The organism is Phenylobacterium kunshanense, assembly GCF_003254525.1.
In the GTDB taxonomy this organism is placed as follows: Bacteria; Pseudomonadota; Alphaproteobacteria; order Caulobacterales; family Caulobacteraceae; genus Phenylobacterium; species Phenylobacterium kunshanense.
Window position 1 is genome coordinate 55,452 of sequence record NZ_QFYS01000007.1, and the last position, 111,038, is coordinate 166,489.

Consider the following 111,038-nt stretch of genomic DNA (forward strand, 5'->3'; position numbering starts at 1 on the left):
GGGCTTGGCGCCGCCCACGCGGTCGATCTCACGTTCCTGGATGGCCCGCAGCAGCTTCGCCTGCAGCCGGGCGTCCATCTCGCTGATTTCGTCCAGCAGCAGGGTGCCGCCGTTGGCCTCCTCGAACTTACCGATGCGGCGGGCCAGGGCGCCGGTGAACGCGCCCTTCTCGTGACCGAACAGCTCGCTCTCGAGCAGGTTCTCGGGGATGGCGGCGCAGTTGACCGAAATGAACGGCCGATTGGCCCGGCGCGACTTCTGGTGGACGTACCGCGCGACGACTTCCTTACCGACGCCGCTCTCCCCGGTGATGAGGATCGAGGCGTCCGAGGGAGCCACCTGGTCGGCCAGCTGGATCACCTGCTGCATGGACGGGTCGCGAACCACCATCGGGCGGTTGTCGTCGCTCACCGCCGCCAGGACGGCCGCGATCAGGGCCGCCTCGGGCGGAAGCGGGATGAATTCCTTGGCGCCGGCGCGGATGGCGTCGCCCGCCCGCTTCGGGTCCGCAGCGATCCCGCAGGCCACCACGGGCACGTGAATCCGCTCGGCCTCGTTCGCGGCGATCAGGCCGGCGATGTCCAGGTCGTAGTCGACCATCAGCAGGTCGGCGCCCTGACCCGCACGGAGCGCGTGGGTCGCCGCGTCGGTGCTCTCGACATGGCTGACCTTGGCGCCCGCGCTCATCGCCATTTTCACGGCGGTGGAGAGCTGTCCGCTCAGTTTTCCGACGACCAGAAGCCGCATCTACCTAACTCCCTTCACCCGCGCGGCCATCAGCCCTGCGCGTCGCCGTCCTTGATGATTTCCGTCATGGTCACGCCCAGGCGCTCGTCGACGATCACGACCTCGCCGCGCGCCACCAGGCGGTTGTTCACGTAGATGTCGATCGCCTCGCCGACCTTTCGGTCCAGTTCGAGCACCGAGCCCTGGTTCAGTTGCAGGAGCTGCGCGACCGACATGGTCGAGCGCCCCAGGACCGCCGAGATGGCCACCGGCACGTCGAAGACGGGCGCGAGGTCCGTCGCCGACTTTTCCTCGTGATGCGCGTCCGGCAATGCGCCTTCGTCAGGCGCGAACTCGTCGAGTCTCAGGTCGTCATCGGCCATGGGTCTAGCTTTCGCTGCCGGGGATCAGGGGTTCGGCGTGCAGCCCTTCGGCGGCGAGCGCCGCCACCAGGGCCTGGGTGACGCGGTCGGCGGCCTGGGCGGGATCGAAAGCCGCCTGGCCGTCGCCGAAGTCGAGGGTGAAGGCGTTGGGACCAAAGGCGCCGTCCGGCTTGATGACGATCGCGCCCTCGAAGCCGAGGCCCCGGGCGGTGTCTTCCAGGATCCCTTTCAAGGCGTCCGCCAGCGTCGGGTCGGCCGAGAGAACCAGCCGGGGCTGGGCGTCGATCTCCCGGGCCAGGGACTCCATCGCCGCCTGCAGGGGCGCCTGAGGAAACCGATCGAGCGCGGCGTCGGCGATCGCGCGGCCGCAGGCCAGCGCCAGGGCCGCCGAGCCCTGCCGGTGTTCGTGCGCCACCTGGGCCAGGCGGGGCAGGGCCTGGCCGCACGCCGCGGCGATCTGGCTCAAGGCCGCCGCCTGCTGCGCGGCGATGCTGGCCATGGCGGCGCGTTCGCCCTCGGCGTAGGCCGCGGCCCGGATCTGCTCGACCTCTTCGGCCGGGAACAGGCGCTTCGGGCGCACCGGCGCGTGGGCCACGGAGCCCTTGGAGTCGAACTCCGTATCGAAGGCGAATTTCTGGAAAGCTTCGGACATCAGTAGATCAGCTCATCTTCGCCGCTGGAGCCGGCGAGCATGATCTCGCCCTTGTTGGCGAGGTCCTTGGCGACCTGGACGATGGCCATCTGGGCCTGGTCGACGTCGCGCAGACGTACCGGGCCCATCGTCTCCATGTCCTCGCGCATGATCTTCGCCGCGCGCTCCGACATGTTGGAGAAGAACATCTCGCGCAGGCTGTCCGAGGCGCCCTTGAGGCCCAGTGCGAGCTGGTCCTTCTCCACGCTCCGCAGCAGCGTCTGGACGCCGCCCGGATCCAGCTTGGAGAGGTCCTCGAACACGAACATCAGGGCGCGGATACGCTCGGCCGCCTCGCGGTTGCGCTCTTCCAGGGCGGTGATGAAGCGGGTCTCGGTCTGGCGGTCGAAAGCGTTGAAGATGTCCGCCATCATCTCGTGGCTGTCGCGCTTGGACGTGCGCGCCAGGTTCGACATGAACTCGTTGCGGAGCGTCTGCTCGATCTTGTCCAGGATCTCGCGCTGCACCGGCTCCATGCGCAGCATGCGCATGACGCACTCCAGGGCGAAATCCTCGGGCAGCGAGGCCAGCACCCGGGCGGCGTGCTCTGACTTGATCTTGGAGAGCACCACCGCGACCGTCTGCGGGTATTCGTTCTTCAGGTAGTTCGCGAGGACGGCCTCGTTCACGTTGCCGAGCTTGTCCCACATGGTCCGGCCGGCCGGACCCCGGATCTCCTCCATCAACTGATCCACCTTCTCGGGCGGCATGATGGAGGCGAGCAGCTTCTGGGTCTGTTCGAACGAGCCCATGATCGCGCCGGTGCCGGTGGCGCCGGACACGAACTCGACCAGCAGATCCTCGACCACCGCGGCGGCGACGTTGCCGAGGCTGGCCATGGCCTGGGAGATCTCCTTGATCTCCTCCTCGTCCAGCGCCTGCCAGACGTGGGCATGCTCCTCGCCCAGCGCCAGCAGGACCACGGCGCACTTCTCCGCCCCGTTCAGGCGGGAGGGATCGACGATGTTCTTACCCGCGCGCGCCGTCGCCATCAGTTGGTCTCATGCAGCCAGGAGCGGAGGATCGCGACGGACTCGTCGGGATGCCTTTCCACGAATTCGGAAACCTTCTTGACGGCGCTGGCGCGCACTTGGCCGTCCACGCGGGCCATATCGATGCGCGCGCCGCCGTCCTCCACCGGCCCGGGGAGGGCGAGCTGGCTGCCGTCGGCGCCGATCTGCATCGGCTGCCCGTCGGGGGTGACCATCACCCGGGTGATCTGCGGCGCCGACGCGACCAGGGAGCCGCCACCGGCGCCGCCCTTGCCGCCCTTACCGGCGCCCAGCAGGGGCCGGGCGACGAAGAAGATCATCAGGATGCCGACCACGGCCAGGACGGCGAGCTCGACGGCGCGCATGATGTCGTTCTTGTCGAAACCCATCAGCGGGCTGGCGGCCTCGACGCCGCCGCCGGTGTCGGCGGTGGGGAAGCGCACGTTGATGACGCTGACCTGGTCGCCGCGGTCCTGGTTGTAGCCCACGGCCGTGCGCACGAGCTGCTCGATGCGCTGCATCTCCTCGGCCGAGCGCGGCGTGTAGGCGCCCGGCTTGCCGTCCTTGCCGACGGCGGTCGCTCCGTCGACGGCCACGGCCACCGACAGACGCTTCACCGTTCCCGGCTCCTGCACCTCGGTGCGGACGGTCTTTGAGATCTCGTAGTTCGTGGTGGTGTCGGCGCGGCCGCTGGACGAGGAGTTGTTGTTCTCGCCGCCGTCGGCGCCGGGGATATTGCCGGCGACCGAGGCTTGTCCGCCGCCCGCGGTGTCGTTCTCGCGCGAGTTCTCTTCGGTGGTCGACTCCGAGCGGATGACCTGGCCGTCGGGATCGAAGGTTTCCTGCTGGACGGTCACACGGGCCAGCTCCAGGTCGGCGGTCACGTTGACCCGGGCCTTGCCGGCGCCGACCATGCCTTCCACCAGGTTCTTGACCTGCTTGGCGATGCGTTGCTCGACCTCGGACTTGCGGCCGTCGGCCTCGGCGGCCATCCCGACCTCGCCGCCCGACAGGGTCTTGGCGTGCTGGTCGACCACGGTCACGCGGTCGGGCTTCATATTGGGGACGGCGCCGGCCACGAGGTTCTGGATCGCCCGGACCTGATCGGCGCTGGGCTCGCGGCCGCCGACGCCGATGTTGACGGACGCGGAGGGCTGCTCGGCTTCCTGTTCGAACACCTGGCGCTTGGGCAGCACGAGGTGCACCCGGGCCGAGGTGATGCCGTCCAGGCTGCGGATCGTGCGGGCCAGTTCGCCTTCCAGGGCGCGCTGGCGGTTCAGCTGCTGGACGAAGTCGGTCTGCCCCAGGGCGTTCGACTGGTCGAAGATCTCGTAGCCCACCGAGCCGGCGGTCGGCAGGCCCTTCCCGGACAGCATCAGGCGTGTCGAGGCGACTTCGTCGCGCGGCACCAGGATCGTCGAGCCGTCGCCCTTCACCTCGTACTTCACCCCGGCCTGGTCGAGGGCCGCGGTGATGGTCCCGGCTTCCTTGAGGTCGAGGTTGGAATAGAGCAGGGCCTTGGGCTGGCCCAGGTTCATGAAGACCGCGGCCAGGACGGCGGCCAGGCCGGCGCCGATGCCCAGGATGGCGGCCAGACGGCCGATCCCGAACCTCTGCAGCATGGCCATCATCTGGTTCAAGACCGGACGCCCCCCTTGCGAACACGAAGGGGCGCAATGCGGTCCCGCCCCTCAGGTAGGCAGGATTTACCCAGTCCTTGGTTAAGGCCGCGTTTAAGCTTTGCCGTGCCCGGCCTGGGCCATCCTGTCGCAGGGGCCCTTGCGGGGGCTCATCGGCTCCAGGGTTCCAGGGCGCCGTTCATGGCCAGCAGCACCGAGAACAGGGCGTAGATGAGCACGGTGAGCGTGAAGAAGGTCTTTCGCGGCGCCGTCCAGGAATCGACCCGCCGGCCGCCCTGCCACACCGCCGGCAGGGCCGCGATGGTGACCAAAGTGAGGGCCGCCGCCACCAGGGCGCACGCGGACGCCGCGATCAGCAGGGGGCCTGGCCAGCCGTACATCACCTTCTGGATGTCCAGCGCCTGGTCGGCGAAGGCCGCGAACAGGCCGAACGCGGCGATCCACAGGCCGGCCTGCATGGTCTGGACCATCGAGGCGCGGGCCTGGATCTGGTTCTGGCGAAGCTCGCGCCGGTTCCGGAGCGCTAGGCCGGCAAAGGTCGCCACCGCGGCGAACACGGTAAGCCCCGCTCCCAGGGCCAGGATCGACGCACGCTCGGTCAGCGCCGCGCGCTTCATCGTGAAGGCGTTCATTTCGTCGCGGTAGCTGACCGCGCGGCCATCCTCGAGGCGGAAGAACAGGCGCTCATTGCCGGTGGTGGCGATGAAGCGTCCCTGGGCGAGGGGGCCGTCGGGAACCCAGGACTTCACCTCGCCGCCCTGCCCGGTCAGGAGCCGGCCGCCCTGGACCACGACTTCGCTGGCGCCGACCAGCAGCCCGACAAAACCCTCCAGGCCGCCGTTGGCGCGGCGGGTGGTCAGATAGGACCCGGTGAACATGTCGGCCGATTGGCCAAGCTCCCGGGAAGGCGGGCGCGGGAACGTCTGGGGCTGGGCGTAGAAGTGCTGGACCACGGCATCGGGGAAGGCGCGTGACAGCCGGTGTCCGTTCTCGCTGTTCGTCGTGATGAAGACGCCGAGCCCCAGGTCGGGCACGACCACCATCTTGGTGTGGAAGGCGATGGTGGCTCCGTCGTGACCATAGCCTTTGTGGCCGCCGGGGAGATCATAGACGATGAACCCGTGAGCCCAGCCGTTCATCCCGTCGGTGGTCTGCCGAAGCGGGCTGCGGAACGCACGGGCCGCCACGGGGCCGAAGACCGTGGCGCCGTTCCAGCTCCCATCGCCCAGCAGCATCAGCATGTAGCGCGACATGTCGCCCGCGGTGGAGGACGCCGAGCCGGCCGGCGCGATATGCCCGATGTATTCGTAGTCGTTCTCCACGAAGCCGGCCGTCCGCCATCCGAAGCCGGCGGAGACGTGTGGGCGCAGCGCCGCCGGCATGGCCGCCGGGAGTCCCCGCCGTTCGGGGCGGGGTTCGCGGAACGTGGTGTAGCGCATGCCGAGGGGCAGGGTGATGTCTTCCTCGACAAGGCGCTCGAAGGACTTGCCCTCGCCCAGCGCCACGGCGGCCCCCGCAAGCCCGACGCCATAGTTGGAGTAGCTGGAGAGGATCCCGGGCGAGCGGTCGCGTCCTGGACGCTCCTGCCGCAGGTAGAGGTCCAGGGGACGGACGCGCCGAGGGTCGTTCTCGAAGAGTTGGCCCAGCGCCCGATCCTCTAGGCCTGGCGTGTGCTCCATGAGGTTGCGGACGGTCACCTCGCGAAGCCGGCCTGGCAGGCGGACCTTCTCGGGCAGGTAGAGGTTGATGGGCCGGTCGAGGCGTATGCGGCCGGCCTCGACCTCCTTCATCACGAGAATCCAGGTGAAGGTCTTCGAGACGGAGCCGATGCGGAAGAGAGTCCGATCCGGATCCACCGGGCGTCTGGGATTGAGGTCGGCGAAGCCGTAGCCCTTCTTCAGCACCACCTGTCCGTTCTGGACCACCGCGACCGAGGCGCCGGCCACGTGGGCCCGGTTCATGGCGTCGGTCATCCAGCCGTCGACGAAGGCTTCCAGGCGGACCGGGTCCAGTGGGGTGACCCCGGGCGCCGCCACCGCGGTCGGGGCAGGAGACAGGGTGGAAGGGGGCGCCGGATTGGTGGCCTGAGCGCGGCTGTCTGGGGCCGGGGCCGCACCGGTGTCCTGGGCCGCAGCGGGCGCCGCCGCCAAGATCGCCAGTGCGAACAGGATCGCCTTGCCGAGGCTCCGCATCGTTGCTCCGTTGCCCTGCGCCTTAATCGGTCACCATAGCACCTCGGCTGAGTCGGACACGCGCCGCGAAGACGTGGGAAGTCGACGTCCCTTTTGGCGCGGGTTCAATCGGTCCGTTCGGCGCGCTCGAACGCATAGAGCGGCAGCATGGGGCGCAGTTCGGCGCCCACCCAGATCTGCGGCTCGGACGGCGGGCTCATCTTCTCGGCGACTTCGCGCCGGCGGACACATTCGCGGGTCGCCGCCGCCAGGCCGCCGAAGTCCCGGGATCCGGGCATCGACGACAGGAAGCAGTCGTCGAAATAGGGATACTTGTTGGCCTGACCGCACCCGAAGGACGTGCGGTCGGGGCGGGCGGCCGTCACCACCATCCGATTGGGCCGCGCGAGCGTTGGGACGAACACGCCCGAGAAGCAGGCCGAGATCACCACCACCGTCGGCCGCCGGCCGCATGTCTGGTCCAGCATGTTGGCGAGCAGGCCAGGGCGCAGGATCGCCTGGTCCACCTGGGCGCCCTGCGGCAGGCCGTGCGAGGTCAGGTAGAAGAGGCAGCCGCCTGCCGTGCGCGCCGAAAGTTCCGACAGCGCGCCGTAGATGCCCCTTAGCTCAGCCTTGCCCGGCTGGGAGTCGCGGTAGCGCTCGGGCCTGGTCGAGAACTGACGGATGTTGTCCGGCTGGAAGCCAGCGCGGGCGAGGGCGGCCGTCACATCGCGTCGGGCGTTGTCGAAGCCTTCGGTCTCGCCACCGTCGCTGGCGTGCCAGTCTCCTGCCACCACGACCGCCGACCAGTCGGCGAACGGGGACGCCGCCGCCGCTCCGCCCGCCGTCGCGAGCCAGAGGGCTGCGATCAGCGAGAGGAGCCGGGCCGCCATCGCCGCCCTGCTACTTCTTGTAGTTGGCGAACGGCGTCGGCATCGCGGTTCCGGTCGCCTTGGCCAACAGCCGGCCTTCGGGGTCGTAGAGTTCGCCCTCGGTGAAGGCGATCTGGCGGCCCCACTTCACCACCTTGCCGACCCCGCGGATCTTCCCTGGCTGTCCGGGGCGGAAGAAGCTGGTCTTCATCTCCAGGGTCGGGGCCACGGCCGTCATGCCAGAGGCGACCATGCAGGCGACGCTCATGGCTTCGTCCAGCATGGCGCAGAGATAGCCGCCCTGGATCTGCTTCATGGGATTGAGCAGCAGCTCGGCCTTGGCGTCGAACTCCACCTCGACCGAACGATCGGCCTGGCAGACCGACACCATCCGGAAGCCGAGGGTCTGGGATCCGGTCGGCTGGTTCTTGGTGCGGAGGAAGCGTTGGAGGATGGCCTCGTCGGTGAGCGTCTCCGGCTCGGGACTCGCGACGTCGGTCATGCGCTACTTCTTCCGGAACTGATCAAGCGAAACGATGGTGGCCTCGCCCTTCGGCGCGGCTTCGGCAGGCTTGGCCTCCGCGACGGGCGCGGCCTTGGCTTCGGGGGGCGCGGCCGGCGGCGGCTCGAACTGCAGCAGGAACTGCACCGACGGGTCATAGAAGCGCGTGATGGCGCCATAGGGGATCGACAGCCGCTTCGGCTGACCGCCGAACTGCAGCGTCACCGAGAAGAAGGTCTCGCCGGGCGCGAGATCCCAATACTGGTGCTGCAGGACGATCGTCATCTCGTCCGGATACTTCGAAAGCAGGTCGTTCGGGCCGGACACGCCGGCGGCATCGGTCTTGAACGTGATGTAGAAGTGGTGCGAGCCGGGCAGGCCCTCGGGCGAGGCGGCGCGCTTGAGCGCGGCCTTGGCGACGCCCCGGAGCGCATCCTGCGCCAGGGCCTCGTAGTTCATCAGATCCTGGACCGGCGGATCCTGGGCCACACGACACTCCGATGCGAACTGGTACCGGTTAAAGGTAACGCGTGGCCGCGCCGGCGCAAGGCTCGCCGGCGGCGCCCGGATCGATTGTGCGCAATAAAAGTGGAGGCCGGAGTCGTTCGCCGGAAGGGAAGGAGGAGGGCGCCAGTCAGCTCAAGGGGAAAGTGGAGGGCTTCTGTTGCCAGGCGCCCCCAATGTCTCCTCTTGAAGGAGGAGGGCGCCAGTCAGCTCAAGGGGAAAGTGGAGGGCTTCTGTTGCCAGGCGCCCCCGGGCGCCAGTCAGCTCAAGGGGAAAGTGGAGGGCTTCTGTTGCCAGGCGCCCCCAATGTCTCCTCTTGAAGGAGGAGGGCGCCAGTCAGCTCAAGGGGAAAGTGGAGGGCTTCTGTTGCCAGGCGCCCCCAATGTCTCCTCTTGAAGGAGGAGGGCGCCAGTCAGCTCAAGGGGAAAGTGGAGGGCTTCTGTTGCCAGGCGCCCTCCGGGCCCCGCCTAAGGATCTGAACCCCTAGGACTTGGTTCGGATGTTACCGGACCGCATTACGCAGCCAGGCGAACTTCCTCAGCGAAGTTATCGTTCGCATTTAGTTTAAGACCCGGAACGGTGGGTCAGGCCGAGAGAAAGCAACGCCTTTACACGTCTGTCGATGCTGATCGGCCCCGTGCTTGCCCGGCGATAACCCGGCGAAGATTGGTGGAGCCGCCGGGAATCGCACCCGGGTCCAGTCCGCTTATTATACGCGCGTTTATCTCCATAGTCGGGCGAACCCGACCCCTCACATATAGGCGCTATGGTTCAGGATTTGAAGGACCCAGCGCCGCGGGTCGCTCATCCGCCTCGGGCGCCGGTTCATGACCGGCGGGCGGGCGGCGCGCGTCCGGGTTCGGCTTCAGCCGGCCGCCCGAGGCGATCAGCTCCTGGTGGGCCGCGCGGGCGCCCTTAAAGTCCACGCCACGCGGAAAGATGACGTCGAAGCGCGGGTCGTGGCCCATCGCCGCGCCCAGCACGGACTCGAGCACGTCCGCGATCTCGCCCACTTCGGCGGGATCGCAGGCCCGATGCAGGGTCACTGCGCGGGCCGAGGTCAGCAGGGTGACGTCATAGCCGGTGCCCTCGACGCACAGCGCATCGGCCATGCCCGGCTGCGCCACCCGCACGTCGCGCGGCGAGCGCCATATCGGCAGGTCGCGCAAGGCGCGGAACCGCTGGGCTGCGCCATCGGGCAGTTCCGCATCGAACCCCAGGCGGCGGCCGATCGACGCGTCGCAGCAGGCAAGCCCCGCGCGCGCCTGCACGAACGCCTTGCCATCGCTCCTCACGGTCACGCGCGTGACGGTCTGCCGCACGCTGCTGGCCGGCCGCGTCCAGACCTCGAGGATCATCTCCTCGCCACGTACCAATTGCCACTGCAGCGGCATCAGGGCCCAGAGGCGGTAGGTCGAGGCGTCGACCCCGTTGTCCGGGACGGCCAGCCGCTCGCCGCGGCGCAGTTTTCGACCACCCAGGGGATCCGAGGCCTCTGCCGGCTTGGGGCGCTTGTCCTCCCACCAGCTCTTCGGGTCCGGCGGCGGGTAGGGCCAGATTTCAGCTTCGTGCGCGGGGAGGTTCGCCGGCGGCCCCGCAGGCGCGCGGGGCTTCACGGGGAATGGGATGATCAGCGGAATCTGCGCGCTCGCCGGCGCCGCCAAGGCGAGGGCGATCAGCACGGCGATGGGGATGCGCAGCGACACGCCGTGAAAGAGCGACCGCTTTGCGCCGGTTCCGTGGCGCGGCTTGGCCGTCGCCCGCGCCTAGAAGACCTCGACGCCCCGCTGCAGCGACAGGACGCCGGTGCGCGAGACTTCGACCAGGCCCAGCGGCCGCATCAGGTCCACGAATTTGTCGATCTTGGACGAGGCGCCGGTCAGCTCGAACACGAAGCTCTCGTGGGTGGTGTCGATGACCTTGGCGCGGAAGATGTCCGACACCCGCAGCGCCTCGACCCGCTCGGCGCCCGAGCCGCGCACCTTCACCAGGGCCAGCTCGCGCTCGATGCCGTTGGGATCTCGGGTCACGTCCTGCACATGCCGGGTCGAGACCATCTTCTGCAGCTGGGCCTCGATCTGGGCCAGCACCTGCGGCGTGCCGCGCGTGACGATGGTGATCCGGCTGGTGTGGGCCTTCTCGTCCGTCTCGGCGACGGTCAGGCTGTCGATGTTGTAGCCCCGGGCTGCGAACAGCCCCACCACGCGGTGCAGAACCCCCGGCTCATTGTCCACCAGCACCGCGAAGGTCGCGCGGCTCTCCGGCTGGTCGGCGTGGGCCAGGTCGTAGACGGAAGCGGGCTGGGCGTCGGTCATGGGGCGTCCTCGAATAGTTCGCGTCACGTGTCACAGGTGCATGTGCGCTGCAAGCGCCCCTCGCTTGCCTTCCCCGGCCCGGCGTCCAACATTCGGCCTATGTCGTCACTCCGCCTCCCGCAGAGCCTGACCCCACGCAACGGCCTGGAGGCCGGCGATGCGGTGCTGCGCTACGAACTGATGGAGGAGCAGGCGCAGTCGCTGGGGCGAGCGGGCCGGAAGGTGGAGGCGGCGCTCGCCACGTTGGATCAGCACCGCGAAGGCGAGGGCCGCAATGCCGCGCTCAAGGCGGCGGCGGACGCGGTGTGGAGCTACTTCGTCCAGCGCGAAGTCCTTGGCCTCCGCGACCGCAAGGCGATCATCAGCGAATATGGCATCCCTCGGGAGGTCCTCGCTCGCCTGGGCGCCTTCTAGGAGATCGGGGCGACCGTCGCGCCGAGGAGTTTCACAAGGTCGGAAGGTCGGAGGCGCGCCTGCAGACCGCGCTGGCCTGCATTCACGAACGCCTCGGCAAGCGCGGCGGCGTCTGCGTCGACGACGGTCGGAACTGCTTTCTTCTGTCCGAACGGGCTGACGCCGCCCACGCGATAGCCCGTCACGCGCTCGGCGTCCGCAGGCTTCATCATCTCCGCTGACCGGGCCCCGAGGGCGACGGCGAGCCGCTTCATCGACACCTCGCGGTCGGACGCCAGCACCACGCAGGCGGGCTTGCCGTCGACCAGCACCATGAGGGTCTTGAGGACTTCTCGGGGCGGCGCACCGAGCGCTTCGGCGGCCTGCAGCCCGACCCGCTCAGCGCTGGGGTCATAGTCGTAGGCCTCGAGGGCATAGGCCATGCCGGCCTTGTCTAGAGCCTTCGTGGCGGGGGTGGACCGGCTCATTTCATGGCTACGCTTGCAGTGGGCGAGACGCCCTGATTTCATCGGCATCGTGGGCGTTTGTGGCCCGGGAAAGCCTCTTTGTCGCCCATCCGACCGAACGACAAGCCCGCTGGCGATAGCGGGGCGCATCGCCGTCTGCGCGAGGCGACGCAGTCGCAGCACGAAGCCCTGGAGCGGCGCACCGACGTGATCGGCCGACTGCTCACGCCACGAGGGCGCCGCGAAGTCGTGGCGGGCTTTCACCGCCTCCATGCGGGGCTGGAAGACGGCATCGCGGTCTGGCTTGCGGGCGATCATGCCCTCGACTTCGATGCCCGTCGTCGAACCGTGCTGCTGGAGGCGGACCTGGGTGTGGTTGGCGGTCGGGCCCAGGCGGTGTCGGACGCCCCGATCGCAAACGGCCGAGGCGAGGCTCTCGGGCAACTCTATGTGCTCGAGGGTTCCGCGTTGGGGGGCAAGGTGATCCGCAAAGCCGTACTGCAACAGGGGGGCGACCTGGCGGGACTGAGCTTCCTGGACCCCTATGGCGACGCTCTCGCCGTGCGATGGCGAGCCTTCCTCGCCGTTGTGGGACGGGAGGCGGACATCGATCCAATGGTGGCGGGCGCGCGTGCGGCGTTCGCCTATGCCGAGTCCTGCCTGGCGCAGGAGGCGGCCGTTGTCTGAGAACCTGGACCTGGACCTGGACGCGTGCGCGCGGGAACCCATCCACATCCCCGGCTCGATCCAGCCGCATGGGGCGATGCTGATCGCCGACCGGACCACGCATGAGATCACCCATGCCGCCGGCGATATCGCGCGCCTCCTTGGCCGTGAGCGCTGGATCGGGCGCACCTTGGGAGAGGTGCTGACCGACCCGCTCGCGGATCGTGTGGCCCGCCTAACCCAATCAGGCGGGGCCGGGGGATACGTGGGCAGGTTTGCGGACGCGGGCCTGGATCTGGACGTCGCGGCCCACCTCGATGGTGAACGCCTGGTCGTCGAAGTGGAACCCGGGCTGGCGACGGCCCTTCCCGCGTCCGCGCTGCTCGGGCAGCTCGAAAGCGCCATCGCCGCCTTCGAGCGAACGTCGAACCTGCAAGCCCTTTGCGATCGCGCGGCTATCGAATTCCGTCGCCTTACCGGCTTTGACCGGGTGATGATCTATCGCTTCCTGGATGACGACGCGGGAGCGGTGATGGCGGAGGATGTGGCCGAGGGCATGCCTTCGTTCCTGAACCATCACTTCCCCGGATCGGACATTCCTGCCCAGGCGCGCGCCCTCTACGTCCGCAATCTCGTCCGCGTCATCCCCGACGTCGCCTATGTCCCCGCGCCGCTTCAGCCAGCCTGGTCGGGCGCGGTCCCTCTCGACATGAGCGACTGCGCGCTGCGGTCGGTCTCGCCGGTGCACATGCAGTACCTGCGCAACATGGGCGTCGGCGCCTCCGCCTCTGTGTCGATCGTGAAGGACGGGCTACTGTGGGGCTTGGTCGCCTGTCATCACCGCCAGCCGAAGCTGATGCCGTATGACCTTCGCGCAGGGGCCCGCGCCCTGGCCGGCGCGCTGGCGCGGCAGGTTCGGGCCAAGGAGGAGGCGGAAAGCTTCCGTGAAAAGATCCGCCTTCGGGGGCTCGAGGAGGAAGTCATCGCCCGCTTCTCGGCGGCCGGCGGCATTGAGTCCAACCTCACGTCGGGGGCAGCCGAACTCCAGCGCGCCTTGAGCGCTGATGGCGTCGCGATCGTCAGCGGGTCGGCGCTGCACCTGTCGGGCGCGCACCCGCCGGTGGACGAGATCGAAGCACTGGCCGACTGGATTGTGCGACAGGGCCCGGAGCCGGTGGCGACCGATCGGCTGTCCGAGGTCTATCCTCTCGCGGAGGCGTTCCGGGACGTGGCCAGTGGCCTACTGGGCCTCGTGGTCTCGCGAGACGAACCATTCCTGGTGCTGTGGTTCCGGGCAGAGCAGGTCGAGGTGGTGAACTGGGCAGGGAATCCGCACAAGGCCGTGGACCTGGGCCCCGGAGAGGTGCTGACGCCCCGCTCGTCGTTCGAGGCCTGGCGGGAAACGGTGCGCGGCCGCGCACGGCGGTGGACCCTGGCAGAGATCGATGCGGCGTTGCGACTCAGGGAGGGCGTGCTCGATGCCCGCGGCCGTCGCCGCCTGATCGATCTGAACCTCCGGCTTTCCGAAGCCGTAAGCGAGAAGGATGGTCTCCTCCTGCAGAAGGAGCTGCTCATCAAGGAGGTGAACCACCGGATCCAGAACAGCCTGCAGCTGGTGTCGAGTTTCCTCGGCCTGCAAGCCCGCGAAATCGGGGATCCGGCGCTGCACGTGGCCTTCGAGGAGGCGCGCCGCCGGCTCCAGGCCGTGGCTCTTGTGCACCGGCGGCTGTACCGGGCCGACCAGATCGAAACGGTCGATCTCGCGCGCTACCTGGAGGAATTGGTGGCCGACATGAACGACTCCATGGGGGAGGAGTGGGCCGGCAAGATCAGCGTCGACGCGCACCCTATCCTCGTGCCCACCGATCGCGCCGTCACCCTGGGCCTTGTGGTCACCGAACTGGTGATCAACGCGAACAAGTACGCCTATGACGGCAGGCCCGGCCCCATCGAGGTGAGCCTTGAGGAGCACAACGCCAACCTTCGCGTGATCGTCGCCGACCGCGGTCGGGGCAAGCACGGTGACGGCATGGGCTTCGGTAGTCGGATGATCGCCGCCATGGTTCGCCAGCTCCGGGCCGACCTCACCCTGGCCGACAACGGTCCAGGTCTGCGGGCGATCCTGACCGCGCCGGTATCCGCCGCCGTAGTCGATCTCGCTGGCTAGAGTCTTTCCCCGTCCAAGGCGGTTCCGAAGGAGGATTGCGGCCTCATCATATTGTTTTTTATCGTGATCTTGCCACTTCGGCGGATCGCGCTCTAGGCTCGGATCGGCACACCCTCCGGATAGGCGGGAAGGGCGTCGTCTGTCGGGTCCCACCCCGAACGGGAGGCCGAGAAGATGTGGAACCCCACCGCCAGCCCGGCGTCGTCGTCGAGGCCTCCCGCACGGATCCGCAGGACCTCCGGCGCATCGTCCCGCTGGCTGAAGATCGGGCTGCCGCAGGCGCCGCAGAACACCCGCCGCTTGCCGGGCGTGGCGCGGAACTCCCGCAGGCTCTCCTCGCCCTGCAACAGCCGGAACGAAGCGGTCGCCACGGGGATGTTGGCCCCGAACGCCGAGCCCTGGGCCTTGCGGCACTGGCTGCAGTGGCAGAGCTGGATCGGGGCGAGCGGGCCCACGACCTCATAGCGTACCGCGCCGCAGAGGCAGCCGCCGCTCCGCTTCTCCGGCATCACACCAGCCGCTTGCCGGCGTCGTCGATGATGGAGCCCAGGTCTCGCGCTTCCTCGGCCATGATCATCTCGTTGTGCGCCTTGCCCGAGGGGATCATCGGGAAGCAGTTCTCTTCCTTGGTCACCCGGCAATCGAAGATCACCGGCTTCTTCACGCTGATCATCTCGCGGATCTTGTCGTCCAGCTCGTCGGGGTGCTCGGCGCGGAAGCCCACGCCGCCGTAGGCCTCGGCCAGCTTCACGAAGTCGGGCAGGCTGGACGAATAGGAGTGGCTGTAGCGCTCGCCGTGCAGCAGCTGCTGCCATTGGCGGACCATCCCCATCCACTCGTTGTTGAGGATGAAGATCTTGATCGGCAGGTCGTACTGCACCGCCGTCGAGATCTCCTGCATGGTCATCTGGACCGAGGCGTCGCCGCCGATGTCGATCACCAGGGCGTCCGGGTGCGCCATCTGCACGCCGACCGCCGCCGGCAGGCCATAGCCCATGGTGCCCAGGCCGCCGGAGGTCATCCAGCGGTTCGGCTTCTCGAACTTGTAGAACTGGGCCGCCCACATCTGGTGCTGGCCCACCTCGGTGGTGATGTAGGTATCGTGGTCCTTGGTCAGCTCGTAGAGGCGCTCGATGGCGTACTGCGGCTTGATCAGCTTGGTGTCGGGCCGGTAGGCGAAGGAATTGCGGGCCCGCCAGGCGTCGATCTGGGTCCACCAGGCCTTCAGGGCGGCGGCGTCGACACTCAGGTTGCGCTGCTTCCAGGCGGCGATCATGTCCTCCAGCACCTGGCCGGCGTCACCCACGATGCCGATGTCGGCGCGCACGTTCTTGCCGATCGAGGAGGGGTCCACGTCGATGTGGATCTTCCGCGAGGTGGGCGCGAAGGCGTCCAGCCGCCCGGTGACCCGGTCGTCGAAGCGCGCGCCGATCGCCACCATCACGTCGCAGTCGTGCATGGCGTTGTTGGCCTCGAACGATCCGTGCATCCCGAGCATGCCCAGCCACTTGGAGTCAGACGCCGGGAAGGCGCCCAGCCCCATCAGGGTGGAGGTGACCGGCGCGCCCGTCAGCTCGGCGAACTCGCGCAGCAGCTCGGCCGCGCGGGGGCCGGCGTTGATGACGCCGCCGCCGGTGTAGAGGATCGGCTTCCTGGCCTTGGCGATCAGCGCGACGGCCTCGGCGATCTTCCCGGGATCGCCCTTGGTGCGCGGGGCGTAGTTGTGGGCGTGCTTGACCTCGGTCGGGCCCTGGTAGGCGCCCTTGGCGAACTGGACGTCCTTGGGGATGTCGATCACCACCGGACCCGGCCGGCCGGAGGTGGCGATGTGGAAGGCCTCGTGCAGGATCCGCGGCAGGTCGGCGATGTCCTTCACCAGGTAGTTGTGCTTGGTGCACGGGCGGGTGATGCCGATGGTGTCGCATTCCTGGAACGCGTCGGTGCCGATCAGGTGCGTGGCGACCTGGCCGGTGATGACGATCATCGGGATGGAATCCATCAGCGCGTCGACGATGCCGGTGACGGCGTTCGTCGCACCGGGGCCGGACGTGACCAGCACCACGCCGGGCTTGCCCGTGGACCGCGCGTAGCCCTCGGCGGCGTGCGTGGCGCCCTGCTCGTGGCGCACCAGCACGTGCTGCAGCCGCGGCTCGCTGAACAGGGCGTCGTAGATCGGCAGGACCGCGCCGCCGGGATAGCCGAACAGCACCTCGACGCCCTGATCGATGAGCGCGCGGACCACCATCTCGGCGCCTGAGATCGTGGTGGTTTCGGCTTCGATCGTCTGGTGGGCGGTCATGGGTCTGGCCTGGGCTTGGAAGGTGGGCTGGAGGACGAGGTTCAGGGCAATAAAAAAGGCCCGCGGGGGGCCTGGGACGAGCGACCGGTCGGTCCTGACGAGCATGTCAGTCCGTTACGGTCGCCCCACGAGTACAAGAATGTTGCGCACGAGATTTCCCGCGAATGTTCGGATTGGGCATTTCGCATGCCGCGCTCAGGGCGTCAAGGCCGGGTTGAGCGCAAGAAACTGCCTCCACTGCGACTCGTGGTCCGAGGCGGTGATGCGCGGCCAGTCGGCCATCTGGCCTCGCATCCAGGTCGTCTGGCGCTTGGCGTAGCGGCGCGTCTCCTGTTGCGCGGCCGCGAGGGCGGCGTCACGCGTGGTCTCTCCCCGCAGGTAGGCGGCGAACTCGCGCACGCCCACGGCCTTCATCGCAGGCAGCGTCGGGTCGAGGTTGCGGGCGACCAGGGCGCGCACCTCGTCCAGGGCCCCCTGCTCCAGCATGGCGACGAGCCGTGCGTCACAGCGCGCGTAGAGCGCCTCACGCGCTGGCTCCAGCGCCACCGCCGTCCAGCTCCCGTCCGGCAGGGCGCCCTCGGCCGAGGCCTGGTGGCTGGAGAGCGACAGGCCCGTGGCCGCGAACACCTCCCAGGCGCGGCATAGCCGCTGGCGGTCGCCCGGCGCGATACGCGCGGCGGCGGTCGGATCGACATCGGCAAGGCGGGCCCGGAACGCGGCTTCTCCCATGGCGTCGAAATCGGCCGCCGCGCCCGTCCGCGCCTCGGCCGGGACGGGCGGGATTTCGGAGAGCCCCCGGGTCAGGGCGGTGAAGTAGAGGCCGGTGCCTCCCACGACGATCGCTGGCCGGCCGCGGGCCCGTACGTCGTCGATGACCGCCCGCGCCGCCCGCTGCCAGCGCCCGGCCGACCATCCGTCGGCGGGATCGGCGACGCCGAACAGGTGGTGCGGCGCCCGGACGAGGTCTTCCGGTCCAGGGCCCGCGGTCAGCACGCGCAGTCCGGCGTAGAGCTGCATGGAGTCGGCATTGACGATCTCGCCTCCCACCGCCTCGGCCAGGCGGAGCGCCAGGGCCGACTTGCCGCTTGCGGTGGGCCCGGCGATCAGCCAGATGCGGGGCTCCATGGAACTCGTCGTCACCCTCGTCAGCCCCGATCCGTCCTCGGCGGCCACCGCCGCAGACGCTGCGAAGTCAGCGCTCGCAGCCGCCGGCGCGGCCGTCAAGGCGCCCCGCCCTCTGGGCGAGGCGGCCTTCGAACTGCCCCTGCTGGGCGATCCCGCGGATGCGCGCCGGATCGTGGAGCGCGAAACCGCCCACATGCCGGTGGACTGGTGCGTGCAGCCGGCCGCCGGCCGCCGCAAGCGCCTGCTGGTGGCGGACATGGATTCGACCATCATCAACGTCGAGTGCCTGGACGAGCTGGCGGACTACGCCGGCCTGAAGCCTCACATCGCCGCCATCACCGAGCGGGCCATGCGCGGCGAACTGGAGTTCGAGACCGCGCTGCGAGAGCGCGTCGCCCTGTTGCGCGGGCTGTCGGTCACGGCGCTGCAGCAGGCCTATGACGAGCGCGTCCGCCTGAATCCCGGCGCCCGGACCCTGGTGCGCACGATGGCCGCCAACGGCGCGCGCTGCGCGCTGGTGTCCGGCGGCTTCACCTTCTTCACCCGCCGCGTGGCGGAGGCGGCTGGCTTCCACCTCGACCGGGCCAACACCCTTGTCGAGGCTGGCGGCGAACTGACCGGCGAAGTCGGCGAGCCGATCCTCGGCCGCGAGGCCAAGCTGAAGGCGCTGCTGGAGGAGGCCGAGGGGATCGGCGCCTCGCTGCACGAGACCCTGGCCATCGGCGACGGCGCCAACGATCTGGCCATGATCGAGGTGGCCGGCCTCGGCGTCGCCTATCGCGCCAAGCCCATCGTGGCGGCGCAGGCGGACGCCAAGGTGGATCACGCGGACCTCACCGCCTTGCTCTACTTCCAGGGCTACCGCGCCGACGAGTTCGTGAGCGACTGATGGCCCTGCCGCGTCAGCCCAAGGCCGTCGTCTTCGACATGGACGGCCTGCTGGTCGACACCGAGACGGTGGTGTTCCGCGCCATGCAGAGGGCGGCCGGGGCGATCGGCGGCGAGATGCCGTTCGCCACCTTCCAGCGGATGGTCGGGCTGCAGCACGCGCACAGCGACCTGATCGTGATCGAGCACTTCGGCCAGGGCTTCGACCTTGAAGCGTGGTCGCAGGCCGTCAGTGCTCACTTCCGCGAGGAGCTCGCGGCCGGCATCGCCCTCAAGGCAGGCGCCGCCGAGATCCTCGACCATCTGGACCTCCTCAGCCTGCCCCGCGCCATCGCCACCTCCTCGAGCCTGGAGAGCGTGCGGGCGAGCCTGGGGCCGCACAGCCTCGTGGACCGTTTCCACGCCCTCATCACCCGCGATGTCCAGACCAACGGCAAGCCGCATCCCGAGCCGTTCCTCAAGGCCGCCGCCGCCCTCGGGATCGACCCGGCCGACTGCCTGGCGCTCGAGGACAGCCACAACGGGGTCCGCGCGGCCTCGGCGGCCGGGATGATGACGGTGATGGTGCCCGACATGCTCGATCCGACGGAGGAGATGGAGACGCTCTGCGTCCGCATCGCCCGGGACCTGCACGAGGTGCGCGGCTGGCTGGGCGGGTCCTGAGGGAAAAGGGCCCCTCCGCCCCGAGGACGGAAGGGCCAAATGTGCTGCGGCCGGGGGGCCGTGCAGCCGGGCGGCGAGGAGACGTCGCCCGGCAAAAATTACGACAGTAGTTCTTAGTCTACAAGCGTAATTTGCAACTTGCTCCGGCGGGCGGGCTCAGCGGCCAGTCGGCCCTTTCTCGAAGTAGCGGAAGAACGCGCTGTCGGGCGAGAGCACCATCGTCGTCTCCCCGTCGGCGAAGCTCTGCTCATAGGCCTGCATCGAGCGGAAGAACGCCGCGAACGACGGGTCGCGCCCGAAGCTGTTGGCGAAGATCCGCGTGCGCTGGGCGTCGCCTTCACCGGTGATCTGGCCAGCCTGCTCCCGGGCGGTGGCCAGGGTGATGGCGACCTCGCGGTCGGCCTCGGCGATGATCTCGCGCTTGCGCTGCTCGCCCTGGGCCCGGAGCTGGGCGGCTTCCTGCTGGCGGGCGGTGGACATGCGGCGGAACACGAACTCGCGGTTGGCGTCCGGCAGGTCGGCGCGCTTGATGCGGACGTCGATCACCTGGATGCCGAGACGCGATGCTTCGGCGCGACGGATCATGTCGGCCTTCGCCTGCTGCATGAGCTGGCTGCGGCGATTGGAGATGATGTCGGAGTCCGTCGCCGAACCGAGCACCTGGCGCAGCGACGAGTTGAGCAGCCGGCCGATCCGGTCGGCGGCGGTCGTCTCGTCCCGCAGCGTCCGGTAGAACTGCAGCGGGTCCGAGATCCGGTAGCGGAGGAAGGCGTCCACCACCAGGCGCTCCTGGCCGGCGGTGATGATCTCTTCCTTGGCGGTCTCGATGGCGATGTTCCGACGGTCGAGGCGGAGGATCTGCTCGACGAAGGGAATCTTCATGTTGAGGCCGGCCTCGTTGCGCCCGGGCGGGTTCACGACGCGCACGGGATCGCCGAAGGCGACCACGATCACCTGCTGGCGCTGGTCGACCACGTAGAAGGTCTGGAAGACGAGGACCACGGCCAGCAGGCCGAGGATGCCGAGAGCGAGGGCGCGCGGGCTCATTGGGCGGACCTCGGCTGGGCCTGGGCCTGCTGGGGCGCGGCCTGTGTCTGTGGCGCGGCGGCCGGCGCGGCCTTCTGCCGGAAGACGTCGGGGGGCAGGATGATCGGGGCGCTGGCGCCCTTGGCGTCGATCACCACCTTGTTCGAAGATTGCAGGATGCGCTGCATGGTCTCGATGTAGAGGCGGTCGCGGGTCACGCCCGGCGCGCGGCGATATTCCGCATAGATCTGGTTGAAGCGCGCGGCCTCGCCCATGGCTTCGCGCACGGCCTGTTCGCGGTACGCCTGGGAGGCCTGGGTGATCCGGGCGGCGTCGCCCTTGGCTTCGTTCACGACGCGGTTGCGATAGGTGTTCGCCTCGTTGACGAAGGACTCGGCGTCCTGCGAGGCGCTCTGCACGTCGCGGAAGGCGGCGACCACCTCCGGAGGCGGGCCCGCCTCGCGGATCTGCACTTCGACCACGCTGATGCCGGAGCCCCACGCGTCGAGGGTGCGCTGCATCAGGTCGCGCGCCTGCTGCTGCACCTGGCCGCGGCCCGTGGAGATGATCGGCTGGAGCTGGGTGCGGCCCACCACTTCGCGCATGGCGCTCTCGGCGACGGCCGCGACGGCGGCGTCCGGATCGCGGGTGGCGAAGAGGTAGCGGGCGGCGTCCGCGACGCGCCAGGTGACGCTGAAATCGATGTCGATGATCTGGCCGTCGCCGGTCAGCATCTGGCTTTCGGCGTTGCCCTCGGCGCCCGATCCGCCAACGTCGGTCCGCTTGAGGGACGTCACGGGCACCTTCTCGACCCGCTCGATGGGCGCGGGGATATGGTAGCGCAGACCCGGCGTCTCCGACCGGGAATAGGCGCCGAAGGTCAGCACGATCGCCTGTTCGGCGGGCTGGACCACATAGAAGCCGGACAGCGCCCAGAGGCCCACGGCGCCGCCTGCCACCGCGATCCAGACGGAGCGCTTCGGCTGGCCGCCGGGGCCGTTGAACAGGTCGCGCAGGCGGCGACTGAGATCCTCGAAGCCCGCGTTGAAGTCGGGTCCGCCGGGCCGGCGGGGGCCGCCGCCCTGAGGCCGCCGCGGGCCATTGCGTTTGTCGTCTCCGCCCGAGGGCGCACCCCATGGGCCGGGGTTGGCGTTATCGTTCCAGGGGGGCATCGAGGGTTCGCGTCGTCCTTCCGGGCAGGCGCTTGAGACAGGCGTTCAACGAAGTTCCTTAAAGCCCATGGCGGGCTTGTAAACCGGCGCTGTCAGCCGGATATGAGACGCCTCCGGCGGCAAAGCAAGACACAGTGACACATGAGTGAAGCCGTTGGTCCTGATCGGACCGCCATCCTGAATGCCCTCGACGAGGTCAGGGATCCGAAGTCGGGCCAGGGCCTGACGAGCGCCGGCCTGGTCCGTGGCCTCGTCATTCGCGGGGGCCGGGTGGCCTTCATGCTGGAGGTGTCTCCCGCCGACATCGAGGCCTACCGCCCCGTGCGCGACCAGGCCGAAGAGGTGCTGGCCCACATGGACGGGGTGGAGGTGGCCCAGGTCGTCCTGACCACGGAGATCCAGGCGCCGTCGGCGCCGCAGCTCAAGGTCTCGCCCCGCCGCGCCAGGGTGGCCGAGGATCCGCAGGCCAGGCTGCACCCCATGGTCGACGCCGAGAAGCCGGCGCACGTGAAGCGCGTCATCGCCGTGGCCAGCGGCAAGGGCGGGGTGGGGAAGTCCACGGTCTCGGTGAACCTCGCCGCGGCCCTGGCGAAGCTGGGCAAGCGGGTCGGCCTGCTGGACGCCGACATCTACGGGCCCTCCGCCCCGACCATGCTTGGCATCGACGGCGAGCCGACCTTCGACGAGCACAAGCGCCTGAACCCCATGGAGGCGTGGGGGATCAAGGTGATGTCCATCGGCTTCATCGTCGAGCCGGGCACGGCCAACATCTGGCGCGGTCCGATGGCGTCGTCCGCGCTGCGCAGCCTGATGAACGCCAACTGGGGGACGGAGGCCGAGCCTCTGGACGTGCTGGTCATCGACCTGCCGCCCGGCACGGGCGACATCCAGCTCACCCTGGTCCAGAAGCTGAAGCTGGACGGCGTGGTGGTCGTCTCCACGCCGCAGGAGATCGCCCTGATCGACGCGCGCCGCGCGGCGCAGATGTTCGACAAGACCGGCGCGCCGATCCTGGGGGTGGTCGAGAACATGGCCTACTTCGCCGACAGCTCGGGGGTGAAGGTGCCGATCTTCGGGTCCGGCGGCGCCAGGGCCGAGGCCGAGCGCCTTGGCGTGCCCCTGCTGGCGGAAATTCCGATCGAGGTGCCCCTCCGCGAGGCCTGCGACCAGGGGCGGCCGCTGGTGGCCGTCAACGACCGGAGCGCGGCGGCCCAGGCGTTCCTGGACCTCGCGCGGCGGATCGCGCTCTAGCTCCGCGTCGGCGGCGCGTGCTCTTCGCCGGTCAGGCTCTCCAGGCCCGCGGCCGAATCCAGGATCGCCGCATCCCGCAGGTCGAGCTGGCGCCGGATCTCGGCGGCCTTGTCGGCCGTCAGCCGGTAGCCGACCAGGCACACGGCGCCGATGGTGACGAAGATCACCGGCCCCACGAGGAACACGAGCATCAATGCCTCGATCGCCTCGGGGGTGTTCCCCGAGCCCGCCTTCGGATCGTAGCCCGTCGCGCTCAGCACCAGGAAGGTCAGCCAGATGCCGACCCCGGACGCGATCTTCGAGGTCAGGGTGGTCAGGGCGTAGAGCAGGCCGCTCCGTTCCTTGCCCTGGCGCAGGCGCATGTCGTCGGCCACGTCGGCCGTCATCGCGCGCGTCAGCACGTTGAACCCGCTGGCCATGAAGCCGGTGAAGAACAGGGTCGGCAACGCCGTCAGCAACTGGCCCTTCGGCAGGAAGGCCAGGCTCACCAGAAGCAGCGAGTAGGCCACCGCCGCCAGCATCACCGTCCGGTGCTTGCTCAGCCGGGTCGCCACCCAGGCCAGGGCCGGCGCCCCGGCGATGCCGGAGAGGATGTAGACCAGCAGCAGGATGTTCGCCTGGCCTGACGTGAAGCCCATGTAGTCGCGCGAGAAGAAGAGGTAGAGCGCGGCCATCCAGCCGGGACCGAGCGACAGCGCCAGGTCCGCCAGCAGGATGCGGGACATGTTCCGATCGAAGACCAGCTCGACATAGTCCCGCAGGCGGAAGCGGGCGTCGGGCGAGTCCCGGGTCACCGCTTCGGGTGTCCGCCACACCACCAGGGCGACGGCGATGGGCGCCAGCACGATGAGGTACCAGATCATGGTCCTCACCCCCTCGGCCTCCGTGTATCCCATCCGCTCCATGACGATGGGGATCAGCAGGACGCTGACGGCGCCTGCTACGCCCACCGCCATCATGACCCCGAAGAGACGGGCCCGGTCATCGTAGGACTTGGCGAGCGTGGAGGCCCAGGCCTGGTGCGACAGCAGGAGAATGGACGTCCCCAGGTACATGACCAGGAGCCACGTCATCAGGCCGTTGATCCCGACATCGCGGTCGGCCATCAGCAGCATGTAGAGGCCGAGCATCATGAACGGCGCGCCGAGGAGGGTCCAGAACCGGTAGCGCCCCCAGCGGGTGCGCGTCCGGTCCATCGCGAGCCCCAGGGCCGGCTCGATGGGCACGTCGATCAACCTGACCAGGCCGAACGCCGCGCCGACGACCGCCAGCTCGACGCCGATGTTGCCTGCGAAGTAGGCCGGCAGGTGCACGGCCACGGCGATGCCCAGCGCCTGGAGGGGCAGGCTGGTGGCCGAAAAGGCCAGCGCCGTGCTCAGCGGAAGGCGCGTGGAGGCGCCCCGGGCTGCGGGCGTGCTCACGAGGGACGGTTGGCCGGGGCGAGGTCTTCGCCGGTCATGGCTTCCAGCCCGGCGGCGGGATCGATCAGGGCGTCGCGCTCCTCCAGCTTGCGCTGGATCTCGGCGTGGCGCTCAGCGCTGAGACGGTAGCCGAAGAAGCAGGCGCCGGCGGCCATGACGAACACGATCGGGCCGACGATGTAGGCGATCTCCAGGCCGCGGATCGCCTCGGGCGTGTTCACCGCCCCCGCCTGAGCTTGGTACCCGATGGCGGCCAGCACGTTGAAGGTGAGGAAGATGGAGCCGGCGGTGGCCAGCTTCGACGTCGCCGTGATCCCGGCGTACATGAGCCCCATCCACTCGCGCCCGCTCTCCAGCCGCAGTTCATCGGCGATGTCGGCGCAGATGGCCCGGATCATGACCGTGAAGCCGGCGGCCATGGCGCCGACGATGAACATGCCGGGCGCAAAGATCAGGAACTCCCCAGGCGGGAAGAAGGGCAGGGCGATCAGGCCGAGCGAGTAGATCGTTGTGTTCACGATCAGGGCGCGGTGCTTGCTGATCCGGTTGGCCAGCCAGGCGGCGAACGGCGCGCCGGCGAACCCTGCGGCGACGTAGATCAACAGCAGGAGGTTGGCCTGGGCCGTGTCGAAGCCGCGACTGTCCTTGAAGTAGAACAGGTACATGGCCGCCATCCAGCCGGGCCCGAGCGTCACCAGCAGGTCCGCGGCCAGCACCCGCACGACGTTGCCGCGGGTGAACAGCGCCGCGTAGTCCTTGAGCGTGAAGTGGGTGGAGTGGTCCTTGGCGATGCGCTCCGGCGAAAGCCCCACGACCAGCGCGCACGTCACGGCCGTGCTGATGATGATGAACCAGATCATGGCTCGGACGCCCTCGGCGTCGCTGGCGCCCGCCTGGGTCATGAAGACCGGGATCAGCAGCACCGCCATGGCGCCGATCACGCCGAGCGCGGTGATGGCGCCGAAGATCCGCGATCGCTCCTTGTAGGTCGCCGCGAGGCGTCCGCCCCAGGCCAGGTGCGAGAGGTAGATGCCCGAGTATCCCAGGTACATCACCAGCAGCCAGAACCCGAGGTACAGGGCGCCGACCGCGCTGTTCGACTGGATCAGCATGTAGAAGCCGAGCATCAGCACCGGCGCGCCGCAGGCCATCCAGATGCGATAGCGGCCGAAACGGGTCCGGGTGCGGTCCATGGCGACGCCGATGGCGGCGTCGATCGGGATATCGATGAAGCGCACCAGCGCGAAGATGGTCCCGACCACCGCCAGCGAAAGGCCGAGCTCGGAGGCGAAATATCGGGGCAGGTGGACCGTGGCCGCCAGGGTCAGGGCGCCGACGGGCACCGCCGCGCTGGCGAAGGCCAGGACCGCAGGAAGCGAGAGCGCGCCAGTCGCTGCGGACGGCTTGGCCTTGGACACTTGAACCCTCTCCTGGAACGGCGCCTCTACCCGGGCGCGCTGGCCCTAGGTTACGCGCGTTCAGTCATGCAGGCGCAAGTGGAATTGGGTTACAAACTCGAAAGACGGCCATGCCCGGATGCATGGCCGCGCCTCCCTGCAACGACAGGGAGGCGCGCCGGCAGGACTCAACCGCCCTGCATCTTCCGGAAGAACTTCGCGGTCTGTTCGCCGCCGTTCAGATAGGCCTTCTGGCCCGTCTCGTCGGTGATCTTGGCCCAGTTGTCGCGGATCGATTCCACGGTGGCCGAGCCACCAAGATACACGCCCTCGGTCTCCACGATGCGCGACAGGGCGAAGGCGCCCGCGCCGGCGGTCAGGACCGCGCCGGTCGGAGCGTCTTCAGAGCACAGGAACACGACACCGGGGGTGACGTACTCGGGCTTCAGTTGCGCCAGCACCTGCTCGGGCATGCCGAGGTTCTCGGTCATCCGGGTCGCGGCCACCGGGCTGATGGCGTTGACGTGGACGTTGTTCTTCTGCCCCTCGAGCTTCAGCGAGTTCATGAAGCCGACCAGGCCCAGCTTGGCCGCGCCGTAGTTCGACTGGCCGAAGTTGCCGTAGAGGCCCGTGGACGAGGTGGTGACGACGATGCGGCCATAGTTCTGGGCCCGCATGATGTCCCAGACGGCCTTGGCCGGCTTCACCGTGCCCATCAGGTGGACGTCGACCACGACCTGGAAGTCGGCGATGTCCATCTTGGTGAAGGACTTGTCGCGCAGGATGCCGGCGTTGGCGACCAGGATGTCGATCCGGCCCCAGGCGTCCATGGCGTCCTTGACCATCCGGGCGACGCCGGCGTCGTCGGTCACCGACGAGCCGTTGGCGATGGCCTCGCCGCCGAGCGCCTTGATCTCCTCGACGACCTTGTTGGCCGCGTCCGAGCCGCCGCCCGAGCCGTCGACCGAGCCGCCCAGGTCGTTGACGACGACCTTCGCGCCGCGCCGCGCCAGTTCGAGCGCGTGCTGGCGGCCGAGGCCCCCACCGGCGCCGGTCACGATCGCCACTTTGCCGTCGAAGCGGATGTCCGCCATCAGGATCCCCTTTGGAACAGGTGTTCGGAATGCGGCGCGCGTTGTGCGGCGCAAGGGGAGTGGCGTCAAGCTGACCGAGGGGCGCCCCGCCGGCGAGGCGGTCAGGCCGCCTCGACCTCGGGCTGGCGGGCGGCGCCTTCCAGCGCCCGCTCGATCGCTTCGAACAGGCGAACGGCGTCGAGGGGCTTGGGCGCGACATCGTCGATGCCTGCCGCCAGGTACTCCGCGATCTGGTGGCTCATGGCGTTGGCGGTCACCGCGATGATCGGCGTCCGTGGGCGGGATTCCGCCGCCTCGGCGACGCGGATCTCGCGCGCCGCGGCGAGGCCGTCCATCACCGGCATCTGGATGTCCATCAGGATCACGTCCCAGCGGGCGCTGCGCCAGGCCTCCAGCGCCGCGGCGCCGTCCGCCACCACCACGGGGTCCAGGCCCGCCTGGCTGAGCAGGGTCTTCAGGACGAGCTGGTTCACCGCATTGTCCTCCGCCGCGAGGATGCGGATCGGCGGCGCATCGGGATCGGGCGAGGGCGCCGCGGTCTCGCTCAGGACGGCGATCGGCGCCGGGTCCGCCGCCCTCGGCAACGGCAGGACGACCGTGAAGATGGATCCCTTGCCCTCGACGCTGCTGGCGGTGATACGCCCGCCCATCTTCTCCGCGAGCGCCTTGCAGATCGTCAGGCCGAGCCCCACCCCGCCGTGCCGCCGGGTCGCGGAGGCGTCGCCCTGCACGAACTTGTCGAACAGGCCTTCGATCCGCTCGGCCGGGATGCCGATTCCGCTGTCGGCCACCTCCAGGACGAGGCCCTCGCCGCCGCGCGAGACGGCCACCGCCACGCGTCCCCTGTCCGTGAATTTCACGGCGTTGGCGGTCAGGTTGTAGAGGATCTGCCGGACACGGACGGGATCGCCGCTGAAGCGGCCCTTGGCCTCGTCGTCGATGGAGAAGTCAAAGGCCAGGCCCTTGGCCGCGGCGAGCGGACCGAAGGTGGCGACCGCGCCCCGGGTCAGATGCTCCATGTCGAACTCGGTCGGCTCCAGCCGCAGCTTGCCGGCCTCGATCTGGGAGAAGTCGAGGGCGTCGTTGAGCAGGCTGAGCAGCGTCTCCCCCGAGCGACGGACGACCCGCAGCCGCTCCTTCTGCGCGGGGCTGAGCTCGTCGCGCTGCATCGCCTGGGCCATGCCGAGGATGCCGTTCAGCGGCGTTCGGATCTCGTGGCTCATGGTGGCCAGGAAGTCGGACTTGGCCCGGCTCGCCGCCTCGGCCGCGCGCTTGGCCTCCACCAGGCGCGTCCAGGCGTCGGCCAGCCGGATTCGCGCCGGCAGCAGGAGCACGGCGTACGTCGCGACGATGGCCACGGGTGTCAGGGCCTTGAGCCAGTCCCCGTTCGCCAGATGGCGCGCGAGGATGCCCCAGCTCGTCCAGACGATGACCGCCGCGTGCGGCGCCATCGCGGCCAGGAACAGTGGCGGGGAGGCATAGAGGCGGAGCAGGATGCTCACCGCCGAAAAGCCCACCAGGGCGATGGCGAAGAAGCGCGCGCCCGTATCCGCGCCGGAATTGATCAGCGCGATCGCGGCGACGGCGTGCACGAGAGACAGGGCGAAGGTCACCGCGACGCCGGCTGCGTCGCTTCCGAGGTATCCCCGTCGCGCGACCACGGCTCTCTCGGCGCCGGTGATGGCCAGGTAGACGGCCATCCAGGCGGCCAGGAACGGGAGCGGCAGGACGGGCGCGCCGACCACACCCACCAGCGCAAGAATCACCAGCCGCCGCCAGAGGGCCGGCTGGGCCAGTAGCTGTTCCGGCGCCAGGTCTTCCGCCCTTGCCGGTGTCAGGCCGCCATCACCAGAACGCATGCGCCGCCTCCCCGCGGGGATTAGGCGGGGTCACCCTTTAATGAGTGCTTTACGCGCGAAGGTTGTGGCGCTGTGCCGCTTGCCCGCAGAAGCGGCGCCGTCGTTCAGCTCCGCGGGCTCGTCGCCTGCGCCTGCTGCTGGCCCCGCACGAACTTCACCAGCACGCGCTGGCCGATCAGGAACGGCGCGCCGGTGGAGTCCACCACCACCTCGACGACGCGGTCGTCGGTGCGTTCGCTGGGATCGTCCGACTGAAGCTTGCGGGCGCCGAAGACCGCGGCCCGCCGCAGCACCTTGCCGCCGTAGACCTTCGTCGGGTCGCTCTCGGGCGACATCTGCACCGTCTGACCGATGGCGACGTATGGCAGCGCGCCCTCGGCGATCTCGGCCCGGACGATGCGGCCCGCGCGCGGCTCCAGGTCGAACATGTTGGAGACGTTCAGGGTCGAGGCGCCGGCGCCGGGGTTCGCATAGCGGCGCACGATGCGGCCGTCGGCCGGCGCGCGGATGATCGAGAGCTCCTGGTCGTAACGGGCCTCGGCGGCGCGGGCCTCGGTGGTGGCGACGATCGCCTGCTGGGCCATGATCTTCGCCTCGGCCTCGCGGACCCCGTCGCGCGCCTGGTCGAGCTTCTGGGCGGCCACGAAGTTGCTGGGGGCGAGGCCCTCCAGCCGGCGCAGCTCCCGCTGGGCGGCCGAGCGCTGGACGTCCAGCAGGGCCAGGGCGGCGCGCGCCTGGCGCACCTCGGCGGCGGCGCGGGCGGCCGCGAGGCGGGGTTCGTCGTCCTCCAGCCGGGCCAGGATCTGGCCCTGGGTCACGTCATCGCCTTCCTGCACCAGCACCTCGCGGATGACCCCGGCCCGGCGCGCCGCCACCTGGATGATGCCGCCCTCGACGTCGGCCTTGCCGTTGGCGATCGCGGCATAGGGGCTGGGCTTCACCTGGGCCGCGGCCGCGGCCTCCTTGGCCTTCTTGGCCTTGGCCTGGCCGGACATGAACATCGCGCCGCCGCCGGCGAGGGCGACGATCAGCAGGGCGATCCAGACAAAGCGGTTGCGGAACAGGGCGGGCATGGTCTTCAGGCCTCGATGAGCTCGGAGTGTCGGTGGGCGTGGGCGGCCGTGGCGGCCGTCGCGGAATGGTCGGTGCGCCGGTCGTCCAGGATCAGGCCGTCCTCTAGGTGGATGACGCGATCGGCGTAGGCTTCCAGGCGTGGATCGTGGGTGACGCAGATGACGGCGGCGCCGTGCTGCTTGGCCGCCCGCTGGAGCAGCTTGATCACGATCTGGCCGTTCTCGCCGTCGAGGGCGCTGGTAGGTTCGTCGGCGAACAGGAGGCGGGGGTTCTTGGCGAGCGCGCGGGCGATGGCCACCCGCTGCTTCTCACCGCCGGAGAGCTCGGACGGGCGCTGGTTCAAGCGCGTCTCGAGGCCGACCTCCATCAGCGCGTTGGCCGCCTTTTCGCGGGCCTCCCGCTTGGAGAAGCCCTGGTACTTCAGGATGATCTCCACCTGCTGCAGCGCGGTCAGCGCCGAGAACAGGTTGAAGCCCTGGAAGATGAAGCCGCAGTGGTCGAGCCGGAAGCGGTCCAGCTTGCCCGACCGCAGGCTCCAGATGTCCTGATCCAGCGCGCGCACGCTGCCCTCGTCCGGCTTCAGCAGGCCGGACAGCGCAGCCACGAGCGTCGATTTGCCGGAGCCCGACGGGCCCATGACCATGGTCACCTCGCCGTGGGCGGCGTCGAAGTCGACGCGCTTCAGCACCTCGATATGCGTGCGGCCGGTCTTGAAGCGCTTGTAGACGCCGTGCGCCCGGATGGCGGTTGGATTGCTCATCGCAGCAGGTCCGCGGGCTGGCTCTTCTTCAGGATGCCCAGGGCGAGAAGGCCCGAGGCGGCGGAGATCACGAGCAGGAGGATGGAGACGCCGATCACCCACGGCGCCGGGAAGCCCATCGGCAGGCCGCCGTTGCGGGCCAGCAGGTAGACGCCGAAGGTGAAGAGAGCGGTCGCGACGAGGCCGACGAGGCCTACCCACACCGACAGCTCCATGACGATGAGGCGCAGCGAGCCCATGCCCACGCCCAGGGCGCGCAAGGATGCGAATTCCTTGATCGACGACAGGATGGCGCCCCGAAGCGTCTGGGAGGTGATGCCCACGCCGATGAGGAAGCCCAGGAAGACCGAAAAGCCGAGGAAGATGCCGATGATCTGCTCCTGCATCAGCGCGCCCTCGTTGGCTTGGCTGAGCTCCTGCCGGGTCCAGGCGCGGTAGGCGCCATTGGCGTCCTTGTTGAGCTGATCGCGCACGATCTCGGCGCGCGCCGGGTCCTTGATCCGCACCATCAACGGGCCCGTCTTCCCGTCCTTGGTGAGCATGCCCATCATCCGCATGGTGTCGCGGCTCATGGTCACCGAGGCGTTGTTCACGTCCGGATAGCCATGGAGGATCGCCCGGACGCGGACGGTCTTGCCGTTCAGCGACGCGGCGTCGCCCAGCTTGACGCCCAGCCGGCCGAGCTGGCTCTCGTCGATCGCCACCGAATAGGGCTCGAGCAGGGCGGTGCGGATCTCTTCCGTGAAGTCGGTCGGCAGGGTCACGGCGCCCGGCCGGGTGTCGACCATGTTGACCTGCACATAGGTCGTGACCGCCTTCTTCCCGTCCTTGGGCCGGTTCACCCAGCGGCCGCCGTCGCCGTCCCAGGCGGCGACCTCGACCACCTCGGGGTTCTTGTAGATCTGCGGCAGCAGGCGCGAGGGCAGGGCGCCGCCGCCCGAGTTGATCAGGCTCTCCATCTTGGGCGGCAGGATCATGATGTCGGCGCGGCTGCGCTCGATCGTGGCGGTCGCGCCCTTCACGATGCCGGTGAACATCCCGACCTGCGCCAGGATCAGCAACCCCGAGAAGGCGAGCGCCACCACGGCGGCCGTGTACCTGCGCCACTCGTACAGCAATGTCGCCAAAGCCAGAGACATGATGACAGCCAGCCCTCACCTTCGAGCGCCGGGTGTCGATCTCGCGCGGGCCGGTTTCCAGTTACATCGACGTAACGGAAGCCGGCCGCACGGGCCGCGCATGGCGTTCGTGACTAGGAGGCCGCTGGGACAACCGGCGGATGCGGCAGGCGCGATTAAACCTTTGTAATCCGCAGCGACGGCCGGTCGCAGGCGCGGCGCAGGATTTCTTAAGGTCTCGGCGTGCATCGGTTCGGCTGAACTGCCGCGCTTGTCCGGCCCGCTCAGATCCGTTCCGTCCCGAATGTACGTCACGTCGTCCGCCACCTCCGCCTATCCGGCCCCCGTCACCGGCGTGCGGGCGGCGAGCGGCGTCACGTCGGCGGACTACGCGACGCGAATGGCGCGGTTCGACACGCTGTCCGCCACCGTCAACGACACCAGCGGCCGGACGGGCGAGGCGCAGCGCGCCGAGGCCTATCAGGCGCTCCAGGCCATGTCGGCGGGCGGGGAACTGGCCGGCATCGACGCCGAGCGCCGCAAGGTCCTGGACCAGGCCACCTTCGACAGCGACATCGGCCGGCGCGCCCAGGCGCTGGGCAAGGATTTCGTCCAGACGCTGAACACCGCCAGGCAGGCCGGCGGCCCGCAGGCGGCGCTCCAGGCGGCGGCGGGCCGCTTCGACAGCCTGTCGTCCTCGGACCAGGACCTGCTGTTCCAGACCACGATCAACGTCGCCGACCGCACGGGGACCAAGCCCTACGCCGACGCCGGCGCCTGGCGCGCCAACATGGACGCCCAGGCCAAGGTGGTCGGCTTCATGAAGGAAGCCGGCGTCGTCGGCGCCAATGGCGCGCTCGACCAGAAGGCCGCCCAGGCCAAGGCCGCGGCCGATCCCAAGTTCGCCACGGCGCTGCGCCTGTCGCTGCGCAGCGACAACACCTCGGCCGAGTGGACAGAAGCTGTCGGCCAGTTCTTCGGCAGAGCCGCGCCGAAGGATCAGGTCCAGCTATCCGACGCCGCCCAGCAGATGCTCGACGCCTCGCCGGCCGCGCCGACCGCCGCCGCGCCGCCGGCCACGCCCTATCGCGAAGGCTCGATCACCTCGGTCAGGGCGTAGGCGGCGGCTACCCCCGGAGCGGACGCAGCGAATTTCCCAGATGGGTGGTGAGGGGTCTTCGCCCCGAGGCCTAGTAGTTCCGACAAGGCGGCTCTTGGTCGGGCCCGCACTTCGGCGGGATCGGCTGAGCTCCCCTCGTAAGGTACAAGGCAAGCACGCGACCCGGAGACACGCGCGACATGTCGATCAGGCGAGTGGCAACCAGCGTCGCGCTGCCGTCCGGCGCCCACATCCACTCTGTTCGTTCGGCGCCGCTCAGGATCGGCGGTCCGGCGGGCTTCCACCCTGATGTCAGCAGCTTCTGAACGTAGCTGTCGAAGGCAGGGGCCGCGTCCATGACCGCCACGCCGCAGTCCTCGCCAGCGCCTGTATCAAATCCGAAATCGATGGTGACGCGTGCGCGCACCAGCGGTGCGATCATCGCCACGTAGTCTTCGCCAATGCCCTCCAGCGCCTCGCTGCGTGAAGCCGGGCGAAAACCCGCTGCTTCCGCGAGCGCCTTTCCGCGAGCAGGGGTGGCCTCGCCGGTTAGATACGGACGGCAAACCATCTCAACCGCAGCATTCACCGCTTCGTCGGGCGTAGAGAAAGCAGCGCCCGGTGATGGCTCGCCATGGGCGCGATATTGCTGACTGGAGGCTGTGGAGTTGCACGACGCAAGCAGCGCAGCGGCGACGGCGAATGCAGAGTTGGGACCGCGCATAGGTCTAAATTAGCTGGTCAGGCCGAAGTCCGAAATGGGTCGATCGCGCCCTTTCGCCCCTTCGCCGACAGCAGACTCCCGCGACACCCCAAACCTCGCCGGCTCCACCTCCTCTCCCCCCGACCCCGACCTCGGGCCGGGGGAAGAGTGGGGAGAGGGTAGGGAGAGGGGCGACGCAGGCTTTCAAGCTTGCACGATGGTCCAGCCAAAACCCACCTGCGTGCAGAATCTGGCCGGGCGGCTATGGGCCCTGGCTGAACCCGGAGCGTCAGTCGCGCACCCCAGTCGCCCCTCACCCGGCCTCTCCCCACTCTTCGCTGCGCTTGGGGGGAGAGGAGATTCCTTGGCTCTTCAACCGAACCTGCGACCGATTTTGTCGTAGCGGGCTGTTTCACTCCGCCCATGTCCTCGACCGACGACATGGACGCGCGGCATGGCCGCATGCTGGCGGAGCTCGCCGAGGCCGGAATGGGCCTCGCCCGGAGCCTCTATGGCGCCACGCAGAACGCGCCGGTGAGCAATCACGACTTCGCCCTGCTCACCCAGGCCTTCCACACCGTCTCCCGCTCGGTCCGCCAGACGATCGCGCTCGAACTCAAGATCAGGCACGAGCCCCGCTGGCCGGCGCCCGCCAAGCCCGAGGCTGCGCCCTCGCCGCCGCCTGAGCCCCGCGTACGATCCGAGCAGGTCTCCTGGAACGAATACGAACGCGCCGACTGGGACGAGCCGCTCGATGAGGCCCTGGACAGCGGCGACGCCGCCGCCATCAACGCCGCGATCGACGCCAGCGTCGCCCGCATCCAGCGTGGCCTCACAAAGGCCGCGCGCGTGCTCGACACCGCCGGTCATCCCACCACTGCCCGTCACCCCGGACGATTCGAAGGGGCGATCCGCGAGCCAGCCGGCGCGGCGCCACAGGCGCGTGCCCGGACCCGCGGCGCCCTCCTGTCCACCTCCAGTCCCCTGGGCCCCGGCTTTCAGCTTCGCGCCGGCCCGGATAACGGCGGCAAGGCTCTCCGCCCGCCGCCCTGGCGCGACTCCGGCTGACCCGAGATCCGACCACTCAGCCCAAATCCACGGACGGAGCTCCACTCCGGCCGCCTATCGCCATGCCTGCCCGCATGCGGTGCTTGCGCTGCTGCGGCTTTCGGCGTGGATTGCCCGATCTGGTCGCCGACTCGTGGCGGCGCATGGGGGGATGCGGGACGTTGGGCCTGGAAAACGCGCAGAGCCTGGTCGGCATAGCGCTCGTGCTGCTCGTGTGCTGGGCGGTCTCCGAGAACCGCCGCCGGTTCCCCTGGAAGCTCGCCATCGGCGCCATGACCGTCCAGGCGCTTCTCGTGCTCGCCCTGTTCGGCCTGCCGGCGCTCCGCTCAGGCCTGCAGGGCGTCGGCGTGGCCGTGGATGGCCTGGCCTCGTCGACCCAGGCCGGCGTGGCGTTCGTCTTCGGCTTCCTGGCGGGCACGCCGAACCAGCCCTACCCGCTGACCGACGCCGGCTCGCTGTTCGTGTTCGCCTTCCGGGTGCTGCCGGTGATCCTGGTGGTCTGCGCCCTGGCCGCCCTGCTCTGGCACTGGAAGATCCTGGTCTGGATCACCCAGGCGTTCGGCTTCGTCTTCGAGCGCACCATGGGCCTGCGCGGTCCGCCGGCCCTGGCCACCGCGGCCACGGTGTTCATGGGCCAGGTCGAGGGGCCGATCTTCATCCGCAGCTATCTGCCCAGCCTCTCGCGGTCGGAACTTTTCATGCTGATCGCGGTGGGCATGGCCTGCGTCTCCGGCTCGACCATGGTGGCCTACGCGACGATCCTGAAGGACGTGCTGCCCAATGCGGCCGCCCACGTCCTGACCGCCTCCATCGTCTCGGCGCCGGCGGGCGTCCTGCTGGCCCGGATCATCGTGCCGCGCGACGCCGCCATCGAGCAGGCCCAGGCCTACGATCCCCTGGCCGCCAAGAAGTACGACAGCTCCATCGACGCCCTCATCAAGGGCACCACCGACGGCCTGCAGATCATGCTGAATGTGGGCGCGACGCTGATCGTGTTCGTGGCCCTGACGGCGATGGTCAACAACATCCTCGGCGTCTTCGGCGACGTCGCGGGCGCGCCACTGTCGGTCGAGCGCGGCCTGGGCGTGCTGTTCGCGCCGCTGGCGTGGGCCATCGGCGTACCCTGGCACGATGCGCCGGCCGCCGGCTCCCTGCTGGGTGTGAAGCTGGTGCTCACCGAGTTCACCGCCTTCATCAAGATGGGCGCGATTCCGGTTGAGGCGATGGATGCCCGGTCACGCGTGCTGATGACCTATGCGCTCTGCGGGTTCGCCAACATCGCCTCGGTGGGCATCAATCTGGCCGGCTTTTCCGTGCTGGTTCCCGAGCGGCGGAACGAGATCGTCGGCATGGTCTGGAAGGCGATGATGGCGGGCTTCCTGGCCACCTGTCTCACGGCCTCCATCGTGGGACTTCTGCCGGCCGACCTCTTCGGCGCATGATGCTTCCGCTGAGGCGGCTTGACTGAAAGTGACCGATCGGACACTTTTTGCCGACAAAGGCAGGGAGGCCCCGATGAAACTCTATGACACCCCGCTCGCGCCCAATCCGCGCCGCGTCCGCTGGTTCATGGCCGAGAAGGGCATCGACGACATCGAGATCGTCACGCTCAACCTCATGCAGGGCGAGCACAAGACGCCGGACTACGTCGCCAAGGCGGGCCTGGCGAACGTGCCGATGCTGGAGCTGGACGACGGGACCTGCATCACCGAGTCCATCGCCATTTGCCGCTATCTGGAAAGCCGCTATCCGGAACCGAACCTCTTCGGCCGCACGCCCGAGGAGATCGCCTTCATCGAGATGTGGACCCGCCGGGCCGAGATGCTCGTCGCCACCCCGGTGATGATCGGCGTCCGCCATACCCACCCCGCCATGGGCGCGCTGGAGCAGCAGGTGCCGGCCATCGGGGAGCACAACCTCACCAGCGCGACCCGGGCCCTGAAGGTGCTGGACCGCCGTCTGGCGGAGAGCGAATGGCTGGCCGGCGACCGCCTGACCATCGCCGACATCGTCGCGTTCGTCGGCATCGACTTCGGCCGCATGATCAAGTTCAAGCTGCCGGAGGACCTGCCCCACGTGGCGCGCTGGGCCGAGGCGATGCGGTCCCGCCCCGCGGCCCAGGCCGGCATGCCCCAGAGGGCGCCTGCCTAGGCGGCTAGGCCGCGGGCGCCAGCAGCTCGAGCGACCGGATCCGCGCCTCCAGCGACGGCCCGGCCGACATGACGAACACCTCGTCGGCGCCTGTGCGCTCGGCCTTGGCGGCCAGCGCGGCCCGGACCGTGGCGGCGTCCCCGGCGATGGTGCGGCCCTCCACCTCGGCCAGCAGGGGCGTTCCCTTCCACTCGGCGAGGAACGCCTCGGCGCCCTCGATGTCGGTGAAGCGCCGGCGGCGGCCGGACAGCATGGCCACGGTTCCCGCCCGTCGGGGCGCGTCCCCGCGCCAGGCGTCGTCGGCGGTCTCGGCGGCGTAGGCGATCACCGCGGTCCCGGCCCAGGGTTCGGAACGGAAGGGCGAGGGCTGGAAGGACCGGCGATAGGCGGCGATGGCGGGCCCCGCCTCGGCCCGGGCGATGAACTCGGCGAACACCATGCCGACGCCCCTGAGGCCGGCGAAGGCGGCGCTTTCCTCCGAGGTGCACAGCACGAAGACGTCCGGGTGTGAGGGGCCGGACGGATTGGCCTTGATGTCGAAGATGGGGTGCCCCTCGGGGATCGGGACCTTGCCGGCGGCGTCCAGCAGCCACGACGACAGAAGCTGGAAGTATTGCGGGAAGGCGTCCGATCCGACCGAGCGCAGGGCGCCGCCGGTGCGCGCGTCGGCGCCAAGCGCCCGGCCGAGGCCCAGGTCGATTCGTCCTGGCGCCAGGGCCTCCAGCTCCATGAAGGTCTCCGCGACCTTCAGCGGCGAGTAGTTCACCAGCATCACCCCGCCGGATCCCAGCCGGATCCGCGACGTCGCCTGGGTCAGGGCCGCGATCAGGATCTCCGGGTTGGGCGATCCCAGGGTGGCGATGTTGTGATGCTCGGCGACCCAGAAGCGGTCGTAGCCGAGCCGGTCGGCGGCGCGGGCCACCTCGATAGTCTCACGCACCGCCTGCGCCTGGGTGGCGTCTCCGGTCACGGGCGACAGGTCGAGGACGGACAATCTCAGCACGCGCGCTACTCCGTTCGGCGGGGCCCTGGCAGTCAGCTCGTCCTGGGACCTGTTTTCTTCAGTACTGCCGAAAAGCTCATCATCGTGCCTGACGGGCCCGCGATCAGGCCCCTGACGAAGACCATGCTGCGACCGCCCTTCACCACCTCGCCGGTGCACGTGACCATGTCGCCGGGCCGAGCGGTGCCCACGAACTCGCCGTTGAAGGTGGCGGTCACCGCGTGCTGGTCTTTCAACTCCTCGCGCGCGATCACGAACAGGCAGAAGTCGGCGAAGGTCATGACGCAGCCGCCGTGCATGAAGCCGCCGCCGTTCATGTGCTTTTGCTCCGCCTTGAAGGCGCACACCGGCCGGCCGTCTTCACCCATGCGGAAATAGAACGGCCCGGCCAGGTCCTCGTAGGGATCCCCGCCCGGATAGTACGACCATCCGGCCCACTCGCCCTCGGTCACCGTCGTCAGCTTCGAGACGTAGCTCGCTTCCGGATCTCCGCCGTCCATATCCCCTCCGAACACCACGCGACCGTTTGCCGGCCGCGCCTTCAAACACTAGTTTCCGGGCCGCTTACAGCCTATCGGGAGGCGTGACCATGCTGAGCCTTATCCTGGCGCTCGCGCTCGCCGATCCGCCGGTTGATCCGACGCCCGCCGACACCCGCCCGCCCGCCGACATCAGCCGGGCGGTGGACGCCAACGGCGTGCCGGCCTGGGCCAAGCGCAAGCGCAAGGAGCCGGTGCAGGCCTGCCCGACGAAGCCGAATATCGGCATCGAGACCTGGCGCGAACGCTATGAGACCACGGGCACGAACCGGCTGAAGCCGCGGCCCGACATGAATACCTGCCGCTGATATTTCCAAGATAACGATAGGGGACTGTTCCATGGCGCTCGACGCCGCGACCCGCGACCAACTGATCGACACCGTCCGCCGCTTCGTGACCGAGCGCCTGCGTCCCCTCGAGGCCCAGGTGGCGGAAGAGGACGCCATGCCCGACGACGTGGTCGAGGAGATGAAGGGGCTGGGCCTCTTCGGTCTGTCGATCCCGGAACAGTACGGCGGCCTGGACCTCTCCATGGAAGACGAGTGCCTGGTGGTGGTCGAACTCGGCCGCACGAGCCCGGCGTTCCGATCCACCTTCGGCACGAATGTCGGCATCGGCTCGCAGGCGCTGGTGATGTTCGGGACCGAGGCCCAGAAGCAGAAGTACCTGCCGGGCATCGCCTCCGGCGAGATCATCACCTCGTTCGCCCTGACCGAGCCCGAGGCCGGCTCGGACTCGGGCGCCGTGCAGACCCGGGCGGTCCGCGACGGCGACCACTACGTCCTGAACGGCGCCAAGCGCTACATCACCAACGCCGACAAGGCGGACCTCTTCACCGTGATGGCGCGGACCGATCCGAACAAGCCGGGCGGCGGCGGCGTTTCGGCCTTCCTGGTCGAGCGCAATTCGCCTGGCCTCACGGTCGGCAAGTCCGAGAAGAAGATGGGTCAGCAGGGCGCCCATGTCTCCGAGGTGTTCTTCGACAACGTCCGGGTGCCGGCAGAGAACCGCATCGGCGCCGAGGGGGAGGGCTTCAAGGTGGCCATGCAGGTCCTGGACAAGGGGCGCCTGCATATCTCCGCGCTGTGTGTCGGTGTCGCCGAGCGGCTGATCGCGGACAGCGTCGCCTATGCGTCCGATCGCAAGCAGTTCGGCCAGGCGCTCAGCCAGTTCCAGCTGATCCAGGGCATGATCGCCGACTGCAAGACCGAGGCGCTTGCGGCTAGGGCGCTGACCATGGAGACCGCCCGCAAGCGCGACGCCGGCCAGAACGTGACGATGGAGGCCGCGGCCGCCAAGTACTACGCCTCCGAGATGGTGGGGCGGGTGGCCGACCGCGCGGTGCAGATCTTCGGCGGCGCCGGCTACATCGCCGACTACGGCATCGAGCGCTTCTACCGCGACGTGCGCATCTTCCGGATCTACGAGGGCACCAGCCAGATCCAGCAGGTGATCATTGCCCGCGAGACGCTGAAGCGGGGCGGCTGATGGACCCCGTCGAAGCCGTCATCTTCGACCTGCTCGCCAAGGTCGCGGCCGGGAAGTCCATCTCGCCGGAGGACGTCGCCAAGGCGCTCGACGAAAAGGGCTGGCGCCGCGAGCTCGGCAAGGTGAGGGCAGTAGCCATCGGCCTCGCCCGTGCCGGCCGGCTGGTCATCCTGCGACACAACAAGCCGGCCGATCCGGACACGTTCAAGGGCGTCTGGCGCATGCGCCTGCCGGCCGCCGAGGGAGAGGAAAACTAGAATGATCGTCTATGGCTCCACGCTCAGCCCGTTCGTCCGCAAGACCCTGGCCTTCGCCGCCGAGAAGGGGGTCGCGGTCGAGCTCCAGCAGGCCGGCATGGGCGGCGGCCCGCCCGAGTTCAAGGACGCCAGCCCGTTCGGCAAGATGCCGGGCTTCAAGGATGGCGACTTCCTGATCTCGGATTCCACCGCGATCGTCACCTATCTCGAGGCCATCAAGCCCGAGCCGAACCTGATACCGACCGAGGCGAAGGCCCGCGCCCGCGCCGTCTGGTACGATGAGTTCGCCGATACGATCCTGGTCGGGGCCGCCGGCGCCATCTTCTTCAACCTGGTGGTCGCGCCGCGCTTCCTGAAGCAGGAGACGAACACGGCGGCGGTCGAGGCCGGCAAGGCCCAGCTTCCGAACATCTTCGGCTACCTGGAGCGGACCATCCCGGAGTCGGGCTTCCTGCTGGAAGATCGGATCACCCTGGCCGACATCGCCGTGGCCAGCCCGTTCCAGAACCTCGCCCTGTGCGGCCACGGGATCGACGCCCAGGCCTATCCGCGCACGGCCAGGTACGTCGAAGCCATCCTGGCCCGGCCGTCCTTCGCGCCGATCGTGGCCCAGGAACGTGCGATGTTCGGTCTCGCCTGAGCTGGCCTGACGCAACGTCGCCCTTTTCCGAGGGTTAACGGGCGGGCTCTATAGTCCGCCCGTCATGAAGCGCCTCGTCCTTGCCCTCCTGCTGCTGACGCTCACGGCCTGCTCGCCCATGCTGCGGCAGCAGCCGCTGAGCCCGGCCGCGGGGTTCCAGGGGCCGCGACTGGAGGCGGATGCGGTGGTCAGCTTCGACGGCGCCCGCCTGGGACTCACCAGCTGGCAGGCGGCCGGGAAGCCCTGGGCGGTGATCGTGGCCGCGCACGGCATGAACGACTACGCCAACGCCTTCCATCTCGCCGCGCCGCGCTGGGCAGAGGCTGGCGTGACCACCTACGCCTACGACCAGCGCGGATTCGGCCGCTCGCCCGGGCGCGGAATCTGGGCCGGCGACGATCTGATGATCGAGGATCTCCGGACCGTCACGGCCCTGGCGCGGGCACGTCATCCGGGCGCCGTCATCGCCGTGGTGGGCGAGAGCATGGGCGGCGCCGTGGCCGCCAGCGCCTTCGCCGCGCCCGATCCGCCGGCGGCCGACCGCCTTCTGCTGCTGTCGCCCGGCGTCTGGGGCTTCAAGGCCCAGCCGCTGCCGAACAAGACCCTGCTGTGGCTCGCGGCGAACTTCACCGCCTCAAAGGTCTACACGCCGCCGAAGTGGGTGACCGACCGCATCTCGCCGACCGACAACCGGGAGGAACTGATCCGCATGGGGCGCGACAAGCTGATGATCTGGGGCGCCCGGTCGGACACGCTCTATGGCCTGGTGAAGCTGATGGACCGCGCGGCGAAGGTCGTCGGCGATGACCACCTGCCCACCTTCTATCTGTACGGCGCCAACGACGACATCATCCCCAAGGCCGCGGCGTTCCGGGCCGCCAAGGGCCTGACCGCTTCCGATCGGTCCGCTTACTATGACGCCGGCCATCATCTGCTGACCCGCGACTATCAGCGCGAGGTGGTGATCGCCGACATGCTGAGCTTCATCCGTGATCCTTCGGCGCCGTTGCCCTCCGGCGCGCCGCCGATCCCCGGCGCGGCGACGCCTGGGGATGGATCGCGCCGCGCCGCGGGGTTGTGATATGCCCTCCATGAGCGTATCTCCCGCGAAATTCCTCCCCCGAGACGCAGAGTTCACGGCATGACCTTGTTCGATTCGCCGGCCTTCGAGGGCCATGAAGGCGTCCACGCCTTCCACGACGAAAAGAGCGGGTTGAAGGCGATCATCGCCGTGCATTCGACCGCGCGCGGCCCCGCCGCCGGCGGGTGCCGCATGTGGCCGTATCCCACCGCCGCCGACGCCCTCGAAGACGCGCTGAAGCTCTCACGGGCGATGTCCTACAAGAACGCCATGGCCGACCTGGAGCTGGGCGGCGGCAAGAGCGTCATCATCGGCGACAGCCGCACCCAGAAGACGCCGGCCCTGTTCGAGGCCTTCGGCCGCGCCGTGCAGGACCTGGGGGGCAAGTACTGGACCGCCGAGGACGTGGGCGTGTCGGTGGCGGACCTCACCCATGCCCGCCGCCAGACCCGCTTTGTGGCTGGCCTGGAGGGGCATCCCGCCGCCTCGGGCGATCCCAGCCCTGTCACCGCCGAGGGCGTATTCCGCGGCGTGCGCCTGTGTGTCCAGCGCGCCCTCAAGCGCGACCTCGACGGCGTGCGGGTGGCGATCCAGGGCGTGGGTCATGTGGGCGGCTACCTCGCCCAGAAACTCCACGCCGCGGGCGCGAAGCTCGTGATCACCGACGTAAACGCCGAGCTGCTGCGTCGAGTGGCGGCCGAGACCGGCGCCGAGATTGTCGCCCCGGCGGCCATCTTCGACGTGGACTGTGATGTCTTCGCCCCCTGCGCCATGGGCGGCGCGGTCAATCTCGACACCCTTCCGCGTATCCGGGCCAGGATCATCGCCGGCGCGGCCAACAATCAGCTCGCCGACGCCGAGACGGGCCAGGAAGTCTTCCGCCGGGGCCTGCTCTATGCGCCCGACTACGTGATCAACGGCGGCGGCATCATCAATGTCGCGGGGGAGATCCGTGCGCTGGAGCGGGACGAGGCGTTCGACGCGGCCTGGGTCGACGCCAAGCTGGATCGCCTGGCCCTGACCCTGGAAGAGGTCCTGGAGCAGGCCCTGCGCGAGCGCCGGCCGACCCACGAGGTGGCCAATGAGATCGCCCGCGCCCGGATCGCCGGCGCCGCCGAGAAGCGGGCCGCGGCCTGACCTAGCTCTGGTACGCGCGCTCCCCGTGCGATGAGAGGTCGAGGCCGTCCTCGATCGCCTCGGGGGTGGCCCGCAGGCCGACGGTGAGCTTGCAGACGAAGAGGATCGCGGCGGACGCCAGGGCTGACCAGGCGCAGACCGCCAGCAGGCCCAGCGCCTGCACGCCGAGCTGGCTGCCCATGCCCATCCCGTCCGCATAGCCGACGCCGCCCAGGGCCGGTGCGGCAAGCACGGCCACCAGCAGCGTGCCCAGGATGCCCCCGACCCCGTGCACGGCGAAGACGTCGAGGCTGTCGTCCAGCTTCAGGCGGTGCTTCACGACGTCCACGGCGTGGAAGCAGACCACGCTGGCGAGCACGCCCAGCAGCAGGCCTCCGGCAGGACCGACGAATCCGGACGCAGGCGTCACGGTGGCGAGGCCCCCGATCACGCCTGTGACGACGCCGATCATGCTGGCCCGCCCGAAGCGCAGCTTCTCGATCAGGCCCCAGGTCAGGCCGGCCGCGGCGGCGGACAGGTGGGTCGCCACGAGGGCCGAGCCCGCAGCGGCGTCGGCGGCCAGGGCGCTGCCGGCGTTGAAGCCGTACCAGCCGACCCACAGCATGGCCGCGCCCATCATGGTCATGCCCGGATTGTGCGGGGGGTGCAGCTCGCGCGGGAAGCCGTCGCGCGGGCCCAGCATCGCCACCGCCACCAGCGACGAGACGCCCGCCGTCGCGTGCACGACGATGCCGCCCGCGTAGTCCATCACCTTCATCTGGGCCAGCCAGCCGCCGCCCCACACCCAGTGGCAGACGGGCGCATAGACCAGCAGCAGCCACAGGCCGGAGAACATCAGCACCGCGCCGAAGCGGATGCGCTCCACATAGGCGCCGACGATCAGGGCGGGAGTGATGATCGCGAAGGTCATCTGGAAGGCGAAGAACACCGTCTCGGGCAGCGAGCCCGACAGGCTCTCGCGTCCGCCTGGCAGGCCGAACTTCGCGAGGTCGCCGATCAGGGGGTTGGTCCCCGAGAAGGCGAGGCTGTAGCCGCCCAGCAGCCACAGGACCGAGCCCAGGCAGGCGATGGCGACACAATGCATCATCACCGACAGGGCGTTCTTCGAGCGCACGAGCCCGGCGTAGAAGAGGGCCAGGCCGGGCAAGGTCATGAACAGCACGAGGGCCGTGGCCGCCAGGATCCAGGCCGTGTTGGCCGGGTCGGCCGAAGCCGCAGTCTGAGCTTTGGCCGTGGTCGCCAGTGCGGCCGCAGCCGTTGTGATCGCCCAAAGCGCGGGCGCCCTTCTGCGGGTCATCTGTCCATCCCTCCCGGCGACGCGGCCGCGGTTTTTCGTGGTTTGCCTGCGCGTCGTGCAAGGCGTGCATAGGAGGTGGGCAAGTGGCCCGCCAACCGCTCACGATCGCGGCGCCCGACGCCACAGGGTCTTCACCGCAAGGTCGATGAATTCCTGGGCGCCGGGCGCCGAAAGTCTGGGCAATCAGCGTTCGCCACGCCGAGCCTGCCAGCGCTCGCGGGTCAGCAGCCAGACCTGCTTCTCACCCGCGCCCGCCACGTACTGGAAGGGCTCGCGGCCGACCTCGACCGCGCCCTGCTTCTCCTTCACCCGGGCCGACGCCCGGTTCTCCACCGCGTTGGTCAGGTAGAGGAACGGCCACTCCAGGGTCTCGAACGCGAACTGCGTCACCGCCTCGGCCGCTTCGGTCATCAGGCCCTGGCCGTGCAGGTCCGGATCAAGCCAGAAGCCGCGCATGTCGCGGCGGTCCGGATCGTGCGGCCACAGGTCGATGCGGCCGCGAAGCTCGTCGTGGCCCTTCAACGTGATCGCCCAGTAGAACTGCTCGCCGCGCGCCCGCTTCTCCATGCATTGGGCGAAGTTGGTCGCCGCGCCGTCCTCCGGGTACGGCCAGGGGATCGCCGGGCCGAGGAAGCGGACCACGTCCCACTGGGGGAAGATCCGCTGTACGGCGGGAACGTCCCGCGCCTCCAGCGGACGCAGGATAAGCCGCTCCGTCTCCAGCACGGGCGTGGGCGGCAAGGGTATGGTCGTAGGTGGAGTCATCTCCGTCTCTCTTCGAATGAGCCGGAGGCCGGGGTCGCCTTCCCTTGGATCGATCAGCCCCGGCCGGTCCGGCGGGGCTGGGTCGGGAAGGCTAGGCGCCGATCAGGCGCGCACGTCCGTCCCGACGCCCCGCGAGGGCGGCGCCGTTGCAACCGGACGGATTGGCGACCTGTCTAACCATGTGGGGAGTTGTAGCACGTGGCGGCGCCCTAGTCTCCCTGCCGACGGAGCAGCGCCCGCCCCCAGAGGGCCAGCAGCACGCCCACCACGGTAGGCACGCCGCCGATGATCGACGCCATGATCACCATGTCGGTTGGCGTGAAGGGATGGGTCTCGCCGCCGAACAGGGCGCCGCCCATGAAGACCAGGGTGCAAAGGCCGCACAGGCCCGCGATGAGGACGCCGCCCGCGAGCAGCGCGCCGCCGAAGTACCGGCGCACCTTGCCCGTGTCCCCGGTCATGGCTTTCCCCCAGCATCGTCGCTGAACACGGCGAGGTCGCCGCCTCGCGTCGGCGCCGTCGGTCGCCGCAGCCTGCGCCCCCACCGAAACAGCAGGACCCCGATCAGGGTCGGCAGGCCGCCCACCGCGCCGACCAGCAGCAGGATCGACGGCAGGTCGCCGGGATGACGGAACGAGTCCATGATCGACGCGCCGGCGAAGATGACGGTGCACGTGCCGCACAGGGCGGCGATCAGACCTCCGACGGCCATCAGGGCGCCGCCGATGAACTTCAGCTCCGGACTCGGTTCGCCCGCGGTCATTGTTGTTGTCCCCGTTCAAGGGCCTCGGCCCCCGCCGCGCCCGGCCGGTAGAAGGTGTTGAAGGTGTCGAAGGGGATGATCCGGCCGTCCGGCTGCACGAAGTGCACGCAACTCCGCTTCACCGTCCCCAGGTCGAAGTTGAAGCGGTCCAGGAACTGGCTGACGACGACGCGGAAGGTGTTCTCGTAGGCGACCTCCTGCGGCACGGCCGCCTCGGGCAGGCAGCAGAGCAGCGAGGCCAGCTTCTCCGAGGCGTTGCCCTGGGCGGTCGACAGCGACAGCAGTTCGAACACCTTCTCGCGCAGCTCCGGATAGCTCTCGAAGGTCACGGTGTTGGGGGCCGCCGCCACGAACAGCTCGCGCGGCAGCATCGCCGTCACCGGCCGCACCTCGCGACCGTTCCTGAGGCCGTAGCCGATGCAGATCTGGTCTGGGTTGCAGGGGAGGGGAATGAGGTCCTCCAGCTCGAAGACCCCGGCGTCGGCGATCCTGCGGCGCACCTCGGTCAGGACCATCCGGTGGCGGCGGGCGTCAAAGGCCTCGTTGCGGCCTGCGTCCTGGATCGGCTGGAATGTCACGCCGCGCACGCACCGCCAGTCCAGGGCGAACCGGACGATGTCGGCGATCTCGTCGTCGTTGACGCCCTTCTTGAGGGTCACCACCAGGGTCGTGGAGATGTTGTTGCGCTCCAGCGCCTCCAGCGCCTCGATCCGCACGCGGGTCAGATCCGCGCCGCGCAGGGCCATCAGCGCGTCGCGCTTCAGGCTGTCGAACTGCAGGTAGACCTCGAAGCCCGGCATGTAGCCGGCCAGCCGCTCGGCGAAGCCGGGCTCACGGGCGATCTTGAGGCCGTTGGTGTTGATCATCAGATGCCGGATCGGCCGGGCCTTGGCGGCGTCCAGGATCGCCCAGAAGGCCGGGTGGATCGTCGGCTCGCCGCCCGAGAGCTGAACCAGGTCGGGCTCGCCCTCGGCCGCGACGATCACGTCCAGCATCTGCTCGACCTCGGCCAGCGGCCGGTGACCCTCGCGCTTCACCGAACTGTCGGCGAAGCAGACAGGGCACGAGAGGTTGCAGGCCTCGTTGATCTCGATGATCGCCAGGCAGGAATGCTGCTCGTGGTCGGGGCAGAGGCCGCAATCGTAGGGACAGCCGTGGTCGGTGCGCGTCGCCACGGACAGGGGGCGGTCGCCGGGCTTCAGCCAGTCGCGCTGGGACTTCCAGTAGGCGAGGTCGTCGGCCACCAGGGTCTTCTGCACCCCATGCTCGCGGCAGCGCTTCTGGAAGAAGACATGGTCGCCCTCCGCGACCACCTTGGCCGGGACGAGGCTAAGGCACGTCTCGCACAGGCTCGTGGTCTGGCCCAGGAACAGATAGGGCGCGGCCTTGCGCACGCTCGCGGGCGACGTCTCCGCGCCAGTAGATCCATCCATACGCCACGAGCCCCCCGCACAGGATGTGGAACAGGTTAAGCGGCCCGATCAACCCTGGATAGGGTTTGAGGAACTCCCAACCGAACCGCGTCGCCCCGTACCATATGCAGAGGGCATAGAAGCCGCGCCTGACCGCCCGCGCGCGGCGGCGGCCCAGCCCCTCCAGATAGAGGGCCAGGAACACGGCCATCGCGAGGCTCTCATAAAGCTGCACGGGATGGCGGCCGATCCCGTCTCCGAGGTCGACGGCGAAGGGCAGCGCGGTCGGCGCGCCATAGGTCCCGTCGGCCAGGCCGGCGAACAGGCAGCCCCAGCGTCCGATCACGACCCCGAGGGCGAAGGGGCCGACGAACACCCCGCCGGTCGAACCGTGCACGCCGCGCAGGGCCTTGTAGATCTCGACCCCCACGATGGCGCCGACCAGGGCGCCGACGACGCTGTGCGAGAGGGCGGGCGTCGCGTCCTGGAGGCTGTTGAGGGAGCCGGCCATCCAGGCCCCCGGAATGGCGCCGGCGACAAGCGCGCCGAAGTAGCCACCGCCCACCTTGCCGGCGACGTCCGCCGTGAGGGCCTTGAGCCGCCAGCGGTAGAGGAGCGCGCTGAGGCTCAGCCCCGCGCCCCAGGCGGCAAGGTCGAACAGCGTATGCGCCCAGGTCGCGGTGGGGACGGCGATCATGCCGCGCCATGAGCGCAGGCGAATCGCCCCCGCTCAAGCCGGCGGCGAAGCCTCGACGGCGCCGCCGGGCGCGGCGAACGCGGCGCTCCCGCGGCCCTGGTCCCTCCGGGCGGGGGCCGGCTCCTCGCTGGTCCCCTCGCCGTCGATGCGCGCATGGATGGTGCAGACGACGCCATCGGCGGGATAGTCGATGCGGACCGTGCCGTTGAGGTCGGCGGCCAGTCCCTTCTCGATCAGCCGGCTGCCGAAACCTCGTCGAACGGGTGGGGAGACGTGCGGTCCGTCCCGCTCGCGCCAGACCGCGGTGAGGTCCTTGTGCCCGCGGCCGCGCTTCAGGCTCCAGGTGAAGTCCACGTGTCCCTCGGGCGTGGAGAGGGCGCCGTACTTGACGGCGTTGGTCGCCAGCTCGTGCAGGGCCAGGGCGACGGCGATGGCGGTCTTGGGCGGGACCCGCACCTTCGGCCCCGACAGTGAGATGCGGCCTTCGCCGAGGCCCAAACGGAACGGCTGGGCGGCCTGCGCAGCGATCTCGCCAAGATCGGCGCCTGACCACTGCTCATTGGTCAGGACGTCATGCGCCTTGGACAGCGCCAGGATCCGGGAGGTGAGGGTGTCGCGCGTGCGAAGGGAGGCGTCCGCCCCGCGCATGGTGTGAGCCACGATCGACTGCACCGTGGCCAGGGTGTTCTTCACCCGATGGTTCAGCTCGTTGACCATCAGACGCAGGTGCTGCCGATCCTGCTGCTGACGGCGCACGGCGGAACGCAGGGCCTCCAGGCGGTCACGCGCCTCGTACTGACGCCGGCGCCCCCTCAGCGCGGTCTGCACCATGCTGACCAGCGTGGTGGGATGGAATGGCCGCTCCAGGAAGCTCACGTTCCCCAGCGCCTGGCTGTATCGCAGCGTCGCCGGATTACGCTCGAGGCCGCCGCCTCGCTGGGCGAGTACGATCATCGGGAAGTCGGACCAGGCCGGCTGGGCGTCCACCCGCCCCGCCAGCGGACGAAAGTCGTCGTCCTGCAGCACCTCCTCCACGATCAGAGCAAGGCCAGCGCCCTCGTCGTAGGCGCGGCAGAGGGCGGGCAGGTCCATGCAGATGGCGGGCTCGAAGCCGGCTTCCTTCAGGATGGCGGCGGCGACGGCGGAATCACGACCGAACGGCGCGAGGATCAGCGCGCGCTCGGGGCCGGAGGCTGCGGTCTCGTTCATTCGGCGGCGGTGTCCAGGAGGCCGTGGTTCTCGCCGACGAAGTCGGGGACGCCGCGCAGGATGCCCTGAAACTGGTTCAGCGGCGCGCCCAGCGTGATGCCCCGCCCGTCGATCTCATATTCGCGGATGGTTCGCTCGTGCGGGCCGGCGCGTTTCTTCACCACGGATATGGCGCGGCGGACCTCGCCCAGGGCTTCGAAGTACCGCAGGAGCAGGACGGTGTCGGCCAGATAGGTCACGTCGACCGGGGTCCGCATGTCGCCGACCAGGCCATGCTGCGCGACCGTCAGGAAGGTCGAGGCGCCCTGACGGTTCAGGTACTGCAGCAGCTCATGCATGTGGAGCAGGAGGTAGTGCTCCTCGGGCATCGCCGCCTGGTAGCCGTTGAGGCTGTCGAGGATCACCGTCTGCGCGCCGGAATCGGCGACGCATTCCCGAACGCGGGAGGTGAATTCGCCCGGGGAGAGTTCGGCCGCGTCCACCTGCTCGACGATCATCGATCCGTCTTTCTGCAGCGCCTGCAGGTCCAGTCCGAACCGTCGGGTGCGTTCAATCAGGAGGCCAAGCTCCTCGTCGAAGACGAACATCGCGGCGCGTTCTCCGCGCTGGATGGCCGAAACGGCGAACTGCAGGGTCAGCAGGGATTTGCCCGTCCCAGCGGGGCCGAGGATCAGGCAGCTCGTCCCGCGCTCCAGGCCTCCGCCCATAAGCTCGTCGAGAGGCGGCAGACCGCTCGAGCGGGGCGTGCGGTCGATCGGCCCGCGATGCTCGGCAGAGACCAGCCGCGGAAAGACTTCCAGCCCACCCGTGCGGATCGTGAAGTCATGATAGCCGCCACGGAATTTGCGGCCCCGGTACTTGGTCACGCGCGCACGCCGCCGCTCGGCGCCGTACTCGGGCGCCAGCTCCTCCAGCCGCACGACGCCGTGGGCGACGCTGTGCACCGTCTTGTCCGAGACTTCGGCGGTCAGGTCGTCCAGCAGCACGACGGTTGCGCCGTGCTTCGCGAAATAGTGCTTCAGCGCGAGCACCTGCCGGCGGTAGCGCAGCGATCCCTGTGCGAGCAGGCGGATCTCCGAGAGACTGTCGATGACCACGCGGCTCGGCTCCGCGGCTTCCACCGCGTCGAGGATCATGCGGGTGGTCTCGCCAAGTTCCAGGTCGGACGAATAGAGCAGGCTCTGCTGGTGCTGCTCGTCCAGCAGGTTCTCGGGCGGCGTGAGTTCGAAGACGTCCACCCCGTCCAGCGACCAGCCGTGCGAGGCCGCCGTGTCGCGAAGCTCGGCCTCGGTCTCGGAAAGCGTGACGTACAGGGTGCGTTCGCCGGCCGCCGCGCCGGCCCGCAGGAAGCTGAGCGCGGCCGTGGTCTTGCCGGTTCCGGGGCTGCCCTCGAACAGGAACACGCGGTTCCGCTTCAGGCCGCCGCCGAGGATATCGTCCAGCCCCGAGATGCCCGTGGAGGCGTCATCGGCGTGCTGCGCCGCAATGGTCGTCATCTCTCCTCGTCGCGCTGCCCAACATTCGTCCCGCCCCAGGGGCAGGGAATGTCGAGCGGCAGCGTTGGTTCCCGCCAGACGCGGAGTCAGACCGCGCGGGGGTCCCGCACCGCGCTGAGGAGGATCAGGAAGGCCGCCGCCAGGAAGCCTAAAGAAGCCCCGAACACCACATTGTAGCCGAAGGCGTCAGCCACCTGACCGCCGACCAGCGGGCCCAGCGTGGCGGTTATGCTCTCAGCGGTCGCCGACACGGCGATGCGCATCGGCAAATCCTCGCGCGAGCCGAACTCCAGGATCATTGTGTTTGCGGCCATCATGTAGCCGGCCTGCGACGCGCCGAGGCCCGCGAAGGCCAGGAACATCGCGACGACATCATGGATGTTCATCAGGAGGACCGTGGAGCCGATCCAGCCGGCGACGGACAGCAGCAACACCAGGCGGAACCCGGTCTTGTCGCCGAGGTAGCCCCAGATCAGGTTCGACGCGGTGTCTGCGCCCAGGTAGGCGAGTGAGAGCAGCCCAAGTGTGGGACCATCCAGGCCGACCTTCTGGCCGACGTAGAGGATGTAGAAGGGGGAGGCCATGCGGGCCGAGGTGGCCAGCATCTGCACCAGCAGAAAGAAGCCGTAGGCCCGATCCTGTCGGATCAGGCTGGGAAATTCCCGCAGCCGATCTCGGAAGCGGGCCTGGGGCCGGGTGGTGGGCGGCTCCGGCTCCTTCATTAGGACCTGCAGCGCCCAGAGCCCGAGGCTGGTCAGGACGAAGGCGAAGACGAAGGTGGTGGAATAGCCGTTCCCGAACAGGTTCGGGCCGATGAAGTACTTCCCCGCCACCCAGGCCAGGATGGCGGCGATCAAGCCCCCGGTGGCGTTCCGCCATGCCTGCAGGCGACCCCGCCGGCTGATCGGGATCACCTTGGACATCAGCAGGTTGAAGACCACCCGCTGCGCGCCCATGAAGACGCCGAACATCAGCATGAAGAACAGCAGGGCGATGACCAGCGGCTGGTCCTTGAGCAGCCAGCCCGAGATGCCCATGCCCAGGATCGCCAGGCGCCCCAGGCTTCCCATCCAGACAGCCGCCGGCATGACCTTCTTGCGGTGCTCGATCTTCGTCGCCCCGAAGATGGGCGAGATGACCCCGCCAACCTGCTGGAGCGCCAGGCCGAGGCCGACGACGGCGTTCGAGCCGGACACCATGTGCAGATAAGCCGGCAGGAAGGTGGGGGCGTTCACGAGCCGGAAGCCGGTCATCCCCAGCATGCCGTGCAGGTAGTGGCCGGCGTAGTTGCGACGAAGATTGTCCCAGACGAACTTCTCGTAAGCCGCCTCACGTGCAGCGAGGTCGTCCTCGGCAGACTGCGCGCTGGGCGCGGCTTCGGCGTCCGGTTTGGAATCCAAGTTCTGTCACCTCCGCGGCGCGGGTCTGTCGCCCGCGTCCCCGGCTCCTCCCTGGGTCGTTGGAATTCGAAAGTCCGGTCCGCAATGGGACCTTTCAGCCGACAATGCTAGGGGGATTTGTCCCCCGCGCAACGCCAATCGCCAGCCGATCTCGCCTCAACCGCGCAATAACTTGACCGCCCCCGCGGCGCCTCGTCACAGTCCCGCTTCGATCTGGGAGACGTGCATGCGGCGATGGATTCTTGGGGCAGCGGCGGCGCTCGGCGTCAGCGGCGCGGCCCATGCGGCGGACTTCGTCGTAGTGTCCTCCAGCGACCCGACCATCGCGCGGGGGCAAGCCTATGAGAGCGGCGCGCTGATCCAACTGGCGGCCGGCAAGTCGATCGTCCTGATCGACACCGCGGGCCAGGTCACACGCCTCACTGGTGGTCCACGCGGGGCGGTCGCGCCCCGCCGTCAGCTTGCGAGCGTCAGCGACGAGCGCATCACCATCCTGAAGCGCCTGGTGGAGCCGCCGCGGGTGCGCCGGTCAGGTCCGTCCGGCAAGGTCTGCCCGGCAGCCGACATGACCCGGCTCGACGGCATCGTGGAGGTGGCCCAGGTCGACGGCTGCCTCGCCACCGCAAGGACCGCCTTCGAGGCCTACGTGGCCAAGGCGCTCGAGCCGTAGCGGTCGCCGACGCGGGTCTAGATGCGCCGGTATTCCAGCTTCGAGCCGTCCTCGAGCTTGCCGGTCAGGGCCACCCAGTTGCCCTGGGCGTCGTAGAAGTCGTCGATCTCGGCGTCGCCGCGGATCCGCCAGTGGCCCGGCTTCACCTTGGTCGTGGTGACCTTCAGGAGCTGGCCCTCCTGCTGGTTGAACAGGGGTCTGCCGAAGGTGGCCTGGTTCCAGTGGCTGAGCGGCACGGCGTCGGCGGGGCCGCGCACCGCGCCCTTCGGCCCGGCGATCTGCACGTGGCCGCCCATCTGGCGGCCGGAGGCTTTGTAGACCTTCCCGTTGCCGTTCGTGGTGGTCTCGATGCTAGCCCACTTGCCGCCCGACCACTTCTCCACTGCGGAGTGCTTGTACTTGTAGACCGGCACCGGGCCGACCTTCACGGTCAGGGCGACGTCGGTAGTGATGGTGCGGTCGTCGTCGCCGCCGCTGAAGGACATGTGGTGCTCGCCCACCTTGGTCCCGTTGCGGAAGACGGCGAACGCGAGCTTTCCGGGCGGACCGGCCAGGACGGCGCTGGGCGCGAGCGCGAGGCCCGCGGCTCCCACGATCAGCTCGCGGCGCGCGATCAGCAGGCGGTCGGTCATGGTGGCGATCCTTGCCGGTTCGGTACGCACACTATCTAGCGCGCAGTCGTGAAGGTTCCAGTGGGCGCGCCGCGACGGATCGCAGCGGCGCGCCAGATACGGCCTGCGCACCTGGCGGATGCAAGGGCGGGTGGCGTCAGTGGCCGGGGCGCGGCTTGAACGTGCGGGGCTCGGCGACAGGCAGGGGCTTTTCCGGCGCCTTTTGGCCATGCTGTGGGCTCGGCGCGGCCTTGGGGAAGACCAGCCCGAGCCCGCTGTCCTGCTGCTGGAGACCACGTGTCATCTTCGGCTTTTCCGGGGCGGACGAATTCATGACTCACGCCGCGACCGGAAGCGAATCGGCGGGGCGCACATCCACGTGAACGGTCAGCGCCGTCGCGCCGGCGTCGCCGTATATCGCGCCGCAGATGGGTGCAGCTTCGGGCGGTGTCCGTGCGACCGCGACGGGGATGAGGTCGCCGCTCTCCGCCAGGGCGTTGGTCGGGTCGAACTCGGTCCAGCCCAGATCCGGCAGGAACACTTCGCACCAGGCGTGCGTGGCGCCGGCGCCCCTGAGGTCGCGGTGGCCCGGACAGTAGAGGTAGCCGGTGACGAACCGCGCGGCGTATCCAAGCCGCCTCAGCGCCTCGACCATTAGCCAGGCGAAGTCGCGGCAGGTTCCGGACCCCAGCCGCACCGTATGCGACGGGTCCTGCGCGGCGCCGATGTCCCGAGGCTCGTAGGCAAAGGTATCGTGGATCGTCTGGTTCATCCGGAGCAGGAACTGCAGGGCCGGTTCGTGAGGATCCGTCACCTGGCTCCTCAGCCACCTGAGGAGTACGCCATCCGGGTCGTCGGTCGCCGGCCGGACGAACGGCTCCAGCACGGCGCGGTCCGTGGCGGCGTAGACGATCGGCGTCGTGGTCTGCGGGTCTTCGACCTGGGGGTCCGAGAGCTGGGCCGGAAAGCGCTCGATCAGCAGCTCGCTGACAATGGACAGCCGCGTCGCGGCGCCGGCTGGGGTGAACCGGCATACCGAATTGCCCAGGGCGTCATAGAACCAGCGCACCTCGCCGGGCGGCGAGAGGGTCAGGGTCGCGTCGGCTACCCGGATGGCATGGCTGTCGCGCGGCCGCAGCAGCATCCGGTGCGCGGCGAAGGTGACGGGCCGCTCATAGGCATAGATCGTCTCATGGCGGATGGACAGGCGGGGCATCTCCGCCGAAACCCCGTGCGGCGGGCCGGGTTCCCGCCATTGCCCTCCGTGCGTGCGCGTGCGAGGCAGCGGCATGACGACGACGGACGTGATCGTGATTGGCGCGGGCCACAACGGCCTCACCTGCGCCGCCTATCTTGCTGCTGCGGGCCTGAAGGTCACCGTCCTGGAACGGCGAGCCGTGGTCGGCGGCGCGGCCGTGACCGAGGAATTCCACCCCGGCTTCCGCAATTCGGTGGCCAGCTACACGGTCTCGCTGCTCAATCCGAAGGTCATCCGCGACCTGGACCTCCCTCGCCATGGCCTGAAGGTCGTCGAGCGGCGGATGTCGAACTTCCTGCCGCTGGACGGAGACCACTTCTTCGTCGGCGAGGGGCGCACCAAGGCCGAGGTCGCCCGCTTCTCCACCAAAGACGCCGAGCGCCTGGACGCCTATGGCGACCGCCTCGACCGGATCGCCGACGTGCTGCGGGAGATCGTGCTCGAAACGCCGCCGAACCTGGTGGAAGGCGGGCTTGCCGAAGCGCTGCCCGAGTTGCTCAAAAGCGCCGTCCTCGGCCGCCGGCTGTCCAAGCTGGATCTCACCGCCAAGCGCGACCTGCTGGCCCTCTTTTCGCAATCGGCGGGCGACTGGCTGGACGGCTGGTTCGAGAGTGATCCGATCAAGGCGGCCTACGGATTCGATGGCGTCGTGGGCGCTTACGCCAGCCCCTATACGCCCGGCACGGCCTACGTCCTTCTTCACCATGTCTTCGGCGAGGTGAACGGCAAGAAAGGCGCGTGGGGGCATGCCGTCGGCGGCATGGGCGCGATCACCCAGGCCATGGCCGCCTGCTGCCGCGAGCGCGGCGTGACGATACGCACCGATGCGGAGATCGCCGAGGTGATCACGGAGAAAGGTCGCGCCGTCGGCGTGGTGACGGTCGGGGGAGAGACGCTGCGGGCTCGGGCCGTGGTGTCGAACATCCATCCGCAGCTTCTCTTCCAGAAGCTGGTCGATCCCGGCGTCCAGCCGGCGGACTTCCGCGAGCGGATGGCCCGCTACAAATCCGGCTCCGGCACCTTCCGCATGAACGTGGCGCTCTCCGAACTGCCTCGCTTCGCCGTCGCACCCGAACCCGGCGACCATATGACGGCCGGCATCATCATGGCGCCGACACTGGCCTACATGGACCGGGCCTTCATGGACGCGCGAACGCACGGCTGGTCCAAGGAGCCGATCGTCGAGATGCTGATCCCCTCGACCCTCGACGACACCCTGGCCCCGGCGGGTCAGCACGTGGCCAGCCTGTTCTGCCAGCACGTCGCTCCGGACCTCGGGCCGGGGCGCTCCTGGGACGACCACCGGGACGAGGTCGCCGACCTGATGATCGCCACGGTGGACCGGCACGCGCCCGGGTTCGCGAAGTCCGTGGTCGGCCGGCAGGTGCTGTCGCCGCTGGACCTGGAGCGGACGCTGGGGCTGGTGGGCGGAGACATCTTCCACGGCCGGTTGACGCTGGATCAGCTTTTCTCGGCCCGGCCGGTGCTGGGCGCGGGCGACCATCGGACGCCCGTCAGGGGCCTCTACCAGTGCGGCGCCGGCACGCATCCGGGCGGCGGGGTCACCGGTGCGCCAGGCCACAATGCGGCGCGCGAGATCCTGCGGGACGTCAGGCGCAGGCGGGTCTGAGGTTCGCCTACTCCACCGCCGCCACCAGCAGGCGTCCGACCTCCGCGGTTCGGATGTCGTTGTGACCCTTGATGAAGTCGCACTTCAGGTTGTTCACGCCGGGGTTCAGCGCCGGAATGGCCGCGCCGGTGAGCACCTGGGCCGAGCCTTCCCCGGGCTTGAGGCGCAGCGCCCCATTGGCGCCGATGCCGCCGTGGATGTCCTTGGCGCCGCCGAACGTATCGGTCACGCGGATCAGACCCGCGGCGATCTCGTTCGAGGCCCGGGACGCGATGGCGTAGGCGACGCCCACGGCATGGTCGTTCCAGGTGTGGCTGATGGCGATCCGGCCGGTCACCTTGTTCTGGGCCACCACGGACCGGAAGGCGCCGTCCAGGCCGGGCTTGACGTTCACTCCTAGGCCGTTGTGCGAGAAGGCGCCCTGCAGCAGGGTCAGGCTGTGTGGGCGGGCGGCCATCGTCGCCGTGGCCGAGGTCACCAGTCGGGCCCCGAAGCTGTGGCCGATCATGTGCAGCCGGACGCCCGCCGGCACACCCTCTAGGTCGATGAGCCGGCCCAGCGACGCGCCGATCTTTCCCGCGCGCTTCTTGAGATTGAAGTAGGCCGCCTGGTTCAGCAACGTCGCCACCGCGGCGATCGGCCCGCTGAAAAGCCCCACCGCTGGCGATGCGCCGCCCGACAGGCCGAGCGCCGCCGCCTGCGCGCCCCCTGCTGCGGCGGCCGCGACGCCGCGCGCGCCAGCCGCCTGCAGCGCCTGGATCACCTGCTGTCCACTCGTGGAGGCCGACAGCAACTCGGCGTGCTCATCGGCGAGCTCCGGATCGGGGGCGTCGCCAGCCGTCATGGCCTTGCGCAGGGCCTTCAGCAGCGCGTCCTTGTCGCCCGAGGCGCCGGTGACCGCGAGGGTGGCCAGGGTCTCCAGGCGGTCGGCGCTGACGCCCAAGACGGGGGCAAGCTCGCGCGCCCGCTTCTGCAGCTTCACGAGGTCACCGTCGTGGGCGCCGGCGGCGGCGGCGGCGGGACCTTCCAGGACCGCATGGGTCTCCTGCGAGAGGTCGTCCTTGAACTGGTCCGAGGGCCAGTAGATGCCCGTAACGCCGAACTTGCGCCCTGCGAGCCGACCGGCCGCCGCCGCCTGCTGCTGCAGATGGGTGAGCATGGCCGTGTACATCGCCTGGGCGTCGTCCGGGTCCTGATGCCAGCCGTGCGAGATGACGATCAGGTCCGTCACGCCGGCCGGGAAGATCGGGCCGGTGGTGGTGCGCGCGCCGTCCTTTCGGAACTTGAGCGCGACGTAGGGCAGTCCGGCGAGCGCCGCCATCGAAGCCTCCTTCAGACCGATTGCAGCGCCCGCATGAGGTCGACCAGGCCGGCGCCCTGAAAGTCGCGCCGCCGCTTCAGGTCGGTGGCGCTGTTCATGAAGATCTCCTTCACCCGCTCAGGCTGGCCGAGGAACTCGCTTCGCACCGAGAGGAAGGCGGCGATGGCGCCCGACACGTGCGGGGCGGCCATGCTGGTGCCGGTCTCCTCGCGGTAGTAGGCCGCTCCCGACACATCCATGTTCTTGTCCCGCTTCAGCCGCGGGTCCTCGATCTTCAGCCGCTCCAGCGAGCCGGGGGAGGCCGCCGAGACGATCCGCTCGCCGGGCGCGACCAGGTCGGGCTTCTGCCGACCGTCGGCGGTCGGCCCCCGGGACGAGAAGTAGGAGACGCCATAGGTGTGCGGCTGCTCGGGGTGGGTGGAGCCAACGGTGATCGCCAGCTCGGCATTGCCCGGATCGGTGATCGACTGGTCCATGCCGATCGGCCGGCCGTTGGGCGAGGCGCGGGTCGCGATCATCGCCGAGCCGTCGTTGCCGGCGGCGGCCACCACCACCACGCCCTGTTTGACGAGGCGGTTCACCGCGACGCACAGGGGGCTTTGCCCCGCCGCGAACCACTCCGCCTCGAAACCGTAGCCGAGGCTGAGATTCAGGCCGTGGATGCGCGGCCAGCGGCCGTCGTCGTTGACACGCGCGATGTAGTCGATGGCCGAGAGCAGCGCGCTTTCGGAGCCCTTGCCGGCGGCGTCCAGCACCTTGAGGCACACCAGCTTCGCCTTGGGCGCCACGCCCTGGACGGGCCGTTCGCTGACGACGGCGCGGTTCACGATCTCGTTGCGCTCGTTCTTCTCGCGGCGGATCCGGTAGACGGGTGGGGCGGTCTTGGGGGCGTTCGCGGGATCGCGGGGCGGCTCGCTGCGTGGATCGGTCCAGGCGCAGGGCGAGGTCCCGGCGATGATGCCGGCCACATGGGTGCCGTGGCCGTAGTCGTCCCGGCCCCAGTCGTTCTCGCCGGTGAAGTCCTTGTGCTGCAGGGGCGCGCGAGGGCCGGGCCTGGGCGAGCGGGCGGGGGCCTTGCCAACCGCCGGCAGGTCCAGGTTCTCGTAGAAGACGAAGTGCGGGTGGTCGCGCTGGATGCCGCTGTCGGCGACGGCCCAGACGATCCCGTCGCCCGACGAGCCGAAGGACCGCAGGCAGGCGTCACCCTTGATGATGCGCACCGACCGGTCGAGGTAGGCCTCCAGCGGCCGGTCGGGCCAGACCTTGTAGATGTCGGGCGCGCGGCCCTCCTTGCTGGCGTTGGCCGCGTCGAGGCGGACCACCTCCATGAGCTGGTCCAGGGTTAGGGTCGCGAAGATGTGGTGGCGGCTGCTGTCGCGCGGCGCCATGCGGGCGCCGGGATCGCCTTCGATCACCTGCTCCACCAGCGACGCGACGCGCTCGTGGCCGGACTCCCGGTCGGCGTGCTTTTGGTCGAGGTTGATCTCGATGATCAGGGCGACGCGCGGCGGTTCGGCCAGGGCCTTGAGCCGGACGGTCTCCGGCCCCACGGCTTCGAATACCTTGGGCGAGATGATGTAGCGGGCGGAGTGTTTAGTCAGGCGCTCTCGATCCAGCCGGGTGGGCTGGGGCGGCTCATCGTCCCGGTCGGATTCCGCCATCGCTCTTCCCCGAAGTCCGCGCCTCGGGGAAGTTTAGGGTCGCAAGCCGGGCTCAAGTCAACTTTGCGGCGAGCCTCGACTGCGTCCGTCAGGCCCGGCCCGCCGTCCATCGTGCGACCTGCGCCTCCAGCACCGGGAGCGGCAAGGCGCCGGACCCCAGCACCATGTCGTGGAAGCTGCGCTGGTCGTACTTGGGCCCCAGGGCTCTCTTCGCCTGTTCCCGCAGGGCCAGGATCTTGACCATGCCCACCTTGTACGAAGTCGCCTGGCCCGGCATCACGAAGTAGCGGCGGATCTCGGAGCGGATCTTGCCCAGCGGCTGAGGCGAGTTGGCGGTGTAGAAGGCCAGGGCCTGCTCCTCGCTCCAGCCCTTGGCGTGGATGCCGGTGTCGACCACGAGCCGGATCGCCCGCCAGATCTCGCGGCCCAGGCGGCCGAAGTCGCTGTAGGGGTCCTGGTAGAAGCCCATCTCCTTGGCCAGCAGCTCGACGTACAGCGCCCATCCCTCGATGTAGGCGCCGTAGAAATACTGGCCGCGGAACTGCGGCAGGCCGGTCATCGCCTGGGCGGCCATGATCTGCATGTGATGGCCCGGCCAACCCTCGTGGTAGCAGGTGCCCTCCAGCTCATAGGTCGGCGTCGCCGCCGTGTCGGCGAGGTGCACGTAGAAGACGCCCGGCCGCGAGCCGTCGGGCGCGCCCGGCGAATAGTGCGCCGCGCCGCCCGGCTCCTCGCGGAAGCTCTCCACCCGCTTCACGATCAGGTCAGCCTTGGGCAGCTTGCCGAACTGCTCCGGCAGGCGGGCCTTCATGCCGGCGAGATAGTCCTCGGCCGCCTTCAGGTAGGTGGCCCGGCCCGCGTCGTCATTGGCCAGGTAGAAGCGCTTGTCCGTCCGCATGAAGACGAAGAACTCCTCCAGCGTGCCAGAGAAGCCGATCCTGGCCTTGAGGGCTTCCATCTCGCCGCGCAGTCGCTTCACCTCCGCCAGACCCAGGTCGTGGATCTGGTCTGCGGTCAGGTCGGTGGTCGTGATCGCCTGGAGCTGGGCGTTGTAGAACGCCGCGCCGTCCGGCAGCGCGCCGACGCCCTTCGGCTCGGCCGTCGTGTTCGCCCGATCGGCCTCCAGCCAGGCGGCCAGCCGTTCGTAGGCCGGACGCATCGTGCCGGTCATCGCCGCGGCCACGGCGGCCATCAGGCGGCCCTCGCGGGGCTGGTCGATCTTGCCCGCCTCGCGCAGCTTGCGGAGCTTGGTCTTGGCGTCGGCGAACAGGGCCGAGTCCTCTCCGCTGTCGAACGGGGCGCCGCGCATCAGACGGCGGACTTCCTCCAGCGACTGGTCGTAGGCGAAGCGTGGCGCCCGGACCCCTGCCGCCGCCGCGGCCTTGGCCCGCGCCAGTTGCACGTCGAGCGCGGGGCCGATCTGTTCCACCCGCGCCACATAGGCCTCCATGTCGGCGGGCGCGTCGACGCGGTGGGCGTTGATGATGAAGTTCGGCAGCCCCGTGTGCGGCCCGTTGCGGTCGAAGACGTAGTTATGGCCGCGCCATTTGAACGCCGTCTCAGCCCGTTGCAGTTCCAGGGCCCACATGTCGAAGGACACCCGCGCCTCTTCGCCAAGGCTCGCGGGGTCGAAGCGGGCCTTCATCGCGGCCACGCTCTTGCGTCGCCACTCCAGGGCGCGCAGGGCGGCCGCGTCGCTACGGTCGGTCAGCCGATCCTGCAGGTCCTTGCGGCCCATGCGGGTCAGCTCCTCGGGATCCATCCGCAGTTCCTGCTCGAACTCCGCGTCGAGGAAGGCGGTCAGGGCCAGGTCGGTCGAGGTGGCTGCACGGGCCAGGGGCGCGAGCGCGGTCGCGCCAAGGAGCCCCAGTCCGAAGTCCCGCCGTGAAATCCGCATGCCTGACGCTCCGTAAGCCGATCGGTCAGGAGGCGTAGCCGGGATCGCCCGCGGCCGACAACCGCATTTCGCGGCCGCCGGTCGTGGTCTCAGGGGGCTTCGTCGAAACGCCCGAGGACGAGCTCGGCGCGGAGCAGGCTGACCTCACCCACGGTCTCGTCGCGCAGGTCGGCCAAACGGCCAACCAGCGTGCGCTTCTGGGTGCTCAGGCCTTCGAAGAGGTCCGAGATCTGACGCTTGGGATCGTCGGCAAGATGCTTGAGCCGCTCCACCAGCGCCACCAGCGCCGCATGGTCGCGATCAAGCAGGTCCGCGATCTCGGCCAGCGCCTCGGCGCGGCCCATCAGGTGGTGCAGGCGTGAGCCCAGACCAGGGTCGTTCACTCTAAACTCTCCGGAGACAGGGGGAGGTCTCTGAACGGGTATCTAGGGGCGAATGGGGCTGAAACTTGATGAAATGCGCCAATGCGGCGACGCGCCGCAGGTTTGCGACGGGGGAAGGTCGGTCATCAGGTCCGACTGGGGGGCCGCGCGTTTCGGGCGTCAGACTCTGGAGGCGCAGCGACGCACTGGAGGAATTCGGTGACGGATGGGCGGCTCTGGCTGGCGGGCGGCGTCCGGCGGGGAATCAGATCCAGAATTCGGGCAAGTCGGCGGAACATGATCAATCTCGGGTTGCCGATCGAAAATATCGCCGAATTCCGATAGCGCTTGATCAATTGCGCCACTCGTTTGGAGCGTGACAATCGGTCTCGCCGATCAAGAGTTGTTCTGGGCGCCGGCCTTGCGCCGCGCGGAGGGCGGCACGCCGTAGCGCTGCTTGTACCAATGGTTGAACGCGGCCTGACTGGCGAAGCCGAGCAGGCCCGCCACCTCGGCAAGCGGCCGGCGCGATCCCTCGACATAGCTCTCGCCGAGGATCTCCCGCGCGCGGTCCAGCACGGCGGCGAAGCTCGCGCCCTCCTCGGCGAGCCGACGTTGAAGCGTGCGGACGGTGAGGCCAAGGTCCTCGGCGACCTGCGGCAGGTCGCAGCCGCCCTCCGGCATCCGCCGGATGACGATCTCGGTCACGTGATCGGCGAGGGCGCCATGGGAGCTGCGAAGGAGCGCCTCTGCCCGCCGCTCCGCCTGTTCGGCGGCGCCGGCATCGGCTCCGGGCACGGGCGCCTCCAGCAGTCCGGCCGGAAAGAGGATGCCGTTGAACGACTGATCGAACTGCACCTCGCAGCCGAACAGCCGCTCGTACGGCCTGGCAAGACTGGGCTTCTGACGACGGAAGCACACGCACTCCGGACGCCAGGCGGGCCCCATGATCTCGCTGAGGTTCAGGTGCGTGGCGGCGACCGAGAGATCCTCCAACGTCTGCATCATAGCGGGAGGGCCCGTCTCGTGGGTGTTCAGGTGCAGCTCGACGAAATCTCCCGCGCGCTCGACCGTGATCCAGATGCCGTCGGTGTGCAGCCGCGTGTAGCGGCGCAGGGCGGTGATCACGTCACCGAGCGTCGCCTGGTCGCGGGTGACGAGGCCGAGGACTCCCCAGGTGGCGACCCGGCGCCCGCGGGCCAGCCGAAGCCCGAGATCGGGGGCGTCGCCTCGCGCGGCCGCATCCATCAGCATGCGGCCGAGGCCGGACAGGGGTATTCGCAGATTGGGATCGTGGAACGCTTCCACGGGCAGGCCGGCGCGAGTGGCGAGCGCGTCGGCGTCCAGGCCGAGCTCGGCGGCCAGCTTCGGGAAGCCGGCCAGGGCGGAGCTGCGGATGGTCCTGGCGGTCTGCACACGCCCAGACAGGCTCAGGGCCTGGGCGCGGTCAAGCTCCGTTTCCGTAAGGTCAGGCCGCCTCGCTCCAGCGGCCGTAACGCATCAGGGCCTCGGCCAGGCGGTCGCCGCGGATCGGCTTGGAGAGATGCGCGTTCATGCCCGCCTCCAGGCAGGCCTCCACGTCGGCCGCGGTGGCCGCCGCGGTCAGGGCGACGATCGGCGTCTGGGCATGTGGCGACGGCAGGCTGCGGATCGCCCGGGTGGCTTCGATGCCGTCCATCACCGGCATATGGATGTCCATGAAGACGAGGTCGAAATCCGCGTCCTCTACCGCCCGCACGGCCTCGGCGCCGTCCTTGCAGCAGACGATCTCGCAGCCATAGGCCTCAAGGTAGACCTTCGCGACCTCCTGGTTGACCAGGTGGTCGTCCACGACCAGCACTCTCGGCGGGCGCTCGTCGGCGGGGGCGGCGGTCTCGGCCTCGAACGAGGCGCGGATCGCGGGAAATTCGATCCAGAAGGACGACCCGCCGCCGGCCCGCGGCTCGTAGCCTATCCGCCCGCCCATGAGCGCCATCAGATCCCGGCTGATCGCCAGGCTGAGCCCCGCGCCGTCATGTCGGCGGGTCGTCGACGAGTCGGCCTGCTGGAAGGGCGCGAAGAGGCGTTCGGCGGCGTCGGGCGGCACGCCGACACCGGTGTCCGATACGGCGATCCGGAACAGATCCGCCTCGCCGTCGCCCGGCGTCACCGTCATGTCGATGCGCACCTGGCCCGCGTCGGTGAACTTCACGGCGTTGGCCACCAGGCGCAGCAGCACCTGGGCGAGCCGACGCGAGTCGACGAGGTGCATCGCCTGGCTGGCGTCCGGTAAATCGGCCTCGATGGCGATCGGCTTTTCGGCGACCAGCGTGCGGCCCATGGCGGCGGCTTCCATAATGACGTCGGCGACGTCGGTCGGGGCTGGATCGAGACGGAGTTGGCTGGCGTCCAGTTGCGATGCGTCCAGGATGTCGTCGACGAGACAGGCCAGCGCCTCGGCCGAGGTCCGGATCTTTTGGATGGATTCACGGGCCTGGCCCGGCAGACGGGGCAGTCGTTCCAGCGCCTCGGCGTGGCCCATCATGCCGTTCAGCGGCGTCCGCATCTCGTGGCTCATGACGGCCAGGAACCGGGTCTTGGCCGCGGCCGCCGCGTCGGCCTTGCTGCGCGCGAGGCGCGCGGCGTCCAGCGTGCGGGCGAGGCTGCGGCGCGAGCGATCCCGGTCGGCGACCAGCGCCGTCGCCGTGAGGCCCGAGACAGTCACGATCATCAGGAACATCTGCAGGACGAGGATGCGCCGGCCCATGTCCGAAGGCTGGTCCAACGCGATCGGGCCATAGCCGCTGATCGTCAGGCTCGCTGAAACGAATGCGACGATGACAATGGTCGTCGCCACGCAAGCGGGGCTGAGCACAAAGGGGGCAAGCACCACGCCCATGACAACCAGCAGGATCAGCGTGTTGACTTCCTGCTGGACGAAGATCGCGGCCGTACCCAGTCCTATGGCCGCAATCAGGGCGAACCGCGGGAGCCGCGAGCCGACGACCGTCCCGAACCTCGCAGGCCGGGCCAGGAGCAGGCAGGCGGGCAGCGCGATGCTCATGCCCAGGAAGTCGCCGATCGCCCAGGCGACCCACTGATCCAGCAGTGGTGTCCCCACGATCTGGTGCAGCGTCAGGGCGCCGACGGTTCCAGCCGCAGCCGTCGCCGGCAGGATGGCGAGGAGCACCAGCCGCGTAAGACGGCGCAGTCGCGTAACGTCCAACGCTCCGCCGCAGAACCGTCGGGCAAGACTCGCAGCCAGGAACGCCTCGGTCACGTCGATGCTCGCGATGATCACCGACGGCAGGATGTCGTTCGACCCGAGGAACCGCGAGGCCAGGAAGTCCGTGATCAGCGCTACGACCGCGACAGTCAGTCCCGCTCGCCGAGACAACAGCAGCAGCGCCGCTGCCAGCACGCCGTTGCAGAGCCAAAGGACCGCCAGGCCGCCCGTGGCCGTGGTCCAGGCGTAGCCGGCAAGCGCGAGGCTCACATAGGCGGCGGCGAATGCGCCTGCGAGGCCGGCAGGGCGCGCGGCCTGGCCGTCCCGGAACGGATCCAGCCTCCAACCTCGGCGAACCTCGCCCCCGCTCAACACCGCGCCTCCCAGGCTTCTCGCGTCCAAGGTGTCGCTCACCACCCTCTTACAATCTGGTTGCAGATGTCGCGACATTTCGTCTGGGGCCGTTTTGGCCCGGGCCGCGGCGCGGTCACGCTTGCAGAACAAAAATAGAACATTATCCTGTCGGCATGCCGGCCCTCGATCTCAAGCGCAAGCTCGCCATCCTGTCTGACGCGGCGAAGTACGACGCCTCCTGCGCCTCGTCAGGCAGTGTGAAGCGCGACTCGCGGAGCGGGAAGGGAATGGGGTCCACCGATGGCGGCATGGGCATCTGCCACGCCTATGCGCCCGACGGGCGGTGCATCAGCCTGCTGAAGATCCTGCTGACCAACTTCTGCGTCTACGACTGCGCCTACTGCGTGAACCGGGTCAGCTCGAATGTGGCGCGGGCCAGGTTCACGGCCGAGGAAGTGGTCGACCTCACGCTCGGCTTCTACCGCCGCAACTACATCGAGGGGCTGTTCCTCTCGTCCGGCATCATCCGCTCGCCCGACTACACGATGGAGCAGATCGTGCGCGTGGCGAAGCTGCTGCGCGAGGTCCACGACTTCCGCGGCTACATCCACCTGAAGGTGATCCCGGAGGCGGCGCCGGCTCTGGTGAACGAGGCCGGCCTCTACGCCGACCGCCTGTCGATCAACATCGAGCTGCCGAAGGACGAGAGCCTCGCCTCCCTGGCGCCCGAGAAGGATGTCGTCGGCATCAAAAAGGCCATGGGCGCCGTCCGCGTCTCCGAGGAGGGCGCCAAGGAGAAGGGGCGTAGGGCCCGGCCCCCCAGGTTCGCCCCCGCCGGCCAGTCCACCCAGATGATCGTCGGCGCCGACGCGGCCACCGACGGGGCGATCCTGAAGCGGTCGGAGGGGCTCTACGGCGCCTATGGCCTCAGGCGGGTTTACTACTCGGCCTTCTCGCCGATCCCGGATTCCACGGCGCGCCTGCCGGTCCAGCGGCCGCCACTGGTGCGCGAACACCGGCTCTACCAGGCCGACTGGCTGATGCGGTTCTACGGCTTCGCCCGCGCCGAGATCGTGGAGGAGGGCGAGGACCTGGACCTCGCCGTCGATCCCAAGCTGGCGTGGGCGCTGAGGAACCGCGGCGCGTTCCCTGTGGACGTGAACACGGCCGACCGGGAGCGTCTGCTCCGGGTGCCCGGTCTTGGGGTGAGGTCGGTGGACCGGATCCTGGACGTGCGGCGGTTCAAGCGCCTGGAACTGGCGGACGTGAAGCGCCTTACCCGCGGGGTGGAAAAGCTGAAGCCGTTCCTGGTCACCGCCGACTGGTCGCCCGGAGCCCTGACCGACGCCGCCGACCTCCGCGGCCGCCTGGCGCCCGAGCCGAAGCAGATGGAGCTGTTCTGATGGAGGTCGTCCGGCTCGCCCACGAAACCGACCTCGCCGGCTGGCGCGCCGCGGCCCGTTCCCTCCGCGCCCGACACGTGCCGCCGGCGCGGGTGCTGTGGACGGTGGACGGCGGGGCCAGCCTGTTTGCCGCCGCGGCCGAGGCGCATTCGCCCGAAGCCGGGAAGGCGACCTTCACCGTCCCCAAGGCCTTCGTGGACCTGGCGGACGACGTCGTGCTGCATCGCTCGGACGAACGGTTTGATCTGCTCTACCGGCTTCTGTGGCGGCTGCAGGACGAGCCGGACCTGCTCCACGTCGTGACCGATCCAGACGTGGCGCGGGCGAACGGCCTCGCGCGCGAAGTGGACAAGGCGGCGCACAAGATGAAGGCGTTCGTCCGCTTCCGGCAGGTCCACGATGAGGCCGGCGAGGCGTTCGTCGCCTGGTTCGAGCCGGCGCATCGGGTCGCCGAGCGCACGGCGTCCTTCTTCGCCGCCCGGTTCGCGAACATGCGGTGGTCGATCCTGACGCCGGATGTCTGCGTGCACTGGGACCGGGGAACCCTCAGTTTTACGCCCGGCTCCGATCCAGCGGATGCGCCGCGGGCGGATGCGCTCGAGGACTACTGGCGCACCTACTACGCTTCGATCTTCAATCCGGCCCGGCTGAAGGTCGGCGCCATGAAGAAGGAGATGCCGGTGCGCTACTGGCGGAACCTGCCCGAGGCGGCGCTCATTCCCGAGCTGATCGCTCGCGCCGAAAGCCGAACCGCCGACATGGTCCGCCAGGCCCCCTCCGAACCCAGCCGCCGCATCGTGAAGGCGGCCGTCCGCGCGAGCCGCGACGCGCCCTGGGACGGCCAGGCCCCAACAAGCCTGGAAGAGGTGGCCGCCGGCGTCGACCATTGCCGCCGCTGCGACCTCTGGCGCGACGCGACGCAGGGCGTGCCTGGCGAGGGGCCGCTGCGCGCCCGGCTGCTGTTCGTCGGCGAGCAGCCTGGCGACCAGGAGGATCTGGCGGGACGGCCCTTCGTCGGTCCGGCGGGACAGGTGCTGGACCGCGCGCTGGCCGAGGCCGACGTTCCGCGCGCCGAAACCTACGTCACCAACGCCGTGAAGCACTTCAAGCACGAGCTGCGCGGCAAGCGGCGGATCCACAAGACGCCCGACGCGGGAGAGGTTTCGGCCTGCCGCTGGTGGCTGGACGCCGAGCGGCGGCTTGTGCGGCCGCGGGTGATCGTCACCCTTGGCGCGACGGCGGCGTTGGCGGTGTTCGGACGGCCGATGCCCATCGCCCGCTCACGCGGCCACGCCCAGCAGTTGCCGGACCAGGCCCAGGGCGTCGTGACCTATCACCCATCCTACCTGCTGCGCGTGCCCGACGCGGCGGCGAAGGCGCGGGCCTATGCAGAGTTCGTCGACGACCTGAAGCTCGCCTGGTCGCTGGCCGAGGCTCGGGCGGCCTGAAGGATCAGACCGACCCCTTCTTCTCGATGACCAGGATGCGCGCCTCGCCCACGGGGGCGGCCACATGCTCGTCGCCCAGGTCGGCCACGAGGAAGTCGCCGGTCTGGAGCCGCACCAGCTTCTCCTCGCCCGCCTCGCGCCAGCGCATGTCGACGGCGCCGTCCAGCACCACGAAGACCTCTGCGCCATCGTTCACGTGCCATTTGTAGGGCTGGTCGGTCCAATGCAGCCGCACGCTGGCGCCCTCGATCTCGGCGATGTCGCGCGCCCCCCAGGGGCGGTCGGCTGTGAAGGTGCGGATGTCGGTGACGGGCGTGGCCATGAACGCGCATGTGGCCCGTCCCGCGCGCCGCGCCAAGGGGTCACCCTCGGCCGCGAGCCCATAGCGCGTAGCTCCCGCCGAGCAGCATGGCCGCAAGCCCGGCGCCGAAGAAGGCGGCCTGGTAGCTGGCGCTGTCGGCGACCAGCCCAAACGTCAGCATCAGAACGCTGGTCCCGCACTGCATGACGAAGCCCTTCAGCGAGGCGACGGTCGCCCGGGTCTCTGGATTCAGGGCGTGCTGGAACCTGGCGTCGGCATTGGTGTCGACCAGCCAGTAGAGGGCGACGAACGCCAAGGGGAGAACGATGGACCAGACCTGGAAGGTGGCCGCGGCCAGCGTCAGGCACGCCCCCGCTATCGCCAGCAGGACGCACAACCCGGTCAGCGGCAGCCGCCGCAGCCTGTGCGCCTGCCAGGCCGCCAGGGCGCCCACGGCCGACAGGCTGGCGACGAACAGGGCGATGCCTGGCTTCGTGAGGCCGACCTCCAGGCCGAAGAGCTGCCAGTAGTCAGAGCAGGCATAGGTGATGGCCTGCATCCCCGCGATGAACAGCAGGAGCGCCGGCACGTCCGGCCGGCTCGCCGCCTCCTTCGCGCCGCGCGCCAGGTGGCCCAGGAAGTCCCAGCGCCCGACCGCCAGGACCTTGGGGGCCTGGGGGATGCTCATGGCGGCGATGGCGGCTGCGAGCCCCGCGGCGACGCCGGCCCAGATCAGGGCGTCATAGCCGAGGCCCGCCGCGACGGCCGCGCCCAGCGAAGCGGCGACCACGCCTGAGAACCGCGCAGCCTGGGTGCGCCCATAGACCGTGACGTACTCGCCCTGCCGCTTGAGGGCCGCCAGTTCGTCATAGATCAGCGCCTCGAAGCAGCCTGACAGCGAGGCGCTCTTCATGCCCCACAGCATAAGGCCGATAAGGAAGCCCCAGAAGTTGGGGAAGGCGATCCAGATCATGAACCCGACCACTCGCAGGAGCTGGGCGATGGCCAGGATCCAGCGCCGCGACCAGCGGTCGGCCAGAACGCCGCATGGCGCCTCCAGCACCACGCCCACCATCGACCAGGAGGCCAGCACGATGCCGATCTGCGCCGGCGTCAGGCCGCGCTCGGCGAACATCACCGTGTAGAACGGGGCGATAAGGACGAAGGCGTCGAAGAACCTCAGCGCGCAGGCGCTGAGCAGCAACCGGTTCAGGCGTTGAACCCGGCTTCGGCGAAGTCCAGCATGCGGCTGAGCAGGGCCGCGACGTCACCCTCGCGGGTCAGGCCTTCCGACAGATGGTGCAGGCGGTCGAACTCCGCGAAGCGGTTGTTGTGGACCATGCCCAGGCAGAAGTGCAGCCGCCAGTAGACGTCTTCCTTCGGCAGGTCGGGCCGGGCCGCCATCAAGGCGTCGGCGAAGCGGGCCAGGTGCGAGACATCGTTTCGCAGGACCTCCCGCATGTCGGCGGTGCCCTCGGACCGGGCGCGGATGATGAACTGCACCGAGATCCGCCTGTCGTTATCAGGCGCGCCCCAGCGCAGCGGCGGGGCGAAATAGGCCTCGAGGATCTCGCGCACGGGAGGCTTGCCGGCATGGCGGGCGTTGGCCTCATGCAGCATCTTCGCCCGCTCGCGGTTCAGCTCGCTGGTGCGGCGGCGGAAGATCTCGAAGAGCAGCGCGTCCTTCGAGCCGAAGTGATAGTTCACCGATGCCAGGTTGACGCCCGCCTCGGCGGTGATGTCGCGCACGGAGACGTTCTGGAATCCGTGCAGGGCGAACAGCCGCTCGGCGGCGTTGAATACCGCCGCCTTGGTGGCCGCCTGGGCCTCGTCGGTCTCGGGAAGGTCCTGTTGGAGCAGGGGATCGGTCATGCGAATCCCTTAAGGGCGTAGGGAAGCTTAGGTCCAACGTCCGCGGACGCCAAACCGCCGCCTCATCAGCGGGCCAGCTCCTTCATCGCCTTCTCCAGACCCTCCAGCGTCAGCGGGAACATCCGGTCGCCGACCAGCTGTTTCATGACGCCGATCGAGGGAGTGTAGTCCCAGTGGCGCTCGGCGGTCGGGTTGAGCCAGACCATGTGCTCGTAGATCTGCGCGACGCGGTCCATCCAGATCGCGCCGGCCTCCTCGTTCCAATGCTCGACCGAGCCGCCGGGATAGGTGATCTCATAGGGGCTCATCGTCGCGTCGCCGACGAAGATCACCTTGTAGTCGTGCGGGAACTTATGCAGCACGTCCCAGGTGTTCATCTTCTCGGCGTGGCGCCGCCGGTTGTCCTTCCACACGCTCTCATAGAGGCAATTGTGGAAGTAGTAGAACTCCATGTTCTTGAATTCGGAACGCGCGGCCGAGAACAGCTCCTCGCAGATCTTGATGTGCGAATCCATGGAGCCGCCGACGTCCAGGAACAGCAGCACGCTGATCTTGTTGCGCCGCTCGGGCCGAAGGTGGATGTCCAGATAGCCCTTCTCGGCGGTCCCCTTGATGGTCCCGTCCATGTCCAGCTCGTCGTGCGAGCCCTCGCGCACCCACTTGCGCAGACGGCGCAGGGCTACCTTGATGTTGCGGGTGCCGAGTTCGACGCTGTCGTCGAGGTTCTTGTACTCGCGCTGGTCCCATACCTTGATCGCGCGTCCGTGCCGGCCCTTGTCCTGGCCGATGCGGATGCCTTCGGGGTGGTAGCCGTTGGCGCCGAAGGGCGAGGTGCCGCCGGTGCCGATCATCCGGTTGCCGCCTTCGTGGCGTTCCTTCTGCTCCTTGATGCGCTCGGCGAGCGCCTCCATCAGCTTGTCGAAGCCGCCCATGGCCTCGATCTGCGCCTTCTCTTCCTCGGTGAGGAACTTCTCGGAGATCTTCTTCAGCCACTCGGCGGGGATGTCGTGGGCGATCCCCTCGTCGACCTTGTCCAGGCCCTTGAAGACATGGCCGAAGACCCGGTCGAACTTGTCGAGGTTCTTCTCATCCTTCACCAGCGCCGAGCGCGACAGGTAGTAGAAGTCCTCGACCGAGCGGTCGATCACGCCCTTGTCCATCGCCTCCATGAGGACGAGGTATTCCTTGAGCGTCACCGGCACCTTGGCTTCGCGGAGCTCGGTGAAGAAGCGCATGAACATCGGGGACGTCTCGCGTCGAACGGCTGTTTGAACGCGAAGGATGGGGCGGCGTCGCCCCGATGTCCAGTGCGGCGGGTTGGCCAGCTAGGCCTCGGCGTTCTCCAGCGCCTTCAGCTTACGCCAGACGGTCATGCGCGAGACCCCCAGGCGGCGGGCGATCTCGACGGGGCCGACCCCGGCGCGCTGCAGGGCGAAGATCTCGTGGGTGGCGGCGGTCGGGCGACGCCGACGGACGCCCGCGGGCTCCAGGTCGGCCACGGCCTCCAGCACGGCGCGGAGCGCGCTACCGGCGGCGCCGTCGCTGGAAAGCTCCGGGGCGAGCACGTGGAGGCTGGCGCCCCGTGCGTCCAGGCGGTCCAGCGCGTCCAGCAGGCCGCGGCCGTTCAGCGCCAGCCGGTCGAGCCGCGTCACCACGAGTTGGTCGCCCGCGCCGATGAAGTCCAGGATGGACGACAGCGTCTCGCCGTCGCGGCCAGGCTCCTCGGCCCGAACCACCTGACAGCCGGCGGCCTTCAGGGTCGCCGTGTCCTCGTGCGCGGTCGCATCCCGCAATCGAACATAGCCGATCCTCAGCATCCCCACCGCCGATCTCGCGAAACCTCAGGCCCGTCGAGGGTCAGAGTCCCAAATGGCGGGCCTCACGCCAAGACGGCGTGAGGTTAAATCTCGGCAATGAAGCTGCGTGACCGACATCGATCTAGGCGAAATTGTGTCGATCTTCGCCCAATTGTGACGCCGCTAGAGAATAACTTTCCGCGGACCGACGAAGGATGAATTCGCGGTCCACCGTCTTGCCGACGGGGAAGCCGTATTCTCCGACCTTCTCGAAGCCATGGCGCTCGTAGAACCGTTGCGCCCCGTAGTTCTCGGACCAGACGCCGATCCAGACGTCGCGCGGGCCGTCCTTCTGCAGCCAGTCGATCACCTCGGCGAACAGGCGCCTGCCCAGGCCGCCGCCCTGGTGGTTCTTCAGGAAATAGATGCGCTTCAGCTCGCCGCTGGCTGGCGTCACCTCATCGTGGGGCAGGCCGCAGGGGCCGGCCAGAGCGTAGCCGATGGCCACGCCGTCGGACTCGACCAGCCAGGACGCCTTGGCCGGATCGGCGAGGTCCGCGCGGGTGCGTTCGAGGCCGTAGGCTTCGGCGAGATAGGCCGCGAGGTCGGCCGGATCGTAGAGGTGCGCGAACGTCTCTACGAACGTCCGCGCTCCCAGGGCGGACAGGGCTTCAGCATCAGCGGGGCCAGCCCGCCGGATCGCGGCATCGGCTGGAGGCGAATTCGGGTTAGGATGAGACATGACCGTCGCGCTCTACACCCATCAGGACATGTTCGACCACCGTCCTGGCGAACGTCATCCGGAGCGGCCCGAGCGGCTTCGCGCGGTGATCGACGCCCTGGAGGACGCCGACCTCGATCTCGCCCCCTTCGACGCGCCGCTGGTGGAGCAGGCCGACCTGCTGCGCGCGCACGACACCGCCTACGTCGATCGCATCGTCCGGTCGGCGCCGACCAGCGGGGTGCTGGAAGCTCGACGCGGACACCTTCATGTCCGCGGGAAGTCTCCAGGCGGCTCGGCGAGCCGCCGGTGCGGTGGTCCAGGCGGTGCGCGACGTGGCCGCGGGTGGGGCTCAGCGGGCCTTTTGCGCCGTCCGGCCGCCCGGGCATCATGCCGAACCCGGACTGCAGATGGGCTTCTGCCTGTTCTCCAATGTGGCCGTGGCGGCGCTCGCGGCCCAGGCGGCTGGGCTGCGCAAGGTGGCGGTCGTGGATTTCGACATCCACCATGGCAACGGAACCCAGGCGGCCCTTGGCGGGCGGCCAGGGCTGCTGTTCGCCTCCATCCAGTCCTGGCCCATGTGGCCCGGCACGGGCCATCCGTCGGAACTGGTCCCCGACAACGTCGTCAACGCGATCTCGCCCGACGGTGCGGAACCGGAGGTCTGGCGCCGCGCCTTCGAACGCCTGATGGACCGCGTGGACGCGTTCGCCCCGGACATCATCCTGGTGTCCGCCGGCTTCGACGCCCACCGGCGCGATCCGGTCGGTCACGGCAGCCAGCGCCTGGAGGCCGAGGACTTCGCCTGGGCGACGCGGGCGATCGCCGACGTCGCGAACCGCCATGCCAAGGGTCGGGTTGTGTCCTCCCTCGAGGGCGGGTACGACCTCGAAGCTCTAGGCCAGTCAGCTCTCGCGCATGTGAGGGCGCTCGGCGAAGGGTGAGGGACAGGGGCGCCGGTGCGTTCTCGGGATCGATGGCCGTCATGACCGCCGATGTCGCCACGCCGGCCCCTATGAGGCACGGCGCCATTGTCCTTGCCCGGCATGGAGAGCCGGCGCTTTCGCGGAAGGTGCGGCTGACCGCGGCCGAGTACCGCGAGTTCTGGGCCACCTATGAGGTCATGGGCATCCTCCCGGGCCAGACGCCGCCGGAGGCCCTGAAGGTGTTCGTCGCCGAGTGCGGGGCCCTGGTCTCGTCGACCCGGCTTCGCGCCATCGAGAGCGCCCATGCCCTGGCGGGCGAACGTCCCTTCGAGCGGCACGACCTGCTGATCGAAGCGCCGCTGCCGCCTCCCAATTTCCCAGGCTGGATCAGGCTGCATCCGTCGGCCTGGGGATTCCTCGCCCGGGTGTGGTGGTGGTTCCTGAACCATCATGAGGGGCAGGAGACCCGCAGCGAGGCCGAGGCTCGCGCCGACCGGGCGGCGGCTTTGCTGATCGGCCTGGCCGCCAGCGGGGAGAACGTGGTGGTGCTGGCGCACGGCTTCTTCAACTACATGATCGGCCGGTCGCTGAAGCGGCTGGGCTGGAAGCTCGTGAGAAGCGAGGGCTACAAGTACTGGTCCATGCGCCGCTTCGAGCGGGGATGACAGGTCCGGGTCAGGCGCCTAAACACGTTCCCATGTCAGAGCCCGCCGACATCTCCGCCATGACCTTCGAGACCGCGCTCGCCGAGCTGGAGCAGATCGTCGCGCGCCTGGAATCGGGCCAGGCGCCGCTCGAGGACTCGATCCGGATGTACGAGCGCGGCGCCGCGCTCAAGGCGCACTGCGAATCCCGGCTCGAGGCGGCCCGGCTGCGGGTCGAGAAGATCGTGATGGGCGCGAACGGGGCGCCGGGCGTAGAGCCGGCCGAGTTCGGTTGATGGATCTGGCCCAGCGTGTCGCCGAGGCCGCCGACCTCGTTACCGTGGCGCTCGACGAGCTGCTGCCGAGGGCCGACGGCCCGGAGAGCCGACTGACCGAAGCCATGCGCTATGCGGCGCTGGGGCCCGGCAAGCGGCTGCGGACCTTCTTCGCCCTTGAGACGGGCCGCATGTTCGACCTGGACGAGGGCTCGGTCCTGCGGGCGGCCTGTGCCCTTGAGTGCATCCACGCCTATAGCCTCGTGCACGACGATCTGCCCTGCATGGACGACGACGACGTCCGCCGCGGCCGACCGACGGTGCACAAGGCCTACGACGAGATGACCGCCGTGCTCGCGGGCGACGCCCTGCAGGCCGCGGCCTTCGAGATCCTGAGTCATCCCGACACCCATTCCGACGGCCATGTCCGCGCCGAGCTGGTGGCCCGCCTTGCCCTGGCCTCCGGCGCGCGAGGTATGGTCGGCGGCCAGATGATCGACATGCTAGGCGTGCGCGAGGATCTGGGCGGGGTCGCCCGGATGCAGCGCCTGAAGACCGGCGCCCTGATCGCCTGCGCCTTCGAGCTGCCCCTGGTGATCGCCCACGCCCAGGAGGGGGAGCGGCACGCCCTGATGAACTTCGCCCACGACCTGGGTCTCGCCTACCAGATCGTCGACGACCTGCTGGACGCCGAAGGGGAGTCCGAGTCGATGGGGAAGGCGGTCGGAAAGGACGTGGCCAAGGGCAAGGCCAACTTCGTCACTCTGCTGGGCGTCGACGCCGCGCGCGAGCGGCTCGGCCTGCTGAAGACTCAGACGAAATCTCACCTGGATCCATTTGGCCCCCGGGCTGATTTCCTGCGGGCGAGCGTCGATTTCGTGCTAGAGCGCCGCCACTAGCTTCCGAGGACGTCCGCGTTCCATGCCGCCTGCCACGCCCCTGCTCGATACGGTCTCCTCGCCTGCCGACACCCGCGACTTCTCGATCGCCCAGCTTCGCCAGCTGGCCGACGAACTGCGCGCGGAAACCATCGACGCGGTGTCGCAGACGGGCGGCCACCTTGGCGCGGGCCTGGGCGTCGTGGAGCTGACCGTCGCCCTGCACCATGTCTACGAGACACCACAGGACATCCTGATCTGGGACGTCGGCCACCAGGCCTATCCGCACAAAATCCTCACCGGCCGCCGGGACCGGATCCGCACCCTGCGCCAGGGCGGCGGCCTGTCGGGATTCACCAAGCGGTCAGAGAGCGAATACGACCCCTTCGGCGCCGCCCATGCGGCCACCTCGATCAGCGCGGCGCTGGGCTTCGCCGCCGCCCGTGACGCGAAGGGGCAGGACAACAAGGTCGTTGCCGTCATCGGTGACGGCTCCATGAGCGCCGGCATGGCCTACGAGGCCATGAACAACGCGCACGGCACGACGAAGCAGCTCACCGTCGTGCTGAACGACAACGACATGTCGATCGCGCCGCCGGTCGGGGGCATGAGCGCCTATTTCGCCCGCCTGGTTTCGGGCGGGGGCTATCAGTCGATCCGCAACCTCGGCAAGTCGGTGGCCAAGGCGTTCCCCCGGCCGATGCGCGAAGCCGCCCGCAAGGCGGAGGAATTCGCCCGCGGCATGGTGACCGGCGGCACCTTCTTCGAAGAACTGGGATTCTACTATGTCGGGCCGATCGACGGTCACGACATGGACGCCCTGGTCCATGTGCTGCAGAACGCCCGCAAGATCGACGACAAGCCGGTGCTGGTCCACGTCGTCACCCAGAAGGGCAAGGGCTACGCGCCCGCGGAGAACGCGGCCGACAAGTACCACGGCGTGGTCAAGTTCGACGTGGTCACGGGCCAGCAGGCCAAGGGCAAGGCGGGCGCCCCGCAGTACACCAAGGTTTTCGCCCAGGAGCTGATCAAGCACGCCGAGCGCGATCCGAAGATCATGGCGATCACCGCGGCCATGCCGTCGGGCACTGGCCTCGACCTGTTCGGCGAGAGGTTCCCCGACCGCACCTTCGACGTGGGCATCGCCGAGCAGCATGCCGTGACCTTCGCCGCCGGCCTCGCGGCCGACGGGATGAAGCCGTTCTGCGCGCTTTATTCCACCTTCCTGCAGCGCGGCTACGATCAGGTGGTCCACGACGTGGCGATCCAGGGCCTTCCGGTGCGCTTCGCCATCGATCGTGCGGGGCTGGTGGGCGCGGACGGGGCGACCCATGCCGGCTCGTTCGACATCGGCTACCTCGGCGCCCTGCCGGGCATGGTCATCATGGGCCCGTCCGACGAGGCCGAGCTGGCGCACGCCATCGCCACGGCCGCGGCGATCGACGATGCGCCCAGCGCCTTCCGCTATCCGCGTGGCGAGGGGACTGGCGTGGCCATCCCCGAGCTCGCCTCGCCGCTGGAGATCGGCAAGGGGCGCATCGTGCGAGAGGGAACGGCGGTGGCCATCGTCTCGTTCGGGACGCGCCTCGCCGAAAGCCTGAAGGCGGCCGACCTGTTGGCCGCACGCGGCCTGTCGGCCACCGTCGCCGACGCGCGCTTCGCCAAGCCGCTGGACCTCGACCTGCTGCTGCGGCTCGCCCGCGAGCACGAGGCGCTGATCACGGTGGAGGAAGGCTCGGTCGGCGGCTTCGGCGCCTTCGTCCTTCACGCCCTGGCCCAGCACGGCGCCCTGGATCGCGGGCTGAAGATCCGCACCCTGACGCTGCCCGACATTTTCCAGGACCACGACAAGCCCGAGGCCATGTACGCCCAGGCGGGGCTCGACTCCGAAGGCATCGCCCGCGGCGCGCTGAACGCCCTCGGCATCGACAATGTGTCCGCCAAGGGTCGGCGGGCCTAGAAGCTCCAGCCGCACGACACGCCCGCCGCCGCGCCTTCCTTGCCCATGGGATCGCGCGAGCCGGCCGCACGCAGCTTGCAGCCGTTCTTCGGCCGGCGTGAGAGATCGAAGTCCGGATCCTTGGCGATCCTGCCCTGACGGCTGAGATCGAGGCGTGGGCTTGGGCCGTCGCGCGCGGCGCCGGCCTCGGCCAAGGCTGCGCGGCAGCGTTCGCGTTCCTCGGCCGTCAGGCGCGACGGATCGCCAGGCGGGCAACCGAGCCTGCCGCGCAGGGCGCGGCTCACCCCGGCGGACGGCTCGGCGGGCGCGGCGGGCAGGGGCAGAGGTGTGGCGTCCGGCGGTATGTCCGCCGCGGGTCTGGGCGCGGGGCGCGAGCGACTTGACCCCGGCTCCTCGGCGCGTGGCTCCGACCGGGATGGCCGCCGAGGCGCCAGGGTGATGAGTTGCACGCTCAGCGATGGTGTCTCGACCGGCGGCGAGCTTCGGCCGAGCAGCCAGATCGCCAAGCCCAGCAGCGCGATGTGCGCCGCCAGGGAGACCACACCGGCCGTCGTCCACGCCACCCGCCCGGCGCCACGTCCCCCACGCATTCCGTGCACCCCCCGGCCCGCAAAGCTTGGACGCGAGGGGGCGCGGGGAAGCGGGCGGAATGAAGGCGTCGCGAAGGCGCCGCCCAGGCGACGGACCCCCGATCGGGTGATGGACGCGGCGCGGCTACGGTCTAGCTTCGGCGCGTCTCGATGGAGGCGGGCCGGCCTCGCGGAGTGCGCCGGCATGGGTTTCGGGGAGTTCCAGTATGAAGTGTCTTGCGTCTCTCGCTGTCGTGGCCGTCGCCATGACGGGCTCGGCTTCGGCTGCGTCCCTGGTCAATGGCGGCTTCGAGCAACCGGGTACGGCCAGCGTGACCTATCTCAATGCCGGGAGCACCTTCTTGCCGGGCTGGACGGTGGTGGACTCGCTGCCGGGCGGCGACACGGAGATCGCCTATTCCAACAACGGCGCTTTCGCGAGCTATGGCGTGGTTGGGTCCGAGGGCTCGCACTACCTGGAGCTCACCGGCGTCACCGGTCGCGGCAAGGGTGTGAAATCGGACGCCATCGACACGGTCGCAGGCACGACCTACCGCGTCGGCTTCGACGTCGGCGCCTTCTTCGTGCGCGGGCAGGGCAGCTATGGCGACGTGACGATCGACCTGCGCGTCGACGACGTCCTGGCAGGCAGTTTCACCAACGCCTTGGGCCTGACCAGCGCCGGATCGGACTGGCAGCGGTTCACCTACGACTTCGTGGCGGCCGGCCCGTCAGTGCGCCTGACCTTCCTGGCCAGCACCGCGCTGTCATCCAGCTATCTGGGCGCCGGCCTCGACAATGTGACCTTCGACGTCGTGCCGCAGCAGCCGGGCGGTCCGGTGTCTCCGGGTGGCGTGCCCGAGCCTGGCGTATGGGCTCTGATGATCCTGGGCTTCGGCCTGGCGGGGAGTGGTCTCCGCCGCCAGGTTCGCCTGGCCTGATCGGGATCAGAACGGCGAGAAGCGCTCGATCAGGCTCTGGCCGGCGGGCGTCTTCTGCACCCGGCTGATGTCGCCGCGGCCGCCGTAGTTGATGCGCGCCTCGGCGATCTGCGTGTGGCGGATGGTGTTGGCCGACGAGATGTCCTCGGGCCGCACGATGCCGGCGACGGTGAGCTGGCGCAGCTCGGCGTTGGTGCGCACTTCCTGGGTGCCCTGGATCACCATGTTGCCGTTCGGCAGGATGCTGGTGACGACCGCGGCGATGGTCAGGCTGATCTTCTCCGACCGGTTCACCTGGCCCGAGCCCGCATTGTTGGTCGACGAGTTGGTCTCGATGGCGTTGGCGGGGTCGAAGCCACCCGGCAGAATTTTCCCGAGGCTGCTCTCCAGACCCAGCAGGTGCGGCACGCCCGCCGTCATCCCGGAGGTGCGAGTGGCCGTGGTGGCGTTGGTGGTCTTGGCGCTGTCGTCGATGTCGATCTGCACGGTCAGGATGTCGCCGATGCGGCTGGCGCGCTGGTCGTTGAAGAAGGCGCGCGCGCCGGTGCGCCAGAGAGAGTTGGCGCTGGCCGCCTGCGGCAGCGGCTCGCGGGCCGAGGCCAAGGGCAGCACGCTCTGGTCGCGCGGCACCAGGGCGGCCGGATAGCCGACCGGCGCGAGCTCGGGCCCCTTCACGGCTTCGGAGACGGTCGAGCAGGCCGCCAGGGGGCTCAGCAGGGCGGCGAGGGCGACGAGGCGCAGGCGCATGGGCGTGGCTTCCTTCAACGGAGCGCGTAACGGGTGGAGCGGGTCAGCTTCAGCTGTTCCGCCGCGGGTCCGACCGCCGCCTGGCCCGGTCCGGTGACCACGGCCTGGACGGTCTTCTTCGACGTGACGTTCTGCACGTTGATGGTCTCGCCGACGCCGCCGCCCGAGAGGGCCTTGGCCTGGAGTGACAGCGAGATCCCTTCGTTGTCGTAGGTGATGGTTACGATCTCGTTGGCCTTGACGACCTCGGGCGCGGCCACGTCGCGGCCGGTCACGGGGGCGCCGGCGCGCAGGGCGCGGCGGGCGGCCATTCCGACCAGCAGGTCGGGGTCGGTCGGGGCGTCGGCGGGCGCCAGGGCGGCCTTCGCCCAGATCACGTCCTGCGGCTGGATCATCTCGCCGGCGCCGATGCTGCGGGCCCAGGTCAGGACGTCCACGTTGCCGCGGACGGCGGCCGAGGCGGCGGGGCCCGAGGCGGCGACAGCGCCGCCCGAGACCACGATCGTGCGCAGGCCCTGGGCATTGGCCCAGTCGAGGCCGGCCCGGCGCGCCGCGGCCTGCACGGCGGCGGCGCTGAGGATCACGCTGGAGCCCGAGCGGGCAGCCACGGGCGTCCCGGCCGCGGCGCCCGCGCCGTCGAACAGGTCGCCGAGGGTGACCACGCCGTCGGCGTCGACGGTCTGGGCCTTCAGGATCACCGGCGCGCCAGCAAACGCCGGGGTCGCGACGGCGAGGGCCGCGAGAATTGCGAGGGCCTTCATCAGCTTACGCCTTCACCTGATTGGCGGTGGCCAGCATGTTGTCGGCCGTCGAGATGACCTTGGAGTTCATTTCATAGGCGCGCTGGGCGACGATCAGCGCGGTGATCTCGGCCACCGCGTCGACGTTCGAGGCTTCGGTGTAGTTCTGAACCAGCGTGCCGATGCCGGTGGAGCCGGGCGTGCCGTTGGTCGGCGCGCCCGAGGCGGCCGTTTCCTTGTAGAGATTGTCGCCCAGCGCCTGCAGGCCGCCCTCGTTGACGAAGGTCGACAGCTCGATTTGTCCGACGACGCCGGGGATCGTCTGGCCCGCCTGCAGCGCCTGGACCTGGCCGGTCTTGGAGATCGTCACCTGGACCGTATCGCCCGGGATGGTGATGGCGGGCTCGAGGGGGTAGCCGTCCTGGGTCACCACCTGGCCCTGGTCGTTGACCGAGAAGTTGCCGGCTCGGGTGTAGGCCGTCTCGCCCGAGGGCGTCAGCACCTGGAAATAGCCGCGGCCGTCGATGGCGATGTCGTAGGGATTGTCGGTGCGCGTCAGCGAGCCCTGGGTCTGAACGCGGTAGACGGCGCCGGCCTTCACGCCCGCCCCGACCTGGACGCCGGTGGGCACGATGGTGCCCTGGTCCGAGGACTGCGTCCCGGCGGCTTCGAAGGTCTGGTAGAGGAGGTCCTGGAACTCGGCGCGCTGCTTCTTGAAGGCGACCGTGTTCATGTTGGCGATGTTGTTCGAGATGACCTCGACGTTCATCTGCTGGGCGGCCATGCCGGTGGCCGCGGTGCGGAGCGCTTGCATCGGTCGTTATCCTCTTACTGAAGCTTGCCCAGGCGCTCGACGGAGCGGCGCGACAGGTCGGCTTCGGAATCGATCATCTTGGCGGTGCGTTCGTAGGCCCGTGACACCTCGACCATGCGGGTGATCTCCAGGACCGGCTTGACGTTGGAGCTCTCAAGATAGCCCTGGCGCAGCTTGGCCTCGGTGGCGATCTGAGGCTGCTGGTTGGAGCCGTTGCGGAACATGTTGTCGCCGGCCTTCTCGAGCACGCCGGCGTCGGCGAAGGCGTACATGCCGATCTTGCCGATCCGCTCGTTACCCTGGCTCAGCGTGCCGTCGGCGCCGGCCGAGACCTGGCCCTTCTCGCCGTCGATCTGGATCTCGCCGCCGCCTTCGTCCAGGACGGGGTGCCCGGCCTGGGTCACCAGCCGCCCGGTGGTGTCGGTGGTGAAGCGGCCGTCGCGGGTGAAGCGCGGGCCATCGGGGGTGCGGACCTGGAAGAAGCCCTTGCCTTCCAGCGACATGTCGAGCTCGCCGTCGGTCTTGACGAGCGAGCCCTGCCCGAAGTCCCGGGCGACGCCGTCCGGAGAGACGAACTTCACCGGCCGGGGACCGCCGAACGTGTAGGCGGGCTCTGCCGGATCGGTCTTCTGGATCATCGACTCCACCTTGAAGCCGGTGGTGTCCATGTTCGCGATGTTGTTCGCGATGATGTCCATCTCCTTGCGGAGGACCATCTGGCGCGAAAGTCCGACGTAGATTGCGTTGTCCATTAACGGGGGACCCGAGAAGTGCGACGTTGTGCGCTTTCGGGGTGCAAGGTTCGGGCCAACTGAAAAGGCGTTATCTTTCAACGAATAAGAAAGTTAACGCGGCCTCGGCGGCGAAAAATGCCGGGCAGGAATCGAGCCCGTTAGGAATCGTTAAAAACCGCTTCTTAACCAAAGACCGCCATTGCTGGGCTGACTGGTAATCCAGGGAACGCGCGCGTGGCGAAGAAGGACAAGAAGCCGAAGGAGGCCGAGGGCGAAGCGCCCGAGGGCACCGAAGGCGCGGAGGGCGAGGCCCCCGCCAAGAAGAAGCTTCCGCTCAAGATGCTGATCATCGCCGGCGCCGCGGCCCTCGTGGTGCTGGGCGGCGGCGGCACGGCCGCATTCATCTTCCTCAAGCCCAAGCCCGACGAGGCCCATGCCGAGAAGGGCGGGGAGAAGAAGAAAGAGAAGAAGAAAGAGAAGAAGAAGGAAGAGAAGGGCAAGGAAGGCGAGAAGGGCGCCGCGGTGGTCCGTGAAGGTCCCGACGGCGTGGTCTTCTACACGATGCCGGACGTGGTGGTGAACATGCAGACCGCCGATGGCCGCCCGACGTTCCTGAAGCTGAAGCTGACTTTGGAACTGCCCGACGAGAGCGCGGTCGAGGAGCTCGATCCGGCCATGCCGCGGCTCCAGGATATGTTCCAGACCTTCCTGCGCGAGCTGCGCCCGGAAGACCTGGCGGGCAGTCAGGGCAGCTACCAGCTCCGCATGGAGATCCTCCGCCGCGTGAACCTGGTGATCGCGCCGTCCAAGGCGAACGCCGTGCTGATCGAGGAGATGCTGATCAACTAGCGTCCGCGCGGTTGCATCGCCTGAAAAGCCATGTCCGAAGACACCGACTTCTCCGCCGAAACCAGCCTGCCGGATCCGGACTCTCCGGACGCCTGGGCCGCCGCCGCGGCGGCCGAGGCCAATTCGGCCGAGCGGATACTGAACCAGGACGAGATCGACAGCCTGCTGGGCTTCGATCTCTCGGACGACGAGATCGCCGAACGCACCGGCATCCGGGCGATCATCAATTCCGCGCTCGTCAGCTACGAGCGCCTGCCGATGCTGGAAATCGTCTTCGACCGCCTCGTGCGGTTGATGACCACCAGCCTGCGGAATTTCACGTCGGACAACGTCGAGGTCAGCCTCGACAACATCAGCTCGATCCGCTTCGGCGACTACCTCAACTCGATCCCGCTGCCGGCGATCCTGTCGGTGTTCCGGGCCGAGGAGTTGAACAACTACGGCCTGCTCACGGTCGACTCGAACCTGATCTATTCGATCGTGGATGTGCTGCTCGGCGGCCGCCGTGGCACCGCCGCCATGCGGATCGAAGGTCGCCCGTACACCACCATCGAGCGGGTGCTGGTGCAGCGGATGGTCGAGGTGGTGCTGGCCGACGCCAAGGAGGCGTTCGAGCCGCTGACCCCCGTGGCCTTCACCCTCGACCGCCTCGAGACGAACCCGCGCTTCGCGGCCATCGCACGTCCGGCCAACGCCGCCATTCTCGTGAAGCTGCGGATCGACATGGAAGACCGCGGTGGCCGGATCGAGCTGCTGCTGCCCTACGCGACCCTGGAGCCCATCCGGAAGATGCTGCTCCAGCAGTTCATGGGCGAGAAGTTCGGCCGCGACAACATCTGGGAAAGCCACCTCGCAACCGAGCTCTGGACCACGCACGTCGATGTGCGGGCGGTCCTGGATGAGCAGCAGGTGAGCCTGAAGAAGGTGCTCGAGATGAAGGTGGGCGACACCCTCATGCTCAACACTGGTCCCGACAGCCTGATCGAGCTGCGCGCCGGTCAGATCCCCCTTACGCGCGGCCGCATGGGTCGGCGCAACACCCACATCGCCGTTCGCGTGGAAGCCCCGCTTTCGCCCAGCGCCCGGCGCGCCGTCCAGAGGATGTCATGAGCCTGATCGCCATCTGCATGAACGTGCTGCTCGCCGGCCTGCTGGTCGCCGCCATGACGGTCGGTGTTCGGCTCAATCGCCGGCTCAAGGCGCTGCGCGACAGCCACGAAGGGTTCGAAGCCGCCGTCCGCGAGCTGAACGTGGCGGCGGTGCGGGCCGAACAGGGGCTGGCCGACCTTCGCTCCGCGACCGACGAAGCGGTGGATCTGCTCTCCGACCGCATCGAGAAGGGCCGGGCCCTGGCGGCGAAGCTGGAGAAGCTGGTCGCCGCTGCGCCCGAACTCCCCCGTGCGATGGCGTCCGAGCGTCCTGCGGCTCGCGGCATTCCGCCCGTCGCCCCGGCCCCGCGCGAAGCGACCACCGAGGATCGTCTCGGCGCTCTGCTGGCCATGGCGCGCAGCCGCCTGCAGGCGGAACGCGAGGAGCCCGAAGTCCGCGCGGAGCGCGAGCCGCTGGTGGGCCGTCCGCCGCTGCCGGGCCGCCGCATCGCCATCACTCCTGACGACGATCTGTTCGAGGACGCCCCGCTCGCCCTCGACCGCCTTGCCGGAGCGCGCCGTTGAAGTCCGTCCCTCGTCTCCTGCCGCTGGTCGGCGTCGCCATGGGTGGCGTCCTGGCGGTGAACGCCGTCGCGGGCGCGCGCGATCTGCCATCGCTCGTCTCCGGCGCCCGGGCCTTCGCCGAGGAAGCCGCCAAGGGCGGAGCAGCCAAGCCTGACCCCAAGGCGGCGAAGGACGCCAAGAGCGAGGCCGGAGCCCCCAAGCCCGGCGAAGCCGCCCCGGACGCGGCCTCCGCCGCGCTGCCGGCGGCCTCCATCGCGCCCAAGGCGGTATGCGCGCCCACGGCCGCCGAGCTCGCCAAGCAGGCGGGCCTGTCGCCGGCCGAACTGCAGGTCCTGCAGAGCCTCGGCGCGCGTCGGGGTCAGCTCGACGCGCGGGAGAGCGACCTCAGCACCCAGCTGGCCCTGCTGGCCGCGGCCGAGGCGAAGCTCGACGCCAAGATCAAGTCGCTGAACGGCCTGAAGGGCGAGGTCCAGGGCCTGCTCACCCAGGCTGACACCAAGGAGCAGGCCGAGATCGACCGCCTGGTGAAGGTGTTCGAGGGCATGAAGGCCAAGGATGCGGCGCCCCGCCTCGCGGCGCTGGACGACAGCGTCCGCATCCCGATCGCCGCCAAGATGAAGGAGCGGGCCCTGAGCGCCATCGTGGCCCAGATGCCGGCCGCCCAGGCGAAGGAACTGACCGAGAAGCTCGCGCGCCGGTTCTCCGACGCGAAGGCTGCGGCCGCCAAGGCGGCGGCCTCTGAACAGGCGGCGAAGACGGCGCAGGCCGACCCGCCCGCCGGCGAACCGAAGAAGCAGGCCGCCGCTGCGCCGCGGAAGCCGGCGCCGCGTAAACAGGCCCCCGCGGCCCAGCAGGCCGCCGCCAAGCCGCCGGCGGCCGCGGCGCCCATGGCCGAGCCTGCCGTCGCGCCGCCGGCCAAGACCGGGTAGCCGATGTCCTTGCGAGGGGCTCTCCGTTCCGGGGTGGCCGCGGCCTGCATCGTCAGTGTCGCCGCGCCCGCCGGGATCGCCGCACCCGCGGTCAAGGCCGCCGCCACGCGCGGCGGCCTCGATGTTCGCGTGGCGCAGGCCGAGACCTTCTCGCGCGTCGAGATTTTCGGCGGCCGCGTGGACGCCCGCCGAGAGGGCCAGACGGTCGTCCTGACCTTCGCCAAGGGCGCGAACCCGGATGTGTCGCGGCTTCGCACGGCCCCGCCGCGCTGGATCGCGTCGGCGGAGAAGCGCGACGCCGGCGGTCGGCTGGCGCTGGTCCTCCAGCTCGCCGATGGCGCCGACGCCAAGATCGGCAGCGCCGATGGCGCCACATACGTCAACGTCTTCGAGAAGCCCGCAGTCGATCCGGCGCAGGCCGCGGCCGAGACGCCGCCGGTCGCCGAGGCCGAGCCCCCGCGACCCAATCCGCTTCCGCCGGGCGGGGTGGTCCGGATGGCGGCGAAGTCGGCCGGCGGACAGGTGCAGCTCTCGTTCGACTGGGCGAACCCGGCCGGTGCGGCGGTCTTCCGCCGGGGCGACGCGGTGTGGGTGGTGTTCGACGCCCCGGCCACGCTCGACGTCACGGACACGCCGCGCAACGCCAAGCCGCTGCGTTCGCTCCAGGCCTTCAAGGGCGCTGACTATGCGGCCCTTCGGATCGAGGCCGATCCCGATACGCCCTTGTTCGTCGGATCGCAGGGGACGACCTGGACCATCTCGCTGGGCCCCGGCTCCCAGGCCCAGCCGGCGATCGTACGGATCAGCCGTGATCCTGCCGCGGGGCCCGCCACGCTGAAGGCGCCGGTGGCCGGCGCGACCCGGGTGGTCAACCTGTCCGATCCTACGGTTGGCGACACGCTGACGGTCGTGACGGCCCTGGGGCCCGCCAAGGGCGTTCCCAGCCGTCGTGATTTCGTGGACGCGGCCCTGCTGCCGTCGATCCAGGGGCTGGCCATCGAGCCGCTGGTGGACGACCTGGCCGTCCAGCGCGAGGGCGAGATCGTCCGGATCAGCCGGGCCGACGGGCTGAACCTGTCCCCGGCCTGGGCCACGCGGGAGAAGGAAGCCACACAGCTAGGCGCCCCACGGCCGGCCTCGATGCCCGCGCTGATCCTGTCCGAATGGGCGGCGACGGGCGAGGGCGGCTTCACGCGCCGCCGCGACGACCTCATGGCCGCCGCCGCCGCGGAAGGCGCGAACAAGAGCCGCGAAGCGCCGGTCGCCGCGCGCATGGCCATGGCGCGGTTCCTGGTCGGCTCGGAGCTGGCGTTCGAAGCCATCGGGCTCCTCAACAGCTTGGCCCGTGAGCATCCCGAGATGCTCGACGATCCCGAGTTCAGGGGCCTTCGCGGCGTCGCGCGCACGCTTGCCCGGCGCTACGCGGAAGCCGATGCGGATTTCTCCTCGCCGAGCCTGGCCGACGACCCGTCGACGGCGCTTTGGCGGGCCTACATCAATACGCAGCTCGCCCACCATGCTGAGGCGCGGACCCAGTTCGCCAGGGGCGTCCAGGCCTACGGTCTGTTCTCGCCGCTTTGGAAGGCGCGTTTCGCCCGCGCCGACGCGCAGTCCGCCCTGGCCCAGGGGGACCTGGCCGCGGCCGACGCCCGCATCCGCATGGCGCTGGAGGAAAAGGTCGATCCAGAAGAACAGCTTCGCGCCCGTCTGATCCAGGCGCGCGTCGTCGAACTGCAGGGGCACAAGGATCGCGCCCTCCGGATCTACAAGGCCATCGCGACGGCGCCGATCGATTCGATCGCCGCACCCGCGGTCCTGCGCGCCACGCAGATCCGGCTGGAGACGGGCCAGATCACGCCGGTCCAGGCCGCCGGCGTGTTCGACGGGTTGCGCTACCGCTGGCGGGGCGACTCCACCGAACTCGAGACCATCCGCGCGCTGGGCCAGCTCTATCTGGCGCAGGGCCGCTATCGCGAGGCGCTGGAAGCGCTGCGGTCGGCGGGCGTGCGCATGCCCGATCTGCCGGAGGCTCAGCAACTCCAGGCGGACCTCAATGCCGCGTTCCGGGGCCTCTTCCTCGATGGACTGGCCGACGGTCTGGAGCCAACCCAGGCGCTCGCGCTCTTCTTCGACTTCAAGGAACTGGCGCCGCTGGGCGCTGACGGCGACCTGATGGTGCGCAAGATCGTGCGCCGGCTCGTGGATGTGGACCTGTTGCCCCAGGCGGCCGACCTGCTGAAGTACCAGGCCGACAACCGGCTGGACGGCGTGCCCCGCGCCCAGGTGGCGACGGACCTCGCCGTCATCTACCTGATGGACCGCAAGCCCGAGCAGGCGATCGCCGCGATCAACGGCTCGCGAACCACGATCCTGCCGACCGCGCTCAACGCTGAACGTCGACTCGTGGAGGCCAGGGCGTGGACGGCGCTCGGCCGCTTCGAGAGCGCCCTCGAGATCATCGAGCGGGATACGTCCAAGGAGGCCACCGACCTCCGCAGCGAGATCACCTGGAAGCAGAAGAACTGGGCCGCCGCCGGCCCGCTGTTCGAGAAGACGCTCGGCGAGCGCTGGAAGAACCCCGCGGCGCTTTCGAGCGAGGAGGAGGGCCGCCTGCTCCGCGCCGGCGTCGCCTACAGCCTTGCGGGCGACGAGGCCGCGCTGGCCCGCCTGGAGAGCCGCTACCAGGGGCATAGCGAGAAGGCCAACAATCCCGAAGCACTGCGGATCGCCCTGTCGGGCGCGCCTGACGGTCGCCTCAGCGTGGGGGACTTCGGTCGGGTCTCGGCCGACAACGAGGCGTTCGCTGGCTGGGTCGAGAAGATGAAGGGCCGCTTCAAGACGCGCGCCGCGCCGGTCGGCGCCGCCAAGGCTCCAGCGACCGCGCCGGCCCGGCAGGCTCAGGCTGCGCGCGCGCCCGCGCGCGGCTGACCCGCAGGTCCGATCATTCGTCGACCGTACCCGGACGTTCGTCGCAGGGGCGCTGCTCGGGATGTCGCCGACGGCCTATGGGCCAGCGCTGATCCCGGCGGCGCTATGACCGCCACATCGGCGAGAACATCCAGATGATCAACCTGTCCGCCAAGGCCGCCCTGGCGCTCGTGGCCCTCTCGTTCGCCACCCCGGCATGGGCGCATCCCGAGGACGCCGGCCTCAACGCGGTCTACGCCGGGCTCGCGAAGGCCCGCGCCGCCAACGACGTGACGGGGATGGCCTCGCACTTCCATCCGCAGGGTCTTCTTGTCGACGCCCGGCCCGGCCCGGCGCTGCCCGGCGGCGAACTGGCGGCTCGGCTCGCGCCCCAGGCCGAGCGTATCGCCAAAGACGGAGTCTCCATCCAGACGGCCTACCGGATCGAGCGCCGCCAGGTGCTGGAGGGCGGCATCGCCCTCGACGCCGGCTACATGCGTCAGGCGTTCCGCCGGCCCGGCGCGGATGAGCAGGTGCGCTACGCGCGGTTCCTCGTCACGCTGAAGCGCGAGGCCGATGGGCGGTGGAAAATCCTGGGCGATGCGAGCATGCCCTCGACCGCCGAGGTCTGGGCCGCGCTGACGCCACAGGACGGCCTGGCGTTCGACAAGTAGGGCGCTATCCCCCGCCCGCGCCCCGCTGGAAGCTCTCGACAAGGCTCCCGCAGACCAGTCGCCAGCCGTCCACCAGCACGAAGAAGATCAGCTTGAAGGGCAGGCTGATCACAACGGGCGGCAGCATCATCATGCCCATGCTCATCAGTACGCTGGCGACGACCAGGTCGATCACCAGGAAGGGCACGAACAGCAGGAAGCCGATCTCGAAGGCGCGCTTAAGCTCCGAGATCATGAACGCGGGGGTCACCACCCGGATGGGGATGTCCTGGATGTTCGCGGGCCGCTGGATCCGCGACAGGCGGACGAACAGGGCCAGATCCTCCTGGTCGACCTGGGTCAGCATGAACTGCTTCACTGGCCCGCCGGCGGCGTCGAAGGCGGCCGGCAGCTCCATCTGCTGCTCGAGCAGGGGCTTGACGCCTTCGGTGTAGGACCGTTCGAACGTCGGCCCCATGACGATGGCCGTCAGGAACAGGGCCAGCGAGATCAGCACCGCATTCGGTGGGCTCTGCTGCAGGCCAAGCGCCGTACGCAGCAGGGACAGAACGACCACGATGCGGACGAACGAGGTCGTCATGATCACGATCGACGGGGCCAGCGACAGCACGGTCAGCAGGCCGACGAGCTGGACCACCCGCTCGGTCAGGCCGGCCCCGGTTCCCAGGTCGATGTTCAGCGCCTGGGCCGTCGCGACCGCAGGGACCATCGCGCACACGACCCCGGCCAGCGCGGAAATCAGCGCGGCTCTACGCCAGTCGGCCGCGGGCAGGGCGCGCAAGGCGGCGAGGAGAGCGCGCATCAGGCGGCGTCCTTGGACAGGTCGGCGATCACCCGGCCTTCGCCCAGCAGGATCATCTGCTCGCGACCGTCGCATTCCACGATGAGCAGCCGACGGGTCGGATCCAGGACCAGGCTCTCCACCACCTTGAGGCGCCGGTCCTTCTTCTGGGCCGACAGGCGAGCCATGGCGTCGGGCCCATAGCGACGCAGCGCCACCGCGGCCAAGCCGATCAGGCCGAGGGTGAGCGCCAGGGCGAAGACGGCGCGGAGGAAACTGGCGAAGTCCATGAAGAAGCGCTTCGGCGGCCTGGGGGAACAGGTCCCTAGTTCGCGCTTGAGTCCCTTAAACGCAGATTAACCCTGTTTCTTCAGGATCGGTCGTATGAACCTGGCCGAAATCCCGCTCTTCGCGATGCTCCGCGGCCGCCTTGGCCATCTTGGCGAGCGCCAGAAGCTGATCGCGCAGAACGTCGCCAACACCGACACCGCCCGCTATGTGCCCGAGGACCTGAAGCCCTACAGCTTCGACGCTCGGGTGCAGAAGCGGCTGCAGATGACCCAGGCCAGCTCGGGCGCCCAGATGATGGCCGCGACCCATATGAGCCACATGGCGTCGCGCAACCCCCGCCCGCCCGGTGGCGGCTACAAGACCGTGAAGTCGCCCGGCTCCGAGACCACGCTCAACGGCAATTCCGTGGTTCTGGAGGAGGAGATGATCAAGATGAGCGACGCCCGCATGCAGTACGATGCGGCGATCAGCTTCTACCAGAAATCCCTCGGCCTCCTGCGGATGGCGGCGCGCGCGCCGGGCCGCGGCTAGGGAAGGAGCGTTAGATGCCTCAGCAGATCAAACCCGTCGGCGGCGTCACCCAGGCCGTGGCCGCGTCCGCGCTTCGTGCGCAGCAGGCCCGGATGCGGATCATCGCCGAAAATCTGGCCAACGCGGATTCCACCTCCAAGACGCCCGGCGGCGATCCCTACCGCCGGCAGGCCCCGGTTTTCGAGCCGACCAAGGTCGAGGGCGCCAAAGGCGTTCGGATGAGCAAGGTCGAGCCCGACCAGACCGACTTCCGGCAGGAATACAGCCCGGGCCACCCGTCGGCCGACGACAAGGGCTATGTGAAGCTGCCGAACGTGAACTCCCTGGTCGAGGCGATGGACATGCGCGAGGCGCAGCGCGCCTACGAAGCCAACCTCAACGTGATCGAGACCGCGCGCGCCATGGAGATGCGCACGCTGGATCTCCTCCGCAAATAGGGCGCTGAGCGATGATCACCCCGTTCTCCGCCGCCCGGGCCTACGCGGCCATCCAGAAGGGCGTCAGCCTGAACCCCGGCCAGGAGGCCGGCCTGGACCCGTCAATCGGCGCCGGCGCCGGTCCGTCAGCCCCGGTCCAGGGTGGCTTTGGAGACCTCGTCAAGGCGGCCATCACGGACGCTGTCAGCTCGTCCAAGCACGCCGAGCGGCAGATGGCCAATCAGGTGGCGGGCAAGGCGGAGCTGGTCGATGTGGTGACCGCGGTCTCGGCCGCCGAAGCCAGCCTGGAGACGGTGATGGCCGTGCGCGATCAGGTGATCAGCGCCTATCAGGAAATCATGCGCATGCCGATCTGAGCGCGAAGGCGGCTGGTCCGCGCGCGCTCGATCCACAGTGAAAGGCCCCGCTTTGGCGGGGCCTTCTGCGTTGGGGGCTACTTCACCGCCGCGCAGGCGACCCGGGCCCCGGCGCCGCCGATCGGCTGCGACGTGTGGTCGTCAGGCGCGGCATGGATCAGCACCGCCGAGCCGTCGGCGTCCTTCAGGGCGTCCAGGGTCGTCAGGCTGCTGAACGCCTCCGTCGCGCCAGTCCCGTCCGCACCGACGTAGAGGTTCGGCAGGTCGCCGGTCTCGTTCGCCTTGGGGTTCAGGAGGCCGTGCTGCCGATCTCCGCCGCCGTGGGTGTGACCGCCGGCGGAGGTGAAGTCGGATTTCGAGCAATCCGCCTTTTCGTGGAAATGCAGGCCATGCCATCCCGGCGTGAGCCCCTTGGCTTCCACGCGCAGCAGCACGCCCTTCGGCGCGGCCGTCAGCGTCACCTTGCCGATGGCCTCGCCCGCGCCGTTCTTCAGCTCGGCCGTGACCGGTTCGGCCGCGACGGCGGGGGTGGCGACGAGGGCGGCGGCGAGGGCGAGGGGAAGGCGCATCAGGGGACTCCGGCTTCGATGGGACAAGGGTCGCATGCAGCGACAGATATAGGGGACTCTGGTCTTCTAGTCGGACTCTGGGCGAAACGAAGACTTCGCGCGCCGGCTCCACGTGCTACCCGTCGTTCATGGCCGCACCCATGATCGAACTGGCGGACGTCACCCACCGCTACGGCGCGCAGGTCGCGCTCGACGGTGTGGGCCTGACGGTGCGGTCGGGCGAGTTCGTGGCCCTCGTCGGCGGTTCCGGATCAGGCAAGACCACCCTGCTGAAGACCATCAACGGCCTTGTCCGGCCCGATGACGGCCGGATCGCGGTGGATGGCGAAGACGTAGCCGCCGTCGCGCCTCACCTCCTGCGGCGGCGGATCGGCTATGTCTTCCAGGAGGTCGGGCTCTTTCCGCACCTGACCGTAGCCGAGAACATCGGCGTCACGCCGAAGCTGCTCGGCTGGGGGCCGCCGCGGATCGCCGCGAGGGTTCGCACGCTGCTGGATCTGGTCGCGCTTCCGGGGGATGTCGCGGACCGGCCACCATCCGCGCTCTCGGGCGGCCAGCGCCAGCGCGTGGGCGTGGCGCGGGCGCTCGCGGCCGAACCGGGCGTGATGCTGATGGACGAGCCCTTCGGCGCCCTCGACCCGCTGACGCGCGACCAGCTCGGCGCGGACTATCTGGCCCTGCACCGGCAGCTGGGATTGACCACGGTGATGGTGACGCACGATATCGCCGAAGCGGTGCTGCTCGCCGACCGTTTGGTGGTCATGCGGCAGGGGCGTATCCTGGCCGACGGTCCGCCGGCGGACCTGCTGGCCGCGGCGTCCGATCCCGCCGTGCGCGCGCTGCTCGAGGCGCCGCGCCGCCAGGCGGATCGCCTCCGCGAAAGGCTGGGCGGATGAACCCGCAATTCGCCGCGGCGCTCGACCTACTGCCCGGCTACCTGGCGTGGCACGTCCTGCTGTCGGCCAGCGCCCTTGCGCTCGGCCTGGCGATCAGCCTGCCGCTCGCCATCGCGGCGGCGCGCAGGCCGCGGCTGCGATGGCCGCTGCTGGCCCTGGCCAGCCTCATACAGACCATCCCTGGCCTGGCGCTGCTCGCGCTGTTCTATCCCCTGCTGCTGGCGGTGTCGGCGGTCGCGGAGGCGGCGACGGGGCGCGGGTTCTCGGCGCTCGGCTTCCTGCCTTCGCTCCTGGCCCTCACGCTCTACGCCGTGCTGCCGATCCTGCGGAACGGTGTGGCGGGCCTCGCCGGAGTGGACCCGGCCATCGCCGAGGCGGCGGACGGGGTCGGGATGACGCCTCGCCAGAAGCTGCTGCAGGTGGAGCTGCCCCTTGCGGCGCCGGTGATCATGGCCGGCGTGCGGACGGCCGCGGTCTGGACCATCGGGGCCGCCACCCTGGCGACGCCGGTCGGCCAGACCAGCCTGGGCAACTACATCTTCGCTGGGCTCCAGACCGAGAACTGGGTCTTCGTGCTGTTTGGGTGCGCGGCCTCCGCTGTGTTGGCGATGGCCGCAGACCAGCTCCTCGGCCTCGCGGAGCGGGGGGTCCGGACGCGGCGGCGAGGCCTGATCATTGCGGGTGTCGCGGGCCTAATCGTCGGCGCGGGTCTGGCGATGGCGCCCCTCGCCGGATCCGGCGCTCCGACTGCCTATGTGGTCGGCGCGAAGAACTTCTCCGAACAGTACATCCTGGCCGAGCTGATGGCGGGGGAGCTGGAGCGAACCGGCGCCCGGGTGACGCGCAAGGAGAACCTGGGATCCAACGTGGCCTACCGCGCGCTCGCGGCCGGCGAGATCGATGTCTACGTCGACTATTCGGGCACCCTTTGGACCAACGTCCTGGGCCGGACCGACAACCCGGGCCGCGCGGCCATGGTGGACCAGCTCTCGGCCGAGCTTCGCCGACGCGACGGTGTGGTGGTGCTGGGATCCCTGGGCTTCGAGAACGCCTACGCCTTCGCCATGCGCCAGGACCGCGCCCGCGCGCTCGGCGTGGCCAGCCTGGTCGACCTGGCGAAGGTGGCGCCGCAGCTCACTCTGGGAACCGACGTCGAGTTCCTGTCGAGACCCGAGTGGAAGGCCGTGGATGCGGCATATGGCCTGTCGTTCCGGGCCACACGCTCGTTCCAGCCGACGTTCATGTACCGCGCGCTCGGCGGCGGCGAGGCCGACGTCATCAGCGCGTTCTCGTCCGACGGACGCATCGCCGCCGACCGGCTGACCGTGCTGTCGGATCCCCGGGGCGCCATCCCGCCGTATGACGCCGTGATCCTCGTCTCGCCGAGGCGGGCGGCCGACAAGCGCTTCCTGGACGCGCTCCGCCCCCTGGTCGGCGCCATTGGCGTGGAGGCGATGCGGGCGGCGAACTACAGCGTCGATCGCGACGCCGACAAGCGAACGCCCGCCGAGGCCGCGCGCTGGCTGCGGGCGCAATCTGCCCCGGAAAGTTAACGGGACTAGCCTTTCGTTAACCATGCCGGGCCAGGATCGCGGCGTCGGCGGATCGGTCCGCCTTCCTGTTTCCGCATGAGGGTTTGCATGAGCGGCGCCGAGGTTCTGGACGTCGGACGCGACGCCATCTGGCTGACCATCCAGCTCTGCGCGCCGGTGCTGTTGGTCGGTCTCGTGGTCGGCGTCGGCATCGGCCTGATCCAGGCCCTGACGCAGATCCAGGAACAGACTCTCGTCTACGCGCCGAAGATCGTGGCGATCTTCGTTTCGCTGCTGGTCTTCCTGCCGCTCATGGGCGCGCTGATGAGCGGCTTCATGCGCAACATCGCCGCTCGCATCGCCGGCATGTAGGGCGGGGCGCGGGCGGCCCATGGAAAGCTACGCCACCGCCCAGCAGGTCTTCGCCGCCGGCCTCGTCTTTGCGCGCCTCGGCGCCATCGTCATGCTGATCCCGGGGATCGGAGAGACGTTCATCCCGCCCCGGATCCGGCTCTCGTTCGCCCTGGCGATGTCGCTGATGCTGTTTCCGATCATCACCGGAAGCGCGCCGCCGCTGCCGGCCGAAGCGAGCGGCCTCGCCGGAGCCATCATCAAGGAGGTGCTGATCGGCCTCATGATCGGCGCGATCCTGCGGCTCTTCATGAGCTCCCTGGCCGCCGCGGGCGAGATCGTCTCGCTGCAGACGTCGCTTTCGTTCGCCCAGACCGCGAACCCGATGCAGGCCCAGCCGTCCACCTCGATCGGGACGTTCCTGGGCATGATCGGCATCGTGCTGATCTTTGCGACGGACCTGCATCATCTGTTCGTGGCCGCGATCGTGCGCTCCTTCGAGCTGTTCCCGTTCACGCGGGACGTGCCGGTGAACGATGCGGGACAGCTTGCGGTCCAGACGGTGGGCCGATCCTTCGCCCTGGGCCTGCAGCTGGCGGCGCCGGTCGTGGTCTTCTCGCTGATCTTCAACATCGCCACGGGCCTGGTCGGGCGGATCATGCCGCAGTTCCAGGTCTTCTTCGTGGCCACGCCCCTCGGCCTTCTCCTGGGGCTCTCGGTGTTCGCCCTCAGCCTCGGCGTCATCGGGATGGTCTGGATCGACCGCTACCGTGAGCTGGTCGGAGCCTTCGCGCCGTCATGAGCGAGGCTCCCGAACGCGAATCCAAAACAGAAGAGGCCACCCCCCAGAAGCTCCAGAAGGCCAAGGACAAGGGGGACGGTCCCAAGACCATGGACCTCAGCTCGTTCGCGACCCTGGCGGCCACCGCGGCGGTGGTCCTGATGGCGGGCGGCTGGTTCGCGCGCAGCATGGCCGTCCAGCTTACGCCGTTCGTCGCTCACCCCGAATCCATGGCGCTGGAGGGCGGGGGTGGCGTTCAGGTGTTCCGCATGGCCCTGCTGGCCGGCGGACCCGCGCTGATCGCGGTGATGGCGGCGGCGGCCATCTCGGGCTCGGCGGCCAGCCTGGTGCAGACGGGCCTGAAGTTCACCCCCGACAAACTGAAGCCGGAACTGAGCAAGATCTCACCCAAGAAGGGCTTCGAGCGGATCTACGGCCCCGACGGCCTGATGCAGTTCGCCAAGTCCCTGGTGAAGATCGCCATGACGGCGGTGTTGGCCTGGTGGGTCCTCAAGCCGTTCTGGAACCAGCTCTTTGAGCTCTCGGCCATGGAGCCGGGCGCGATGCTGCCTTTCGCCCTCGAGATCCTCAAACGCCTGGTGTTCGCCGTGGCGGCGCTGATCCTCGTGGTGGCCGGCGCCGACTGGTTGTGGCAGCGCCAGCGGTTCATGGTCCGGATGCGGATGACCAAGGAAGAGGTCAAGGAAGACTACAAGAACTCCGAGGGCGATCCGCATGTGAAGGCGCGCCAGAAGCAGATTCGCATCGAGCGCGCGCGCCGGCGGATGATGCAGGCGGTTCCCGAGGCGACGGTGGTGGTGATGAACCCGACCCACTACGCCGTGGCGCTGAAGTACGAAGAGGGCGCCGCCGCCGCGCCGGTGTGCGTCGCCAAGGGCCTCGACAGTCTGGCGCTCAAGATCCGCGCCGTCGCGGAGGAGGCCGGCGTGCCGGTGATCGAGGATCCACCGCTGGCCCGGGCCCTCTACGCCGCCGTCGATATCGACGACATGATTCCGCCCGCTCACTACGAGGCGGTGGCCAAGATCATCGGCTTCATCCTCGGCCAGGCGAACCGCCGGCGGGCTAGGCCTCTGTAAGTTGCTGAGCGTGTGACAGAATGACCTCTATCGAATCGCCGGAGGCGCCGTCGCTCGCCATGGCCGAGCCGCCGTCCAAGTCCCGCAAGACCGACCCGCTGATCGCGCTGGCGGTTGTGTTCTTCCTGTTGGCCGTGGCCTTCGCCGCCGCGCCGCTGGTGAACGCCGGCCCCGAAACGCTGGCGGGATCGCTGCTGCTGTTTGGCCTGGCCGGCGTCTGCTGCCTGGGCCTGCTGGTCCTGCGGGGACCGGCCGAGACGCCCGCCGAGACCGAGGCGGGCGCCGAGGCGTTCCTGTCGGCGCTGGACGAGCCGGCGGCGGTCGCGGCGCCCGACGGCCGACTGCTGACCACCAACCCGGCCTGGCGCGAAGCCATGGGCAAGGCGCCCCGCCTGCCCAAGAGCGGCGCCGCCGCCTCCAGCCTGTTCGGCGCCCTGGCCAGCGCCCGCCGCGGCGATCTGGGCCGCGCCACCCTCAAGGCCGGGGGGCAGGAGCGGGAGGCGCTGGTCTCGCCGATCGGCCCTCGGCGTTTCCTCGTGCGGCTGACCGGCCGCGGTTCGGGGCCGCTGGCGCTTCCGTCCTCGGCCATGGAGGTGCTGAACGCCGTCGCCGGCGCCAAGGCGCCCCCGCCCAAGGTGTTGGATGCGTTCGCGGCCGCATCGCCGTTCGGCGCCGCCCTGCTGGAGGGCGACGACCCGTTCGAAGCTCGCATCATCGAGGCCAACCCGGCGCTCGCGGCCGTGGCTCACGGCGGCCAGGCCGGCCAGGTGTTCGGCGACCTGATCGAGCCCAACAGCCGCGTGGAGGCCGCATTGCGCCTGGCCGACGGCCGGGCCGGGCACGCACCGATCGAGGTTCGGCTGGCCCACGATCCGGCGCGCATCGCCCACCTGTACCTGTCCCAGAGCAGCGGCCGCTGGGTCGCCTACCTGGTGGACGTCTCCGAGCAGAAGCAGGTCGAGCTGCAACTGTCCCAAAGCCAGAAGATGCAGGCCATCGGTCAGCTCGCCGGGGGCGTGGCGCACGATTTCAACAACCTGCTGACCGCCATCCTGATGCAGCTCGACGTACTGGCCACCCGCCACCCGGTTGGTGACCCGTCGTACGAGGGGCTCAACGAGATCAAGCAGACGTCGATGCGGGCCGCCGACCTCGTCCGCAAATTGCTGGCCTTCTCCCGCAAGCAGACCGTCCAGCGCGAGATCCTCGACGTCGGGGAAATGATCTCGGAATCCGAAGTCCTGCTGCGCCGCCTGCTGCACGAAGACATCAAGCTGGCCACCGACTACGGCCGCAACCTGCCGCACGTGCGCGCGGACCGGGGCCAGCTCGACACGGCGGTGATGAACCTCGTCGTCAACGCGCGCGACGCGATCCGGAGCCATGGCGGCGGCGTCATCCGGATCCGCACGGCCCGCGTCAGCCAGGAGGAGGCGCGTGGTCTCGGCTACCCCAGCGCGGTGGGCGACCAGGCGATGATCGAGGTGTCCGACGACGGCCCCGGCATCCCGCCCGAGGTGATGGACAAGATTTTCGACCCGTTCTTCACGACCAAGCCGGTCGGCGAGGGAACGGGCCTGGGCCTCGCCACGGTCTATGGCATCGTCAAGCAGTCGGACGGCTGGATCGCAGTCGCCTCCAAACCGGGCGAGGGCGCGGCCTTCCGGATCTTCCTGCCGGTGCATGTGCCGACGGCTGCCGAGCCCGTGCCCGTCGCGCCCGCCGCGGCCCCCAAGCGACCCGCCGCCCGCGACCTGTCCGGCGCCGGCCGCATTCTGTTCGTGGAGGACGAGGACGCCGTGCGTGGGGTCGCGGCCAAGCTGCTCCGCGCTCGGGGCTACGAGGTGATCGAGGCGGCCAGCGGCGAGGAGGCCCTGGAGATCGCCGAGGAGCACGCGGGTCAGATCGACCTGATGATCTCGGACGTGGTCATGCCCGGCATGCAGGGGCCGGACCTCCTGAAGCAGGCCCGCCAGTACCTGGGCTCGGCGCCCGTCATGTTCATTTCAGGCTACGCCGAGAGCGAGTTCTCCGACCTGCTGGAGGGGGAGCGCAACGTGTCCTTCCTGCCGAAGCCCATCGACATCAAGACCCTGGCCGAGCGCGTGAAGCAGGAGCTCCAGAAGGCGGCGTAGGCGAAGCTTGCGTCGGCCGCCCAGTCCGGCGAATGGAGGGGGGTGACCCAGAGCGCCCCGAATCCCGAGCTGACCGAGACCCACGCCGCCGCGCTGGCCGCGGCCCGAGAGGGCCGTTTCGCCGACGCCGAGGCGCACTTCCGACGCGTGCTCCAGCTCGGCGCGCCCCTGGCGGTGGCCCTGAACCTTGCCCTGGTGCTGGAGGAGCAGGGGAAGTTCGGCGAGGCCGAGCAACTCTACCGCCAGCTCCTGGCCAGCCGGCCGGGGGACCGGGAGATCCAGCGTCGCCTCGGGTTCCTGCTGCTGCGCAACGGCGACTTCGAAGGCGGCTGGCCGCTCCACGAGTTCCGGGCCAGCGATCCTTCCCGCCATCCGCAGCTCAGCTTCCCCGAGTGGGATGGTCGGCCCGTTGACACCCTTCTGGTTCTGCCGGAGCAGGGCCTGGGCGATCAGATCATGCTGGCGCGCTTCATCCCGATCCTGAAGGCACGGGGAATCGACGTGACCCTGATGTGCCACCCGGCCCTGCAGCGGCTTTTCGAGCCGCTGGGCGCGCCGGTCATGGCGGTGCAGGGCCAGACCGTGATCCCCAGACGGGACGCCTGGGCGCTGGCGGGATCGCTGCCCTACCGGCTTGGGGTCACGCTGGAGACGGTCCCTTCGGCGCCCTACCTGCCGGGCTCGCCGGGCGGCTCGGGCGTCGGCTTCGTCTCCCGCGGCGCCCCGATCCACCACAACGACGGAAATCGCTCGCTGCCGCCTGATCTCGCTGACGATATCCGCGCATGGCCCGGGGTCCGCAGCCTCGAGCCCGAGCACACCGGCGCGCTCGATTTCCGTGAGACGGCTGACATCATCGCCGGGCTCGAGCTGGTGATCACCGTGGACACGGCGGTGGCCCACCTGGCCGGCGCGATGGGAAAGCCGACCTGGGTCCTCCTGCCTTTCCTCGCCGACTGGCGCTGGCTGCGGGACCGGGTGGACAGTCCCTGGTACCCCTCCATGCGTCTCTTCCGGCAGCCGGCGCCCCGCGACTGGGGCTCGGTGGTCGCCGATCTGCGGCAGGCGTTCGAAGCGCGCTGAACCTCCCGACTTGCGTCGCGTCCTCAGGCGCCCCAGCGTGCTTCCCAACCAGAAAACACGGTATGGGAGGATGCGATGGCGAAGGTCGACCCGAACGGAAGCCTGAGGGGCAAGGTCGCGCTGGTCACCGGCGCCAGCCGCGGCATCGGCGAGGCCATCGCCGCCCGGCTCGCCATGGAAGGCGCGAAGGTCGTCTGCTCTGCCCGCACCGCCGAGACGGGCGACAGCAAGCTGCCCGGCACGCTTCACGCCACCGTCGATCGCATCCGCGCCGCCGGCGGCGATGCGACCTTCATCAAGGCCGACCTCTCCAGCGCCGATGACCGCGAGCGTCTGGTCGCCGAGGCCGTCGCGACCTATGGCCCGGTCGACATCCTGATCAACAACGCCGCCGTCACCTTCTTCATCCCTGTCGAGACGTTCCCGAAGAAGCGCTTCGACCTGATGATGGAGGTCCAGGTCTGGGCCCCGTTCCACCTCAGCCAGCTCGTGCTGCCGTCGATGCGCGAGCGTCGTTCGGGCTGGATCGTCAACATCTCCTCGCCGGCCGGCATCCACCCGAAGCAGCCCTACAATCGCCGTGGCGGCGGCACGGTCTACGGCATGTGCAAGGCGGCGCTGGAGCGGTTCACCACCGGTCTCGCCTCGGAGGTCTTTGACGACAACATCGCGGTGAACGTGGTCTCGCCCGGTCTCGTCGACACCCCTGGCGTGGCCGTCCACGGCCTCATCAACGAGCAGACCAAGGACCGTGTGCAGCCGATCGAGTTCATCGCCGAGGCGGTCTATCGCCTGGCGTCGGGCGATCCGAAGACCATGACGGGACGGGTCGACTACGCGGAGCCTTTGTTGAAAGAATTGGGGATCGCGCCCTCCGAACTGGTCTGACCCCATGATCGAACAGACGCTCGACATCGCCACCCGCGACGGCAAGACGACGACCTTCATCGTCCACCCAGAGCGGGACGGTCCGCACCCGGTCATCCTGTTCTTCATGGACGCCCCGGCGATCCGCGAGGAGCTGCGCGACATGGCGCGGCGCATCGCGACAGTCGGCTACTATGTGATGCTCCCAAACCTCTACTACCGGCGCGGGGTCATGGAGCTGGCCGATCTCCCACCGCTCACAGAGGCCGACGCCCGGGCGCGGATGTTCGACCTGATGGGCTCGATCAACATCCCGCTGGTGATGAGCGACGCCGACGCCCTGCTGGACTTCGCCGGCCGGGACCCGGCCGCGAGTCCCGGCCCCGCGGCCGCCATCGGCTACTGCATGAGCGGCCAGTACGCGATCAACACCGCCGCCCGCCATCCCGAGCGGATCGCCTGCGCGGCCTCTCTCTATGGCGTCCAGCTCGTCACCGACAAGCCTGACAGCCCGCACCTGGCCGCCCAGAAGACCAAGGCCGAGCTCTACTTCGCCTGCGCCGAGCACGACACCTACGCGCCGCTGGAGACGGTGGAAGCCCTGGACGCGTCCCTGAAGTCCAACGGCGTCAACGCCGAGGTGGAGATCTACAAGGGCGCCCACCACGGCTTCGCCTTCCCCCAGCGGGCGGTCTACGACAAGCCGTCCGCCGAGCGGCACTGGGAGCGCCTGTTCGCGCTCTTCAAGCGGAACCTCAGCTAGGCTCTGTCGCCACCGGCGGGACCCAGCCCGGCTCCAGCGCCTTCAGGGGGTGCAGCGAGCTGACCATGCCCATGAACGGCGGCCAGATGTTGTAGCCCAGCAGGCTCTGCAGCCGCGGCGACATGGCCCGGGTCCGTTCGGCCGGCACGCCCAGGAAGAAGTTCTCCTGCGTCCGGCACCAGGGCTGGCAATACTGGTTGGTGAAGCCCAGGCGCGGACCGTCGCTGCGGTTGGCCCCGCCGCGATGGATGCAGGTGCCGGCCATGACGAAACAGGCGCCCGCCGGCATCTCCATTGGAACCAGCATCCGCTCCCATTCGGCCGGATCGTTCGGCCGGCCCTCAGCGCCGGGATCGCCCCAGAGGTGGCTGCCGGGGATCACCTCGGTGCAGCCGTTCTCTGGCGTGAAGTCGTCTATGGCCCCGATCACGGTCATGCTCAGCGGCGGCCGCGGTCGCGGCTGGCGGTAGAAGCCGTCGTCGGTGTGCAGGTCCTGCGCCGTCTCGCCGGGGTTGATCTGGATCGACTGGCTGGCGGTCAGCAGGTAACCGGGCTGCAGGAAGCGATCCAGGATCGCGAGCAGGCGCGGGTCTTCCGTCAGGTCTTCGAACACCCGGCCGCGGGCGACCAGGGTGTAGACCCGCTCGGTCTTGAAGCCTTCGAAGTCGTTGCGTCCATGGCGCCGGCCCACGAAAGGCGCGAGACCTTCGCGGAAGCGGGTGATCGCGTCGGCGTCCATGAAGTCGCGGATCACCGTGTAGCCGCGCTCGCGGATTTCGGCCGCATGGGCGTCGGCGTCGAAGCCGGTGACCGCCTGATCCATATGACCTCCCTGACCCAGCGGGCCTGCAAGCGCCTTTAGACTTGTCGGTGTGGCGGCGCCCGGCCACTGCTATAGCATGGGTCTCGGAGGCTCCGACCATGACCGAGACACTCAAGATCCGTCGCGTAGCGGGAGCCCTAGGGGCCGAGATCAGCGGCCTGGACCTTTCGCAGGACCTGTCCGACGCCACAATCGCCGCGATCCGCCGGGCGCTGGTGGAGCACCAGGTGATCTTCTTCCGCGACCAGGAGCTGACGCCGGCCCGGCAGGTGGCGTTCGGGCGTCGATTCGGCCCGCTCAACATCCACCCCTACGTCACCGGCATGACTGGTCAGCCCGAGGTGATGGAGATCATCAAGGAGCCGTCCGACCGTCTCAACTTCGGCGGCGGCTGGCACTCCGACATGAGTTTCCTGGAGACGCCCGCCATCGGCTCGATCCTCTACGGCGTCGAGATCCCGGAGTTTGGCGGCGACACCTTGTTCGCCAGCCAGGCTGCGGCCTTCGACGCCCTCTCGCCAGGGCTTAAGGCGACGCTGGAGGGCCTTAGCGCAGTCCATTCGGCCAGCCGCGAATACTCGGCCACGGGCGCTTCGGCGCAGAAGCGGGGCTCCATGCAGGTGGCGGAGGCCGACGGCTATGTCGGCGAGTACGTGCACCCGATGGTGCTGGTTCACCCCGAGACCGGCCGCAAGGCGCTCTACGTGAACCCCGCCTTCACCCTGCGCATCGATGGCTGGAAAGCCAGCGAATCCAAGGCCCTGCTCGACTATCTGTTCAACCACTGCCGATACGAGGGCTTCACCTGCCGGTTCAGCTGGCAGAAGGGGTCGGTCGCCTTCTGGGACAACCGCTCGGTCTGGCACTTCGCGCTCAACGACTACCCGGGCCAGCGCCGCCACATGCGTCGCGTCACGGTCGACCCTTGGCCCCAGGCCCAGGCGGTGGCGGCGGAGTAGAGGGGGCCCTGACCTCGGCCGGAGGGAGATCAGGGCCCAGCGGGGCAGTTGGATTGGGGGACTGGAACCCGCCCATCCTTCCTAGCGCAGCTTCGTCTGGCGGAAAGGCCGATCGGACGCTGGATGCTCAATGCGGGTAGCTCAGTCGCCGCGCGCCCAGGCCATCGCCCCATTCGCAGCCGCGAGCCCCGTGGCGAAGGTCGCCTGCAGCAGATAGCCGCCGGTGGGCGCCTCCCAGTCCAGCATCTCGCCCGCCAGGAACACGCCGGGCCGGGATTTCAGCATCAGTCGGTGGTCCAGGCTGTCCAGGGCGACCCCGCCGGCGGTGGAGATCGCCCGTTCCAGGCCTTGCATGCCAGTCAGGCGAACGGGGGCGGCCTTGATCGCAGCCGCCAGGGCGGCGGCTTCGGTAGGCAGGTCCCTGCCGTGGGCCTCACGCAGCAGGTTGATCTCCAGCGGCGACAGCCGGAGCGTCTTGCGCAGGTGGTTGGCCAGCGACTGCGCTCCACGCGGCCGGGCCAGCCGCGCCGCCAACGTCTCGCGCGTCTGATCCGGACGCAGGTCGATCGTAGCCGTGGCCGCGCCCTCGGCGAGGATCGCCTCGCGGATCGGGGCGGATAGGGCATAGAGCGCGCCACCCTCCAGGCCGTAGCGGGTGATCATCGCCTCGCCGCGGACGGTGCGGCCGGCGAACGTCAATGCGATCCCCTTCAGCGGCTGGCCGGCGAAGCCCTGCATCACCGGGCTCCAGGCCACATCGAAGCCCATGTTGGCCGGCCGCAGCGGGGCGATCTCGGCGCCGGCGTCGCGCAGCGGTCCGACCCAGGCGCCGTCCGACCCCAGGCGCGGCCAGCTCGCCCCGCCGAGGGCCAGGATCGTCGCCTGCGGCCGCACCTCGATCTCGCCTTCGGGCGTCGCGAAGCGGAGAACTCCGTCATCCGCCCAGCCCAGCCACTCGTGCCGGGTACGGACCGCCACGCCCAGGTCGGCCAGCCGCGCCAGCCAGGCCCGCAGCAGCGGAGAGGCCTTCAGCGCCTTGGGGAACACCCGCCCTGACGAGCCCACGAACATCGACTGGCCCAGACTTTCGGCCCACGCGATCAGCGCCGCCGGCGGGAACGACTCTAAAATTGGCCGGAGCCAGGACGTGGCGTCACCGTACCTGCCCACGAAGGTCTCGAAGTCTTCGGAGTGGGTGAGGTTCAGACCCCCGCGACCGGCCATCAACAGCTTGCGGCCGACGGACGGCATCCGCTCAAATACAGTCACCGGATGTCCGGCCGTCGCGAGCCGTTCGGCGGCGAAGAGCCCGGCGGGCCCTCCGCCGACGATGGCGATCATCGCGCCAGGTCCGTCACGTCCCCGCCATGGCGAGCAGGGCGGCGAGGCCGACCGTCATGCCCTTCAGGCTCTCGGGCTTGGAGACGTCGATCCACTCGTCGAGCGCATGCGCGCGCCCGCCGCTGCCGCCCGATCCGATGGTCACGGCCGGGACGCCGAGGCTGATCGGGATGTTGGAGTCGGTGGAGCTCGCGCCCAGCTCGGGCGTCAGGCCCGCGGCGCGCACGGCCGCCGCGGTGAGCTGCACAATATCAGCGTCCTCGCGGGTGTTGCCGGTCGGGCGATCGCCGATCAGCTTCACCTCGGCCGAAACCTTGCCGGCGCGGGTGGATCGCGCGCCGTTTTCCTGCTCGACCGCGCCCTCGACGATCTTCAGGAACTGGCCGTCCAGCTTGGCGAGTTCGTCCTTGCTCTCGGACCGCATGTCCACCTCAAGCCAGATGGCGTCCGGGATGGAGTTCACCGAGGTGCCGCCGCCGACGACGCTGGTCGCATAGGTGGTCTTGGGCTTGGCCGGCGTCTGGATGCGGTTCATCTCGACCACGGTCGCACCCATGGCGGCCATGGGGTTCACCAGGCCGAAGGCGCCGTACGAGTGCCCGCCCGGCCCCTTGAAGGTCACCCGATACCGCCGCGAGCCCACGGCCTTGTCGACGATCCGGTCGGCCGAGGTTCCGTCCATCGAGAAGAAGGCCGCGATCCGGTCCTTGTACTTGCCCTTGGTGAAGATGTGCCGGACGCCGCGCAGGTCGCCCGGGCCTTCCTCGCCGACGTTGCCGACGAACAGGATGTCCTTCTTCGTGGTGATCTTGGCCGCATCGAGCGCCCGGATGTAGCCCAGCAGCACGGCCAGCGAATGGGTGTCGTCGCCGATGCCCGGCGCCATCAGCTTCGTGCCCTCGCGGCGCACCTTTACGGGCGTGCCCGCCGGGAAGACGGTGTCGAGGTGGGCGGCCAGCACCACCACCGGCCCGCCCGGCTTGCCGCTTCCGCGGCGCAGGCCCATGACATTGCCCTCGGCGTCCATCTCGACCTCGGTCAGGCCGTGGGCCTTCAGCATCTCCATGTAGGCCTTGGCGCGCTCGGCTTCCTGGAAGGGCGGAGCCGGGATCTCGGTCAGGGTGATGGTGTCGGCGACGATGCGATCGTGCTCGCGGTCGAGCGTCGCCACGGCGGCCTTGAACCCGGCGCTCTTGCGGATCTGCGCGACCACCTTGTCGGCCTTGGCGGGGGTCGTCTGGGCGGCCGCGCCGGTGGCCAGGGTCAGCGTCAGGGCGGCGGCGAGCGCGAGCCGCGAAACACGTAACATCGTGATGGAATCCTTGCGTCCAGCCGGGGTCATTTCAACCGATCCCACCGCCCTTCGCCAGGGCAGGCGGGCAGGTTGTTCCGCATTACCGGGAATTAATGCCACGATCCAACCCCGCGTGCTTGCCCGGTCCCGCCACGGACCTCTAAGCCTTCGCGTCACGCAGATGTAACGGGGAGGCGCAGGGTGCAGAACCGTCGCCAGATCATGCTCATGGCGGCCGCGGCCGCGCTCTCCACCCAGGCTCGGGCCCAGCCGGCGACCGGCGCGGAGGCCCAGCTCGCCACTTTCCTGGACCAGGTGTTCAGGGAAGTGCTGGAGGACAATCCGGAGCTCGTCACGTCCCTCGGCCTCGACAAGGGCGAACGCGCCGACGCCAAGGCGAGGCTCCGCGACGCCTCGCTCGAGGGTCTAGCAAAGCAGAAGGCCCGCACCGCCGACCAGCTGCGCAGGCTGAAGGCCATCGACCGCAGCCGGCTGAGTGGCATGGCGGCCGTGAACTACGACACCCTGGCCTTCGAGCTCGAGACCAGCGACGCGGCGAACAAACGCTTCAACTACGGCGGCGCAGGCGCTGGCAGCCCCTATGTCCTGGCCCAGATCAGCGGCGCCTGGCAGGAGGTTCCCGACTTCCTGGACAGCCAGCATTCGATCGAGACCCGCGCCGACTGCGAAGCCTATCTCTCCCGCCTGGAGGCCTTCGCCCGGATCATGGGCGAGGAGGTCGAGCGTGTTCGCCACGACGCGGGTCTGGGCGTCATTCCGCCCGACTTCGCGATCGCCGGAGCGCTCAAGGGCATGGGCGTGCTCCGGGCTCCGGCAGACAAGTCCACCCTGGTGACCGCCCTCGCCAGGAAGGCCAAGGAGAAGGGGATCGCCGGCGACTGGCAGGCGCAGGCGACCAAGCTCTACGACGGCAAGGTCATCCCCGCCCTCGACCGGCAGATGGCCCTGCTGAAGGAGTTGCAGCCCAAGGCCGTTCATGAGGCCGGCTGCTGGCGCCTGCCCGACGGCCAGGAATACTACGCCCACGCCCTGCATTCGCAGACCACCAGCCGCATCTCCCCGGACGAGGTGCACAAGCTGGGCTGGGACGTCACGAAGGAGCTGTCGGCCCGCGCCGATGTCCTCTTCAAGGAGCTGGGCTTCACCAAGGGGACGGTGGGCGAGCGCTACATCGCCCTCTACGAGAGCAAGAAGGGCGTCTATCCCAACACCGACGCCGGCAAGGCCCAGATCCTGGCCGACCTCACCAAGGTCGTCGAGGCGATGCAGAAGCGCCTTCCGGAACAGTTCGGCACGCTGCCGAAGGCCGGCGTGGAGATCCGCCGCATTCCCGCGGCCACCGAGGGTGGCTCGTCCACACACTACGAGTCCCCCAGCCTCGATGGCAGCCGGCCGGGCGTCTACTGGCTGAACCTGCGCGACACGGCCGAGAGCCCGTGGTGGTTCCTGCCGACCACCACCTATCACGAGGCCAATCCGGGCCATCACATGCAGATCGCGCTCCAGCGCGAGGCCGACCTGCCGATGATCCGGCGCGTCATGGGCTTCGGCGCCTACGCCGAGGGCTGGGCCCTCTACGCCGAGCAGGTCGTCCAGGAGATGGGGGTCTACAAGGGCGACGCCCTGGGCGAGCTGGGCTACATCCACGACGCCCTGCTGCGGTCGGCCCGCTTGGTCACCGACAGCGGCCTGCACCACCTGCGCTGGAGCCGGGAGAAGGCCATCGCCGAGATGCGCGGCATCGAGGGCGACCCCGAGCCGCTCGCCGCCCAGGAGATCGAGCGCTACTCGGTCTGGCCGGGCCAGGCCTGCAGCTACATGGTCGGCAAGGTGACGATCCTGCGCCTGCGCGAGAAGGCCAAGGCGGCCCTGGGTCCGAAGTTCGATCCGCGCAAGTTCCACGACGCGATTCTGCTGTCGGGCTCCATGCCCCTGACCGCGCTTGAGAACGTCGTCGATCTCTACATCGAGAAGGCCAAGGCTTGATGGACCGCCGCACATTCCTCGCCACCGTCGGCGCCCTCGCGCTCGCGCCCGCCGCCCGGGCGGCGACGCCCGAGGATGCGAAGCTCCGTGGCGTCTTCGACAGGATCTTCGAGGACAATCTGGCCAGGTCGCCCGAGGCCCTGACCCGGCTCGGCCTCGACAAGGGCGAACGCGCCGCGGCCAAGTCGAAGCTGGACAGCGCCTCGATCCAGTCCCTGGATGAGGACAAGGCGCTGACGCTGAAGCACCTGGCCGACCTGAAGACGGTCGATCGCGGCCGCCTCAGCCCAGGCGAACAGCCCAACTACGACGCCGTCCTCTTCACGCTCGAGGGCGAGGCGGCAGCCGGCAAGCGCTACGCCTACGGCTACCAGGGCGCGGGCCAGCCCTATGTCCTGTCGCAGCTGACCGGCGCCTATCAGGACATCCCCGACTTCCTCGGCTCCCAGCATGGGATCGAGACCAAGGCCGACGCAGACGCCTACCTCGACCGGCTCGTGGCCTTCGGCGTGGTCATGGACGAAGAGACCGCCCGCGTCCGCCGCGACCGCAGCCTGGGTGTCGTTCCACCTGCTTTTGTGCTCGAGCGGACCCTGGCCCAGATGACCGCCCTCCGCGCCTCGGCGCCGGCGGCGTCTCCGCTCACCACCCAGCTCACCGACCGCGTCCAGGCCAAGGGAATCGAGGGCAACTACGCGGCCGCCGCCGAGCGCGCGGTAGCCGCCTACGTCTACCCGGCCCTCGACCGCCAGATCGCCTTGGTGCGCGAGTTGCAGCCCGAGGCGAAGCACGACGCCGGCGTCTGGCGCCTGCCCGACGGGGAGACCTACTACCGCGACGCCCTGCGCAACTTCACCACGACCAACCTGTCGCCGAAGGAGATCCACCAGATGGGTCTCGAGCAGGCCAAGGCGCTCGGCGCCCGGGCCGATGCGATCCTCAAGGGGCAGGGGCTGACCAGGGGCACGGTGGGCGAGCGGATCGCGGCCCTCTTCGCCGATCCGAAGCACCACTACGCCAACACCGACCAGGCCAAGGAAGAGCTGATCGCCGACCTCAACAAGCTGGTGGCCGAGATCCGGCCGCGCCTGCCCGAGATGTTCGGCGCCCTGCCCAAGGCCGACGTCGAGATCCGGCGCGTGCCCAAGTTCATCGAGGCTGGGGCCCCGGGCGGCTACTACAACCGGCCGGCGCTCGATGGCTCGCGGCCGGGCATCTACTGGATCAACCTCCGCGATTCCGCAGAAAATCCGCGCTGGACGCTCAAGACGCTCACCTACCACGAGGCCATTCCGGGCCATCACATGCAGCGCTCGCTGCAGCAGGAGGCCGACCTGCCGATGCTTCGCCGCACGGCCGGCTTCCCGGCCTTCGCCGAGGGCTGGGCGCTCTATTCCGAACAGGTCGCCCTGGAGATGGGCATGTACCGAGACGACCCGCTGGGCGAACTGGGCCAGATCCAGGCCTCCCTGTTCCGCGCCGCGCGCCTCGTGGTCGACACCGGCCTGCACGCCATGAAGTGGAGCCGCGAGAAGGCGATCCAGACCATGGTCTCCATCGACGGCAGCCCAGTCAGTTCGGCCACCACCGAGATCGAGCGCTACTGCGTCCGCCCCGGCCAGGCCTGCGCCTACATGGTCGGCAAGCTCACCTGGCTGCGCCTGCGGGCCAAGGCCCAGGCGGCGCTCGGCCCCAGTTTCGACATCCGCCAGTTCCACGACGCCGGCCTGCTCGGGGGCGCCATGCCGCTCACCGTGCTGGAAGGCGTGATCGACCGCTGGGTCGCGACCCAGAAGGCTTGAGGATCTCCATGAACGCCATCGACCGCCGCCGCTTCCTGCTCACCTCGGCCGGGGCGGCCCTTGCGAGCGCCACGCCCGTGCTGGCCCAGGCCGGGTCCGAGGACGCGAAGCTCCGTGCGCTGCTGGACCGAATGTTCGAGCAACGCGTGGACGACAGCCCGCGCTTCGCCACCTCGCTGGGCATGGACAAGGACGCTCGCGCGCACCTGAAGTCCAAGCTCGACGACAACTCGGCGGCCGGCAAGGCGAAGCGGCTGGAGCAGGCCCGCGGCTACGTCGCCGACCTCAAGGCCATCGACCGCGCGCAGCTCTCGGGCCCGTCGAAGGTCGACCTGGACGTCGTGCTCTATTCCAACGAACAGGCCGTTCTGAACGGCGACCGCTACAAGTTCGGTGACGTGGGCGGCAACTTCAGCCCCTATGTCATCAGCCAGCGCGGCGGGGCCTACGCCAACATCCCCGACTTCCTCGACAGCCAGCACCGGATCGCCACGACCGCCGACGCCGAGGCCTATCTCTCGCGCCTCTCGGCCTTCGCCGTGGCCATGGACAACGACGTCGCCCGCCAGAAGGCCGACGTCGCCGCCGGGGTGATCCCGCCCGATTTCGTCTGCGACCTGTCGCTCGGCCAGATGAAGGCCCTGCGTGAGCAGCCAGCCGACAAGGTGATCCTGACCGCCTCCATCGCCCGAAAGGCCGCGGCGGCGAACCTTCCCGGCGACTGGGCCGCCCGCGCCCGGAAGATCGTCGAGACCGAGGTCTATCCGGCCCTCGACCGCCAGATCGCCGCCATGCAGGCCGTCCGCGCCAAGGCGAAACCCGACACCGGTGTCTGGGCGCTGCCGGACGGCGACGCCTACTACGCCGACGCGGTGAAGGCCTCGACCACCACCAACTACACGCCGCAGCAAGTCCACCAGATGGGCCTCGACCAGGTGGCCGACATCACCGGGCGGCTCGATGCGATCCTGAAGGCCCAGGGCCTGACCCAGGGCACGGTGGCGCAGCGCCTGGCGAAGCTGAACGAGGATCCGAAGCAGGCATACCCGAATACGGACGAGGCGCGCGCCCGCGTGATCGCCGATCTCAACAAGGATGTGGCCGATCTCTACGCGATCCTGCCGCAGGCGTTCCGCACCCTGCCCAAGGCCAAGGTTGAGGTGCGGCGGGTGCCGGTGTTCATCCAGGACGGCGCGGCCAACGGCTACTACCAGGGCGCCGCGCTCGACGGTTCGCGCCCGGCGGCGTTCTACATCAACCTCAAGGAGACCAGCGACTGGCCGCGCTACAATCTCAAGACCCTGGCGGTGCATGAGACGGTTCCTGGACACCACCTGCAGATCGCGCTCGCCCAGGAAAGCACGCGAATTCCGATGCTTCGGCGCGCCGGCTTCGGCTTCTCGGCCTTTTCCGAGGGCTGGGCGCTCTACGCCGAGCAGCTCGCCGACGAGATCGGCGCCTACCAGGGCGATCCGCTGGGGCAGGCAGGTTACCTGCAGTCGCTGCTGTTCCGCGCCGCGCGCCTCGTGACCGACACCGGCATCCACTACAAGCGCTGGGGCCGGGCCAAGGCCACGCAGTATATGGTTGACACCATCGGCAACACGCCCGCCCGCGCCCAGCGGGAGGTCGAGCGCTACTTCTCCTCGCCCGGCCAGGCCAACAGCTACAAGGTCGGCCACACCGTCTGGGTGAAGGTGCGTGAAGACGCGAAGAAGACGCTGGGGC

Annotated in this window: 110 protein-coding genes, 1 other RNA gene and 1 pseudogene (2 of these 112 cut by a window edge); 48 read left to right on the forward strand and 64 right to left on the reverse strand. The window is 69.3% G+C overall.

The features are described from left to right. The 12 genes from flbD to ilvN form a co-directional block, all read right to left on the reverse strand. Positions 1-747, reverse strand: the 5' portion of a protein-coding gene (flbD, locus tag DJ019_RS15265) for a sigma-54-dependent transcriptional regulator FlbD (RefSeq protein ID WP_111276926.1). It extends 621 nt beyond the left edge of the window; the window shows 747 of its 1,368 coding nt (coding positions 1-747); the start codon lies at positions 745-747; its stop codon lies beyond the left edge, outside the window. A gap of 29 nt (positions 748-776) precedes the next feature. Beyond that, positions 777-1,109 (reverse strand): flagellar motor switch protein FliN, encoded by a 333-nt coding sequence (gene fliN / locus DJ019_RS15270; RefSeq protein ID WP_111276927.1) that lies wholly within the window; start codon positions 1,107-1,109, stop codon positions 777-779. Between the two features lie 4 nt (positions 1,110-1,113). Continuing rightward, on the reverse strand, positions 1,114-1,761 hold the full coding sequence (locus tag DJ019_RS15275) for a FliH/SctL family protein (RefSeq protein ID WP_165844032.1): 648 nt from the start codon (positions 1,759-1,761) through the stop codon (positions 1,114-1,116). Next, positions 1,761-2,792 carry a flagellar motor switch protein FliG gene (gene fliG / locus DJ019_RS15280; protein ID WP_111276929.1) on the reverse strand — a complete coding sequence of 344 codons (1,032 nt, stop codon included), beginning with the start codon at positions 2,790-2,792 and terminating at the stop codon, positions 1,761-1,763. Before fliG ends, DJ019_RS15275 begins: the two co-directional genes overlap by 1 nt. Beyond that, positions 2,792-4,432, reverse strand: coding sequence for a flagellar basal-body MS-ring/collar protein FliF (gene fliF / locus DJ019_RS15285; RefSeq protein ID WP_111276930.1), 1,641 nt, complete (start codon positions 4,430-4,432; stop codon positions 2,792-2,794). Before fliF ends, fliG begins: the two co-directional genes overlap by 1 nt. A 149-nt stretch (positions 4,433-4,581) precedes the next feature. Then, the gene (locus DJ019_RS15290) at positions 4,582-6,624 is read right to left on the reverse strand and encodes a serine hydrolase domain-containing protein (protein ID WP_111276931.1); all 2,043 of its coding nucleotides are present in this window, start codon (positions 6,622-6,624) and stop codon (positions 4,582-4,584) included. Between the two features lie 104 nt (positions 6,625-6,728). After that, entirely contained in the window at positions 6,729-7,496 is a 768-nt protein-coding gene (locus DJ019_RS15295; protein WP_111276932.1) for a C13 family peptidase, read from the reverse strand. 10 nt (positions 7,497-7,506) lie between these two features. Next, the gene (locus DJ019_RS15300) at positions 7,507-7,977 is read right to left on the reverse strand and encodes a PaaI family thioesterase (RefSeq protein ID WP_111276933.1); all 471 of its coding nucleotides are present in this window, start codon (positions 7,975-7,977) and stop codon (positions 7,507-7,509) included. 3 nt (positions 7,978-7,980) lie between these two features. Next, positions 7,981-8,436, reverse strand: coding sequence for an SspB family protein (locus DJ019_RS15305; RefSeq protein WP_420849883.1), 456 nt, complete (start codon positions 8,434-8,436; stop codon positions 7,981-7,983). Positions 8,437-8,908: 472 nt separating this feature from the next. Next, positions 8,909-9,268, reverse strand: a transfer-messenger RNA (tmRNA) gene (gene ssrA, locus DJ019_RS15310). Beyond that, positions 9,246-10,187 (reverse strand): hypothetical protein, encoded by a 942-nt coding sequence (locus tag DJ019_RS21015; RefSeq protein ID WP_165844033.1) that lies wholly within the window; start codon positions 10,185-10,187, stop codon positions 9,246-9,248. Before DJ019_RS21015 ends, ssrA begins: the two co-directional genes overlap by 23 nt. A gap of 60 nt (positions 10,188-10,247) precedes the next feature. Next, positions 10,248-10,796, reverse strand: coding sequence for an acetolactate synthase small subunit (gene ilvN, locus DJ019_RS15315; protein ID WP_111276935.1), 549 nt, complete (start codon positions 10,794-10,796; stop codon positions 10,248-10,250). Between the two features lie 99 nt (positions 10,797-10,895). Here ilvN and DJ019_RS15320 point away from each other — a divergent pair, with 99 nt between their 5' ends. Beyond that, the gene (locus tag DJ019_RS15320; RefSeq protein WP_205854178.1) at positions 10,896-11,210 is read left to right on the forward strand and encodes a DUF6665 family protein; all 315 of its coding nucleotides are present in this window, start codon (positions 10,896-10,898) and stop codon (positions 11,208-11,210) included. On the opposite strand, the gene ybaK is transcribed toward DJ019_RS15320, so the two are convergent. Beyond that, the gene (ybaK, locus tag DJ019_RS15325) at positions 11,207-11,677 is read right to left on the reverse strand and encodes a Cys-tRNA(Pro) deacylase (RefSeq protein ID WP_111276936.1); all 471 of its coding nucleotides are present in this window, start codon (positions 11,675-11,677) and stop codon (positions 11,207-11,209) included. The genes DJ019_RS15320 and ybaK overlap by 4 nt on opposite strands. A gap of 78 nt (positions 11,678-11,755) precedes the next feature. Here ybaK and DJ019_RS21410 point away from each other — a divergent pair, with 78 nt between their 5' ends. Together DJ019_RS21410 and DJ019_RS15335 are read left to right on the forward strand one after the other, a co-directional pair. Beyond that, positions 11,756-12,343 (forward strand): biliverdin-producing heme oxygenase, encoded by a 588-nt coding sequence (locus tag DJ019_RS21410; RefSeq protein WP_111276937.1) that lies wholly within the window; start codon positions 11,756-11,758, stop codon positions 12,341-12,343. Further along, positions 12,303-14,489, forward strand: a complete 2,187-nt coding sequence (locus DJ019_RS15335) for a histidine kinase dimerization/phosphoacceptor domain -containing protein (RefSeq protein WP_111276938.1) — start codon at positions 12,303-12,305, stop codon at positions 14,487-14,489. Before DJ019_RS21410 ends, DJ019_RS15335 begins: the two co-directional genes overlap by 41 nt. Positions 14,490-14,581: 92 nt before the next feature. On the opposite strand, the gene DJ019_RS15340 is transcribed toward DJ019_RS15335, so the two are convergent. The 3 genes from DJ019_RS15340 to miaA form a co-directional block, all read right to left on the reverse strand. Next, the gene (locus tag DJ019_RS15340) at positions 14,582-14,998 is read right to left on the reverse strand and encodes a GFA family protein (protein WP_111276939.1); all 417 of its coding nucleotides are present in this window, start codon (positions 14,996-14,998) and stop codon (positions 14,582-14,584) included. Beyond that, entirely contained in the window at positions 14,998-16,788 is a 1,791-nt protein-coding gene (locus DJ019_RS15345; protein WP_111276940.1) for an acetolactate synthase 3 large subunit, read from the reverse strand. The genes DJ019_RS15340 and DJ019_RS15345 overlap by 1 nt, the downstream gene beginning before the upstream one ends. A 195-nt stretch (positions 16,789-16,983) precedes the next feature. Further along, on the reverse strand, positions 16,984-17,913 hold the full coding sequence (miaA, locus tag DJ019_RS15350) for a tRNA (adenosine(37)-N6)-dimethylallyltransferase MiaA (RefSeq protein WP_111276941.1): 930 nt from the start codon (positions 17,911-17,913) through the stop codon (positions 16,984-16,986). Between miaA and serB the strand changes: the two genes are divergently transcribed. After that, complete coding sequence (serB, locus tag DJ019_RS15355) at positions 17,912-18,802, forward strand: phosphoserine phosphatase SerB (protein ID WP_111277100.1); 891 nt, start codon at positions 17,912-17,914, stop codon at positions 18,800-18,802. The two genes, miaA and serB, sit on opposite strands and share 2 nt — an antisense overlap. Continuing rightward, entirely contained in the window at positions 18,802-19,464 is a 663-nt protein-coding gene (locus DJ019_RS15360) for an HAD family hydrolase (RefSeq protein ID WP_111276942.1), read from the forward strand. The genes serB and DJ019_RS15360 overlap by 1 nt, the downstream gene beginning before the upstream one ends. Before the next feature lie 156 nt (positions 19,465-19,620). On the opposite strand, the gene hflC is transcribed toward DJ019_RS15360, so the two are convergent. Next, positions 19,621-20,511, reverse strand: coding sequence for a protease modulator HflC (gene hflC / locus DJ019_RS15365; RefSeq protein ID WP_111276943.1), 891 nt, complete (start codon positions 20,509-20,511; stop codon positions 19,621-19,623). Beyond that, positions 20,508-21,662, reverse strand: a complete 1,155-nt coding sequence (gene hflK, locus DJ019_RS15370; protein ID WP_111276944.1) for an FtsH protease activity modulator HflK — start codon at positions 21,660-21,662, stop codon at positions 20,508-20,510. The genes hflC and hflK overlap by 4 nt, the downstream gene beginning before the upstream one ends. A gap of 141 nt (positions 21,663-21,803) precedes the next feature. Here hflK and DJ019_RS15375 point away from each other — a divergent pair, with 141 nt between their 5' ends. Further along, positions 21,804-22,913: an Mrp/NBP35 family ATP-binding protein gene (locus DJ019_RS15375; RefSeq protein WP_111276945.1), complete on the forward strand. Its 1,110-nt coding sequence runs from the start codon at positions 21,804-21,806 to the stop codon at positions 22,911-22,913. Here DJ019_RS15375 and DJ019_RS15380 read toward each other — a convergent pair. The 7 genes from DJ019_RS15380 to DJ019_RS15410 form a co-directional block, all read right to left on the reverse strand. Continuing rightward, positions 22,910-24,334 (reverse strand): MFS transporter, encoded by a 1,425-nt coding sequence (locus tag DJ019_RS15380; protein WP_111276946.1) that lies wholly within the window; start codon positions 24,332-24,334, stop codon positions 22,910-22,912. The two genes, DJ019_RS15375 and DJ019_RS15380, sit on opposite strands and share 4 nt — an antisense overlap. After that, on the reverse strand, positions 24,331-25,752 hold the full coding sequence (locus tag DJ019_RS15385) for an MFS transporter (RefSeq protein WP_111276947.1): 1,422 nt from the start codon (positions 25,750-25,752) through the stop codon (positions 24,331-24,333). The genes DJ019_RS15380 and DJ019_RS15385 overlap by 4 nt, the downstream gene beginning before the upstream one ends. A gap of 167 nt (positions 25,753-25,919) precedes the next feature. Further along, positions 25,920-26,825, reverse strand: a complete 906-nt coding sequence (locus tag DJ019_RS15390) for an SDR family NAD(P)-dependent oxidoreductase (protein WP_111276948.1) — start codon at positions 26,823-26,825, stop codon at positions 25,920-25,922. Positions 26,826-26,926: 101 nt separating this feature from the next. Beyond that, entirely contained in the window at positions 26,927-28,684 is a 1,758-nt protein-coding gene (locus DJ019_RS15395) for an ATP-binding protein (protein ID WP_111276949.1), read from the reverse strand. Positions 28,685-28,788: 104 nt separating this feature from the next. After that, entirely contained in the window at positions 28,789-29,757 is a 969-nt protein-coding gene (locus DJ019_RS15400; protein WP_111276950.1) for an HlyD family secretion protein, read from the reverse strand. 5 nt (positions 29,758-29,762) lie between these two features. Further along, positions 29,763-30,518, reverse strand: coding sequence for an ABC transporter ATP-binding protein (locus DJ019_RS15405; protein ID WP_111276951.1), 756 nt, complete (start codon positions 30,516-30,518; stop codon positions 29,763-29,765). Continuing rightward, the gene (locus DJ019_RS15410; protein WP_111276952.1) at positions 30,515-31,657 is read right to left on the reverse strand and encodes an ABC transporter permease; all 1,143 of its coding nucleotides are present in this window, start codon (positions 31,655-31,657) and stop codon (positions 30,515-30,517) included. Before DJ019_RS15410 ends, DJ019_RS15405 begins: the two co-directional genes overlap by 4 nt. A 283-nt stretch (positions 31,658-31,940) precedes the next feature. Between DJ019_RS15410 and DJ019_RS15415 the strand changes: the two genes are divergently transcribed. Then, entirely contained in the window at positions 31,941-32,756 is an 816-nt protein-coding gene (locus tag DJ019_RS15415) for a hypothetical protein (RefSeq protein ID WP_111276953.1), read from the forward strand. Between the two features lie 70 nt (positions 32,757-32,826). On the opposite strand, the gene DJ019_RS20785 is transcribed toward DJ019_RS15415, so the two are convergent. Continuing rightward, complete coding sequence (locus DJ019_RS20785; RefSeq protein ID WP_133255314.1) at positions 32,827-33,459, reverse strand: hypothetical protein; 633 nt, start codon at positions 33,457-33,459, stop codon at positions 32,827-32,829. Positions 33,460-33,861: 402 nt separating this feature from the next. Here DJ019_RS20785 and DJ019_RS15425 point away from each other — a divergent pair, with 402 nt between their 5' ends. The 3 genes from DJ019_RS15425 to DJ019_RS15435 all read left to right on the forward strand — a co-directional run bounded on the left by DJ019_RS15425 (position 33,862) and on the right by DJ019_RS15435 (position 36,657). After that, the gene (locus DJ019_RS15425) at positions 33,862-34,506 is read left to right on the forward strand and encodes a hypothetical protein (protein WP_111276955.1); all 645 of its coding nucleotides are present in this window, start codon (positions 33,862-33,864) and stop codon (positions 34,504-34,506) included. Between the two features lie 161 nt (positions 34,507-34,667). Further along, complete coding sequence (locus DJ019_RS15430) at positions 34,668-35,948, forward strand: NupC/NupG family nucleoside CNT transporter (protein WP_420849881.1); 1,281 nt, start codon at positions 34,668-34,670, stop codon at positions 35,946-35,948. Positions 35,949-36,021: 73 nt separating this feature from the next. Continuing rightward, positions 36,022-36,657, forward strand: coding sequence for a glutathione S-transferase family protein (locus DJ019_RS15435; protein WP_111276957.1), 636 nt, complete (start codon positions 36,022-36,024; stop codon positions 36,655-36,657). A 4-nt stretch (positions 36,658-36,661) separates the two neighbouring features. Here DJ019_RS15435 and DJ019_RS15440 read toward each other — a convergent pair whose 3' ends face one another. Both DJ019_RS15440 and DJ019_RS15445 read right to left on the reverse strand, forming a co-directional pair. Further along, entirely contained in the window at positions 36,662-37,660 is a 999-nt protein-coding gene (locus tag DJ019_RS15440) for an MsnO8 family LLM class oxidoreductase (RefSeq protein WP_165844035.1), read from the reverse strand. A gap of 32 nt (positions 37,661-37,692) precedes the next feature. Next, positions 37,693-38,160 carry a PaaI family thioesterase gene (locus tag DJ019_RS15445; protein ID WP_111276959.1) on the reverse strand — a complete coding sequence of 156 codons (468 nt, stop codon included), beginning with the start codon at positions 38,158-38,160 and terminating at the stop codon, positions 37,693-37,695. Between the two features lie 89 nt (positions 38,161-38,249). Between DJ019_RS15445 and DJ019_RS15450 the strand changes: the two genes are divergently transcribed. The 6 genes from DJ019_RS15450 to DJ019_RS15475 all read left to right on the forward strand — a co-directional run bounded on the left by DJ019_RS15450 (position 38,250) and on the right by DJ019_RS15475 (position 42,802). After that, positions 38,250-38,507, forward strand: coding sequence for a hypothetical protein (locus DJ019_RS15450; protein ID WP_111276960.1), 258 nt, complete (start codon positions 38,250-38,252; stop codon positions 38,505-38,507). Between the two features lie 31 nt (positions 38,508-38,538). Further along, a complete protein-coding gene (locus tag DJ019_RS15455) occupies positions 38,539-39,687 on the forward strand; it encodes an acyl-CoA dehydrogenase family protein (protein WP_111276961.1) in 1,149 nt (382 codons plus the stop codon). Continuing rightward, on the forward strand, positions 39,687-39,944 hold the full coding sequence (locus tag DJ019_RS15460; protein WP_111276962.1) for a DUF3253 domain-containing protein: 258 nt from the start codon (positions 39,687-39,689) through the stop codon (positions 39,942-39,944). The genes DJ019_RS15455 and DJ019_RS15460 overlap by 1 nt, the downstream gene beginning before the upstream one ends. 1 nt (position 39,945) lies before the next feature. Then, positions 39,946-40,584 carry a glutathione S-transferase family protein gene (locus DJ019_RS15465; RefSeq protein WP_111276963.1) on the forward strand — a complete coding sequence of 213 codons (639 nt, stop codon included), beginning with the start codon at positions 39,946-39,948 and terminating at the stop codon, positions 40,582-40,584. Positions 40,585-40,648: 64 nt separating this feature from the next. Further along, positions 40,649-41,665: an alpha/beta fold hydrolase gene (locus DJ019_RS15470; protein ID WP_111276964.1), complete on the forward strand. Its 1,017-nt coding sequence runs from the start codon at positions 40,649-40,651 to the stop codon at positions 41,663-41,665. A 60-nt stretch (positions 41,666-41,725) separates the two neighbouring features. Next, positions 41,726-42,802, forward strand: a complete 1,077-nt coding sequence (locus tag DJ019_RS15475) for a Glu/Leu/Phe/Val dehydrogenase dimerization domain-containing protein (RefSeq protein ID WP_111276965.1) — start codon at positions 41,726-41,728, stop codon at positions 42,800-42,802. A gap of 1 nt (position 42,803) precedes the next feature. Here DJ019_RS15475 and DJ019_RS15480 read toward each other — a convergent pair whose 3' ends face one another. The 9 genes from DJ019_RS15480 to DJ019_RS15520 form a co-directional block, all read right to left on the reverse strand. After that, entirely contained in the window at positions 42,804-44,099 is a 1,296-nt protein-coding gene (locus DJ019_RS15480) for an ammonium transporter (RefSeq protein WP_111276966.1), read from the reverse strand. Between the two features lie 183 nt (positions 44,100-44,282). Then, positions 44,283-44,864 (reverse strand): GNAT family N-acetyltransferase, encoded by a 582-nt coding sequence (locus DJ019_RS15485; RefSeq protein WP_111276967.1) that lies wholly within the window; start codon positions 44,862-44,864, stop codon positions 44,283-44,285. Between the two features lie 209 nt (positions 44,865-45,073). Then, positions 45,074-45,325 (reverse strand): hypothetical protein, encoded by a 252-nt coding sequence (locus DJ019_RS15490; RefSeq protein ID WP_111276968.1) that lies wholly within the window; start codon positions 45,323-45,325, stop codon positions 45,074-45,076. Continuing rightward, positions 45,322-45,627, reverse strand: coding sequence for a hypothetical protein (locus DJ019_RS15495; protein ID WP_111276969.1), 306 nt, complete (start codon positions 45,625-45,627; stop codon positions 45,322-45,324). The genes DJ019_RS15490 and DJ019_RS15495 overlap by 4 nt, the downstream gene beginning before the upstream one ends. Beyond that, entirely contained in the window at positions 45,624-47,021 is a 1,398-nt protein-coding gene (locus tag DJ019_RS15500; protein ID WP_240606506.1) for a radical SAM protein, read from the reverse strand. Before DJ019_RS15500 ends, DJ019_RS15495 begins: the two co-directional genes overlap by 4 nt. Continuing rightward, on the reverse strand, positions 46,957-47,736 hold the full coding sequence (locus DJ019_RS15505) for a prolipoprotein diacylglyceryl transferase family protein (protein WP_111276971.1): 780 nt from the start codon (positions 47,734-47,736) through the stop codon (positions 46,957-46,959). The genes DJ019_RS15500 and DJ019_RS15505 overlap by 65 nt, the downstream gene beginning before the upstream one ends. 33 nt (positions 47,737-47,769) lie before the next feature. Then, positions 47,770-48,945: a sensor histidine kinase gene (locus DJ019_RS15510; RefSeq protein WP_111276972.1), complete on the reverse strand. Its 1,176-nt coding sequence runs from the start codon at positions 48,943-48,945 to the stop codon at positions 47,770-47,772. Next, entirely contained in the window at positions 48,942-50,441 is a 1,500-nt protein-coding gene (locus DJ019_RS15515; protein WP_111276973.1) for an ATPase domain-containing protein, read from the reverse strand. The genes DJ019_RS15510 and DJ019_RS15515 overlap by 4 nt, the downstream gene beginning before the upstream one ends. Before the next feature lie 86 nt (positions 50,442-50,527). Next, positions 50,528-51,841, reverse strand: a complete 1,314-nt coding sequence (locus DJ019_RS15520; RefSeq protein WP_111276974.1) for an MFS transporter — start codon at positions 51,839-51,841, stop codon at positions 50,528-50,530. Between the two features lie 226 nt (positions 51,842-52,067). Between DJ019_RS15520 and DJ019_RS15525 the strand changes: the two genes are divergently transcribed. Next, on the forward strand, positions 52,068-52,511 hold the full coding sequence (locus DJ019_RS15525; RefSeq protein WP_111276975.1) for a hypothetical protein: 444 nt from the start codon (positions 52,068-52,070) through the stop codon (positions 52,509-52,511). Between the two features lie 17 nt (positions 52,512-52,528). Here DJ019_RS15525 and DJ019_RS15530 read toward each other — a convergent pair whose 3' ends face one another. From DJ019_RS15530 to DJ019_RS15535, 3 genes are all read right to left on the reverse strand, one after another. Further along, positions 52,529-53,143: a DUF6134 family protein gene (locus tag DJ019_RS15530; RefSeq protein WP_111276976.1), complete on the reverse strand. Its 615-nt coding sequence runs from the start codon at positions 53,141-53,143 to the stop codon at positions 52,529-52,531. Between the two features lie 136 nt (positions 53,144-53,279). Next, entirely contained in the window at positions 53,280-53,426 is a 147-nt protein-coding gene (locus DJ019_RS21020; protein WP_165844036.1) for a hypothetical protein, read from the reverse strand. Positions 53,427-53,459: 33 nt separating this feature from the next. Further along, on the reverse strand, positions 53,460-54,338 hold the full coding sequence (locus tag DJ019_RS15535) for a transglutaminase family protein (RefSeq protein WP_111276977.1): 879 nt from the start codon (positions 54,336-54,338) through the stop codon (positions 53,460-53,462). Positions 54,339-54,411: 73 nt separating this feature from the next. Here DJ019_RS15535 and DJ019_RS15540 point away from each other — a divergent pair, with 73 nt between their 5' ends. Then, a complete protein-coding gene (locus DJ019_RS15540; RefSeq protein ID WP_111276978.1) occupies positions 54,412-56,010 on the forward strand; it encodes a phytoene desaturase family protein in 1,599 nt (532 codons plus the stop codon). Between the two features lie 7 nt (positions 56,011-56,017). Here the strand turns inward: DJ019_RS15540 and DJ019_RS15545 are convergent, their stop codons facing one another. The 6 genes from DJ019_RS15545 to DJ019_RS15570 all read right to left on the reverse strand — a co-directional run bounded on the left by DJ019_RS15545 (position 56,018) and on the right by DJ019_RS15570 (position 64,870). Continuing rightward, a complete protein-coding gene (locus tag DJ019_RS15545; RefSeq protein WP_111276979.1) occupies positions 56,018-57,331 on the reverse strand; it encodes a hypothetical protein in 1,314 nt (437 codons plus the stop codon). An 11-nt stretch (positions 57,332-57,342) separates the two neighbouring features. Beyond that, on the reverse strand, positions 57,343-58,992 hold the full coding sequence (locus tag DJ019_RS15550; protein ID WP_111276980.1) for a S8 family peptidase: 1,650 nt from the start codon (positions 58,990-58,992) through the stop codon (positions 57,343-57,345). An 88-nt stretch (positions 58,993-59,080) separates the two neighbouring features. Then, positions 59,081-60,889, reverse strand: coding sequence for a DUF885 domain-containing protein (locus DJ019_RS15555; protein ID WP_111276981.1), 1,809 nt, complete (start codon positions 60,887-60,889; stop codon positions 59,081-59,083). 89 nt (positions 60,890-60,978) lie between these two features. Beyond that, entirely contained in the window at positions 60,979-61,272 is a 294-nt protein-coding gene (locus tag DJ019_RS15560) for a hypothetical protein (protein WP_111276982.1), read from the reverse strand. 375 nt (positions 61,273-61,647) lie between these two features. Further along, positions 61,648-62,667 carry an AraC family transcriptional regulator gene (locus tag DJ019_RS15565; RefSeq protein ID WP_111276983.1) on the reverse strand — a complete coding sequence of 340 codons (1,020 nt, stop codon included), beginning with the start codon at positions 62,665-62,667 and terminating at the stop codon, positions 61,648-61,650. Positions 62,668-62,719: 52 nt separating this feature from the next. Next, complete coding sequence (locus DJ019_RS15570; protein WP_165844037.1) at positions 62,720-64,870, reverse strand: response regulator; 2,151 nt, start codon at positions 64,868-64,870, stop codon at positions 62,720-62,722. A gap of 113 nt (positions 64,871-64,983) precedes the next feature. Here DJ019_RS15570 and DJ019_RS15575 point away from each other — a divergent pair, with 113 nt between their 5' ends. Together DJ019_RS15575 and DJ019_RS15580 are read left to right on the forward strand one after the other, a co-directional pair. Next, entirely contained in the window at positions 64,984-66,213 is a 1,230-nt protein-coding gene (locus DJ019_RS15575) for a putative DNA modification/repair radical SAM protein (protein WP_111276985.1), read from the forward strand. After that, entirely contained in the window at positions 66,213-67,661 is a 1,449-nt protein-coding gene (locus DJ019_RS15580; RefSeq protein ID WP_111276986.1) for a UdgX family uracil-DNA binding protein, read from the forward strand. Before DJ019_RS15575 ends, DJ019_RS15580 begins: the two co-directional genes overlap by 1 nt. Before the next feature lie 4 nt (positions 67,662-67,665). On the opposite strand, the gene DJ019_RS15585 is transcribed toward DJ019_RS15580, so the two are convergent. The 7 genes from DJ019_RS15585 to DJ019_RS21415 all read right to left on the reverse strand — a co-directional run bounded on the left by DJ019_RS15585 (position 67,666) and on the right by DJ019_RS21415 (position 72,622). Beyond that, complete coding sequence (locus DJ019_RS15585) at positions 67,666-67,983, reverse strand: cupin domain-containing protein (protein ID WP_111276987.1); 318 nt, start codon at positions 67,981-67,983, stop codon at positions 67,666-67,668. Positions 67,984-68,023: 40 nt separating this feature from the next. Next, a complete protein-coding gene (locus DJ019_RS15590) occupies positions 68,024-69,166 on the reverse strand; it encodes an MFS transporter (protein ID WP_165844038.1) in 1,143 nt (380 codons plus the stop codon). Positions 69,167-69,171: 5 nt separating this feature from the next. Next, positions 69,172-69,834, reverse strand: a complete 663-nt coding sequence (locus DJ019_RS15595; protein ID WP_111276989.1) for a TetR/AcrR family transcriptional regulator — start codon at positions 69,832-69,834, stop codon at positions 69,172-69,174. Positions 69,835-69,899: 65 nt separating this feature from the next. Further along, positions 69,900-71,075 (reverse strand): vWA domain-containing protein, encoded by a 1,176-nt coding sequence (locus tag DJ019_RS15600; protein ID WP_111276990.1) that lies wholly within the window; start codon positions 71,073-71,075, stop codon positions 69,900-69,902. 84 nt (positions 71,076-71,159) lie between these two features. Continuing rightward, on the reverse strand, positions 71,160-71,651 hold the full coding sequence (locus DJ019_RS15605) for a recombinase family protein (RefSeq protein WP_111276991.1): 492 nt from the start codon (positions 71,649-71,651) through the stop codon (positions 71,160-71,162). Between the two features lie 121 nt (positions 71,652-71,772). Next, on the reverse strand, positions 71,773-72,372 hold the full coding sequence (locus DJ019_RS15610) for a GNAT family N-acetyltransferase (protein ID WP_111276992.1): 600 nt from the start codon (positions 72,370-72,372) through the stop codon (positions 71,773-71,775). After that, positions 72,359-72,622, reverse strand: coding sequence for a hypothetical protein (locus DJ019_RS21415; RefSeq protein ID WP_240606507.1), 264 nt, complete (start codon positions 72,620-72,622; stop codon positions 72,359-72,361). Before DJ019_RS21415 ends, DJ019_RS15610 begins: the two co-directional genes overlap by 14 nt. On the opposite strand from DJ019_RS21415, the gene DJ019_RS15615 reads away from it, so the two are divergent. The 5 genes from DJ019_RS15615 to dxs are packed head-to-tail and all read left to right on the forward strand — an operon-like array spanning position 72,621 to position 77,034. Then, a complete protein-coding gene (locus DJ019_RS15615; protein WP_240606508.1) occupies positions 72,621-73,295 on the forward strand; it encodes an arginase family protein in 675 nt (224 codons plus the stop codon). The genes DJ019_RS21415 and DJ019_RS15615 overlap by 2 nt on opposite strands. Before the next feature lie 41 nt (positions 73,296-73,336). Then, positions 73,337-73,942 (forward strand): histidine phosphatase family protein, encoded by a 606-nt coding sequence (locus DJ019_RS15620; RefSeq protein WP_240606509.1) that lies wholly within the window; start codon positions 73,337-73,339, stop codon positions 73,940-73,942. 32 nt (positions 73,943-73,974) lie between these two features. Further along, positions 73,975-74,217, forward strand: a complete 243-nt coding sequence (locus tag DJ019_RS15625; protein ID WP_111276994.1) for an exodeoxyribonuclease VII small subunit — start codon at positions 73,975-73,977, stop codon at positions 74,215-74,217. Further along, on the forward strand, positions 74,214-75,095 hold the full coding sequence (locus DJ019_RS15630) for a polyprenyl synthetase family protein (RefSeq protein WP_111276995.1): 882 nt from the start codon (positions 74,214-74,216) through the stop codon (positions 75,093-75,095). Before DJ019_RS15625 ends, DJ019_RS15630 begins: the two co-directional genes overlap by 4 nt. 22 nt (positions 75,096-75,117) lie before the next feature. After that, the gene (gene dxs / locus DJ019_RS15635) at positions 75,118-77,034 is read left to right on the forward strand and encodes a 1-deoxy-D-xylulose-5-phosphate synthase (RefSeq protein WP_111276996.1); all 1,917 of its coding nucleotides are present in this window, start codon (positions 75,118-75,120) and stop codon (positions 77,032-77,034) included. Here the strand turns inward: dxs and DJ019_RS15640 are convergent. After that, positions 77,031-77,624 carry a hypothetical protein gene (locus DJ019_RS15640; protein ID WP_133255316.1) on the reverse strand — a complete coding sequence of 198 codons (594 nt, stop codon included), beginning with the start codon at positions 77,622-77,624 and terminating at the stop codon, positions 77,031-77,033. The genes dxs and DJ019_RS15640 overlap by 4 nt on opposite strands. 206 nt (positions 77,625-77,830) lie before the next feature. Here DJ019_RS15640 and DJ019_RS15645 point away from each other — a divergent pair, with 206 nt between their 5' ends. Beyond that, positions 77,831-78,544, forward strand: coding sequence for a PEPxxWA-CTERM sorting domain-containing protein (locus DJ019_RS15645; protein ID WP_111276998.1), 714 nt, complete (start codon positions 77,831-77,833; stop codon positions 78,542-78,544). 6 nt (positions 78,545-78,550) lie between these two features. Here the strand turns inward: DJ019_RS15645 and flgH are convergent, their stop codons facing one another. Genes flgH through flgF form a run of 4 tightly spaced genes read right to left on the reverse strand, consistent with a single transcriptional unit; the run spans position 78,551 to position 81,597 of the window. Next, entirely contained in the window at positions 78,551-79,291 is a 741-nt protein-coding gene (gene flgH, locus DJ019_RS15650; protein WP_111276999.1) for a flagellar basal body L-ring protein FlgH, read from the reverse strand. 14 nt (positions 79,292-79,305) lie between these two features. Beyond that, positions 79,306-80,052, reverse strand: coding sequence for a flagellar basal body P-ring formation chaperone FlgA (flgA, locus tag DJ019_RS15655; protein WP_111277000.1), 747 nt, complete (start codon positions 80,050-80,052; stop codon positions 79,306-79,308). Positions 80,053-80,056: 4 nt separating this feature from the next. Then, entirely contained in the window at positions 80,057-80,845 is a 789-nt protein-coding gene (gene flgG / locus DJ019_RS15660) for a flagellar basal-body rod protein FlgG (RefSeq protein ID WP_111277001.1), read from the reverse strand. A 14-nt stretch (positions 80,846-80,859) separates the two neighbouring features. Next, a complete protein-coding gene (flgF, locus tag DJ019_RS15665) occupies positions 80,860-81,597 on the reverse strand; it encodes a flagellar basal-body rod protein FlgF (protein WP_111277002.1) in 738 nt (245 codons plus the stop codon). A 216-nt stretch (positions 81,598-81,813) separates the two neighbouring features. On the opposite strand from flgF, the gene DJ019_RS15670 reads away from it, so the two are divergent. The 6 genes from DJ019_RS15670 to DJ019_RS15695 all read left to right on the forward strand — a co-directional run bounded on the left by DJ019_RS15670 (position 81,814) and on the right by DJ019_RS15695 (position 88,611). Next, positions 81,814-82,428 (forward strand): flagellar basal body-associated FliL family protein, encoded by a 615-nt coding sequence (locus tag DJ019_RS15670; RefSeq protein ID WP_111277003.1) that lies wholly within the window; start codon positions 81,814-81,816, stop codon positions 82,426-82,428. Between the two features lie 30 nt (positions 82,429-82,458). Next, the gene (fliM, locus tag DJ019_RS15675; RefSeq protein WP_111277004.1) at positions 82,459-83,538 is read left to right on the forward strand and encodes a flagellar motor switch protein FliM; all 1,080 of its coding nucleotides are present in this window, start codon (positions 82,459-82,461) and stop codon (positions 83,536-83,538) included. Next, entirely contained in the window at positions 83,535-84,101 is a 567-nt protein-coding gene (locus tag DJ019_RS15680) for a DUF6468 domain-containing protein (RefSeq protein ID WP_111277005.1), read from the forward strand. The genes fliM and DJ019_RS15680 overlap by 4 nt, the downstream gene beginning before the upstream one ends. Continuing rightward, positions 84,098-85,030: a MotE family protein gene (locus tag DJ019_RS15685; protein WP_205854180.1), complete on the forward strand. Its 933-nt coding sequence runs from the start codon at positions 84,098-84,100 to the stop codon at positions 85,028-85,030. Before DJ019_RS15680 ends, DJ019_RS15685 begins: the two co-directional genes overlap by 4 nt. A 33-nt stretch (positions 85,031-85,063) precedes the next feature. After that, complete coding sequence (locus tag DJ019_RS15690) at positions 85,064-87,958, forward strand: tetratricopeptide repeat protein (RefSeq protein ID WP_338066101.1); 2,895 nt, start codon at positions 85,064-85,066, stop codon at positions 87,956-87,958. A gap of 134 nt (positions 87,959-88,092) precedes the next feature. Then, positions 88,093-88,611: a DUF4440 domain-containing protein gene (locus tag DJ019_RS15695; protein WP_111277006.1), complete on the forward strand. Its 519-nt coding sequence runs from the start codon at positions 88,093-88,095 to the stop codon at positions 88,609-88,611. A gap of 4 nt (positions 88,612-88,615) precedes the next feature. Here DJ019_RS15695 and fliP read toward each other — a convergent pair whose 3' ends face one another. Further along, complete coding sequence (gene fliP / locus DJ019_RS15700) at positions 88,616-89,413, reverse strand: flagellar type III secretion system pore protein FliP (RefSeq protein WP_111277007.1); 798 nt, start codon at positions 89,411-89,413, stop codon at positions 88,616-88,618. Further along, positions 89,361-89,682: pseudogene (locus DJ019_RS15705) on the reverse strand (flagellar biosynthetic protein FliO). Before DJ019_RS15705 ends, fliP begins: the two are co-directional and overlap by 53 nt. A 94-nt stretch (positions 89,683-89,776) precedes the next feature. On the opposite strand from DJ019_RS15705, the gene DJ019_RS15710 reads away from it, so the two are divergent. Genes DJ019_RS15710 through fliE form a run of 3 tightly spaced genes read left to right on the forward strand, consistent with a single transcriptional unit; the run spans position 89,777 to position 91,007 of the window. After that, on the forward strand, positions 89,777-90,214 hold the full coding sequence (locus tag DJ019_RS15710) for a flagellar basal body rod protein FlgB (protein ID WP_111277009.1): 438 nt from the start codon (positions 89,777-89,779) through the stop codon (positions 90,212-90,214). A 14-nt stretch (positions 90,215-90,228) separates the two neighbouring features. Next, on the forward strand, positions 90,229-90,651 hold the full coding sequence (gene flgC / locus DJ019_RS15715) for a flagellar basal body rod protein FlgC (RefSeq protein ID WP_111277010.1): 423 nt from the start codon (positions 90,229-90,231) through the stop codon (positions 90,649-90,651). 11 nt (positions 90,652-90,662) lie between these two features. After that, a complete protein-coding gene (fliE, locus tag DJ019_RS15720; protein WP_111277011.1) occupies positions 90,663-91,007 on the forward strand; it encodes a flagellar hook-basal body complex protein FliE in 345 nt (114 codons plus the stop codon). Between the two features lie 77 nt (positions 91,008-91,084). On the opposite strand, the gene DJ019_RS15725 is transcribed toward fliE, so the two are convergent. After that, the gene (locus tag DJ019_RS15725; protein ID WP_111277012.1) at positions 91,085-91,576 is read right to left on the reverse strand and encodes a superoxide dismutase family protein; all 492 of its coding nucleotides are present in this window, start codon (positions 91,574-91,576) and stop codon (positions 91,085-91,087) included. Between the two features lie 140 nt (positions 91,577-91,716). On the opposite strand from DJ019_RS15725, the gene DJ019_RS15730 reads away from it, so the two are divergent. The 9 genes from DJ019_RS15730 to DJ019_RS15770 all read left to right on the forward strand — a co-directional run bounded on the left by DJ019_RS15730 (position 91,717) and on the right by DJ019_RS15770 (position 101,084). Then, positions 91,717-92,472, forward strand: coding sequence for an ATP-binding cassette domain-containing protein (locus tag DJ019_RS15730; RefSeq protein WP_240606511.1), 756 nt, complete (start codon positions 91,717-91,719; stop codon positions 92,470-92,472). Further along, the gene (locus DJ019_RS15735) at positions 92,469-94,025 is read left to right on the forward strand and encodes an ABC transporter permease/substrate-binding protein (RefSeq protein WP_111277014.1); all 1,557 of its coding nucleotides are present in this window, start codon (positions 92,469-92,471) and stop codon (positions 94,023-94,025) included. Before DJ019_RS15730 ends, DJ019_RS15735 begins: the two co-directional genes overlap by 4 nt. An 87-nt stretch (positions 94,026-94,112) precedes the next feature. Beyond that, positions 94,113-94,376 carry a flagellar biosynthesis protein FliQ gene (gene fliQ, locus DJ019_RS15740; RefSeq protein ID WP_111277015.1) on the forward strand — a complete coding sequence of 88 codons (264 nt, stop codon included), beginning with the start codon at positions 94,113-94,115 and terminating at the stop codon, positions 94,374-94,376. 19 nt (positions 94,377-94,395) lie between these two features. After that, the gene (gene fliR / locus DJ019_RS15745; protein ID WP_111277016.1) at positions 94,396-95,157 is read left to right on the forward strand and encodes a flagellar biosynthetic protein FliR; all 762 of its coding nucleotides are present in this window, start codon (positions 94,396-94,398) and stop codon (positions 95,155-95,157) included. Continuing rightward, complete coding sequence (gene flhB / locus DJ019_RS15750; RefSeq protein ID WP_111277017.1) at positions 95,154-96,236, forward strand: flagellar biosynthesis protein FlhB; 1,083 nt, start codon at positions 95,154-95,156, stop codon at positions 96,234-96,236. Before fliR ends, flhB begins: the two co-directional genes overlap by 4 nt. 59 nt (positions 96,237-96,295) lie before the next feature. Further along, positions 96,296-98,371, forward strand: a complete 2,076-nt coding sequence (gene cckA / locus DJ019_RS15755; RefSeq protein ID WP_240606516.1) for a cell cycle histidine kinase CckA — start codon at positions 96,296-96,298, stop codon at positions 98,369-98,371. Between the two features lie 42 nt (positions 98,372-98,413). After that, the gene (locus tag DJ019_RS15760) at positions 98,414-99,454 is read left to right on the forward strand and encodes a tetratricopeptide repeat protein (protein WP_111277019.1); all 1,041 of its coding nucleotides are present in this window, start codon (positions 98,414-98,416) and stop codon (positions 99,452-99,454) included. A 75-nt stretch (positions 99,455-99,529) separates the two neighbouring features. Then, entirely contained in the window at positions 99,530-100,342 is an 813-nt protein-coding gene (locus DJ019_RS15765) for an SDR family NAD(P)-dependent oxidoreductase (protein ID WP_111277020.1), read from the forward strand. Between the two features lie 4 nt (positions 100,343-100,346). Next, entirely contained in the window at positions 100,347-101,084 is a 738-nt protein-coding gene (locus DJ019_RS15770; protein ID WP_111277021.1) for a dienelactone hydrolase family protein, read from the forward strand. On the opposite strand, the gene DJ019_RS15775 is transcribed toward DJ019_RS15770, so the two are convergent. Then, on the reverse strand, positions 101,077-101,907 hold the full coding sequence (locus tag DJ019_RS15775) for a phytanoyl-CoA dioxygenase family protein (protein ID WP_111277022.1): 831 nt from the start codon (positions 101,905-101,907) through the stop codon (positions 101,077-101,079). The genes DJ019_RS15770 and DJ019_RS15775 overlap by 8 nt on opposite strands. 98 nt (positions 101,908-102,005) lie before the next feature. Here DJ019_RS15775 and DJ019_RS15780 point away from each other — a divergent pair, with 98 nt between their 5' ends. Next, on the forward strand, positions 102,006-102,866 hold the full coding sequence (locus DJ019_RS15780) for a TauD/TfdA dioxygenase family protein (protein WP_111277023.1): 861 nt from the start codon (positions 102,006-102,008) through the stop codon (positions 102,864-102,866). A gap of 141 nt (positions 102,867-103,007) precedes the next feature. Here DJ019_RS15780 and DJ019_RS15785 read toward each other — a convergent pair whose 3' ends face one another. After that, positions 103,008-104,207 (reverse strand): TIGR03862 family flavoprotein, encoded by a 1,200-nt coding sequence (locus DJ019_RS15785; protein ID WP_111277024.1) that lies wholly within the window; start codon positions 104,205-104,207, stop codon positions 103,008-103,010. A gap of 13 nt (positions 104,208-104,220) precedes the next feature. After that, a complete protein-coding gene (locus tag DJ019_RS15790) occupies positions 104,221-105,549 on the reverse strand; it encodes a M20/M25/M40 family metallo-hydrolase (protein ID WP_240606512.1) in 1,329 nt (442 codons plus the stop codon). A gap of 174 nt (positions 105,550-105,723) precedes the next feature. Between DJ019_RS15790 and DJ019_RS15795 the strand changes: the two genes are divergently transcribed. The 3 genes in view from DJ019_RS15795 to DJ019_RS15805 are tightly spaced (at most 8 nt apart) and all read left to right on the forward strand, a layout consistent with a single transcriptional unit that may run on beyond the window. Beyond that, positions 105,724-107,508 carry a DUF885 domain-containing protein gene (locus DJ019_RS15795; protein WP_111277102.1) on the forward strand — a complete coding sequence of 595 codons (1,785 nt, stop codon included), beginning with the start codon at positions 105,724-105,726 and terminating at the stop codon, positions 107,506-107,508. Then, positions 107,508-109,310, forward strand: coding sequence for a DUF885 domain-containing protein (locus tag DJ019_RS15800; RefSeq protein ID WP_111277025.1), 1,803 nt, complete (start codon positions 107,508-107,510; stop codon positions 109,308-109,310). Before DJ019_RS15795 ends, DJ019_RS15800 begins: the two co-directional genes overlap by 1 nt. A gap of 8 nt (positions 109,311-109,318) precedes the next feature. Continuing rightward, positions 109,319-111,038, forward strand: partial view of a DUF885 domain-containing protein gene (locus DJ019_RS15805; RefSeq protein ID WP_111277026.1) — the 5' portion only. The gene runs 107 nt beyond the window's last position; the window shows 1,720 of its 1,827 coding nt (coding positions 1-1,720); it begins with the start codon at positions 109,319-109,321; its stop codon lies off the right edge, out of view.

Coding starts and splice junctions, on each gene's coding strand:
- fliN (WP_111276927.1), bottom strand. CDS start 1,109: ATGGCCGATGACGACCTGAGACTCGACGAGTTCGCGCCTGACGAAGGC.
- DJ019_RS15275 (WP_165844032.1), bottom strand. CDS start 1,761: ATGTCCGAAGCTTTCCAGAAATTCGCCTTCGATACGGAGTTCGACTCC.
- fliG (WP_111276929.1), bottom strand. CDS start 2,792: ATGGCGACGGCGCGCGCGGGTAAGAACATCGTCGATCCCTCCCGCCTG.
- DJ019_RS15290 (WP_111276931.1), bottom strand. CDS start 6,624: ATGCGGAGCCTCGGCAAGGCGATCCTGTTCGCACTGGCGATCTTGGCG.
- DJ019_RS15295 (WP_111276932.1), bottom strand. CDS start 7,496: ATGGCGGCCCGGCTCCTCTCGCTGATCGCAGCCCTCTGGCTCGCGACG.
- DJ019_RS15300 (WP_111276933.1), bottom strand. CDS start 7,977: ATGACCGACGTCGCGAGTCCCGAGCCGGAGACGCTCACCGACGAGGCC.
- DJ019_RS15305 (WP_420849883.1), bottom strand. CDS start 8,436: ATGAACTACGAGGCCCTGGCGCAGGATGCGCTCCGGGGCGTCGCCAAG.
- ilvN (WP_111276935.1), bottom strand. CDS start 10,796: ATGACCGACGCCCAGCCCGCTTCCGTCTACGACCTGGCCCACGCCGAC.
- DJ019_RS15320 (WP_205854178.1), top strand. CDS start 10,896: ATGTCGTCACTCCGCCTCCCGCAGAGCCTGACCCCACGCAACGGCCTG.
- ybaK (WP_111276936.1), bottom strand. CDS start 11,677: ATGAGCCGGTCCACCCCCGCCACGAAGGCTCTAGACAAGGCCGGCATG.
- DJ019_RS15335 (WP_111276938.1), top strand. CDS start 12,303: ATGCCGAGTCCTGCCTGGCGCAGGAGGCGGCCGTTGTCTGAGAACCTG.
- DJ019_RS15340 (WP_111276939.1), bottom strand. CDS start 14,998: ATGCCGGAGAAGCGGAGCGGCGGCTGCCTCTGCGGCGCGGTACGCTAT.
- DJ019_RS15345 (WP_111276940.1), bottom strand. CDS start 16,788: ATGACCGCCCACCAGACGATCGAAGCCGAAACCACCACGATCTCAGGC.
- serB (WP_111277100.1), top strand. CDS start 17,912: ATGGAACTCGTCGTCACCCTCGTCAGCCCCGATCCGTCCTCGGCGGCC.
- miaA (WP_111276941.1), bottom strand. CDS start 17,913: ATGGAGCCCCGCATCTGGCTGATCGCCGGGCCCACCGCAAGCGGCAAG.
- DJ019_RS15360 (WP_111276942.1), top strand. CDS start 18,802: ATGGCCCTGCCGCGTCAGCCCAAGGCCGTCGTCTTCGACATGGACGGC.
- hflC (WP_111276943.1), bottom strand. CDS start 20,511: ATGAGCCCGCGCGCCCTCGCTCTCGGCATCCTCGGCCTGCTGGCCGTG.
- hflK (WP_111276944.1), bottom strand. CDS start 21,662: ATGCCCCCCTGGAACGATAACGCCAACCCCGGCCCATGGGGTGCGCCC.
- DJ019_RS15375 (WP_111276945.1), top strand. CDS start 21,804: ATGAGTGAAGCCGTTGGTCCTGATCGGACCGCCATCCTGAATGCCCTC.
- DJ019_RS15390 (WP_111276948.1), bottom strand. CDS start 26,825: ATGGCGGACATCCGCTTCGACGGCAAAGTGGCGATCGTGACCGGCGCC.
- DJ019_RS15395 (WP_111276949.1), bottom strand. CDS start 28,684: ATGCGTTCTGGTGATGGCGGCCTGACACCGGCAAGGGCGGAAGACCTG.
- DJ019_RS15400 (WP_111276950.1), bottom strand. CDS start 29,757: ATGCCCGCCCTGTTCCGCAACCGCTTTGTCTGGATCGCCCTGCTGATC.
- DJ019_RS15405 (WP_111276951.1), bottom strand. CDS start 30,518: ATGAGCAATCCAACCGCCATCCGGGCGCACGGCGTCTACAAGCGCTTC.
- DJ019_RS15410 (WP_111276952.1), bottom strand. CDS start 31,657: ATGTCTCTGGCTTTGGCGACATTGCTGTACGAGTGGCGCAGGTACACG.
- DJ019_RS15415 (WP_111276953.1), top strand. CDS start 31,941: ATGTACGTCACGTCGTCCGCCACCTCCGCCTATCCGGCCCCCGTCACC.
- DJ019_RS20785 (WP_133255314.1), bottom strand. CDS start 33,459: ATGCGCGGTCCCAACTCTGCATTCGCCGTCGCCGCTGCGCTGCTTGCG.
- DJ019_RS15425 (WP_111276955.1), top strand. CDS start 33,862: ATGTCCTCGACCGACGACATGGACGCGCGGCATGGCCGCATGCTGGCG.
- DJ019_RS15435 (WP_111276957.1), top strand. CDS start 36,022: ATGAAACTCTATGACACCCCGCTCGCGCCCAATCCGCGCCGCGTCCGC.
- DJ019_RS15445 (WP_111276959.1), bottom strand. CDS start 38,160: ATGGACGGCGGAGATCCGGAAGCGAGCTACGTCTCGAAGCTGACGACG.
- DJ019_RS15450 (WP_111276960.1), top strand. CDS start 38,250: ATGCTGAGCCTTATCCTGGCGCTCGCGCTCGCCGATCCGCCGGTTGAT.
- DJ019_RS15455 (WP_111276961.1), top strand. CDS start 38,539: ATGGCGCTCGACGCCGCGACCCGCGACCAACTGATCGACACCGTCCGC.
- DJ019_RS15460 (WP_111276962.1), top strand. CDS start 39,687: ATGGACCCCGTCGAAGCCGTCATCTTCGACCTGCTCGCCAAGGTCGCG.
- DJ019_RS15465 (WP_111276963.1), top strand. CDS start 39,946: ATGATCGTCTATGGCTCCACGCTCAGCCCGTTCGTCCGCAAGACCCTG.
- DJ019_RS15470 (WP_111276964.1), top strand. CDS start 40,649: ATGAAGCGCCTCGTCCTTGCCCTCCTGCTGCTGACGCTCACGGCCTGC.
- DJ019_RS15475 (WP_111276965.1), top strand. CDS start 41,726: ATGACCTTGTTCGATTCGCCGGCCTTCGAGGGCCATGAAGGCGTCCAC.
- DJ019_RS15480 (WP_111276966.1), bottom strand. CDS start 44,099: ATGACCCGCAGAAGGGCGCCCGCGCTTTGGGCGATCACAACGGCTGCG.
- DJ019_RS15485 (WP_111276967.1), bottom strand. CDS start 44,864: ATGACTCCACCTACGACCATACCCTTGCCGCCCACGCCCGTGCTGGAG.
- DJ019_RS15490 (WP_111276968.1), bottom strand. CDS start 45,325: ATGACCGGGGACACGGGCAAGGTGCGCCGGTACTTCGGCGGCGCGCTG.
- DJ019_RS15495 (WP_111276969.1), bottom strand. CDS start 45,627: ATGACCGCGGGCGAACCGAGTCCGGAGCTGAAGTTCATCGGCGGCGCC.
- DJ019_RS15505 (WP_111276971.1), bottom strand. CDS start 47,736: ATGATCGCCGTCCCCACCGCGACCTGGGCGCATACGCTGTTCGACCTT.
- DJ019_RS15510 (WP_111276972.1), bottom strand. CDS start 48,945: ATGAACGAGACCGCAGCCTCCGGCCCCGAGCGCGCGCTGATCCTCGCG.
- DJ019_RS15515 (WP_111276973.1), bottom strand. CDS start 50,441: ATGACGACCATTGCGGCGCAGCACGCCGATGACGCCTCCACGGGCATC.
- DJ019_RS15525 (WP_111276975.1), top strand. CDS start 52,068: ATGCGGCGATGGATTCTTGGGGCAGCGGCGGCGCTCGGCGTCAGCGGC.
- DJ019_RS15530 (WP_111276976.1), bottom strand. CDS start 53,143: ATGACCGACCGCCTGCTGATCGCGCGCCGCGAGCTGATCGTGGGAGCC.
- DJ019_RS21020 (WP_165844036.1), bottom strand. CDS start 53,426: ATGACACGTGGTCTCCAGCAGCAGGACAGCGGGCTCGGGCTGGTCTTC.
- DJ019_RS15535 (WP_111276977.1), bottom strand. CDS start 54,338: ATGCCCCGCCTGTCCATCCGCCATGAGACGATCTATGCCTATGAGCGG.
- DJ019_RS15540 (WP_111276978.1), top strand. CDS start 54,412: ATGACGACGACGGACGTGATCGTGATTGGCGCGGGCCACAACGGCCTC.
- DJ019_RS15545 (WP_111276979.1), bottom strand. CDS start 57,331: ATGGCGGCGCTCGCCGGACTGCCCTACGTCGCGCTCAAGTTCCGAAAG.
- DJ019_RS15550 (WP_111276980.1), bottom strand. CDS start 58,992: ATGGCGGAATCCGACCGGGACGATGAGCCGCCCCAGCCCACCCGGCTG.
- DJ019_RS15555 (WP_111276981.1), bottom strand. CDS start 60,889: ATGCGGATTTCACGGCGGGACTTCGGACTGGGGCTCCTTGGCGCGACC.
- DJ019_RS15575 (WP_111276985.1), top strand. CDS start 64,984: ATGCCGGCCCTCGATCTCAAGCGCAAGCTCGCCATCCTGTCTGACGCG.
- DJ019_RS15580 (WP_111276986.1), top strand. CDS start 66,213: ATGGAGGTCGTCCGGCTCGCCCACGAAACCGACCTCGCCGGCTGGCGC.
- DJ019_RS15585 (WP_111276987.1), bottom strand. CDS start 67,983: ATGGCCACGCCCGTCACCGACATCCGCACCTTCACAGCCGACCGCCCC.
- DJ019_RS15595 (WP_111276989.1), bottom strand. CDS start 69,834: ATGACCGATCCCCTGCTCCAACAGGACCTTCCCGAGACCGACGAGGCC.
- DJ019_RS15600 (WP_111276990.1), bottom strand. CDS start 71,075: ATGTTCATGCGCTTCTTCACCGAGCTCCGCGAAGCCAAGGTGCCGGTG.
- DJ019_RS15605 (WP_111276991.1), bottom strand. CDS start 71,651: ATGCTGAGGATCGGCTATGTTCGATTGCGGGATGCGACCGCGCACGAG.
- DJ019_RS15610 (WP_111276992.1), bottom strand. CDS start 72,372: ATGTCTCATCCTAACCCGAATTCGCCTCCAGCCGATGCCGCGATCCGG.
- DJ019_RS15615 (WP_240606508.1), top strand. CDS start 72,621: ATGTCCGCGGGAAGTCTCCAGGCGGCTCGGCGAGCCGCCGGTGCGGTG.
- DJ019_RS21415 (WP_240606507.1), bottom strand. CDS start 72,622: ATGAAGGTGTCCGCGTCGAGCTTCCAGCACCCCGCTGGTCGGCGCCGA.
- DJ019_RS15620 (WP_240606509.1), top strand. CDS start 73,337: ATGACCGCCGATGTCGCCACGCCGGCCCCTATGAGGCACGGCGCCATT.
- DJ019_RS15625 (WP_111276994.1), top strand. CDS start 73,975: ATGTCAGAGCCCGCCGACATCTCCGCCATGACCTTCGAGACCGCGCTC.
- dxs (WP_111276996.1), top strand. CDS start 75,118: ATGCCGCCTGCCACGCCCCTGCTCGATACGGTCTCCTCGCCTGCCGAC.
- DJ019_RS15640 (WP_133255316.1), bottom strand. CDS start 77,624: ATGCGTGGGGGACGTGGCGCCGGGCGGGTGGCGTGGACGACGGCCGGT.
- DJ019_RS15645 (WP_111276998.1), top strand. CDS start 77,831: ATGAAGTGTCTTGCGTCTCTCGCTGTCGTGGCCGTCGCCATGACGGGC.
- flgH (WP_111276999.1), bottom strand. CDS start 79,291: ATGCGCCTGCGCCTCGTCGCCCTCGCCGCCCTGCTGAGCCCCCTGGCG.
- flgA (WP_111277000.1), bottom strand. CDS start 80,052: ATGAAGGCCCTCGCAATTCTCGCGGCCCTCGCCGTCGCGACCCCGGCG.
- flgG (WP_111277001.1), bottom strand. CDS start 80,845: ATGCAAGCGCTCCGCACCGCGGCCACCGGCATGGCCGCCCAGCAGATG.
- flgF (WP_111277002.1), bottom strand. CDS start 81,597: ATGGACAACGCAATCTACGTCGGACTTTCGCGCCAGATGGTCCTCCGC.
- fliM (WP_111277004.1), top strand. CDS start 82,459: ATGTCCGAAGACACCGACTTCTCCGCCGAAACCAGCCTGCCGGATCCG.
- DJ019_RS15680 (WP_111277005.1), top strand. CDS start 83,535: ATGAGCCTGATCGCCATCTGCATGAACGTGCTGCTCGCCGGCCTGCTG.
- DJ019_RS15695 (WP_111277006.1), top strand. CDS start 88,093: ATGATCAACCTGTCCGCCAAGGCCGCCCTGGCGCTCGTGGCCCTCTCG.
- fliP (WP_111277007.1), bottom strand. CDS start 89,413: ATGCGCGCTCTCCTCGCCGCCTTGCGCGCCCTGCCCGCGGCCGACTGG.
- DJ019_RS15710 (WP_111277009.1), top strand. CDS start 89,777: ATGAACCTGGCCGAAATCCCGCTCTTCGCGATGCTCCGCGGCCGCCTT.
- flgC (WP_111277010.1), top strand. CDS start 90,229: ATGCCTCAGCAGATCAAACCCGTCGGCGGCGTCACCCAGGCCGTGGCC.
- fliE (WP_111277011.1), top strand. CDS start 90,663: ATGATCACCCCGTTCTCCGCCGCCCGGGCCTACGCGGCCATCCAGAAG.
- DJ019_RS15725 (WP_111277012.1), bottom strand. CDS start 91,576: ATGCGCCTTCCCCTCGCCCTCGCCGCCGCCCTCGTCGCCACCCCCGCC.
- DJ019_RS15730 (WP_240606511.1), top strand. CDS start 91,717: ATGATCGAACTGGCGGACGTCACCCACCGCTACGGCGCGCAGGTCGCG.
- DJ019_RS15735 (WP_111277014.1), top strand. CDS start 92,469: ATGAACCCGCAATTCGCCGCGGCGCTCGACCTACTGCCCGGCTACCTG.
- fliQ (WP_111277015.1), top strand. CDS start 94,113: ATGAGCGGCGCCGAGGTTCTGGACGTCGGACGCGACGCCATCTGGCTG.
- fliR (WP_111277016.1), top strand. CDS start 94,396: ATGGAAAGCTACGCCACCGCCCAGCAGGTCTTCGCCGCCGGCCTCGTC.
- flhB (WP_111277017.1), top strand. CDS start 95,154: ATGAGCGAGGCTCCCGAACGCGAATCCAAAACAGAAGAGGCCACCCCC.
- cckA (WP_240606516.1), top strand. CDS start 96,296: ATGGCCGAGCCGCCGTCCAAGTCCCGCAAGACCGACCCGCTGATCGCG.
- DJ019_RS15765 (WP_111277020.1), top strand. CDS start 99,530: ATGGCGAAGGTCGACCCGAACGGAAGCCTGAGGGGCAAGGTCGCGCTG.
- DJ019_RS15770 (WP_111277021.1), top strand. CDS start 100,347: ATGATCGAACAGACGCTCGACATCGCCACCCGCGACGGCAAGACGACG.
- DJ019_RS15775 (WP_111277022.1), bottom strand. CDS start 101,907: ATGGATCAGGCGGTCACCGGCTTCGACGCCGACGCCCATGCGGCCGAA.
- DJ019_RS15780 (WP_111277023.1), top strand. CDS start 102,006: ATGACCGAGACACTCAAGATCCGTCGCGTAGCGGGAGCCCTAGGGGCC.
- DJ019_RS15785 (WP_111277024.1), bottom strand. CDS start 104,207: ATGATCGCCATCGTCGGCGGAGGGCCCGCCGGGCTCTTCGCCGCCGAA.
- DJ019_RS15790 (WP_240606512.1), bottom strand. CDS start 105,549: ATGACCCCGGCTGGACGCAAGGATTCCATCACGATGTTACGTGTTTCG.
- DJ019_RS15795 (WP_111277102.1), top strand. CDS start 105,724: ATGCTCATGGCGGCCGCGGCCGCGCTCTCCACCCAGGCTCGGGCCCAG.
- DJ019_RS15800 (WP_111277025.1), top strand. CDS start 107,508: ATGGACCGCCGCACATTCCTCGCCACCGTCGGCGCCCTCGCGCTCGCG.